Here is a 114,719-nt window from a genome sequence, read left to right as displayed (position 1 = left end):
TAAGAACGATGCCGCGGTCCATGACGTCACCCGAGAGCTCGGGCGGGCACTTGTCGAGGGTGGTCTTGACGGCGTCGACGATGGAGTTGACGGGCTCCTCGATGGCCTTGCGGACCTCGCCGGCGGAGATCACGACGGTCTTGGGCAGGCCGCTGACCAGGTCCCGGCCGCGGATCTCGGTGTGCTCGTCCTGCTCCAGGTCGTAGGCCGAGCCGATGGTGATCTTGATCTGCTCGGCGGTGCGCTCACCGAGGAGGAGGCTGTACTCCTTCTTGATGTGCTGGATGATCGCGTTGTCGAGCTCGTCGCCCGCGACGCGGATGGACTGGGCCGTGACGATGCCGCCGAGGGAGATGACCGCGACCTCGGTGGTGCCGCCGCCGATGTCGACGACCATGTTGCCGGTGGCCTCGTGGACGGGCAGGCCGGAGCCGATCGCGGCGGCCATGGGCTCTTCGATGATGTGCACCTGACGGGCGCCGGCCTGGGTGGAGGCCTCGATGACGGCGCGCCGCTCGACGCCGGTGATGCCCGAGGGCACGCAGACCACGACGCGGGGCCGGGCCATCCAGCGCCGCTTGTGGATCTTGAGGATGAAGTAGCGGAGCATGCGCTCGGTGATCTCGAAGTCGGCGATCACGCCGTCCTTCAGCGGCCGGACCGCGACGATGTTGCCCGGGGTGCGGCCGATCATCTTCTTCGCCTCGGCACCCACCGCGAGGATGCCGCCGGTGTTGGTGTTGATGGCGACGACGGATGGCTCGTTGAGGACGATTCCGCGGCCTCTGACGTACACCAGCGTGTTGGCGGTCCCGAGGTCGACAGCCATGTCACGGCCGATGAACGACATGTTGTTCCCCATGAGGATACGTCTGGCCTTCCCAGCTGGAGCGAGTGCTTACTTGAGGTCGGCAGGGTGTGCTGCTGCGGTGCGGTGCGCCGCGGGCGCGGAAGCTCTCATCGTAGTCTCGACCGGTCGAACGCGGTGCGAGGGTTCCTCCGCCATTGTCGGCGGAAGTCGAGCCTCCCCTAGTAATGGTGACGTCGTGTCGGAGTGAGAGGTTCCCTCGTTCGCCGCGCATATGCCAGGGGCGACCGAAATTAAATCGGTCGCCCCTGATCGGAAAGGCTCCGGGCCTGAAGAGCTATCAGGCGAGGCCGGGAAAGAAAATCTTGATTTCCCGCTGGGCCGAGTCCTCGGAGTCCGAGGCGTGGATGAGGTTCTCGCGCGTGATGGTGCCGAAGTCACCACGGATGGACCCCGGGGCGGCCGAAATGGGGTCGGTGGGGCCGGCCAGGGCGCGCACGCCCTCGATGACGCGCTCGCCCTCGACGACCATGGCGACGACGGGGCCGGAGGACATGAAGCCCATCAGCGGCTCGTAGAAGTCCCGGCCCTCGTGCTCGGCGTAGTGCTGCGCGAGGGTGGCACGGTCGAGGGTGCGCAGCTCCAGAGCAGCGATCGTCCAGTTCGCCTTGCGCTCGATGCGGCCGACGATCTCGCCGACCAGACCACGGCGGACGGCGTCGGGCTTGAGGAGGACGAGGGTGCGCTGGCTCATACTGCGGCTCCTTGCAGGGGCAGGGTGTGGTGCCGCAGAGGCTACAGGGGCGCCGGGGGCACCCGGTACCCTCCCCCGGCCTGCGCCGGGGGACCCCCGTACCGCAGGGACCGGTACTACGCGGCGTCGGCTGCCGCGGCCGCCGCCGCGAAGCGGGCCTTCGCCTCGTCGATCTTGCGGCCGAAGTGGACCGAGGCCCACCACAGCCCGCCGAAGACCACCCCGAGGATGAACATCATCGGGACGATGAAACCGCTCAGGACCAGGCCGATCTGCAGCAGCCAGCCCAGCTGGACGCCGCCGGGCCGGGTGAGCATGCCGCACAGCAGCACGCTGAGCACCATCGCCGTGCCGCTGACGGCCCACACGGTGCCCGCCGAGAGGTCGGAGGTCTGCATGGCCACCAGGCCGGCGAACCCGATGACGAAGAATTCACCGATCAGAGTGCTCGCGCACAGCATTCGCATGATCAGCCCTTTCCGAGGAGCAGCCGGGCCTCGCCGACCGTGATCACCGAGCCGGTCACGAGGACGCCCGCCCCGGAGAACTCGGCCTCCTCCTCCGCGAGGGTGATCGCGGCCTCCAGGGCGTCGTCCAGGCGGGGCTCGACCTGCACGCGCTCGGCGCCGAAGACCTCGACGGCGATGGCCGCGAGCTCGTCGGGGTCCATGGCGCGCGGGGTGGAGTTGCGGGTGACCACGACCTCGGCGAAGACCGGCTCGAAGGCCTCCAGCAGGCCGCGGACGTCCTTGTCGGCGCTGGCCCCGACGACGCCGATGAGGCGGCTGAAGCCGAACGCCTCGGTCACGGCCTCGGCCGTGACCTGCGCGCCGGCCGGGTTGTGCGCGGCGTCCAGCACGACGGTGGGGCTGCGGCGCACGACCTCCAGCCGGCCCGGGGAGGAGACCTGGGCGAAGGCGCGGCGGACGGTGTCGACGTCGAGCGTGCGGGCGTGCTGCGAGCCGATCCCGAAGAACGCCTCGACGGCGGCCAGGGCGACCGCGGCGTTGTGCGCCTGGTGGGCGCCGTACAGCGGCAGGAAGAGCTCGGGGTACTCGCCGCCCAGGCCGCGCAGCGTCAGCAGCTGGCCGCCGACGGCGACCTCGCGGGAGACGACGCCGAACTCCATGCCCTCGCGGGCGACGGTGGCGTCGACCTCGACCGAGCGCTTGAGCAGCACCTGGGCCGCGTCGACCGGCTGCTGGGCGAGGACGACGGTGGCGTCCTGCTTGACGATGCCGCCCTTCTCGCCGGCGATGTCGCCGGGCGTCGCGCCGAGGCGGTCGGTGTGGTCGAGGGAGATGGGGGTGACGACGGCGACGCCGGCGTCGACGACGTTGGTGGCGTCCCAGGTGCCGCCCATGCCGACCTCGACGACGGCCACGTCGACCGGGGCGTCGGCGAAGGCCGCGTAGGCCATGGCCGTCACGACCTCGAAGAAGGACAGGCGGTGTTCCTCGCGGTCGTCGACCATCTCGACGTACGGCTGGATGTCGCGGTACGTCTCGATGAAGCGCTCGGCGGAGATCGGGGCGCCGTCGAGGCTGATGCGCTCGGTGACCGACTGGACGTGGGGGCTGGTGTAGCGCCCGGTGCGCAGGTCGAAGGCGCCCAGCAGCGACTCGATCATGCGGGCGGTGCTGGTCTTGCCGTTGGTGCCCGTGATGTGGATCGCGGGGTAGGCGCGCTGCGGCTGGCCCAGGATGTCCATCAGGGCCTCGATGCGCACCAGCGAGGGGTCGAGCTTGGTCTCGCCCCAGCGGCCGGCCAGCTCGGCCTCGACCTCGCGGAGCGCCCGGTCGGTCTCGGGGTCCTCGGGGCGGGCGGGGATGTCGCCCTGCGGCGGCCCGGCCTGGGCGCGCAGGGTCCGGCTGCCGGCCTCGATCACGGCGAGGTCGGGGTCGCGTTCGGTCTCGGCATCGACGATTTCCGCGAAACGGTCATCGCCCTCGGGGCCGGTGCTGCCGTTGTCGTCGTTCAGGGGGCGCTCGCTCACGCCGACCAGTCTACGGAGGGGGTACGACGGAGCGGGCGGCAGGCGTCGTGGTGGCCCTCGCGTCTCCTCCCGCCGCATGGGCGCATCCCGTAGTCATGTCATACGGTTTTCCCGGAATGTCCCTTACGGGAATCCCTGACGGAAAGAGCCGGGGCCGGGTGAGCGGGATGCCGTCCGAGGACGAGGACGAAGGCGAGGACCGGGGCGAAGGCCGGACCGAGGCCCGGGACCGGGTCCGGGTCCGGGACCGGGTCCGGGACCGGGACCGGGACCGGGACCGGCCGCAGGCGCTGCTGGACGCGCTCCTGGAGGCCCTGCCCTCGGGCGCCGCCGTGCAGAGCCCGGACGGCGGGGTGCTCGCGGCCAACCGGAGGTTCCACCGCATGTTCGACCTGGACGGCCGCGCCGCCCTCGCCCCCGGCGGTGCCCCCGGCGGCCGCCACGTCCACCGGACGGCCGAGATCCCCCTCCCCGACGGCCGCACCCTCCGCCGCGCGATCGAACCGCTGCGCCACGAGGGCGCCTACCTGGGCGCCCTGTGGACCTACGACGACATCACCGAGCGCAAGCGGCGCGAGCGGGACCTGGAGCGGGACAACGTGGCGCTCACCGAGCTCGCCCGGCAGCGCAACGCCTTCACGGCCGCCGCCTCCCACGAGCTGCGCACGCCCCTCACCTCCATCATCAGCTTCTGCGAGCTGCTCACCGACCCCGCCTTCGGCGCCCTCACCCACGAGCAGGCCTCCTTCCTGGAGGCCGTCCGGCGCAACGCCGACCGCATGCAGCGGGTGATCTCCGACCTGCTCCTGACCACCCGGATGCGGGCCACCGCGGGCCTGGAGCTGGAATTCGGCGCCGTGGAGGTGGACCGGATGCTGCTGGACGCCGTCCTCGACCGGATGGGCGCGGCACAGGAAGCGGGATTGTTCACCGTTCTGGAGTGCGCCGCGGGGCCCGTCCTGAGAGGCGACCGGCACCGGTTGCAGAACGTCCTGGCCAATCTTCTGGAGAATGCCGCGAAATACACCCCCGCGGGTGGCCGGATCTCGGTCACGGCGGCACCGCGCGGCGAGTTCTGGGAGATCGAAGTCGCGGATACCGGAATCGGCGTCCCGGAGGAATTCCGCGAAGAGATCTTCAATGGTTTCGTGCGGGCACCGAACGCACGTACGGGGGGTTATCCCGGCACCGGTCTCGGACTCGCCATCAGCCGCGCGATCGTCCGGTTGCACGGCGGCACGATCACCGTCGGCGACGCCGCGGGCGGGGGCGCCTCCTTCCTGATCCGGCTGCCGGTCACGGGCCCGCCGGACGCACCGGTCCCGGGCCCGCCGGACGCACCGGGAACGGAGGAGGGCCCATGACCCGCGTGCTCGTCGTCGAGGACGACCCCGACCTCGCCCTCGCCCTGCGCACCCTCCTCACCCGCGCGGGCTACGAGGTCGCCCACGCCGCGAACGGCCGCGACGGGCTGCGGCTGCTGTTCGCCGAGCGCCCCGCCCTCATGCTCCTCGACATCGGCCTGCCGCAGCTCGACGGCTGGGAGGTGCTGGAGCGCACCCGCGACCTCAGCGACCTGCCCGTCCTGCTGCTCACCGCCCGCGGCGCCGAGACCGACCGGGTCCGCGGCCTGCGCGCCGGCGCCGACGACTACCTGCCCAAGCCCTTCGGCAACGACGAGCTGCTCGCCCGCGTCGAGGCGCTGCTGCGCCGCACCGCCCCCACCCGCTGGGCCGGCGACTCCTTCGACGACGGGCTGCGGCTCGTGCCCGAGCGGCGCTCGGCGGTCTGGCAGGGCCACGAGGCCCGGCTCAGCGACATCGAGTACCGGCTGCTGCAGGTGCTCGTCCGCAACCGCGGCCGGGTGATCACCACCGACCAGCTGCTCGACCGGGTGTGGGACGACCCCGAGGGCACCGGCCGCGAGCGGGTGAAGTTCGCCGTGCTGCGGCTGCGGCGCAAGCTGCGGCAGGCCGCGGGCGACGAGGCCGCGGACCCGCTGGAGGCCGTACGGGGCCTGGGCTACCGCTACCGGGCCGACGGCGGGGACGAAGGCCTCGGGGGCGAGGAGGGCGAAGGTCCCGGGGACGAGGAGGACGAAGGTCCCTTCCGAGGGCGATAGGCCCGCTCCGGGCGATTCGCAACCGTCCGGCAACCGAAGTCACCCCAGGGGTGCAACCGAGGCACCGCAAGGTCGTGAGCTGTCACAGCCCGCCGGCCCCAGGAGTCACCTCGTGCAGTCCCTGCCCGCCCGTAGCGTCGCCGTCGTCCTCGGCACCCGCCCCGAGCTGGTCAAGCTCACCGACCTCGTACGCCTCCTGGGCCCCGCCGCCCACCTGGTGCACACCGGGCAGCACTACGACGAGGAACTGTCCGGCCGCTTCCTGACCGAGCTGGGCCTGCCCGAGCCGACGTTCCTGACCGGGGTCGGCGGGCAGCCGCGCGCCGTCCAGATCTCCAGCGCCCTCGCGCAGCTCGACGAGCTGTTCACCGCCGAGCCCCCGCTCGCCGTCGTCGTCCAGGGCGACACCAACGCGGCCCTCGCCGGCGCGCTCGCCGCGAACGCCCGCGGCATCCCGCTGCTGCACGTCGAGGCCGGCCTGCGCAGCCACGACCGCAACATGCCCGAGGAGCACAACCGCGTCCTCATCGACCGCATCGCCGACGTGCTGTGCGCGGCCACCGAGGACAACCGCGCGAACCTGCTCGCCGAAGGCGTCGACGACGCCCGCATCGCGGTGACCGGCAACACGGTCGTCGAGGCCGTGCACGGGCAGCTGCCGACGGCACCCGAGCGCGCGGAGCTGCTGCGGCTGCACGGCCTGACCGCCGACTCCTACGTCCTGGCCACGATCCACCGCCCCGAGAACACCGACTCCCCCGAGGCGCTGCGGGCCATCTTCACCGAGCTCGCCGCGCTCGTGACCGACGGCCGGCCCGTCGTGCTGCCGCTGCACCCGCGCACCCGGGCCCGCGTCGAGGCCGCCGGCCTGGAGCACCTGCTGACGGGCCTGACCGTCACCCGCCCGCTCGGCTACGGCGAGTTCCTCGCCCTGGCCCGGCACGCGGCGCTGCTGGTCTCCGACTCCGGCGGCATCCAGGAGGAGTGCACGGTCCTCGGCCGCCCGCTGGTGGTCGTCCGCCGCTCCACGGAGCGGCCGGAGGCGATGGCGGACTTCGCGGACCTGGTCGCGCCGGGCGCGGAGATCGGGCACGCGGCCCGCCGCCGGCTCGCCGCCGGCGAGGCGGGCCTGAACCGTCTGGCCTCGCTGCCGAGCCCCTTCGGGGACGGCCTGGCGTCGGACCGCATCGTCGCGCTGCTGACGGCGATCACCGCGCCGCACCAGCTGGCGGCGGCCGCGTAGGGGGTCTCTCCCCCACCCCGCCCCTTCCCGTAACCGGGGGCAAGCCCCGGACCCCCGGCCCGAGTTGCCCGGGGTCCGGGCGCAGCCCGGGAAACGGTGAAAGGGCGGGACCGGGGCCTCTTCCCCCGCCGCAACGGCGAGCAACCCCCACGCACGTGCCCGGCGGTGCCGTACCCGCCGAAAGCCCCCGGAGTGAAACCCGTGTTCTCCAGCCCCCTCCTCTTCGTCTTCCCCTTCTTCCTCCTCCTCTGTTTCCTCCTCTACTGGGCCGGCGCCCGCCACGCCTACCTCCGCCGCCCCGAGGCCGAGACGGGCGACGCCGCCGCCTTCGACTGGCACTTCTTCGTCCCGTGCCGGGACGAAGAAGCAGTCGTCGGCACCACAGTGGAGCGCCTCCGCACCGACCACCCGCGCGCGCACGTGTGGGTCATCGACGACGACAGCGACGACCGCACCGGCGCCATCGTCGCCGGGCTCGCCGAGACCGACCGCCGCGTGCACCTCGTCAGCCGCGTGCGGCCCGACGCCCGCCAGGGCAAGGGCGCGGCCCTCAACGCCGCCTACGACGAGCTGAACCAGTTCCTGTCCAAGGACACCGACCGCGAGCGCGTCGTCGTCTGCGTCATCGACGCCGACGGCCAGCTCGACCCGCACGCGCTGGAGCGCGTCAGCGGCCCGGCCGGCTTCGGCGACCCGGAGACCGGCGGCGTGCAGGTCAGCGTCCGCATGCGCAACGCCGGCGACCCGCGCCCGCTGCCGGACCGCGGCCGCGTCCGCAACGCCTTCGCCCGCCTCCTCGTGCGCATGCAGGACATGGAGTTCTCCGTCTCCAACGCCGGCATGCAGCTGCTGCGCGGCCGCACCGGCTCCGTGGGCCTCGGCGGCAACGGCCAGTTCACCCGGCTCGCCGCCCTGGACCGCATCGCCGCCGCCGAGCGCCGCCCCTGGCAGCGCGGCGCGCTGCTGGAGGACTACGAGCTGGGCCTGCACATGATCCTGGGCGGCGACCGGATATCCCACATAGCCGACACCTGGGTCTCCCAGGAGGGTCTCCCGCACGCCCGCCGGTTCCTCACCCAGCGCACCCGCTGGGCCCAGGGCAACCTGCAGTGCGTCCGCTACGCGCCGCGCATCGTCTCCTCGCGCCACTACGGCGGCAAGGGCGTCCTGGAGACGCTCTACACCTTCCTGCAGCCGGTCGCCCACCTGGTGACCCTGGCGCTGTGCGCCGTCATGTTCGCCCTGCTGGGCCTGACCGCCGCGCAGGACGGCGTCGGCGAGGCGTTCGGCGGCATGCTCGCGCTGTGGCCGCTGGTGCTGGGCCTGGCCGTCGTCTCGGTGCTGCCGTTCGTGCTGTGGGGCCCGGTCTACCGCCGCGACCGCGCGTCCGACCGCTCCCTGCTGTCCGCCCTGCTGTGGGGGCTCGCGCTGTGGCTGTACGCGTACCACCTCTTCCCGGCGTCCGCGCGCGGCTTCGTCCGCATGCTGCGCGGCCGCAACGGCTGGGCGAAGACGCGCCGCAACGCGGAGGCGGTCACGTCGGGCCCGATCGCGATCGAGAGCTGACGACACGCCACGTCGGCCAAACCATGAAGTGGGCCACATTCGTGGCCCACAAGGCAACCTCCGCCCCCGTTCCGCCATCTGACCCCCGGTGAAACATGTCCGGAGCAGGTCCGGGCAGCGGAACGGGAGCGTTGTGCGGTGCGGGTACGAGTACCGGAAATCAGCACACGGATGCACTTGCTGCTGCTCACGGTGTGGACCGTGCTGTGGTTCGCCCTGGTGGAGCCCAACGGCGGCTTCTCCTGGCACTACCTGCGCACCGGCGGCGAGCTGATCTACCAGGGCGCGTCGGGCGACGGCACCGGCGGGCTCAACCTCTACGCCCACCACCCCGAGCTGCAGATGGGCCCCATCAGCTTCCTGGTGGCGGGCCTGTTCAACCCGTTCTCCGAACACACCGGCCAGTTCCTGTCGGCGGCCTTCATGTCCGCGCTGGGACTGGTCATCGTGGTGCTCGCGGGGCGCAGCGCCGCCATCCACTTCCTGGGCACCGGCACCAACCATCAGCGCCTGCGGCAGCGCGTCCTCATCGCGGGCGCGGCGTTCATCCCCATGTGGATCGAGGTGTCGGTCCGCTTCGGGCACCTGGACGACGTCCTGGCGCTGTTCTTCACCGCGCTGGCCGTGTGGTTCCTGACCCGCTGCAACCCGGCCGCCGTGGGCGTCTGCCTGGCCCTGGCGATGGACTCGAAGCCGACGGCGCTGGCCTTCGTACCGCTGATCCTCGCCCTCCCGCGGGACCGCTGGCTGCGGGCGGTCCTGTGGTGCGCGGCCCTGCTGGCCGTGGCCTGGCTGCCGTTCTTCGTCGCGGCCCCGGACTCCTTCGCCGCGGCGAAGTTCACCATCCCCAACAACCCGGCCTCCGCGCTGCGCTGGCTGGGCGGCAACACCCCCGTGACCCCCGACTGGGCCCGCCCCGCCCAGGCCGCCCTCGGCCTGACGCTGGGCGCGGTCGCCGTGTGGCGCGGCCGCTGGGCCGGGGTCGTGCTGCTGGGCGCGAACGCCCGCATCCTCCTCGACCCCAGCGTCTACACGTACTACACGGCCTCCGTGCTGCTCGGCACCCTGCTGTGGGACGTGTGCGGGCAGCGGCGCCTCGTGCCGTGGTGGAGCTGGATCGCACTCATCGTGCTCTACGGAAGCGTCTTCGTCGTGCCCGACGAGTCGGCCAAGGGCCTGATCCGGCTGGGCTTCGTGGCGGTGTCGACGGCATACGTGCTGTTCTGGCCGCAACACCGACGCCGACGGCGCAAGCCCCTCACCGAGGAGGACGAGGCCCTGGTGCAGGGCCCCTGGGGCCCGATGTGGGACCCGAACCGGACAAGGCCGTGGGCGGCGCGTTAGGCGGTGTCATTCTGCGGCTCCGCCGCGTAGGCGCGCCCCGTTAGGGGCGCGGGGAACTGCGCGACAAGCCCCCACCGGCCGGCAGGGACAGGACCGGCCGCAGACCGGCAAACGGCCCCCGTACCCATGGGTACGGGGGCCGTTTCACATCCCGGCGACGCCGACTCAGCCCTTGGGCAGAGCAGCCAGCTGCAAGCTGATCCGCTCGATGTCGGCCTCGGCCGTCTCCAGCCGCTTGCGGATCTTCTCCACGGCGGCCTCGGCGGCCTTGGCGAGGAACGCCTCGTTGCCGAGCTTGGCCGTGGACTGCGCCTTGTCCTTCTCGGCCGCGGCCAGCGCCTTGGTCAGGCGCTTGCGCTCGGCCTCGACGTCGATCGTGCCGGACAGGTCGAGGGCGACGGTGGCACCGGCGACGGGGAGCGAGGCGGTGGCGGCGAAGCCCTCGCCGGCCGGCTGCAGGCGCAGCAGCGACCGCATCGCGTCCTCGTGGGCCGCGAGCGCCGTGCCGGTCAGGTCCAGCTGGGCCGGGACCTTCTGGCCCGGCTGCAGGCCCTGGTCGGAGCGGAAGCGGCGGACCTCGGTGACGACCTGCTGGACCGTCGCGATCTCCTGCTCGGCGGCCGTGTCGCGGAAGCCGCTGTCCTTGGGCCAGTCGGCGATGACGACGGACTCCTTGCCGGTGAGCGTGGTCCACAGCGTCTCGGTGACGAAGGGCACGACCGGGTGCAGGAGCTTGAGGGTGACGTCGAGGACCTCGCCCAGGACGCGGCGCGAGACCTCGGCCTCGGGGCCGCCCTTCTGGAAGGTGGTCTTGGACAGCTCGACGTACCAGTCGAAGACCTCGTCCCACGCGAAGTGGAACAGCGCGTCGGAGAGCTTCGCGAACTGGTAGTCGTCGTAGAGCGCGTCCACCTCGGCGACGACGGCGTTGAGGCGCGAGAGGATCCAGCGGTCGGTGGCCGACATCCGCTCGGCGGGCGGCAGGTCGCCCTCCACCGTGGCGCCGTTCATCATCGCGAACCGGGTGGCGTTCCAGATCTTGTTCGCGAAGTTGCGCGAGCCCTGGACCCAGTCCTCGCCGATCGGCACGTCGACGCCGGGGTTGGCGCCGCGGGCGAGGGTGAAGCGGACGGCGTCGGAGCCGTACTTGTCCATCCAGTCGAGCGGGTTGACCGCGTTGCCGAAGGACTTCGACATCTTCTTGCCGAACTGGTCGCGGACCATGCCGTGCAGGGCGATGGTGTGGAACGGCGGGGTGCCGTCCATCGCGTACAGGCCGAACATCATCATCCGGACGACCCAGAAGAAGAGGATGTCGTAGCCGGTGACGAGGACGGAGTTCGGGTAGAACTTCTCGACGCTCTCGGTCTTCTTGGGCCAGCCGAGGGTGGAGAACGGCCACAGGCCCGAGGAGAACCAGGTGTCGAGGACGTCGGTCTCCTGGTGCCAGCCCTCGCCGGACGGCGGCTGCTCGTCCGGGCCGACGCAGACCATCTCGCCGTCCGGGCCGTACCAGACCGGGATGCGGTGGCCCCACCACAGCTGGCGCGAGATGCACCAGTCGTGGAGGTTGTCGACCCAGCCGAAGTAGCGGGACTCCATCTCCTGCGGGTGGATCTTCACGTCGCCCTTGCGGACGGCGTCGCTCGCGGCCGCGGCCAGCGGCGCGGTCCTGACCCACCACTGCATGGACAGGCGCGGCTCGATGGTCGTCTTGCAGCGCGAGCAGTGGCCGACGGAGTGGGTGTACGGGCGCTTCTCGGCGACGATCCGGCCCTCGGCGCGCAGGGCGCCGACGATCGCGGAGCGGGCCTCGAAGCGGTCGAGCCCCTGGAACGGCCCGTGGGCCGTGATGATCCCGTGCTCGTCCAGAACGGTGAGGCTCGGCAGGTCGTGCCGGCGGCCGATCTCGAAGTCGTTCGGGTCGTGGGCGGGGGTGACCTTGACGGCACCCGTGCCGAACTCGGGGTCGACGTGCTCGTCGGCGACGACCGGGATGCGGCGGCCGGTCAGCGGCAGCTCGATCTCGGTGCCGACGAGGTGCTTGTAGCGCTCGTCCTCGGGGTGGACGGCGACGGCGGTGTCACCGAGCATCGTCTCGGCGCGGGTGGTGGCGACGACGATGGAGGAGTCGCCCTCGCCGTACTTGATCGAGACGAGCTCGCCGTCGTCCTCCTGGTACTCCACCTCGATGTCCGAGATGGCCGTGAGGCAGCGGGGGCACCAGTTGATGATGCGCTCGGCGCGGTAGATCAGCTCGTCGTCGTAGAGCTTCTTGAAGATCGTCTGGACGGCCTTGGACAGGCCCTCGTCCATGGTGAAGCGCTCGCGCGACCACGCGACGCCGTCACCCAGACGGCGCATCTGCCCGGAGATCTGCCCGCCGGACTCGCCCTTCCACTGCCACACGCGCTCGACGAACGCCTCGCGGCCCAGGTCGTGGCGGGACTTGCCCTCCTTGGCCAGCTCGCGCTCGACGACGTTCTGCGTGGCGATGCCCGCGTGGTCCATGCCGGGCTGCCACAGGACCTCGAAGCCCTGCATGCGCTTGCGGCGGGTGAGGGCGTCGATCAGCGTGTGCTCGAAGGCGTGGCCCAGGTGGAGGGAACCGGTGACGTTCGGCGGCGGAATGACGATCGTGTAGGGCTCCTTCTCGCTCGTGGCATCCGCCTCGAAGTAGCCCCGCTCTACCCAGCGCTCGTACAGCGGCCCCTCTACGTCGGCCGGCGCGTACTGGGTCGGCAGGTCAGGGGTGCGGTCGGCGTGCCCGCTGTCGGGGCGCTGAGTGTTGTCGGTCACGGGGTGAATTCTACGGGGGCGTACGCGGGGGTTTCGAATCGATGGCCGCGGGATCGGCGAGGATGACGCCCACGCCACGAGAGAAGCGACGAGAGAACGATGAGCAAGCAGCAGGCCGGCCTGTACGAGCCGCTCCCGGCGGCGCCCCGTTCCTACGCGCGGCCGGGCGGCCCGAGCGGCTACGGCGCGGCCGTCTGGCCGCCGCCGGTGCCGGACCGGCGGGGCGGCCGGGGCAAGGTGGTGGCCGCCGTGGCAATCGGTTCGCTCATCCTGATGTGCACACTTCTGGGCGGTTTTCTGCTCCTCACGGGCGGCGGCAGTTCGGCGCACGGCGGCGCGCGCTACCGGCTGACGGCGCCGGAGCGCGCGGGGGAATTCCTCAGGGACGCCCCCGTGGACCGCACCTTCCGCGCGGACCACCTGCAGCGGCTGCGGCGCCTGGGCGTCCGCGACGCGGGGAGCGTCACGGCGGGCTACGCGTCCGGCCCCGCCCGCAGCGGAATGCTGATGTACAGCGGACTGTGGGGGGAAGTGAAGGACCCCGAGCGGGCGGTCGACGGCATGTTCGAAGCGATGGCGGAGGACGCGCGGGAACAGCCGGTGAAACAGGGGGCGCGGGAAGAAGTCGAAGGCAGCCCGGTACAGGTGATCCCGCGGGGCCTGAACGACGCCGGCGCGGTGATGAAGTGCCAGGCGGTGCACTTCACGCCCGCGGACGGCGGCACCGGGGCGGGCCTGCCCCTCTCGTACTGCGTGTGGGCGGACCACAGCACGGTGGGCGTCGTGGGCGCGGCCCTGGGCGGAGGGGCGGGCATCGCGGAGGCGGCGGAGGCGGCGGGGGAACTGCGGACGGCGGCGCGGACCCCGCGGTAAGGGCTGAATAAACGACAAGAAAGGATGTACCCCGACTTCTATCGACAAAGAGACGTGGGGGGACATCCGGTGAACGAGACCAACGAGCCGCCGCAGCCGCCGATGCAGCCGTCGCAGCCGCCGATGCAGCCGTCGCAGCCGCCGATGCAGCCGTCGCAGCTGCCGGTACAGCCTTACGGGCAGCCGAGCGGCAAGGGCAAGACGATCGGCATCGGGGCGGGGGTCCTGGCCGTACTGGCGGGCCTCGTGGGCGGCGGCCTGTACATGGTCAGCGGCAATGACGACAAGACGGGCGCGTACACGATCGACATGCCGCAGACGCTGGCGGACGGCGAGTACAAGCAGCTCCCCGGCAAGAAGGGGGAGAAGGACCTCGACGCCGAGGACCGCACCGAGATGAAGAAGCTCGGCCTGGAGAAGGTGGAGGGCGACAACGCCGGCTACAGGAACGACAAGAAGCAGGGCCTCCAGGTCATCGGCTTCTACGGCGCGATCCCGGACCCGGCGAAGTCCGTGGACAAGATGATCAAGGAGATGGCCAAGGACGACGGCGACGCCGCCCCCTCCCCGGGGGACGAGGTCAAGCGCGGGGAGTACAAGGACTACCGCCCGGGCGGCTTCGACGGGGCCGTCCTGAAGTGCAAGCAGGACACGATGGCGTTCACCGTCGTCGACACGAAGTTCTCGCAGACCACGAGCCAGTGCATATGGGGCGACAAGGGCACTGTCGGACTCGTCATCAGCCACTCCATGGGCACCGGTGGCGACACCCGGCAGTCGGACGGCCTGCCCGCGGACAAGCTGGCCGAGCTGACGACCAAGATCCGCAACGAGGTCCGCAAGCCGAAGTAGCCGCACGCGGGGCAGAACTGTTCCGAAACCGTTGCCGCTCTGCGGTAAGGACCACCTAAGAGATCCGGAAGGATAGCGGGACTGTCACACGAGTCCCCCACGGATCGAAGAGAGTCCCAATGAGCTACAACCAGCCGGGCCCCTACGGCCAGCAGCCGCCCCAGCAGCCGGGCCCCTACGCCCAAGGGGCGCCCGCCGGTCAGCCCGGTTACGGTTACCCGCCGCCGCCCCCGCCGCCCGGCACGCCCTACGGCGCGCAGCAGCCCTACGGCGCCCCCCAGCAGCCGGCCCCGTACGGCCAGCAGCCCCAGCCCGGCTACCCGGGCCAGTACCCCCCGCCGGTCCCGCCCCAGGGCGGCGGCAAGGGCAAGGCGATCGGCATCACGATCGGCGCGGTGGCGGTCGTGGGCGCGCTCATCGCGGGTGCGATGTACTTCATGGGCGGGGGCGGTGACGTGAAGCCGTACACGATCGTCCTGCCGGAGAAGCTGCTCGACGGCAAGTACACGAAGAACAGCGTGAGCTCTCCGGGCTCCAAGCAGACGAGCACTCAGGACCTAACGGACAACGCGAAGGTCAAGGAGCTGGGAATCTCCAACGGCACCAGCGTCTCGGGGAGCTATGCCAACGCCGAGAAGCAGGCCCTCTCGGTGATCGGCGTGTACGGCGAGCTCCCCGACCCGGCAAAGACGGTCGACGCGATGATCGCGAAGTCCGAGGAGGAAGAGAAGAAGAGCGCCGAGACCAGGCAGGGCGTCAAGGTCGAGACGGTCACCCCCTGGTCGGAGTTCTCCCCGAGCGGCTTCGACGGCGCGGTCATGAAGTGCGTAACCAAGAAGACCACGGTCAACGCGGGCACCATTTCAGTCTCGAACGAGGCCACGGAGTGCATCTGGGGCGACTCCAGCGCCATCGGCGTCGTCAAGCATGCAGTCTCGAAGAGCAACAGCCCCTATGGAGGCACCACCGCCACCGGCAACGTGATGTCCCCCAAGGAGACGTCTGAGGCCGCCGCCAAGGTCCGCAACGAGGTCCGCAAGGAAAAGTGAGCCGTCGCAACAGTCTGGAAGATGGCTAGATAGTGACGGCCGATGTAGGCACAGCTAGTAATGTCACCCCACAAAGATGATCTTGCCTGTCGGGCGACCCACTGAGGTGCCCGACAGGCTACTCAAGCGTGAGGGAGACAACAACGTGCGCAAGTTGGCGCAGCGGGTGGCGGTTGCAGCAGGACTGATCGTGGCAGCGGGCACGCTTCAACTCGCCACCTCGACTACGGCGGAAGCCACTCCTGCCCAATGCACGAGCTACCTGAAGTCGTACGGCTACTCGGTCGGCCCCAAGGTGAAGCAGGCATGCCAGTACGCAGCTAACGATTGGAGTGATGAAATGACTCACACCAACGAGCCCTGCATAGAGATGCTGAAGCTCCTCGGCGTTCGCCCCGGACATGTCGACTTCGCATGCGCCGCCCACTGAGACATCTCAGGCATCTTGACAAGCCCTGACCAGCCACGGGGTCAAGGCAGTCAATCTACCTGAGTACGGTGACGGCCGCAGTGGCGGCCGTCACCGCGTCCGGCCTACTTCCCCCACCGGCTGGCCGTGTTGGCCGCCTGCACCTTCGCGCTGAGCAACTCGGCCTCGGTGACGGGCCGGACCGCGTCGGGTGCGGCCTCCCACTCCTTGCCGCCCGCGAGCGTACGCAGCAGGAGCTGCGGCCCGCCGTTGCGCATGACCTGCCCGACGGCACCGTCCCGGGTATCCACGACGAACGTGCCGATGCCGGGCAGGGGTTGCTGATGGTCCCGGGCAGCGCAGGTGCACGCGCCCAGCGGGGAACGGGGCCGAAGGTCGATGCCGTGGGCGGTGGCCCAGACGTAGACCCCGCAGGACGGTCCCTTTGGGGTACGGGGTTCCGGGACGGGGGGTGGTTCGGGGGCGGGAATCTGCCGTACCTGACGGAACCAGCGGCGGATAAGGTTGCGCATGTCGACGCTCCTCTAAGGCGTTGACCACGCCCCGGGGCCGTTCCAGCGGTCGCCGGGGTCTCCTATGTGCGGGACCTTATCGCAGTAGACCTGGTAGACCTAGATAACCAAGAATCCGAAGCCAACTGCTCATTGCTGCGAACCATATGAAACGCGTAGCGTGCCCGTGTGATCGAATTCGTTCCCGACATCCCGCGCTGGCGTCAGGTGGCCGATGTGATCCGGCAGCGCATCAAAAACGGCACGTACCCACCACGTTCACGCGTTCCCTCCGTGAACCAGCTCACTGAAGAGTTCGGCATCGCGGCGGCGACGGCCCACAAGGTGCACCGCGGCCTGCGAGCCGACGGCCTCATCTACACGGAACCCGGCATGGGCTCGTACGTCTCCCCGCAGCCGCAGGACGGCTGAGGTCAAGACAGGCTGGCAGCAGGGGGAGAGGTGGGGGGCTCGGGTCCGGCTGGTTGGCTGTGCGGCTGGTGGGCGGTTGGCCGCCGTACTCCTGCCGTCACGGATGCACGCGCGTGAGGAGACCGGTCTGTCCGGCCTGGGCTGAGGGGGAGCTGGCAGCTGCCGCGATGTGGCCGGGCCCGTCGTGGGCGCTTCGCTCGGCGCGCCGCCGTTGTGGTTGCTCGTCCGGCTGCGGATGCATGTGGGTGCGGAATCCACCCGGCGTGGGCGTAGGGGCGGCGGATAAGCGGGCCCGGGATGACGGCCGGGCACCTCAGCGGCCCCGCGAGGGTGCTCCTGTCACAGACGAGCCCCCTCAGGGACGGCCAACCGCCCGCTGCGGCGGATAAGCGGGCCGAGTCGCAGACTGCAAGCCACCTTCAGCCCCACCGGGCCTCTCCCGTCACAGGAGCTTCCACCCAGGGGCGGTTAGCTGCCCGCCACGGCGGATAAGCGGGCCAAGTCGCAGGCTGCAAGCCACCTTCAGTCTCGCCGAGCCTCTCCTGTCACAGGCGCCACACCCAGGGGCAGTTGGCCGCCCGCCGCGGCGGATATACGGGCCCGATCGCAGGCCGCAAGCCACCCCCAGCCCCACCACACGCCCTCCGTCACACAAACCCCCACCCAGGGACACCCGCCCGCTCAGCCACGACGGTGGCGAGCCGAGCGAAGCGCCCACGACGGCAGGAACCACATCGCGGCAGCTGCCAGCTCCCCCTCAGCCACAGACGGGCAGACCGGTCTCCTCACGCAGCTGCATCCGCGACGGCACGAGTACGGCGGCCCACCTCCCACCCACCGCACAGCCAACACACCGAACCCAAGCCCCCCACCCCTCCCCCCGCTGCCAGCCTGTTCTCACCCGCACACGAACCACGGATCCCAGCCCACCCCACTGCCGTCCCCCCGACCGGCCCCAGCGGGAAGGGAGAGCCGGCCCCGCTGCCGGCCTGTTCTCACCCGCACCCAACCCACGGATCCCAGCCCACCCCACTGCCGTCCCCCCGACCGGCCCCAGCGGGAAGGGAGAGCCGGCCCCAACTGCCGGCCCGCTCTGACCCGCACCCGTCAACTCACCACCACAGTCACCACATCAGGGCGCTCTCGACGTCGCTCTGCCAGTACGTCACCGCCGCCTTGCTGTCGACCCACGTGCCCTTGGGGAGCGTCACCGTGCGTGCCCGGCTCTGCGTGCCGTCGCCCTCGTCGAAGCTCACCCGCAGGACGCTCGCGGTGCGCCCGTTCGTGCCGGAGCCGTCGGCGGCGGACAGGTTGATGCCCGCGTACGCGGACTCGCCGGGCTCCAACGTGACGACGGCCTGCGGGATGGAGTCCTCCACGACCGGCACCACATGCTGCGCAGCGTCGAAGGCCAGGTGCGGGTGGGCGTAGGCGAAGCACGGCTTGGAGCTGGTGTTGGTGGCCGTCAGCAGCTGGTGGTTGATCGGGCGGGGCACGTTCTGGACCGTGACCTCGGTGTTGGTCAGGGAGCAGGCCGGGATGGAGGTCGCGGCCGATTCCGCGGCCTGCGCCTGAGCGGTCGTGGCGGCGGTGCCGGCGAGGAGCGTGGCCGCGAGGGCGAGGCCGGTGGCGGTGATGCGGGCGGTACGCATAGGGGTGCCTCCGAGTTGGCGATCGGCTCCTGGGGCGGATGCCCAGGACGTGTCGCCAGCCTGTCCCTCGCCCTCCCGGGCCCACAAGATCCACCGCATCATTCGGGACACCGGAACATCTCCCCCCAACCCGACCTGCGGAAATGCAACCCGCCTGGGACGCCCCGCTGGAACGGGCCGGCTACTCCCCCACCCCCTCCGCCAGCGCCTCCAGCAGGCTCACCGCCTCCTCCGCCCGCTCGTACGGGACGAAGAGGTGGTCGTGGTGGAAGCCCGCCACGACGTTGCAGCTGAGGTCGGCCTGGGCCAGGGCCTGGGCGACTGCCGCCGTGAGGCCCACCGCTTCCAGCGCGGAGTGGACCCGCAGGGTGATCCAGCCCGCGACGTACTCGTACGGCAGCCCGGCCGCGTCGGCCTCCTCCTGCCGTACGACCAGGGTGAGACCCTCCGGTTCCCTCACCGTCACGACGGGGGCCACGCCCGCCGGCGCCTCCCCCGCCACCGTCGCGTACACGTACCGACCGGCGTTGAGCACGGGCCGCATACCGCTCAGCAACTTCGTCAGATCACGTTCTCCTGCCATGCCCGCCACCCTACGTACGAGGATGCACGGACACACGAAAGGGCGCCCGGCACTCGTCCGGACGCCCTCTTCCACGCTACTGCTCAGCTCTCCTCGCCGAAGAGTTCGTCGATGGAGGAGACGGTGAAGGCGCGGTCGGCCCAGCCCTGCACGATGTCCAGATCCGTGCACTCCGCGATGCGCTCCCGCTCCCCGTCGGACACCGGAACCCCACGGTGCTCCAGTACGCGCAGCACCATCTCCGCCTTGCCCTTGGCCTCGCCCTTGGCCTCGCCCTCCAGGAGCGTCTCCTCGACGAGGGTGCCCCGGCCGGGGAAGTACGTACGGATGGTCATCAGGTTCCTCCAGGTTTCCCTCGCCGGGGTTTCGCCCAGGCCGATCTCCAGCAGTTCCGAGTAGTACGCGACGGACTCTTCGTCAACCGCCCCCAGGGCACGCGCCAGCGCGTCCAGTATGGCCGGAGCGTCCTGGCTCCGCCCGTGCGTCATCGCCGAGAAGGTCGCCATGGCCAGGTTCTGGGCGGCTTCCTCGGCGTCGATGATGGGAGGGACGTTTCCGGGCCCCAGAACCAGAGGGTGCACGGCCAGGGCCTTCCAGCCCTCGGGCCCGAGCTTGAAGGGGCCTGCTGCCCATTCCGCAGTCGCCTTGTCCTGGCAGATGACCAGCAGCAGTGCCGGGTGGCCGTACTTGGCCTTCAAGAACGCGAGGTAGTACGCCCAGCTGACCGCCTTGTCGCTGTCGCGGCGCCCCTGTGCCTCGATGGCCAGGAGAAAGCTCTTACTGCTGTCGCTCGGCTGGATACGCAGCACGCTGTCCACGCGCCGCTCCAGTGGCCGGATCTCTGTGGCGTCCGGCGAGAGCACCTCGACGGACGCTTGCTCCGGCAGGGGAACGCCCAGGATCCGGAACACCGGCGCGAGTAACTCCGGCCGTTCCTGGAAGATCCGGTGCGATGCCTCGTGGTTCGCTGTAACCATGATCCGACCGTAGGAGTGCTGTCCGAGCCGCGTCCGGCATTCCAAACCCGATCACCCGTTCGGGCATCGGATCGTTCGTCAGTTCTGCGGACGCCTCGGACAACAGAAAGGCGCCCGGCACAAAGCCGGGCGCCCTCACAACCAACCAACCGCGCTACGCGCTCTTCTCGTGCCGCTCGTCCTTCCCCACGATCCGCGGCTCGCGCGGGACCAGGGTCGGGTTGACGTTCGAGTGGACGACGTCCGCGGTGATGACGACGCGGGCCACGTCCTTCCTCGACGGGACCTCGTACATCACCGACATCAGGACTTCCTCCATGATGGCGCGCAGGCCGCGCGCGCCCGTGCCGCGGAGGATGGCCTGGTCGGCGATGGCCTCCAGGGCGGGGCGGTCGAACTCCAGCTCGACGCCGTCGAGTTCAAAGAGCCTTTGGTACTGCTTCACCAGGGCGTTGCGCGGCTCGACCAGGATCTGGAGGAGGGCCTCGCGGTCCAGGTTGTGGACGGAGGTGATGACCGGCAGGCGGCCGATGAACTCCGGGATCATGCCGAACTTGACCAGGTCCTCCGGCATGACCTCCTGGAACTGGTCGCTGGCCTCGATCTCGCGCTTGGAGCGGATCGTGGCGCCGAAGCCGATGCCCTTGGCGCCGGCCCGGGACTCGATGATCTTCTCCAGGCCGGAGAAGGCGCCGCCCACGATGAACAGCACGTTCGTCGTGTCGATCTGGATGAATTCCTGGTGCGGGTGCTTGCGGCCGCCCTGGGGCGGGACCGAGGCGGTGGTGCCTTCCAGGATCTTCAGCAGGGCCTGCTGGACGCCCTCGCCCGACACGTCCCGTGTGATCGACGGATTTTCGCTCTTACGGGCGACCTTGTCGATCTCATCGATGTAGATGATGCCGGTCTCGGCCTTCTTGACGTCGTAGTCGGCGGCCTGGATCAGCTTCAGCAGGATGTTCTCGACGTCCTCGCCGACATAGCCGGCCTCCGTCAGGGCCGTCGCGTCGGCGATGGCGAAGGGGACGTTCAGCATGCGGGCCAGGGTCTGGGCCAGCAGCGTCTTGCCGGAGCCCGTGGGGCCCAGCAGCAGGATGTTGGACTTGGCGAGCTCGATGCCGTCGTCGCGGTTGTGCGCGCCGGTCTCACCGGCCTGCACGCGCTTGTAATGGTTGTAGACGGCGACAGAGAGAGCCTTTTTCGCGGCCTCCTGGCCCACGACATAGCCTTCGAGGAACTCGTAGATTTCGCGGGGCTTCGGGAGTTCCTCCCAGCGCACCTCGCTCGTCTCCGCGAGCTCTTCCTCGATGATCTCGTTGCAGAGGTCGATGCACTCGTCGCAGATGTACACACCAGGACCCGCGATGAGCTTCTTCACCTGCTTCTGGCTCTTGCCGCAGAACGAGCACTTGAGCAGATCGCCGCCGTCACCGATGCGTGCCACGAGGTGCTTCCCCTTCGCCTGGGATCCGCCTTGCACTGCGAACCCGGGTGCTTGCCTATCGACGGTACCTTGCCGGGCCCCCCGAGCGGGCCCCCCTTGGCCTTACTCGGTCGGCTCAAGGGGGATACCAGCGGCACGGCGATCAAACGTTTACGGAACTCTTGCGGGTAGAAACGATCTGGTCGACCAGGCCGTAGGCGAGCGCGTCCTCGGCCGTGAGGATCTTGTCGCGCTCGATGTCGTCCCGGATCTTCTCGATCGGCTGGGTGGAGTGCTTGGCCAGCATCTCCTCCAGCTGGGTGCGCATCCGCATGATCTCCTTCGCGGCGATCTCCAGGTCGGAGAGCTGCTCGCGGCCCGTCTGGCTGGAGGGCTGGTGGATCAGCACGCGGGCGTTGGGCAGCGCCATGCGCTTGCCCGGGGTGCCGGCCGCGAGGAGGATCGCGGCGGCGGAGGCGGCCTGGCCCATGCAGACCGTCTGGATGTCCGGCTTCACGAACTGCATCGTGTCGTAGATGGCCGTGAGGGCCGTGAACGAGCCGCCGGGGCTGTTGATGTAGATCGAGATGTCGCGGTCCGGGTCCATCGACTCCAGGCACAGCAGCTGCGCCATGACGTCGTTGGCGGAGGCGTCGTCGATCTGCACGCCGAGGAAGATCACGCGCTCTTCGAAGAGCTTCGCGTACGGGTCGTACTCGCGGACGCCCTGGGAGGTGCGCTCGACGAAGCGCGGGACGACGTAGCGGGCCTCGGCCTGGGGGCCGGTGTACAGGCCGCTCGGGGACGAGATGTTCATGCGGGTTTCACCATCCTGGTGGCGGTCGATGGGCCGGGAAGCAGCTTCCCGGCCCGGAAGCGGGCTCTCTGGCGGTACGTACTGCGCCGGGGCTCAGGCCCCGGTGCCGCCGCCGCCCGGAACGCCGGAAGCGTGGGTGATGATCTCGTCGATGATCCCGTACTCCTTGGCCTCCTGCGCGGTGAACCAGCGGTCCCGGTCACCGTCGCGGATGATCGTCTCCACGGTCTGGCCGGTGTGGTGCGCGGTGATCTCGGCCATGCGCTTCTTGGTGCGCAGCAGCTGCTCGGCCTGGATCTTGATGTCCGAGGCGGTGCCGCCGAGGCCCGCGGACCCCTGGTGCATGAGGATGTCGGTGTTGGGCAGCGCGAAGCGCTTGCCCGGGGTGCCGCCGGTCAGCAGGAACTGGCCCATCGAGGCCGCGAGGCCCATGCCGATGGTGACCACGTCGTTCGGGATGTACTGCATGGTGTCGTAGACCGCCATGCCGGCCGTCACCGAGCCGCCGGGGCTGTTGATGTAGAGGTAGATGTCCTTGTCCGGGTCGGCGGCCAGGAGGAGCATCTGCGCCGTGATCTTGTTGGCGATGTCGTCGTCGACCTGCTGGCCGAGGAAGATGATCCGCTCCCCGAGCAGCCGGTTGTAGACCTGGTCGCCGAGGCCACCACCGATGGCGATCTCACCGGCGGCGGAAGGCATCAGATTCGTCACGTATCCACCTGCTCGTCTCTGACGGCAACGGGCCGTCTCCGCGTCTTCTCCGGGGACCGGGGTCCGGCTCGGCCGGACTGCTCGCCGGCGCGCTGCCATGTCTCCCCTGCCCTCGTATCTACGGACCCTAACGCGCTGTTCGGCGGGCGCCATCCCGCATCAGGAACTGTTCGCTCTGAGCGCAGGTTCCGCAGGTCGCACAGCGGCCCGCAGAGGCCGTGGGATGTCCCTGAGGGCGCCTTGGGGGCGCCCGGGCATCCCGGGGCCCCGGGGACGCGGACGGGCCCGGACGCGTGAAAACGTCCGGACCCGTCCGTAGCTGCTGTGCGGCTGCCTGAGCGGCCGCCCTATGCGGCTGCCGGGGCTCAGGCCTCGGTGGTGACCTCGGTGGTCTCGCCGTCCTCGTCCTCGTCGTCCAGGCTGATGACCTCGCCGGACGCGTCCTTGACGGTGGCGGCCTCGACGACGGTGGCCAGCGCCTTGCCGCGGGCGACCTCACCGACGAGCATCGGGACCTGGCCGCCCTCGACGACCGCCTGGGCGAACTGGTCGGGGCTCATGCCGGAGGACTGGGCACGGCGCATGAGGTGCTCGGTGAGCTCCTCCTGGCCGACCGAGACCTTCTCCTTGTTGACGATCTCGTCGAGGATGAACTGGGTCTTGATGCCCTTCTCGGCCTGCTCCTTGAGCTCGGCGTCGAACTCCTCGGCGGACTTGCCCTGGATCTCCAGGTACTTCGCCAGGTCCAGGCCCATCTGGCCCAGCTGGTGGTGCTCGAGGTTGTGCTTGCGGGTGTTGACCTCGTCCTCGAGCAGCTTCTCGGGCATCGGGACCTCGACCAGCTTGATCAGCTCGTCGAGGACCTTCTCCTGGGCCTGCGTGGCCTGGTCGAACTTCTTCATCCGCTCAAGGCGCTTGCGGCTGTCGGCGCGCAGCTCCTCCAGCGTGTCGAACTCGCTCGCCAGCTGGGCGAAGTCGTCGTCGAGCTCCGGCAGTTCGCGGGACTTGACGGCGGTGACGTCGACCTTGACCTCGGCCTCCTTGCCCTCGGCGGAACCGCCCTTGAGCTCGGAGGTGAAGGTGGCGGTGCCGCCGGCCTCGAGGCCGGTCACGGCCTCGTCGATGCCGTCGAGCAGCTGGCCGGAGCCGATGGTGTAGTCGACGCCCTTGGCGACGCCGTCCTCGAGGACCTCGCCGTCGACCTTGGCCTCCAGGTCGACGGTGACGATGTCACCCTCGGCGGCGGCGCGCTCGACCGGGGAGGTGGTCGCGAAGCGGTCGCGCAGCTGCTCGAGCGACTTCTCGACGTCCTCGTCGGTGACCTCGACGGAGTCGACGGTGACCTCGATGCCGGAGTAGTCCGGGATCTCCAGGGTCGGGCGGATGTCCACCTCGGCGGTGAAGGACAGCAGCTCGCCGTCCTTCAGCTCCGTGATGTCGACCTCGGGCTGACCCAGCGGGTTCAGCTCGGCCTCGTTGATCGCCTCGGTGTAGAACTTCGGAAGCGCGTCGTTGACGGCCTCCTCCAGCACCGCACCGCGGCCGAAGCGCTGGTCGATGACACGGGCCGGGATCTTGCCCTGACGGAAGCCCTTCACCGTGACCTGCTGGTTGATCTTCTTGTACGCCGCGTCGAGGCTGGCCTTGAGCTCCTCGAAGGGCACCTCGACAGTGAGCCGAACCCGAGTCGGGTTCAGGGTCTCCACGGCGCTCTTCACGGTTCGGTCTCCTTGGGGCTGACTTCTGGTGATTCTGCTGAGGTTCAGCGGATCGCGCCCGGTAGGCAGACTCGGTGGTGCAGACACACGGGCGCGCAGCTTGCATAGTAACCGCAAGCAGGATGAGCCCCACAATGTGATCTTGACCGTGGTCGTGTGGTCGGGGTGGCCGGATTCGAACCGACGACCTTCCGCTCCCAAAGCGGACGCGCTACCAAGCTGCGCCACACCCCGTAAGTGCGAGACGTAGGGTACATGCCCGCGGGGGTAACTGTGGCCTGATTAACGTCGGCGCCGGGAAGCACGGGGCGGCGCGGAAGCGGCGCGCGGCGAGGGCCGAAGGGGTGACGTGCGGTGCACGGCCCGGACCCGCTACGATGCACAACGTGCCGCACGGCCCTTTCCGGGTTCGCGGCGCGTGCGGGCGTAGCTCAATGGTAGAGCCCCAGTCTTCCAAACTGGCTACGCGGGTTCGATTCCCGTCGCCCGCTCCACCGACGCCTCCGGCCCTGCCGGAGGCGTTTGTCGTTCCCGTGCCCTTCCCGGGACCCGGCGTGCGGGCGGCTCAGAACTTGATGCCGTTTATCGTCTCGGCGATCGAGTTCAGGAACCTCTGGATCGACGGCGCCATGCCCGTCGAGGCGAGGAAGAAGCCGAAGAGGATGGCGACGATCGCCGGGCCGCCCTTGATGCTGTTGGAGCGGAAGAGCACCACCAGCACGATCGCCAAGAGCAGCACCACTGACAGCGAAATGGCCACAACTGATCACACCCTCGGTCGGATACTCACTGGTCTGCCCGGGAGACATGCTCCCCGCGGCCCTCGCCCGTCAACCATCGTGCCACCAACTTCCCCGTTTCCGTGGGCCTGTGACATTTCATCGGCACTTCGTCCAGAAACAGCCTGCAAAGCCGTGGGCAGTGGAAATCGGGTGACTTGACGGTCCGCGTGGCGGCGGCCGCCGCGCCGCCGCTAGGGTGCTTCGGATGTCCCCCGCCGTCACACCTCCCGCCCGCGCGGTGATCCCCTCGGGGCAGCCCGGCCCGGCGTCCGCGCCCGCCGCCCCGGCACAGCGCGATCCCTTTTTCGACAACGCGAAATACCTCGCGATCGTCCTCGTGGCGCTGGGACACGCGTGGGAGCCGCTCTCGCACACCAGCCGCGCCGCGCTGGCGCTCTACATCACCGTGTACACCTTCCACATGCCGGCGTTCATCCTCATATCCGGCTATTTCTCCCGCGGCTTCGATCTGAGCCCCGCCAAGCTCAAGCGCCTGCTCACGGGTGTGGTCGTGCCGTACCTGGTCTTCGAAGTCGCCTACACGTACTTCCAGCACTGGGCGGAGGACGACGCGCCGCCGGAGCCCATTTCCCTGCTCAACCCGTGGTACCTGAACTGGTTCCTGGCCGCGCTCTTCATCTGGCGGCTGACCACCCCGGTGTGGAAGCTGATTCGGTGGCCGGTCCCCGTCGCCTTCGCCGTGGCCGTCCTGGCCGCGGTCTCCCCCGAGGTCGGCGGCGACTTCGCCATGGAGCGGGTGCTGCAGTTCCTGCCGTTCTTCGTGATCGGCCTGCACCTGCGGCGCGAGCACTTCGAGCTCGTGCGGCGCCGCTGGGTGCGGATCGCGGCGGTGCCGGTCTTCGCCGCGGCGGTCGCGGTCGCGTACTGGCTGGCGCCCGGCCTGGACACCGGCTGGCTGTACCGCAGCAGCGCCGTCCAGGACCTGCACGAGCCGGCCTGGACGGCCCCGCTGACGACGCTCGCCCTGTTCGCCTGCGCGGCCGTGCTCACGGCGGGGTTCCTGGCCTGGGTGCCGCGCCGGAAGACGTGGTTCACGGCGCTGGGCGCGGGGACCCTGTACGGGTACCTGCTGCACGGCTTCCTGATCAAGCTGTCGCGCTGGTGGGAGTGGTACGACGCGGCCGCGTGGATCCGCCGGCCGGTCGGCGAGGTCGTGGTCACCTTGATCGCGATCGCGGGCATGACGGCGCTGTGCACGTCGCCCGTGCGGCGGGTGTTCCGGGGGGTCATGGAGCCGCGCATGGAGTGGGCGTTCCGCAAGCCCTAGACCTACGGACCGGCCGCGTCCCTACGCCTCGATGCCCAGCAGCCGCCGCATCCGCGCGTACTTCGCCGCCAGGCGATCCCGCGTCGCCTCGTCCAGCTCCTTCGCCCGCTCCGGGTCGGAGTTGTGCGCCAGGTCGGACTCCTTGACCAGGAGGGCTCCCGGCGTGGCCAGGATGCGGGCCGCGTAGTCCTCCGGGGCCTCGCCCGGGCGCTTCGTGACCGCCAGGATCATGTCCTTGACCGGCCGGGGCAGCTCCGAGCCCGCCAGCCACTCCTCGGTCACCGCGCCGTCCTCGACGGCGTCGTGCAGCCAGGCCGCGGCTACCTGCTCGTCGCTGCCGCCGCGCCGCCGCACGCCCTCGGCCACGGCCGCCAGGTGCTCGGTGTACGGGCGGCCGGCCTTGTCGGTCTGGGTGGCGTGGGCGCGCCGCGCGAGTGCTTCCACGGCGGCGAGGTCGAGAGCGGTCATACGGTCCTCCGTGCTTGTGGGGCTCAGTGCCGGCAGATCAGCAGCAGGGCCCGGTCGTCGTTGACGTCCTTCGCGACGGCCTCGATCAGGTGCCAGGCGGCGCCCTGGAAGCCGGCGGAGACGTAGCGGTCGGCCTCGCCGGTGAGGCGGTCCATGCCTTCGGTGAGGTCCCGCTCGGCGGTCTCGACCAGTCCGTCGGTGAAGAGCATGAGGACGTCGCCGGGCTGCAGGGTGCCCTTTATCGGGTCGAACTGGGCGCCGTCGTACACGCCGAGCAGCGGCCCCTCCGCGGCCTTCTCCTCCCAGCGGCCGGTGCCGGCGCAGAGCTGGAGGCCGGGCAGGTGGCCCGCGGAGAACATCTCGTAGTCGCCGCTGTCGAGGTCGAGGACGAGGTGCACGGAGGTCGCGAAGCCCTCGTCCCAGTCCTGGCGGAGCAGGTAGCCGTTGGCGGCGGGCAGGAAGTCGTGGGGCGGCAGGGAGCCGAGGAGCCCGCCGAAGGCGCCGGAGAGCAGGAGCGCGCGGGAGGCGGCGTCCATGCCCTTGCCGGAGACGTCCGTCAGGACGACCTCCAGGGTGCGGCCGCCGTTCGTCCGGGCGGCGACGACGAAGTCGCCGGAGAAGGACTGGCCGCCGGCCGGGCGCAGCGCCATCTCCCGGTGCCAGCCGCGCGGCAGCTTGGGCAGCTTGCTCTGGACGCGGATGCGTTCGCGCAGGTCGAAGAGCATGGTGCCGCCGCGCCGCCAGGGCACGCCGACGCGACTGCGGAACTGGGCGATGAGCAGCCCGAGGAGGCCGACGGCGGCGACGACGAGGATCGTGCCGGGCGTGACGCGGACGCCGTCGCCGGAGGCTTCAGGGTTGAGCACGGCGGCCTCGGCGATGAGGGCCGCGGCGGAGGCGGCGTACAGCGCGAGCAGGCTGGCGGGGCGCAGCAGCAGACCGCCGGCGACGATCGGCAGGACGAGGGCGGTGGGCACGCACCAGGCGGGCAGCGCGATGGTGGTGAGGGCGAGGGCGGGGACGGTGAGGAGGAGGGCCGCGAGGGCGATCCAGTCGGATCCGTCGCCGCGGAAGTAGTCGACCCCGGCTTTGCGCACGCTTGTACGAGCCCGGTGCCATGCCTTGCGCATCCGGGCCGTCGGGGTCTCCGCACCGCCAGTCATTGCATCGTGACCTTATCCACCCATTCGGCGGTGCGTCGACTCACGCCGCGCCGACACGGCCGCGCACGGTACGTCCCGTGCGGCGGCGTCGGCCCCTTATGCGAAATTCCTTCGCCCGGGGGGCCGGGTCGCTGCTAGTCATGGGGTATGACGACGGAGCTGCGAGTCCTTCGCGATGCTGAGTTCGATGCCTGGTACGCCGCGGTCGAGCTGGGGTTCGGCGGGGTCCCCGAGGCCCCCGAGGAGGCCGCCCTGTGGCGTGAACTGGCCGGCCTCGACCGTTCGATCGGGGTCTGGGACGGCGCGGAGGCGGTGGGTACGACCGGGGCGTTCGCCCTGCGGATCACGGTTCCCGGGGGCGCCGGGGTGCCCGCGGCCGGGGTGACGATGGTGAGCGTGCGGCCGACGCACCGGAGGCGCGGCGTGTTGCGGCAGATGATGCGGCGGCAGCTGGACGACCTGCGGGCCTGGGGCGAACCCCTGGCCGTTCTGACGGCTTCCGAGCCGGACATCTACGGGCGGTTCGGCTACGGCATCGCGACCCACTCCCTGAGCGTCCGTATCGATACGACCCGCGTGCGCGTGTCCGCACCGGAGGGCACGGACGGGGTGCGGTTGCGCTTGTCGAAGCCCGATGAAGCACGCGACGCCTGCGAGGCGGTCTACGCACGCCGGGTAGCCGCCCGTCCGGGCATGCTCGCGCGGCAGCCGGGCTGGGAGGCCGTGCCGCTGCTGGACCCGGCGGACGGGCGCGAGGGCGCCTCGCCGCTGCAGTGCGTGCTCGCCGAGGAGGACGGGCGGACGGTGGGGTACGCGCGGTACGCGGTCCGGCCGCTGTGGGCCGAGTCGGGCCCGGGCGGGACGGTGCTGCTGCGCGACGTGGAGGCGCTGACCCCGGCCGCGTACGCCGCCCTGTGGCGCTATCTGACGGAGATCGATCTGACCTCGGTCGTGACCGCGCACAACCGCCCCGTGGACGACCCGCTGCTGCATCTCGTCAGCGACATCCGGCGGTGCGAGCCGCGGGTCAAGGACTCGCTGCACGTGCGGCTGGTCGACGTGGGGGACGCGCTCGCCGCGCGGACGTACCGGAGCCCGGTGGACGTCGTCCTGGACGTCGCCGACGACTTCTGCCCCTGGAACGCGGGGCGGTGGCGGCTGACCGGCGACGCGAAGGGCGCGTCCTGCGAGCGCACCGAGGACGCGGCCGAGCTGGCCATGTCCGTGCGGGAGCTGGGGTCGGCCTATCTCGGCGGGGTGTCGCTCGCCGCGCTGGCGGGGGCCGGCCGGGTGCGGGAGCTGCGCGAGGGTGCGCTGGAGGAGGCGTCGGCGGCCTTCGGCAGCGACGTGGCGCCGTGGCTGCCGCACGGCTTCTGACGCCGCCGGGGCCCTCCCGGCGGCCGGGAGCCCCCCTGACGGGCTGTCAGCGCTGCTGGCAGCCCGGGCACCAGAAGAGATTGCGGGCGGCGAGACCGGCGGTGCGGATCTCGCCGCCACAGATGTGGCAGGCCATCCGGGCGCGGCGGTAGACGTAGACCTCGCCGCCGTGGTCGTCGACGCGCGGCGGGCGGCCCATGGCCTCCGGGGTGTGCTCGGGCCGTACGGTGTCGATTCTGTTGTTGCGCACGCCCTCGCGCATCAGCTCGACCAGGTCCGACCAGATCCCTTCCCATTCGGAGCGGGTCAGATCGCGGCCGAGTCGGTACGGGTCGATTCCGTGCCGGAAGAGGACCTCGGCGCGGTAGACGTTGCCCACGCCCGCGATGACCTTCTGGTCCATGAGCAGGGCGGCGACGCTCGTGCGGCTGCGCGAGATGCGGTGCCAGGCCGCCTCGCCGTCGTCCTCGGGGCGCAGCGGGTCCGGTCCGAGGCGGTCGTGTATCGCCTGCTTCTCGGCGCCGGTGATCAGGGCGCAGGTGGTGGGGCCGCGGAGGTCGGCATAGCCGTCGGGGTTCGCCAGGCGCAGGCGCACCGTGTCGGTGGGGGGAGGGGCGTGCCCCGTCCCGAAGACGTACTTGCCGAAGAGGCCGAGGTGGATGTGGATCCAGTCGCCGCCGCCGAAGCCGAGGAAGAGGTGCTTGCCGTGGGCCTCGGCGGTCTCCAGGGGGCGGCCGTCCACGAGGGCCGCGCCGTCGGAGAACTTGCCCTGGGGGCTGGTCACCCGGACGGGGCGCTCCGCGAAGAGGTCACGATGGTCGGCCGCGAGGCGGTGGATCGTATGCCCTTCGGGCATGGGGGTCCTCCGGACGGGGTTCGGCTTCGGTCACGAAATCGCGGAGCGGTGGACAGGCCGCGCAAGCGGCCCGTCCACCGCTCCGGAAGGAATCAGCCCTGCTGCGGGTGGTGCGCCGGGATCTCCGGGAGCTCGCCCGTCTCCTCGTAGCGGGCCAGCATCTCGATGCGGCGGGTGTGGCGCTCCTCACCGGAGTACGGCGTGGCCAGGAAGATCTCGACGAACTTCGTCGCCTCCTCCTGGGTGTGCATCCGGCCGCCGATGCTGATGACGTTGGCGTCGTTGTGCTCGCGGCCGAGGGCGGCCGTCTGCTCGCTCCAGGCCAGGGCGGCCCGGACGCCCTTGACCTTGTTCGCGGCGATCTGCTCGCCGTTGCCCGAGCCACCGATCACGATGCCGAGGCTGTCGGCGTCGGCGGCGGTCCGCTCCGCGGCGCGGAGGCAGAACGGCGGGTAGTCGTCCTGGGCGTCGTAGATGTGGGGACCGCAGTCGACGGGCTCGTGGCCGTGGGCCTTGAGCCACTCGACGAGGTGGTTCTTGAGTTCGTAGCCGGCATGGTCGGAGCCGAGGTACACGCGCATGCGTCCGAGTGTGGCACGAACGGGGACCGTGATCGGCCAGCAGGTCATGGTGACTCTGAGTGAACACAACGAAATGGATTCGGGGCTTCCTAAAAACACCTTCGAAAAGTTCTAATGCGGTGGCTCGTAACCCGAGAACCAAAGGAACAACCCGAAGGAACGTGCATATGAGCGCGACACCGCCGACCATGACGAAGGGGTCGACGACCGGCGATCCCGGCAACGCCCCGGCGGCGGGCGGGGAAGGCCTCAAGGCCGGACTCAAGAACCGCCACCTGTCCATGATCGCCATTGGCGGTGTGATCGGTGCGGGCCTCTTCGTGGGTTCCGCCTCCGGCATCGCCGCCGCCGGCCCCGGCATTCTCATCTCCTACGCCCTCGTCGGCGCGCTCGTCGTCTTCGTGATGCGGATGCTCGGCGAGATGGCCGCGGCCAACCCGACCTCCGGCTCGTTCTCCGCCTACGCGGACCGGGCGCTCGGCCGCTGGGCCGGTTTCTCCATCGGCTGGCTGTACTGGTTCTTCTGGGTCGTCGTGCTGGCGGTCGAGGCGACCGCCGGTGCCGCCATCCTCAACGGCTGGATACCGTCGGTCCCGCAGTGGGCCTGGGCCCTGATCGTCATGATCGTGCTGACGGCGACCAACCTCGCCTCGGTCAGCTCGTACGGCGAGTTCGAGTTCTGGTTCGCCGGCATCAAGGTCGTCGCGATCGCCGCGTTCGTGGGCATCGGCGTGCTGGCCGTCTTCGGCGTGCTGCCGGGCTCGGACAACCCGGGCGCGGGCCTGGACAACCTCACCGCGCACGGCGGGTTCCTGCCCAACGGCGCGGGCGCCATCCTCACCGGTGTGCTGATGGTCGTCTTCTCCTTCATGGGCAGCGAGATCGTCACGCTCGCCGCCGGTGAGTCCGAGGACCCGCAGCGCGCGGTCCGCCAGGCCACCAACAGCGTCATCTGGCGCATCGCCGTCTTCTACCTCGGCTCGATCTTCGTCGTGGTCAGCCTGCTCCCGTGGGACAGCAAGGAGATCGCGGAGAAGGGCAGCTACGTCGCGGCGCTCGACTCGATCGGCATCCCGCACGCCGGCCAGATCATGAACGTCATCGTTCTGACGGCGGTCCTGTCCTGCCTGAACTCCGGCCTCTACACCGCCTCCCGCATGGCCTTCTCCCTCGGCCAGCGCGGCGACGCGCCGAAGTCCTTCGCCACGGTCAACAAGCGGGGCGTGCCGCAGATCGCGATCCTCGCGTCGGTCGTCTTCGGCTTCGTGTCGGTGATCTTCAACTACGTCTGGCCGGACACCGTCTTCAAGTTCCTGCTGAACGCCTCCGGCGCCGTCGCCCTCTTCGTCTGGCTGGTGATCTGCTTCACCCAGCTGAAGATGCGCGGCATCATCCTGCGCGAGATGCCGGAGAAGCTCACGGTGAAGATGTGGTTCTTCCCGTACCTGACGTGGGCCACCATCGGCATGATCACCTTCGTGCTGGGCTACATGCTCTACACCGGTGGTGACAACCGCCAGACGGTGCTCGCCTCCGTGCTGGTGGGTGTGATCGTCGTGGCGCTGGGCCTGGTCCTGGACCGCCGCCACCGCGCCGGCGCCGGGCGCTAGCCACACCGCACACACATACGCAGAAGCCCGCGTCCCCCGAGGGGGACGCGGGCTTCTGCGTATGGAAGGGGGGAGATCAGCCCCGGCGGCCCAGGAGCTTCCACGCAGTGGGAAGCGCACCCATGGCCAGCGCGGCCTTCAGCGCGTCGCCGATGAGGAACGGCGTCAGGCCCGCCGCGACGGCGTCGGCGAGGGACATGTTCGTCGCCAGGGCCAGGTACGGCACGCCGACCGCGTAGACGATCGCGGAGCCGAGCGCCATCGTGCCGGCGGTGCGCAGGGCCGAGCGGTCGGCGCCGCGGCGGGCCAGGGCGCCGACGACGGTCGCGGCGAGCAGCATGCCGAGGACGTAGCCGAAGGACGGGAAGGCGGCGCCGGACTTGGCCTCGGCGAACCACGGCATGCCCGCGACGCCCGCGACGGCGTACAGGGCGAGGGAGAGGAAGCCGCGGCGGGCGCCGAGGGCGGTGCCGACCAGCAGGACCGCGAAGGTCTGGCCGCTGACGGGGACCGGGGAGCCGGGGACGGGGACGGCGATCTGCGCCGCGAGGCCGGTGAGGGCGGCTCCGCCCAGGACCAGGGCCGCGTCCCGCACGCGGGCACGCCCGTCGGTTACGGCGGGGAGCAGATCGGCGAGGACCGTACCGGTCCGGGGAACAGAGGCAGCGGCGGTGGCCATCTTCACTCCGCAGATAAGTGGTGGGGACAAGTGACTTTGTGACGTTAGCCGAGGGCGCTCGAAGGGACATCGCGCGGCAATGACAAAGGCGGGCCGTCCGGCTTGGAGACTTCCCCGGGTGGTTCCCGGGGAAGTCGGAATATCGCGTGATGCTTGTCACTGGAGCTCGGTGAGGCTTGGCTCGGACCGCATTACCGGGAGAATGTGGAGTCACCTATACCCCTTTGCGCTCCGCGTGAAGATCGCCAGCGCCCTTCGCGCGGATCCGAGAGTACGAACCTCATGCACGACGCACCCCCCACCGCGGAGAATCTCGCGGGCGAGAAAGAACCCCTGTCGGCCGGGCTCAAGCAGCGGCACCTGACGATGCTCGGGCTGGGCGGCGTCATCGGCGCCGGCCTCTTCGTCGGCTCCGGCGCCGGCATCGCCGTGGCGGGGCCGGGCATCATCGTCTCGTACCTGATCGCGGGTGTGCTCGCGATGCTGGTGATGCGGATGCTCGGCGAGATGTCCGCCGCCATGCCCGCCTCGGGCGCCTTCTCGGTGCACGCCGAGCGGGCGCTGGGCCGCTGGGCCGGTTTCACCGTCGGCTGGCTGTACTGGTTCCTGCTGGTGGTCGTGCTGGCCGTGGAGGCGACGGGCGCGGCCCAGATCGCCAACGGCTGGGTGCCGGGCGTCCCGCAGTGGGCCTGGGTGCTGATCTTCATGGTGGTCTTCACGGCCGCCAACCTCACCGCCGTGAAGAACTTCGGCGAGTTCGAGTTCTGGTTCGCCGCACTCAAGGTCGGCGCGATCGTCCTCTTCCTGGGGCTGAGCCTGCTGGCGATCTTCGGCGTGCTGCCGGACACCGAGGCGGTGGGCTTCACCAACCTCACCGGCCAGGGCGGCTTCCTGCCGAACGGCGTGAGCGGCGTCGTCTCCGGCGTCCTCGCGGTCGTCTTCGCCTTCGGCGGCCTGGAGGTCCTCACCATCGCCGCGGCCGAGTCCGACGACCCGGCGCGCGCGGTCGGCCGTGCGGTGCGCAGCGCCGTGTGGCGCATCCTCTTCTTCTACGTGGGCTCGATGCTCGTCATCGTCACCCTGCTGCCGTGGTCGTCCATGGAGCCGGGCAGGAGCCCGTACGTGGCCGTGCTCGACCACATCGGCATCCCGGCCGCCGGGCAGATCATGAACATCGTGGTCTTCGTGGCGCTGCTGTCGGCGCTGAACGCCAACCTCTACGGCTCGTCGCGGATGGTCTTCTCGCTCGCCGAGCGCGACGAGGCGCCCAAGGCGCTGCTGAAGGTGTCCGGCAGCGGCGTGCCGCGCCGGGCCGTGCTGGCCTCGGTCGCGTTCGGTTTCGCCTCGGTGATACTCAACCTGCAGTGGCCGGATTCCATCTTCCGGTACTTGCTCAATGCCGTGGGTGCGGTCCTGCTCTTCGTCTGGGGCCTGATCGCCGTCTCGCAGCTGCGGCTGCGGCGCCGGATCGAGCGGGAGATGCCCGAGCGGCTCGCCCTGCGGATGTGGTGCTTCCCCTATCTGACCTGGGTCGCTCTGGCCGGGATGGCCGGGGTGCTGGTGCTGATGCTGACCGACGACGGGGCCCGGCCGCAGCTGATCTGGTCGGCTGCGGCGACCGGTGCCGTGCTCCTGGTGGCCGGGGTGCGCGAGCTCCGGCTGCGCCGGGCGGGCTGATCACGGCCGCCCGGAGCGCTCCGGGCGGCTGATTTCCTTCACCTTCTGGCGAGATGTCAGGCACGGAGGGTCATACCGCCGTCTGAATATCGGACAGCCCTGTCACAGGTGTTGTCCTGGGCGAACATGACCCCCACACTGAGGCAACTTTTCCGCTCTCACCCCACGGGACACACACGACCATGACTCGGACTTCTGCGACCTCCGCGCCCGAGCGCGCGGTCAGCGACCAGGCGCCGGGCGGCACGGATCTGTCGCACGGCCTCAAGCAGCGCCACCTGTCGATGATCGCCCTCGGCGGCGTCATCGGCGCCGGCCTCTTCGTCGGCTCCGGCGCGGGCATCGCCGCGGCCGGTCCGGCCATCGTGCTCGCCTATGCGGTCTCCGGGCTGCTCGTGATGCTCGTGATGCGGATGCTGGGCGAGATGGCCGCGGCCAACCCGTCCTCGGGCACGTTCTCCGTGCACGCCGAGAAGGCGATAGGCCCCTGGGCGGGCTTCGCCGCCGGCTGGATGTTCTGGGTCGAGCTCTGTGTGGGCATCGCCGTGGAGGCGATCGGTGCGGCCCACATCATGCAGTCCTGGTTCCCCTCCACTGCCTCGTGGATGTGGGTGCTGATCTTCATGGCCGTCTTCTGCGGGACGAACCTCGCGGCGGTCAGCAACTTCGGCGAGTTCGAGTTCTGGTTCGCGGCGCTCAAGGTCGCGGCGATCGGCGTCTTCCTCCTGCTGGGCGTCCTCGCCATCTTCGGCGCGCTGCCGGGCACCGAGGCCCCGGGCTCCGACAACCTCACCGGCCACGGCGGCTTCGTCCCCAACGGCGCCAACGGCCTGGTCGTGGGCCTGCTCGCCTCCGTCTTCGCCTACGGCGGCCTGGAGACGGTGACGATCGCGGCCGCCGAGTCCGAGCACCCGGTCAAGGGCGTCGCCCAGGCCGTCCGCACGGCGATGTGGCGGATCGCCCTCTTCTACGTCGGCTCGATGCTGGTCATCGTCACCGTGCTGCCCTGGAACGACAAGGCGCTCCTGACGGACGGCCCCTACGTGGCGGTGCTCAAGCACCTCGACATCCCGGCCGCCGGGCAGATCATGAACGTCATCGTCCTGGTCGCCCTGCTCTCCGCGATGAACGCCAACATCTACGGCGCCTCCCGCATGTCGCACTCCCTGGTCATGCGCGGCGAGGGCCCGCGCTTCCTGGCCAAGGTCACCGGCGGCGTGCCGCGGCTGACCGTGATCGCCTCCTCCGCCTTCGGCTTCTTCGCCGTCCTGCTCAGCTACTGGTGGCCCGACACCGTCTTCAAGTGGCTGCTGTACATGACGGGCGCCGCGGTGCTCGTGGTGTGGGGCTTCATCGCCGTCACCCAGCTGCGGATGCGCCGGCAGCTGGAGCGCTCGGCGCCGGAGAAGCTCGTGGTGAAGATGTGGCTCTTCCCGGCTCTGACCTGGGTGGCCCTGGCCGGGATCGTGGCGGTCCTGTCGCTGATGCTGCGCGAGGAGGACACCCGCGTCCAGCTGTACTTCACCGCCGGTCTGACGGGCGCCCTCGCCCTCATCGGCTACGTCCGCCAGCGCGTGACGGCCGCGAAGCAGTGACCGCGGTCCGCTGACCGCGCCGTTCGGCCACCACCCACACCCCCCACGAGGCGGGCTGGGTCCTGATCTTCAGGACCTAGCCCGCCTCGGTCTTTCGTAGGAGATCGCCCACCCTTACGGCCCGTCAGTTGTTCTTGCTGGTAGCGTCTACCTGCAAGTTAATTGCAATAAGCAGTCGGAGGGCTCGGCATGGCCATCTACACACTTCCTGAACTTCCCTACGATTACGCTGCGCTGCAGCCGACGATCGACGCGAAGATCATCGAGCTGCACCACGACAAGCACCACGCGGCGTACGTCAAGGGCGCGAACGACACCCTGGAGCAGCTCGCCGAGGCCCGCGACAAGGACCAGTGGGGTGCCATCAACGGCCTGGAGAAGAACCTGGCCTTCCACCTCTCCGGTCACATCCTGCACAGCATCTACTGGCAGAACATGTCCGGCGACGGCGGCGGCGAGCCCCTGGACAAGGACGGCGTGGGCGAGCTCGCCGACGCCATCGCCGAGTCCTTCGGCTCCTTCGCCAAGTTCAAGGCCCAGCTGACCAAGGCCTCCGCGACCACCCAGGGCTCCGGCTGGGGCGTCCTCGCCTACGAGCCGATCAGCGGCAAGCTGATCGTCGAGCAGGTCTACGACCACCAGGGCAACGTCGGCCAGGGCTCGGTCCCGATCCTGGTCTTCGACGCCTGGGAGCACGCCTTCTACCTGCAGTACAAGAACCAGAAGGTCGACTTCATCGACGCCATGTGGGCCGTCGTCAACTGGCAGGACGTCGCCAAGCGCTTCGAGGCCGCCAAGCAGCGCGGCAACCTGCTGCTGGTTCCGTAATTCCGCAGGGAATTCCCCGCTGTCCTGCTCGTGATCGTCTTCTCACCCTTCACGTGGCAGGCGGAGAAGGCCCCCGCACCGCGGGGGCCTTCTCATTCATGTGCGCTCACTCATACGTGGCCGAAGGCCTCGCCCGTCACCGCGAAGCCCTTCGCGAGCCCCACGTCGTGCAGCCGGGCGAACCGGCCGGCGTCCCAGCGCGTGCACACCGCGAAGCGGTAGTCGGCCGACGTCGTGCCGTCGGCGGCGACCCGTACCGTGCCCGTCAGCCGGTACTCGAAGGCGCGCAGCGCCAGCCGCCAGTCCACGCTCCGCCACGTCCGCGGGAGCTCCACCTCGCGCCGGCCGCTGTCCGCGGGGTAGGCCGCGGCCGTACGGGGCCCGTCGCGCCACCGCTCCAGGGCCTCGGCGCGCCAGCGGTCCAGCTGCTCCCCGGCGGCGGAGCGCACGGCCGGGAGGGCGAGCAGGGCGTCCGCGTCCACGCGGTGGGGGGCACCGGTGCCGCGCAGGTAGTGGCGCAGGACCGCCGCCGCCCGGCGCAGGCCCAGTGCGGACCGCAGCGCGACCAGGGCCCGGCAGCCCGCGCGCAGCAGCAGGTCGTACGGGCGTACGGGCAGCTCCGCGTAGTGGCCTGCGGCCGGCGTGTCCCCGTCCGCCCGGCCCCCGTCGAAGCCCAGCGGCGGGGTGAGATCGGTCTGCCCCATACCGGGACATTAAGGGACGCCGAGTCGGATCGCCCGCCGGAGGCCTCAGTCGAAGACCGGCCCCTGCGTCCGCGTGCGCTTGATCTCGTAGAAGCCCGGCGTCGAGGCGACCAGCAGCGTGCCGTCCCACAGTCGCGCCGCGGCCTCACCCTTGGGGGCGGGCGTGACGACGGGGCCGAAGAAGGCGATCTGCTCGCCGTCCGCGCCCGGCACCGCGATGATCGGCGTGCCGACGTCCTGGCCGACCTTGGAGATGCCCTCCTCGTGCGAGGCGCGCAGCTCGGCGTCGAAGGCGTCGGAGCGGGCGACGTCCGCGAGCTCGGCGGGCAGGCCCACCTCCTCCAGGGCGGCGACGATCGTCGCGTGGTCCCGGGGCAGGCCCTGATTGTGGAAGCGGGTGCCGAGGGCGGTGTAGAGCGGGCCGAGGACCTGCTCGCCGTGCTTGGCCGCGGCCGCGATGCACACGCGCACCGGGCCCCACGCCTCGGTCCGCATGATCGTGCGCATGCGCTCGTCCATCGTGTCGAGCTTGTGCTCGTTGAGGACGGCCAGGCTCATGACGTGCCAGCGCACCTCGACCGGGCGGACCTTCTCGACCTCCAGCATCCAGCGCGAGGTCATCCAGGCCCAGGGGCACAGCGGGTCGAACCAGAAGTCGGCGGGTGTCTTCTGCACGGCAGTCACGTAGATCTCCTCGGAAGGGCCATTCGGTCGCCGTTTCAACAAAGACACCCCGTGCCATGATTCCGCTGTTGCCAGAGACACACCATCCAGCCGAAGGAGTCCCGACGTGCCCGGTGAGAACCTGACCCGCGAGGAGGCCCGCGAGAGGGCCCGGCTGCTGGCCGTGGACGCCTACGAGGTGGCTCTCGACCTGCGGTCCGCGGTGGGGGCGGGACAGGAGCACCGGACCTTCCGGTCGGTCACCACGGTGCGCTTCCGCTGCACCGAGCCCGGGGCCGCGACGTTCGCCGACCTGCTGGCGCCCGCCGTGACGTCCGTGACCCTGAACGGCCGCGCCCTGGACCCGGCCGCCGTCTTCGACGGCTCGCGGATCGCGCTCACGGACCTGGCCGCCGAGAACGTCCTGGTCGTGGACGCGCAGTGCGCGTACAGCCGGACCGGCGAGGGCCTGCACCGCTTCGAGGACCCCGAGGACGGCGAGGTCTACCTCTACACCCAGTACGAGCCCGCGGACGCCCGCCGCGTCTTCGCCAACTTCGAGCAGCCCGACCTCAAGGCGCCCTTCGCCCTCTCGGTGACCGCGCCCGCCGGCTGGACGGTGCTGGGCAACGGCGCGCAGGCCGGCGAGCCCGAGCCCGTCGCGCCGTCCGCCGCCACCTGGCGGTTCGCGCGGACGCTGCCGATCTCCACGTACATCACAGCCGTCGTCGCCGGCCCGTACCACGTGGTCCGCGACCACTACAGCCGCGAGCTGCCCGACGGCACCGTCCTGGAGATCCCGCTGGGCGCCCTGTGCCGCAAGGGCCTGGCCCGGCACTTCGACGCGGACGACATCTTCACCGTCACCAAGCAGGGCCTGGACTTCTTCCACGACAACTTCGACTACCCGTACCCGTTCGGGAAGTACGACCAGGCGTTCGTGCCCGAGTACAACCTCGGCGCGATGGAGAACCCGGGCCTGGTGACCTTCCGCGAGGAGTTCGTCTTCCGCGGCAAGGTGACGCAGACGTCCTACGAGGGCCGCGCCAACGTCATCCTGCACGAGATGGCGCACATGTGGTTCGGCGACCTGGTCACCATGGAGTGGTGGGACGACCTGTGGCTGAAGGAGTCCTTCGCCGACTTCATGGGGACCTTCTCGATGGTGGAGGCCACCCGCTTCGACCACGGCTGGATCACGTTCGCCAACCGGCGCAAGGCGTGGGCGTACCGCGCCGACCAGCTGCCCTCCACGCACCCGGTCACGGCCGACATCCACGACCTGGAGGAGGCCAAGCTCAACTTCGACGGCATCACCTACGCCAAGGGCGCCTCGGTGCTCAAGCAGCTCGTCGCCTACGCGGGGCGCGATGCCTTCCTGGAGGGCGCCCGGCGCTACTTCAAGCGGCACGCCTTCGGCAACACGCGTCTGACCGACCTGCTGGAGGTGCTGGAGGAGACCTCCGGCCGGGACATGGGCGCCTGGGCGCGCTCCTGGCTGCAGACCGCGGGCGTCAACTCGCTCACGCCGCTCGCCACGTACGACGCCGCCGACCGGATCACCGAGCTCGCGATCGTGCAGGAGGCCTCGCCCGAGCACCCCGAGCTGCGCCCGCACCGCGTGGCCGTGGGCCTCTACCGCCGCGACGCCGGCGGCGCGCTGGTGCGCTACGCCCGCACCGAGGCCGACGTCGCCGGCCCGCGCACGGTCGTGGCCGGGCTGGCCGGGGCCGAGCGCCCGGAGCTGATCCTGGTCAACGACGAGGACCTGACGTACTGCAAGGTCCGCTTCGACGAGGGCTCGCTGGCGACGCTGCGCGCCCACCTCGGCGACCTCACGGACCCGCTCGCACGCGCCCTGTGCTGGTCGGCGCTGTGGAACCTCACCCGCGACGGGCTGATGCCCACCCGCGACTTCGTCTCCCTCGTGGAGCGGTTCGCGGGCGCCGAGAGCGAGGTCGGCGTGCTGCAGATGCTGCAGGCGTGGGCGCGGACGGCCCTGGTGCACTACGCGGCTCCCGCGTGGCGCGAGGAGGGCTGCCGGGTGCTCGCCGAGGGCGCGCTGCGCGAGCTGCGGCTCGCCGAGCCCGGCAGCGGCCACCAGCTGGCGTGGGCGCGCTTCTTCGCCCAGCTCGCCTCGTCCCCCTCCGACCTGCAGCTGCTGCGCGGCCTGCTGGAAGGGTCCGCGAAGATCGACGGGCTGGAGGTGGACCAGGAGCTGCGCTGGGCGTTCCTGGCCGCGCTGGCGGCGCAGGGCGCGGCCGACGAGGCGGCGATCGGCGCGGAGCTCGCCCGGGACAACACCGCCTCCGGCGAGCGGCACCGCGTCCGCTGCCTGGCCTCCCGGCCCTCCGCCGAGGTCAAGGAGGAGGCCTGGCAGACGGTCGTCGCCTCCGACAAGCTCTCCAACGCCCTGGCCGAGGCCACCATCGCGGGCTTCGACCAGGCCGGGCAGCGGGAGCTCCTCGCGCCGTACGCCGAGCGCTACTTCGCGGTGATCGAGGGCATCTGGCGCGAGCGGTCCATCGAGTACGCCATGGCCGTCGTGCGGGGGCTCTTCCCGAGCCTCCAGGACGACTCCCGCACCCTCGGTGCGGCCGACGCCTGGCTCGCGGAGCACGCGGACGCGCCCGCGGCGCTGCGGCGGCTCGTGCTGGAGGCTCGCGACGACCTCGCGCGTGCGCTGCGGGCGCAGGAACGGGACGCCGTCGCGGACTAAGGCCGCGGGTACGGGGGTACGGTCCGGCTGCGGGGCGCTCCCGCAGCCGGGGCGGACACAGGAAGCCGCCTTCGGCGGCACGGGAAGGGGCGTCGCCTCCCCGGGCGACAGTCGTCACGACCGTCGAACACCCGTACTTTAGGGCGGCGTTGTCCGGAATTGTCGACGGGCGTGTAACACCGGGTTAGGGCCCGCCGCGGACGCGGGAACGTGCCCGGCATGAACTCCGACACTCCTCTCTCCCCGCGCCCCCTGCACCACCTCTCCGACGTCCGTCACCGTGTCATGACAGCACGTCAGCTGCGCGACCACGGTGTGTCCGGACCCGCCGCCGGGGAGCGCTGCCGCCCCGGCGGGCCCTGGCAGCAGCTGCTGCCCGGGGTCTTCCTGCTCCGCACGGGGCCCGCCACCAGCGAGGAGCGGCTGCACGCCGCCCTGCTGTACACGGTCCCGCGCACCCAGGGCCCGCCCGTCCAGCCGGGCCCCGCCACCGCCACCGCCGCGGCCCGGGAGGCCGCGGCCGGCCCCTACGGCTCCGCGATGATCACCGGGGCGGCCGCGCTGGCCCTGCACCGCTTCACCTCCGTGCCGCCGCTGCTCGCCCTCGACCACATCGACGTGCTCGTGCCGCGCACCCGCCGGCTGCGGGCGTCCGGCTTCGTACGGATCGTCCGGGCCCACACCCTGCCGCACCCGCAGACGCTGACGGGGGTGCCCGTGGCGCCCGTCGCGCGGGCGGTCGCGGACACCGTCGCCCAGCTCACCGACGCCTCCACGGTGCGCCGGCTGCTGGCCGAGGCCGTGCGCGGCGGGCACTGCGAAGCGGCCGCCGTGGTCAAGGAGTTGACGCGGGCGCGGCTGCTGGCGCGGGCGCACGTGGTGGACGCGGTGGACACGCTGCTGGCCGAGGGCCGGGCCGTCGCCGAGGGCCGGCTCTACGACCTGGTGCGCGACCACCGGCTGCCCGCCCCGCTGTGGAACGTGGACCTGCGGCTGCCGGGCGGCCCGTGCCTGGGCCGGGTGGACGCGTTCTGGCCCGAGCACAGCGTGGCCGTGGAGATCGATTCGCGGACGCCGCGCCAGGACGACGACGCGGTGTGGTCGGCGCAGTTCCGCAAGCGGGAGCACCTGGAGCGGCTGGGGATCATGGTCGTGCACATCACGCCGAAGAAGCTGCGCGAGACACCCGAGCAGCAGGCCGCGGTGGTCCGTACCGCCCTGATGGCGTCGGCCGACCGCGACCCTGCCGCGTATCTGGTGGTGCTGCCCCGGTGACGCCCGGCTCAGCGCCGGGAGAGCAGCAGCTCGGTGTTGCGGTCGGCGGGCGCGCCGGCCAGGGAGATGTCCGATCCGGGGGCGTTGAAGGCCAGTTCCCGGTAGAGGGAGGCGAGTCCGGTCTGGGAGAGGTCGCCGAGGTCGGTGCGGTAGGGGGCGGCGGATTCGATGAGCGTGGTGAACAGCGAGACCGTGCCGTCGTGGTTGTCCGCGATCTCGATGACGCGCGCGAGCTGCGGGTAGTCGACGTGCGAGGCGGTGGCGATCTCCCAGAACGTGCCGCGGGGGCGGATCCGGTTGCGGTGGCTGTGGCCGTTGATCCAGGCGAGGACGTTGCTGTGGCTCTGCAGGACGGCGATCAGCTCGTTGCCGTCGTGGCGGGCCTCGCCGGGGTGGGTGGGGTCGGGGGTGAGGTTGTCCATGCTCCAGCTGGGGTGGTGGCTGAAGACGAGCGCGTACTTGTCCGCGTAGCGCTTCAAGGTGCGCTCCAGCCAGCGCAGTTGGCCGGTGCCGAGCGAACCCTGGTAGTGGCCTCCGGGGTCGGTGGTGTCGAGGCTGATGCCGATGACCTTGTCGGAGATCTTGAAGGAGTAGTAGAGGTCGCCCGAGTCGAGGTTGTCGCGGGTGTAGCCGTGGCCGACGGGGCCGCGGCCCTTGTAGCGGGCGTCGAGGTGCGCGGCCACGTACTGCCGGGAGGTCAGCGGCACGCGGCGGGGGTCGGCGGTGACGGTGCGCATCTCCTTGCGGTGCGCCTTCAGCAGCTCCTCTATGCGCTTGCCCTTGGGGTCGACGCCCTTGGACTCGCCCTCCATCAGCCACTTGGCCTCGGCGGCGGAGATGGTCTGGAGCTTCTTGCTGCCGGTCGCGGCCTCGGCGATGAAGGTGCCCGCGGCCGGGTAGCAGCCGCCGGAGAGGCCGTCGTGGTTGCCGTAGGTGGAGTACCAGGGGATGTTCAGGCCGGGGCTGTTGACCTGTCGGGTGGCGGCCCCGAGGTAGCCGGGGATGCGCGGGAAGCCGGCCTGCTTGTCCTGGTCGCGCAGGGCGCTCTCGGGCTGCCAGAAGAGCTTCAGCCCGCTGTTCTGGACGCCCTCGTAGTGGCGCGGGTCACCGGTGTTGGGGTTCATGCGGCCGCCGCTCATGGCGGTGAGGAACCACTCGACCTCGATCCGCGCGTTCTCGTCGCCGTTGTCCCCGGTGGTGATGACGAAGGACAGCGGCGCACCGGTCGCGGGCCCGTGCCGGAGCTTGTTGACGCGCTCGATCAGCGACACCACGCCGGGCAGGGTCAGCGCCTCGTGCGGACGCCACGCGCCGGGCTCGCCGGCCCGGAAGAACTCGTAGCGCAGCGGGTGCTGCACGTCCGTCAGGTGCAGGTCGGTGAACTGCACGAAGGAGGCCAGCGTCGTGCGCCGGTCCTCGCGGCCGCGCTGCGCCTCGGCCAGCTCGCCGCGCACCTGCCGCGGCCAGCCGGGGCCGTCGCCGAGCTTGCGGTATCCGGAGGCGCCGCGCGGGGCCGCCACCGAGACGAGGGTGGTCCCGGCGCCGTTCGGACCGGCCACGGCCGCGGCGTCCGCGCTCGCCGAGGCGGCCCGTGCCGCGCCCGACGCGCTCGGATCCGGCGGCTGGGCCACGGCCGGCACCGGGTCCGCCCCCAGGGCCAGGCCGATGCCGGTCGCGGTGGTCACGGCTCCCGCGGCCGCCAGGAACGTACGGCGGTCGAGGCGGGCGTCTGCGGATCTGTCTGATCTGCGGTACATAGCGGTCTCCCCGAGTGCGAACGCGAAGCGGGCTGGAGCGGGCTCCGGGCTGCGGAGCGTTGCCGGCGGCGATCCTTCCTACCGAGGATCGTTGGCAGCGGGGGTGACCTGGGCGTGAACGCGGCCGCAACGGCCGCCGCCGATCACCGCACATCGATCTTGGCGAATGCGAACGGACATACAGCACTCGTCCCCTGGCGGACTGACGCTCACTCAGCGTTCACTCTCGGGTGGAACACTGGGCAGGTTCTGGGGCCGGAGCTGTAGTCCGTTTGCCCTACAGCCTCTGAGCTGCGGGAACGCCACTGACCGCTTCACGGCCTCCGTCACGCTTCCTCCCGACTGGCGCCTGGCGGGTTTACGCCATCCTTACGTTCCCTCTCCGACAACTCTCCCCAAACCCCCGTCACTTCCATAAAAGTGATCGGTCATCCGGCTCCGATTTCCGGACGCCCGCTGTTCAGCGGCACCTTCACGTCAAACCAGGGATGGACATGACCCCCGAATCCCGTAACACGCGCCCCGGCGGCGCGAGACGCCCTGTCCGAATAGCCGTCGCGGCCTCCCTCGTGGCCGCCCTCACCGCCGCGGGCGCCGCGCCCGCCTTCGCCGACGACCCGCTGCCCGCTCCGGGCCCGGTCAAATCGCCCGCGGACAAGCTGGGTTCGCACGACGCCGCCCTGCTCGCCGGGGCCAAGGCCGGCGGCGACAGGACGGTCACGATGATGATCGCCACCGCGCCCGGGCAGACCGGCCAGGTCGCCGGCAAGCTCGGTGCCATCAAGGGCGCGTCGGTCGGCCGCACGGACGACAAGCTCGGCTACGTCCGGGCCACCGTCCCCACACCCAAGGCCGACGCCGCCATCGCCGAGGCGCAGAAGCTCGGCTCGGTGCACGGCATCGACCTCCGGCAGGAGATCAAGCTCCCGGACCCCACGCCGCGCGCCGACGCCGCCGAGGGCGCCCGTGGCGCCAAGGCCGGCAGCTTCCCCGCGCCGGGCAAGGACACCCCGGCGAAGAACCCCTACCAGCCGGCCTTCGAGACCGGCGCCGTGGACTTCGTCGAGGACCACCCCGGGGCCGACGGCCGGGGCGTGACCATCGGCATCCTCGACTCGGGCATCGACCTGGGCCACCCGGCGCTGCAGAAGACCACCACCGGCGAGCGCAAGATCGTCGACTGGGTCACCGCGACCGACCCGCTCACCGACCAGGACGGCACCTGGCTGCCGATGACGGCCGACGTCTCCGGCCCGTCCTTCTCCTTCAACGGCCGCAGCTACACGGTGCCCGGCAACGGCCCGTACCAGGTGGCCCTGTTCCGGGAGAACGCGACCGCCGGCGGCGACATGAAGGGCGACCTCAACCGGGACGGCGACACCACCGACTCCTGGGCGGTCCTCTACGACAAGGCGAAGGGCACCGTCCGCGTCGACCTCGGCGACGACACCGACTTCGGCAACGACGAGGAGCTCAAGCCCTACAAGGACGGCTTCCAGGTCGGGTACTTCGGCAAGGACAACCCCGACACCGCGATCGCCGAGCGCATCCCCTTCGTCGTGCAGATCCGCAAGGACGTGCCGATGGACCCGAAGGGCGGCGACTGGATCGGCAGGAAGGCCGACTTCGTCAGCATCGGCGTCATCGAGTCCGAGCACGGCACGCACGTCGCGGGCATCACCGCCGCCAACGGCCTCTTCGGCGGGAGGATGAACGGCGCGGCGCCCGGCGCCAAGCTCGTCTCCTCGCGCGCCTGCACCTGGAGCGGCGGCTGCACCAACGTCGCCCTGACCGAGGGCATGATCGACCTCGTGGTCAACCGCGGCGTCGACATCGTCAACATGTCGATCGGCGGCCTCCCCGCGCTCAACGACGGCAACAACGCCCGCTCCGAGCTCTACACGCGCCTCATCGACACCTACGGCGTGCAGCTGGTGATCTCCGCGGGCAACAGCGGCCCCGGCGCCAACACCATCGGCGACCCCGGCCTGGCCGACAAGGTCATCAGCGTCGGCGCGTCGGTCTCCAAGGAGACCTGGGCGGCCAACTACGGCTCGGAGGTGAAGACCAAGTACGCGATGATGCCCTTCTCCTCCCGCGGCCCGCGCGAGGACGGCGGCTTCACCCCGGCCATCACCGCCCCCGGCGCCTCGGTCAACACCACCCCGACCTGGGAGCCCGGCGCCCCCGTCAAGGAGGCCGGCTACGACCTGCCGCCCGGCTACGGCATGCTGCAGGGCACCTCGATGGCCTCCCCGCAGGCCGCCGGCGCCTCCGCGCTGCTGATCTCGGCCGCCAAGCAGAAGAAGACGAAGCTCACCCCGGCCGACCTGCGCACGGCGCTCACCAGCACCGCCAAGCAGATCAAGGGCGCGCAGGCCTACGAGCAGGGCGCCGGCCTGATCAACATCGAGGACGCCTGGGAGGCGCTGCGCCACCGCGCCACCGCCCACGACTACACGGTGAAGGCCCCGGTCTCCACCGCGCTCTCCCCCGCGCTCAAGACCCCGGGCTTCGGCACCGGCCTCTACGACCGCGAGGGCGGCCCGAAGGCCGGCGAGACCCGCACCTACGACGTGACGGTCACCCGCACCTCCGGGCCCGACAAGGCCGTGTGGCACGAGCTGAAGTGGCGCAACAACGACGGCACGTTCAAGCTCGCCGGTGACGACGAGGTCAAGCTGCCGCTGAACAAGCCCGTGACCGTCAAGGTCAAGGCGAAGCCGAGGACGGCCGGCCTGCACAGCGCGATCCTCACCGTGGACGACGACCGCACCGAGGGCATCGACAAGCAGGTCCTCGCGACCGTCGTCGCCGCCGAGCCGGTCGCCGCGCCGTCCTACGTGGTCAAGAAGAGCGCCAAGGCCGTGCGCAACGCCACCACCTCGTACTTCGTCAGCGTCCCGAAGGGCGCCAAGACGCTGGAGGTCGCGCTCGGAGACCTGGCCAAGGACAGCCAGACCCGGTTCATCGCGATCAACCCCTACGGCGTGCCGGTCGACCCCACCTCCACGGTCAACTGCTACCCGAACTACCCGAACCCGGCCAACACCTGCCGCCCGGACCTGCGCAGCTACGCCAACCCGCTGCCGGGCGTCTGGGAGATCGAGGTCGAGTCGCGGCGCACCTCCCCGCTGCTGGAGAACCCCTACACGCTGACGGCCACCGCGCTCGGCGTCACCTTCGACCCGGCGACGCAGACCGTCCCCGAGGCGAGGATCGGCACCCCGGCCGCCGTCTCCTGGAAGGCCGTCAACGGCTTCGCGGCGCTGGAGGGCAGGCTCAAGGGCGGCCGGCTGGGCTCCTCGAAGACCGCCCGGCCGGAGATCAAGGAGGGGGAGAAGCAGGTCACCAAGGTCACGCTCGGGGCCGGCGTCACCCGCTTCGACGCCGCGATCGGCGCCGCCGCCGACGCCAAGGCCGACCTGGACCTGACCGTCTACAAGGACGGCAAGGCCGTGGGCTCCTCCACCAGCGGCGGCTCCGACGAGCTCGTGAGCCTGACCAAGCCGGCGGCGGGCGAGTACACCGTCGAGGTCACGGGCTACTCGGTGCCCGCGGGCTCGACCGCGTACGACTACCGCGACGTGTACTTCGCCCCCTCGCTGGGCGAGATCAAGGTCGCCGACGGCTCCGTCGTCAAGCTCGGCGCCGGGCAGTCCGCGCCGGTCGCCGCCGAGGTCGTGGTGGCGGGCGCGGCTCCGGAGGGACGCTCCTTCTTCGGGGACGTGCAGCTGGTCAACGCGGCCGGGACGGTCGCGGGGAACGGCAGCGTGAAGATCGAGAAGGTCGCCGGCTAGCCGGACGCACGGACATGACGAGGGGCGGGCGCACGGTATGGGCGCCCGCCCCTTTCGTGCTTCGAGCGCCCACTCAGGCGCTCCTCCGCGCTCCTACCGTGGCCCGGATTCCCGGAGGAGATTCGAGCACAGGGTGCGCTTACGCCCTATTCGATGCGGTCTGCGGACCTTGCCGTCGAAGGGACGGTTTCTGTCATGCCCCAGGACCCCCACACCCCCGTCTCCAGCGACCCCGCGGCCGGCCTCCTGCCCGCCGACGGGCAGCCCGTGTTCCAGCAGCCCGGCACGGGCGCGGGCGGCGAGCCCGCCCCGGGCAGCTCCACCGGCACCGAGCCCGTCGAGGGCTACCGGCTGCCCGAGCCGCCCGAGGGCGACGACGTCTTCGGCGGCCTCGTCCCCGACATCGGCGAAGCCTCGTTCGGGCCCCCGACCGGCCCGGAGACCGTCCACGGGCCGGACGACCGGGTGCAGATCACCAACACCTGCGTCTACCCGTGGCGCGTGCACTGCTTCCTGGAGATCACGGCCGCCGACGGCAGCGGCTGGCTCGGCACCGGCTGGTTCATCGGCCCGCACACCATCGCCACCGCCGGGCACGTCGTCTTCATCAAGAACAGCGGCGTGCCCGGGCGGGACGGCTGGGTCCGCAGCATCAGGGTGTGGCCCGGGCGCAACGGCGGCACGGTCTGCTACGGCCCGGTCGTCAGCACGAGCTTCCGGTCGGTGACCGGCTGGACCGGCAGCGGCGACCAGAACTACGACTACGGCGCGATCATCCTGCCGACGGACCTGGGCGCACGGACCGGCTGGTTCGGCTTCGGGGTCTGGTCCGACGCGGACCTGCTCCAGGTCACCGGCAACATCGCCGGCTATCCGGCCGACAAGCCGTACGCCACGCTCTGGTACGACGCGCGCCGCATCGACTCGGTGGGCCCGCGCAAGGTGTACTACGACATCGACACCTTCGGCGGGCAGAGCGGCAGCTCCGTCTACCGGATCATCGGCAACGACCGGTACGGGGTCGCCGTCCACGCGTACGGCGGGGCCCGGGTGAACTCCGGGACCCGGATCACCACGCCGGTCCACAACAACTTCGTGGCCTGGAAGGCGTGACCCGATCCGTATGACCACCCGGCCGACCGGCCGGCCGACCACCCGATCGACCACCCGAGGGAACACCCGATCCGCATGAACGCCCCCTCCGCGCCCGCCGGCGTGATCCGCGGCACGGTCCGCGACGCCGCGGGCGCGCCCGTCGCCGGCGCCCGCGTGGCCTTCGCCGACGGGCCGGTGCCGCTGCCGGACATCGCCGCCGTCACCGACGGTGAAGGCCGCTTCGCGCTCACCGCCCCCGCCGAAGGGGCCTACACCCTGCTGTGCCGGGCGGACGGCGCGACCGCGACCGCCCGGGTGCGCGTCACCGCCGCCCCCGCCGCCCGCCCGGAGGATGTCCGGGCCGACCTGCGCCTGGGCTGAAGATTTCCCGCTCCGCCCGGCCCGGTCCCGCACACCGGTCAAAGGATTGGACTTTTGGGGCGGGTGTGACCACATGATGGAACCGGCGTGCCAGGCGCGACGTCCCTGGCAGCAGGTTGCATGTTGCATGTGATGTACATGAGTAGGGAGCCCTCATGAGGATCGGAATCGTCGGAGCCACCGGGCAGGTCGGCGGAGTCATGCGCAAGATCCTCGCCGACCGGGCGTTCCCGGTCAGCGAGCTGCGCCTGTTCGCCTCGGCGCGCTCCGCCGGGTCCACCCTCCCCTGGCAGGGCACGGAGATCACGGTCGAGGACGCCGCCACGGCCGACTACACCGGCCTGGACATCGTGCTCTTCTCCGCGGGCGGCGCGACCTCCCGGGCGCTGGCCGAGAAGGTCGCCGGGCAGGGCGCCGTCGTGATCGACAACTCCTCGGCCTGGCGCATGGACCCCGAGGTCCCCCTCGTCGTCTCCGAGGTCAACCCGCACGCGGTCAAGGACCGCCCCAAGGGCATCATCGCCAACCCGAACTGCACCACGATGGCCGCCATGCCGGTGCTGCGGCCGCTGCACGAGGAGGCCGGCCTGACGGCCCTCGTCGCCACCACCTACCAGGCCGTCTCCGGCTCGGGCGTGGCCGGCGTCGCCGAGCTGCACACCCAGGTCTGCCGACTCGCCGAGGCCGCTGACCAGCTCGCCTTCGACGGGGAGGCCGTCGAGTTCCCCGAGCCCGGCGTCTACAAGCGCCCCATCGCCTTCAACGTGCTGCCGCTGGCCGGCTCGATCGTCGACGACGGCCGCTTCGAGACGGACGAGGAGCAGAAGCTGCGCAACGAGTCCCGGAAGATCCTGGAGATCCCGGGCCTCAAGGTCTCCGGCACCTGCGTCCGCGTCCCCGTCTTCTCCGGCCACTCGCTGCAGGTCAACGCCCGCTTCGAGCGTCCGGTCAGCGTCGAGCGCGCGTACGAGCTGCTCAAGGACGCCCCGGGCGTCGAGCTCTCGGAGATCCCCACCCCGCTGCAGGCCGCCGGCAAGGACGTCTCCTACGTGGGCCGCATCCGCGAGGACGAGACCGTCGAGCACGGCCTCGCGCTCTTCCTCTCGAACGACAACCTCCGCAAGGGCGCGGCGCTCAACGCCGTGCAGATCGCCGAGCTGGTCGCCGCCGAGCTCAAGGGCTGACCCCCTCTCCCGTACGTCCGCGCCACCCCGCCCGCTCCGGGCCGGGTGGCGCGGACGTTTCGCTTCCGGAAAAACCCCGGCCCGCCCGGGGCACCCGGCGTGGAAGGATGGCCGGAAAGTCGCGAAGTTAAGGAGATGCCCAGGTGCCTGGAACGAATCTGACCCGCGAAGAGGCGCAGCGGAGGGCTCGTCTGCTGACCGTCGACACGTACGAGATCGACCTCGACCTGTCCGGCGCGCAGGAGGGGGGCACCTTCCGCTCCGAGACCGTGGTGCGGTTCGACGCGGCCGAGGCGGGCGCGGAGACGTTCATCGACCTGGTGGCGCCCACGGTGCACGAGGTCGTGCTGAACGGGACCGCGCTCGACGTGGCCGAGGTGTTCGCGGACAGCCGGATCTCGCTGCCGGGCCTGGTGGCCGGCCGCAACGAGCTGAAGGTCGTCGCGGACTGCGCGTACACCAACACCGGCGAGGGCCTGCACCGCTTCGTCGACCCGGTCGACCAGCAGGCCTACCTGTACACCCAGTTCGAGGTGCCCGACGCGCGGCGCGTCTTCGCCTCCTTCGAGCAGCCCGACCTCAAGGCCGTCTTCACGTTCACCGTGAAGGCCCCCGAGGGCTGGACGGTCATCTCCAACTCGCCGACCCCCGAGCGGCCCGCCGACGACGTCTGGCGCTTCGAGCCGACCCAGCGGATCTCCACGTACATCACGGCCCTGATCGCCGGCCCGTACCACAGCGTGCACAGCGCGTACGAGAAGGACGGCCGCAGTATTCCGCTGGCCATCTACTGCCGCCCCTCGCTGGCCGAGTTCCTGGACGCGGACCACATCTTCGAGGTGACGCGCCAGGGCTTCGACTGGTTCGAGGAGAAGTTCGCCTACCCCTACCCCTTCCCCAAGTACGACCAGCTCTTCGTGCCGGAGTTCAACGCGGGCGCGATGGAGAACGCGGGCGCGGTCACCATCCGCGACCAGTACGTCTTCCGCTCGAAGGTGACGGACGCCGCGTACGAGGGGCGCGCCGAGACGATCCTCCACGAGCTGGCCCACATGTGGTTCGGCGACCTGGTCACCATGGAGTGGTGGAACGACCTGTGGCTGAACGAGTCGTTCGCCACCTTCACCTCGATCGCCTGCCAGGCCTCCGCGCCGGGCTCGCGCTGGCCCCATGCGTGGACGACCTTCGCGAACTCCATGAAGACCTGGGCGTACCGGCAGGACCAGCTGCCGTCCACCCACCCGATCATGGCCGAGATCCGCGACCTGGACGACGTGCTCGTCAACTTCGACGGCATCACCTACGCCAAGGGCGCGTCCGTCCTCAAGCAGCTCGTCGCCTACGTGGGCGAGGACGCGTTCTTCCGCGGCGTCCAGGCGTACTTCAAGACGCACGCCTTCGGCAACACCCGCCTCACCGACCTGCTCGGCGCGCTGGAGGAGACCTCCGGCCGCGACCTGACCACCTGGTCGAAGCTGTGGCTGGAGACCGCCGGCATCAACATCCTGCGCCCGGAGATCGAGACCGACGCCTCCGGCGTCGTCACCTCCTTCGCCGTCCGCCAGGAGGCCCCCGCCCTGCCCGCCGGCGCCAAGGGCGAGCCCACGCTGCGGCCGCACCGGATCGCCGTCGGCCTGTACGAGCTGGAGGGCGGCAAGCTCGTCCGCAAGGAGCGGATCGAGCTCGACGTCGACGGTGAGCTGACGCCCGTCGACGCGCTCGTCGGCAAGCCCCGGCCGGCCGTCGTGCTGCTCAACGACGACGACCTGTCCTACGCCAAGGTCCGCCTCGACGAGCAGTCGCTCGCGACCGTCACCGCCCACCTCGGCGACTTCACCGAGTCCCTGCCGCGCGCCCTGTGCTGGGCCTCCGCGTGGGACATGACGCGCGACGGCGAGCTCGCCGCCCGCGACTACCTCGCGCTCGTCCTCTCCGGCATCGCCAAGGAGTCGGACATCGGCGTCGTGCAGTCGCTGCAGCGGCAGGTCAAGCTGGCCCTGGACCTCTACGCCGCCCCCGAGTGGCGTGCGACGGGCCTCGCCCGGTGGACCGAGGCGGCCCTCGCCCACCTGAAGTCCGCCGAGCCGGGCAGCGACCACCAGCTCGCCTGGGCCCGCGCCTTCGCCGCCACCGCCCGTACGGACGAGCAGCTCGCCCTGCTGCAGGGGCTCCTCGACGGCACCGACGAGATCGGCGGCCTCGCCGTCGACACCGAGCTGCGCTGGGCCCTGCTCGGCCGCCTCGCGGCCACCGGGCGCGCGGACGAGGCCGCGATCGCGGCCGAGCTGGAGCGGGACCGGACGTCCGCGGGCGAGCGGTACGCCGCGGCGGCGCGGGCCTCGCGGCCCACGGCCGAGGCCAAGGACGCGGCGTGGAAGTCGGTCGTCGAGTCGGCGGCCCTGCCCAACGCCGTGCAGGAGGCCGTCATCGGCGGCTTCGTCCAGGCCGACCAGCGCGAGCTGCTCGCGCCCTACAGCGCGAAGTTCTTCGCGGCGGTCAAGGGCGTGTGGGAGAGCCGCAGCCACGAGATCGCCCAGCAGATCGCGATCGGTCTGTACCCGGCGCTGCTGGTCTCCCAGGAGACCCTGGACGCGACCGACGCGTGGCTGTCCTCGGCCGAGCCGAACGCCGCGCTGCGCCGCCTGATCATGGAGTCCCGCTCGGGAGTCGAGCGCGCCCTCAAGGCCCAGGCGGCGGACGCGTCCGCGGCGAGCTGACGCACGCTGCGCGAAGCGCATGGAGGGCGCCCCCGGCTCGGCCGAGCCGGGGGCGCCCTCGGTCGTTTGCGGGGCTGGCCGGCCCTGCGGCCCGCACTCTCGGGTCATGAGGCCCGGCCTCACAGAATCCGCCGCGACGGCTGCCGGACCGCACCACGGGGGTTTCTCGCCGTCGCGGCGGGAGAAGATGCCAGGGCCTGTCGGCCCTGGGCGCCCGAGGCATGAGGCCTTGCCTCAGGCCTGCTCCGCCCTCGCGGCGCGCCGCGCGAGCAGCGCGGCGCGGCGCTCGTCGAACTTCGTGGCCTGGTCGTCGAGGCCGTTCATGAACAGGCCCAGTTCCTCCTGGGCGCGGAGGCCCTCCGGGCCGAGGCCGGTGATCTCCAGGACCTTCAGGAAGCGCAGGACCGGTTCGAGGACGTCGTCGTGGTGGATGCGCAGGTTGTAGATCCCGCCGATCGCCATCTGGGCCGCGGCCCGCTCGAAGCCGGGGATGCCGTGGCCGGGCATCCGGAAGTTCACGACCACGTCGCGGACCGCCCCCATCGTCTGGTCGGGCGCGAGCTCGAACGCCTTACCGAGCAGGTTGCGGTAGAAGACCATGTGGAGGTTCTCGTCCGTGGCGATGCGGGCGAGCATCCGGTCGCAGACGGGGTCGCCGGAGTGGCGTCCGGTATTGCGGTGGGAGATGCGGGTGGCGAGCTCCTGGAAGGCGACGTACGCCACCGAGTGCAGCATGCTGTGCCGGTTGTCGGATTCGAAGCCCTCGCTCATGTGCGCCATCCGGAACCGCTCCAGGGCGACGGGGTCGACGGCCCGCGAGGTCAGCAGGTAGTCCCGCATGACGATGCCGTGCCGGCCCTCCTCCGCCGTCCAGCGGTGCACCCACGTGCCCCAGGCGCCGTCGCGGCCGAAGAGCTGGGCGATCTCGTGGTGGTAGCTGGGGAGGTTGTCCTCGGTGAGGAGGTTGACCACGAGGGCGGTGCGCCCGATGTCGGTGACCTTGGACTGCTCGGGCGCCCAGGCCTCGCCGCCCATGACGCCGTCGAAGTCGCGCCCGTCGCTCCAGGGCACGTACTCGTGCGGCATCCACTCCTTGGCGACCTTCAGGTGCCGGTTGAGCTCGGCCTCGACGACCTCTTCGAGGGCGTACAGCAGGCGGCTGTCGCTCCACACGGCCCGGGCGTGGTGGCGAAGGGGGGCGATGGTCACGGACAGCTCCTGGGGGACGATCACACTTACGGTTCCGTAGGTTACGACACCGTAAGTTAAACGGACCGTAAAGCGAAACCAGCGGCTCCGGATTGAGGCCGGGGACACACCCGTGAACCGCGCGCGGGAACATCCGCGGGAACGCACGCAAAAAGCCCGGTGCCCCCGGTCCAGAAGGACCGGGGGCACCGGGCTGAAGAAGATCGAGCAGGCTAGCGCGTGCGCGGGTGGTGGGTGTCGACGGTGTGCGGGTTGTCCGAGTGCCTGGCGGCGACCATCGTGAGGCCGGCGATCACCAGGAAGAGGACGATCGGCGCGGCGACGTAGAGGCCGAGCGTATTGATCATGCTCAGGCCCGGACCCGGGTCGTCACCGTCGTCGCGGGTGAGCGCGAACGCGGGGGACGACATCAGCAGCATCAGCAGCGTGCCGGCCGAGATGGCACCGGCTCGCACGGCGTTCTTGTTCTTAGTGCTCACGGCCTCAAGATATCGGGAGCATAAGAGACCCGCGCGCCCGGGGGTGGGGCTAGGGCCCCGCCACCGCTCCCACCTCCGCCATCAGGGCCCGCAGCCGGGGCGAGGCCGCGAGCTCCTCCAGGGACAGCGGGCGCCCGTCGGGGCCGGCGACCGGCAGCCGCCAGTTCGGGTACTCGTCCCAGGTGCCGGGGAGGTTCTGCGGGCGGCGGTCCCCGACGGCGTCCGGCAGCCAGACGCCGATCAGGCGGGCGGGGGTGCGCAGCAGGTAGCGGTGGACGGCCAGGACGGCCGTCTCCTCGTCGCAGGGCCCCTCGGGCAGCAGGCCCAGCCGCCGGAAGAGCTCCAGCCACTCGCCCACCTCCCGCGCGTCCTCCCGCCGCTCCTCGTCGAGCGGGCGGGTGAGCAGCCCCAGCCGGTGGCGCAGGGCGACGTGGTCGCCGGTGAGGCGGGCGGCGGTGCTGGGCAGGTCGTGGGTGGTGGCGGTGGCCAGGCAGCCGGTGCGCCACCGGCCGGGCGGCAGCGGTGCGGCGTCCCCGGCCGTGTGGTCCCGGTAGTCCCGCTCGAACCACAGCACCGACGTGCCGAGGACGCCGCGCTCGGCCAGCGCCTCGCGGACCCCCGGCTCGACCGTGCCCAGGTCCTCCCCCACGACCGCGGCCCCTGCCCGGTGGGCCTCCAGGGCGAGGACGCCGAGCATCGCCTCGGGGTCGTAGCGGACGTACGTGCCCCGGGTGGGATCCGCGCCCTGCGGCACCCACCACAGACGGAACAGGCCCATCACGTGGTCGATGCGCAGGCCGCCCGCGTGCCGCAGCAGGCCGCGCAGCAGCTCGCGGTAGGGGCGGTAGCCGCAGGCCTCCAGGGCGTCGGGGCGCCAGGGCGGCAGGCCCCAGTCCTGGCCGCGGGGGCTGAAGGCGTCGGGGGGCGCGCCGACGGACATGCCGGCGGCGAAGGCGTCCTGCTGCGCCCAGGTGTCCGCGCCCGAGGGGTGCACGCCGACGGCGAGGTCGTGGACGAGGCCGACGCGCATGCCGGCCGCCCTGGCGGTGCGCTGGGCGGCCGCGAGCTGCTCGTCGGTGAGCCAGGCGAGCCGGCTGTGGAAGTCGACGCGGTCGGCCAGGCCGGCGCGGGCGCGGGCCGTGTCCGCCGAACGGGGGTCGCGGAGCCCTCCCGGCCACGCGCGCCAGTCCGGCCCGTGCACCTCGGCGAGCGCGCACCAGGTGCCGTGGTCCTCCAGGGCGCTGCCCTGCCCGGCGCGGAAGGCCTCGTACGCGGCGACGCGGGCGGGGCCGAGCGGCACGGTGCGGACGAGTTCCAGGGCGCGCCGCTTGAGCTCCCACACCGCGTCGCGGTCGATGAGCTCGCCCTTGTGGAGCACGGCGTCGCGCAGGGCGGCGGCCTGCCCGAGGAGCTGCTCGGCGTGCTCGCGCCGCTCGCCGGTGAGCAGCCCGAACTCGGGCACGTCCTCGACGCGCAGGTGGACGGGGTCGGGGAAGCGGCGGGAGGAGGGCCGGTAGGGCGAGGGGTCGGTGGGGGCGCCGCCCGCGCCGGGCACGGCCGCGTGCAGGGGGTTGACCTGGACGAAGTCGGCGCCGAAGGTGCGGCCGGACCAGTCGGCGAGCGCGGCCAGGTCGCCGAGGTCGCCCATGCCCCAGGAGCGGGCGGAGAGCAGGGAGTAGAGCTGGACGAGGAAGCCGTGGCCGCGCCGGGGCGGGGCGGGCAGCCGGTCCGGGGCGACGATCAGGGACGCGGTGGCGGACCGGCCGTCGGGTGCGTGGGCGCGCAGCAGGTGCGTGCCGAGCGGGAGCGCGCCGGGGGCGGCTCCGGCGGCGGGGTCCAGGACGACGACGTCCCCGGTCTCCGTCTCCACGCACATCTCGGTGCCCGGCGGCAGGACGGGCGGCGCGCCGCGCCCGGCGCGCAGGACCACCGTGGCGGGCAGCAGCCTGTGCCGGGCCGCCTCCTCGTGGGCGGCCAGGGCCTCCCGCACGGAGGCGGGCGTGGAGGCGTCGACGCCGAGGGCGGCGAGGACGGCGACGACGGTCTCCTCCGGCACGCCGACGCTGCGGCCGGGGGCGGGGCTGTACGACGTCGCGATGCCGTGCAGTGCGGCGAGCCGCGCCCTGGCCATCTGCACCTCGGCCATCACCACCTCCGCAGGTGTCCGTGCCGAAGGCCGTACCCGCCGCCGGGCCGCGGGACACCACTCGAATTCCCGTTCACCCGCGGACGTTCGGCTTTCGCCGTCGACGCGCCGGGCAATACAGGCACTTCGGTCACGTGCGTTGACACGCCTTGCGGCTGGTGATGGGCTCGCCCCCGTCGGGAGCACCTAGGGGCGAGGGAGACGGCCGTGCACTTCCGGGGCAGCGACTCCTCACCCGGCGGCCACGGGCCCGTGCGCCCCCGGCGCGCCGGGGTCACCGTCCTCGCGGCGGCCCTGCTGGGCGGACTGCTGGCGGGCGCGCCCGGCACCGTCGCGGCGCCCCGGCCCGGTGACGCCGCCGCGGCCGCGCCCGATCCGCAGGGCGAGGGCGCCCTGCCGCCGGTGTGGCCGCGGCCGCAGGCGTCGCGCGCGCTGGGCTCGTACGCCCAGGTGGGCGACGAGGTCACCCTGATGGCCGAGCCGGGCACCGACCCGTACGCGGTCCAGGCGCTGCGCGACGTCCTGCGCGACGCGGGTGCGCGGACGGTCGTGGACGCGGCCCCGGGCGGCACGCCGCCTCCGCGCGGCCTGATCGTCTACGCGGGCGGGCGGGGCGCGGAGGAGGCGCTGCGGGCGCTGGGCGCGCCGGAGGCCGGGGACCTGCCGTCCGGCGGGTACCGGCTGGCCACAGGCCAGGTGGCGGGCCGGCCGACGGCCGCGCTCGCGGGCGCGGGCTCCGACGGGCTGTTCCACGCGGCGCAGACGCTGCGGCAGCTGACGGTGGAGCGGGGCGGCGCGAAGGGCTTCGCCGGGGCGGTGGTCCGCGACTGGCCGGGCACGGCGGTGCGGGGCCTGTCCGAGGGCTTCTACGGGGAGCCGTGGTCGCGCGAACAGCGTCTGGCGCAGCTGGACTTCATGGGCCGCACCAAGCAGAACCGGTATCTGTACGCGCCGGGCGACGACCCGTACCGGCAGGCCCGCTGGCGCGCCGCCTACCCCGCGGCGCAGCGCGAGGAGTTCCGCGCGCTGGCCGAGCGGGCCCGCCGCAACCACGTGACGCTGGCCTGGGCGGTGTCGCCGGGGCAGTCGATGTGCTTCTCCTCGGCCGAGGACCTGCGGGCCCTCAAGCGCAAGGTGGACGGCATGTGGGCGCTGGGCTTCCGCGCCTTCCAGCTGCAGTTCCAGGACGTGAGCTACAGCGAGTGGCACTGCGGGGCGGACTCGGACGAGTTCGGCTCGGGGCCGAAGGCGGCGGCGAAGGCGCAGGCGAAGGTCGCGGGCGCGCTGGCGGCGCACCTGGCGGCGAAGGGCGCGGAGGCGGCCCCGCTGTCGCTGCTGCCCACCGAGTACTACCAGGACGGGCGGACGGCGTTCCGGCGGGCGCTGGCGGAGCGGCTCGACCCGCGCGTGGAGGTGGCGTGGACGGGCGTCGGGGTGGTGCCGAAGACCATCACGGGCGGCGAACTGTCCGACGCCCGGGCCGCCTTCGGGCACCCGCTGGTGACGATGGACAACTACCCGGTCAACGACTTCGCGCAGGACCGTATCTTCCTCGGGCCGTACACCGGCCGGGAGCCGGCCGTCGCGACGGGCTCCGCCGCGCTGCTGGCCAACGCCTCGTCGCAGGCCTCCGTCTCGCGCATCCCGCTGTTCACAGCGGCCGACTACGCCTGGAACCCGCGCGGCTACCGCCCCGAGGAGTCCTGGCGGGCCGCGGTCGACGACCTGGCCGGGCCGGACCCGCGCACCCGGGAGGCGCTGCGGGCCCTGGCGGGCAACGACGCCTCGTCGGTGCTCGGCGGCACCGAGTCGGCGTACCTGCGCCCGCTGCTGGATGCGTTCTGGACGGCCCTGTCGGGTACGGACGCCAAGGCGCGGGACGAGGCGGCGGGCCGGCTGCGGGCCGCCTTCGGCACCATGCGGGAGGCACAGCAGCGCCTGTCGGGGTCCTTCGGCGGCGAGGTGGGCCCGTGGCTGGAGCAGCTCGCGCGGCACGGCGAGGCGGGGACGCGGGCGCTGGACATGCTGCTCGCCCAGGCCCGCGGCGACGGCGCGGAGGCCTGGCGGGCCCAGCTGGACGTGCAGCGGCTGCGCGGGCGGATCAAGGACAGCCCGGTGACGGTCGGCAAGGGCGTGCTCACCCCCTTCCTCGACCAGGCCCTGGCGCGCGCGAACGGCTGGACGGGCGTGGACCGGCCGGTGCGCTCCGCGGGCCGGGCCACCGACGGGAACCCGGCCACCGCCCTCACGCCCGCCGCGGGCGAGCCGCTGACCGTACGGCTGGAGGGGCCGCGGCCGCTGACGGCCGTCACCGTGCTCACCGCGCCCGCGCCGGGCGCGCGCGGCACGGCCTGGGCGCGCGACGTCTCCAAGGGGTGGCAGCCGCTGGGCGCCGTGTCGGACGGCGGCTGGACGCAGCTGGCCGGCAAGGGGATGCGGGCGGACGCGCTGCGGGTGGTGTGGGAGGGGGGCGGCACGCCGCCGCCCGTCCACGAGATCGCCCCGTGGTTCGCGGACACGCCCTCGGCCGACGTGGAGCTCACGCGCGCGGAGACGGACGCGGAGCTCGGCGGGCGCCCGGCGGCCGTGGAGGTGCGCATGATCAACCGGCGGCCGGAGGAGGTCCGCGAGAAGCTCGTCGTGAAGGCGCCCGAGGGCGTCTCGGTCAAGGCCCCCGCGGAGGTGGCAGTGGCGCGCGGCGGGGTGGCCACCGCCCGGATCGAGCTCACGGTCCCGGCGGGCGGCGCGGCCCGCACCTTCACCGTCCCGGTCCGCCTCGGCGACCAGGAGCGGACCCTGACCGTACGGGCGTACCCGCAGGCGGGCGGCCCGGACCTGGCGCGCGGCGCTTCCCTGGGCTCCGCGGGCGGCGGCCGGCAGCTGGAGCTGGCCCGCCCCGTCCGGCTGGGGCGGCTGGTGCTGCACTGGCGCGACGGGCAGGACGGCGAGGAGGACGCGGCCCGCTGCCGCGTCCAGGTGTCGGCGGACGGCCGCACCTGGCGGGACGCGGCCGCGGCCTCCGGCGAGGGGGCCACGGAGACGGTGCGCATGGACGCGCCGGACACGCGCTTCGTACGGGTGCAGGGCGGGAAGGCCGGTGACGCCCTGCGGGGAGTGGAGGCATACGCGGTGGACCGCCCCTGAGCGCCGGACGCACGCCGTCCCCGGGCGGCGGACGGGCCGGATCCTCAGCCTGCCCGGCGCCCGGGGTACGGAAATGGCCCGGGACTGTCAGGCGGAAATGCCGTCGATCCGGGCCATCGCGTCCTCCGCGCCGAATGCCTCGAGATAAGGCAGCCAGCGCGGGTCCCTATGGCCCGTGCCGATGATGCGCCAGGCCAGCCCGGACGGCGGCGCGGGCTGGTGACGCAGCCGCCACCCCAGCTCGGCGACGTGCCGGTCGGCCTTGACGTGATTGCAGCGGCGGCAGGCCGCCACCACGTTCTCCCAGGCGTGCTGGCCGCCGCGGCTGCGCGGGACCACGTGATCGACGCTGGTTGCGACGCCACCGCAGTACGCACAGCGCCCGCCGTCACGGGCGAAGAGTGCACGGCGGGTGAGCGGGACGGGCCCCCGAAAGGGCACGCGCACGAAGCGTTTGAGGCGGACGACGCTGGGAGCGGGGATGGTGCACGTTGCGCTGTGCATATAGGCGCCGGTGTCCTCGAGGCTGACGGCCTTCTCATTGAGGACGAGTATGAGCGCGCGGCGGAGCGGTACGACGCCGAGCGGCTCGTACGACGCGTTGAGGACCAGGACATGCGGCACGGGTGCCTCCTTGTACGCCGGCGGCGCGTGGCTCGCGCCGGGACGATCTCCTGCAAGTGTCCCCCGGCCCCTGGTCGGAGCGCCACCATGACCGGGTAACGGGTCACGGGTGTTTTGGAACACATCCTGTTCATCCCCCGCTCAAGACCCGTCGCATCTCGAACACAGCAACGGAGGATCACCTCTGCCCCGATAGTGTGGTGAGTCCGCCCGCCCGCATCTCGGGCCGGCGTCCCACACGAAGGGTTCCTGCAGTGTTCTGGTCCGCTGCCCTGGCCGCAGAAGACGCGACGCCCCGTCCTGTCTCTCTCGACGAGGCACAACGGACGGCGAACGACGCCGCCGGCTGGGTCGAGGAGAACTGGTCCGTCTGGCTCAGCAACGGCCTGCGCATCATCCTGATCGTGGTGATCGCGGTGGTGATGCGCTCCCTGATCCGGCGCGCCATCACCAAGCTCATAGCGCGCATGAACCGCACGGCCTCGGCCGTCGACGGCACGGCGCTCGGCGGTCTGCTCGTCAACGCCGAGCGGCGCCGGCAGCGCTCGGAGGCCATCGGCTCCGTGCTGCGCAGCGTCGCCTCGTTCCTGATCATGGGTACGGCCGCGCTGACCGTGCTGTCCGTGCTGAAGATCAATCTGGCCCCGCTGCTGGCGAGCGCCGGTGTGGCGGGCGTCGCCATCGGTTTCGGCGCCCGCAACCTCGTCACCGACTTCCTCTCGGGCGTCTTCATGATCCTGGAGGACCAGTACGGCGTCGGCGACACGATCGACGCCGGGGTCGCCTCCGGCGAGGTGATCGAGGTGGGCCTGCGCGTCACCAAGCTGCGCGGCGCGGACGGCGAGATCTGGTACGTGCGCAACGGCGAGGTCAAGCGCATCGGCAACCTGAGCCAGGGCTGGGCCACGGCCGGCGTCGACATCCAGGTCCGCTCGGACGAGGACCTGGACCGGGTCCGCGAGATCCTCACCCGCACGGGCGAGGAGATGCAGAAGGCCGAGCCGTGGACCGAGCGGCTGTGGGAGCCCGTCGAGGTGCTGGGCCTGAGCGCGACCTACCTCGACTCGGTGGTCGTCCGGGTCTCCGCCAAGACCATGCCGGGCAAGGCGCTCGGCGTCGAGCGCGAGCTGCGCTGGCGCATCAAGCAGGCGCTGGACACGGAGGGGATCCGCATCGTGGGGCGCCCGCCGGAGGCGAATCTGGAGACGGACGGGTCCGACCCGATGGCGGCCGTGGCCGCCCCGTCCGCCCTGGCGAACCCGGCGTCCCCGCAGTCCCAGGCCACGACGCCCATACCGCCGGCGGTGCCGGGCGCGACCCTGGGCAAGTGACGGCGGCCCGGCGGCCCCGCCGCCGGGCGGTCCGGGCCCGCGCGGCGTAGCCCCGCGCGCGGCCCGGCGCCGCTCCGCCTAGCCGCGCTCGACCTTGCCGAGGAATTCGTCCAGGTTCACGAGCATGCGGGAGATCCGCTCCTCCACGCTCAGCGTCTCCTTGTAGCGCATCGCCATCTGCGGGACCTTCTTGCCGCGCAGGTAGAGCGAGCAGGCCAGGTCCGCGCACATGTACGCGCCGACCGTGTTGCCCTCGCGCCCGGCCGGGCCGGTCCGCCGGGCGGCGAGCAGGGAGACGCCCGAGCCCGGGTGCGGGGTCAGGCACAGCGAGCACATCGTGGACTTCGCCATGCTCCGCGGCCCGCCCTGCGGCACCCGCAGGGTCACGCCGACGAGCTTCCCCTCGCGCTCGGCGACGACGTAGCCGCGGTCCGGCGCACCCGGATCCCGCCAGCCCAGGAAGTCGAGGTCCTCCCAGGGGAGTTCCGAGAGGTTGCGCGGGAGGGCGATCCGGCGCGCCTCCCCCTTGGAGCAGTTGATGAAGGACGCGCGTATGTCGTTGTCGGCGAGGGGTTGCATGGTCAGGGAAATTAACACCGTTCGGGCGGATCGTCGCATGAATTTCGGGCCGGGCGATTGACGTCCCGCCCTGTGGTTCCCTAGCCTCCGGGCATCGATAGGAAAGTTTCCTAACAGCCAGGCTCAACAGTCAGGGACGAGCCGACAGTCAGGGACGAGATGGCCGGGACCCCCGGAACGCCGCGCGTGCTGCGCGCCATGAACGACCGCGCCGCCCTCGACCTGCTCGTCGCGCACGGCCCCCTCACCCGCACCCGCCTCGGCGAGCTGACCGGCCTGTCCAAGCCCACCGCCGCCCAGCTGCTCACCCGCCTGGAGGCCGCCGGGCTGGTGCGCCGCACCGGCAGCGTCACCGGGCGGCCCGGGCCCAGCGCCGGGCTGTACGAGATCGACCCGGGCGTCGCCCACGTCGCCGCGCTGTCCGCCGGCCCCGAGGGCGTCACCGCGCTCGTCGCCGACATCGCCGGCACGGTGGCGGGCGAGCACCACGCGGCGGCGGAGCAGGGCGCGGGGGCGGCGCAGCTCGTCGCCCGGGCCGTCGACGGCGCCCTGGCCGCCGCCGGGCTCGGGCGGGACGCGCTGCACCGCACCGTCATCGGCACCCCCGGCGCCCTCGACCCGCGCACCGGCCTCCTCCGCTACGCCCCGCACCTGCCGGACTGGCGCTCCCCCGGCCTGCTCGACGAGCTCGCCGAGGTCACCGGCACGCCCGTCGTCGTCGAGAACGACGTCAACCTCGCCGCCGTCGCCGAGCAGCACGCCGGCGCGGCCCGGGGCTTCGCGGACTACGTCCTGCTGTGGGCGGACGAGGGCGTCGGCGCCGCCGTCGTCCTGGGCGGCACCCTGCTGCGCGGCGCGACCGGCGGCGCGGGCGAGGTCGGCTACATGCCGCTGCCGGGCGCGCCGCTCGCGCGCGGCGGGGACGACGCCACCGCGGGCCCCGACGGCGGTGGCGGCTTCCAGATGCTCGTCGCCTCCCCGGCCGTCGTCGCGCTCGCCCGCGCCCACGGCATCGATGCCCCTACGGCCCCCGAGGCGCTGGCCCGCGCGGCGGCGGAGCCGGGCGCGGGCGACGACGTCTACGCCGAACTGGGCAGGCGGCTGGCCCTCGGCCTCGCGGCGGTCGTCGCCGTGGTCGACCCCGGGCTGGTGGTGCTCTCCGGCGCGGTGTGCCGGGCGGGCGGCGAGCGGCTGCGCGCCATGGTGGAGGCCGAGCTCACCGGGCTCGCCCTGCCCCGGCCGCAGCTGCGGCTGAGCACCGTGGAGGACCGCCCGGTCCTGGCGGGGGCGCTGCGGACCGCGCTCGCTGCGGTACGGGAGGCAGTGTTCGACACGGCGTGATCCGTCCGCCGCTACGGCGTGCACCGTTCGCCGCTTTGACCTGGCAACCAGCAAAGGAGTCAAGGGTGAAGCTCGCAGTAGTGGGTGGCGGATCCACCTACACCCCCGAACTCGTCGACGGCTTCGCGCGGTTGCGCGACGCACTGCCGGTGGCGGAGCTCGTCCTGATCGACCCGGACGGGGAGCGGCTGGAGCTCGTCGGCGCGCTGGCGCGGCGGATCCTCGCCCGGCAGGGCCACCCGGGCCGCGTCACCTGGACCGCGGACCTGGACGCGGGCGTGGACGGCGCGGACGCCGTATTGCTCCAGCTGCGCGTGGGCGGCCAGGCGGCCCGGCAGCAGGACGAGACCTGGCCGCTGGAGTGCGGCTGCGTCGGCCAGGAGACCACCGGCGCGGGCGGGCTCGCCAAGGCGCTGCGCACGGTCCCGGTGGTGCTGGACATCGCCGAGCGGGTGCGGCGGCGCAGTCCGGACGCCTGGATCGTGGACTTCACCAACCCGGTCGGCATCGTGACGCGGGCGCTGCTGGCGGCCGGGCACCGGGCCGTGGGCCTGTGCAACGTGGCCATCGGCTTCCAGCGGAAGTTCGCCCGGCTGCTGCGGGTCGCCCCGGAGGAGGTGGCGCTGGAGCACGTGGGCCTCAACCACCTCACCTGGGAGCGGTCGGTGACCGTGGGCGGCGAGGACGTCCTGCCGCGGCTGATCGCCGAGCACGGCGACGCCGTCGCGGCCGACCTGCGCATGCCGCGCTCGGTGCTGGACCGCCTCGGCGTCGTCCCCTCCTACTACCTGCGCTACTTCTACGGGCACGACGAGGTCGTCCGGGAGCTGCGCACCAAGCCCTCGCGCGCCGCCGAGGTCGCCGCGATGGAGCGGAAACTGCTGTCCCTGTACGCCGATCCCGCGCTGGACGAGAAGCCCGCGCTCCTGGCGAAGCGCGGCGGCGCCTTCTACTCGGAGGCGGCGGTCGCCCTGACCGCGTCGCTGCTGCGGGACACCGGGGACGTCCAGGTCGTCAACGCCCTCAACGACGGCACGCTGCCCTTCCTGCCCGACGACGCGGTGATCGAGGTGCCGGCGGCGGTGGACGCGAGGGGCGCGCACCCCTTGCCCGTACGCCCGCTGGAGCCGCTGTACGCCGGGCTGGTCGCGAACGTCACGGCCTACGAGCACCTGGCGCTGGAAGCCGCGCTCAAGGGGGGCCGCGACCGGGTCTTCCGGGCGCTCCTCGCGCACCCGCTGGTGGGGCAGTTCGACCACGCCGACCGGCTGACCGACGCCCTCGTCGCGCACAACCGGGAGCACCTCGCGTGGGCGTGAGCGGCGCGCTGCTCGCGATCGACGCGGGCAACAGCAAGACGGACGTGGTGCTGGCGGGGCCGGACGGCGCCGTGCTCGGAGCCGCGCGCGGCGGGGGGTTCCGGCCGGCGCGGGCGAATGTGCGGCAGGCGGTGGACGGTCTGGCGGCGCTCGTGGAGCGGGCCGCCGCTGCCGCGGGGACGGCCGCTCCGCCGTACGCCGCCCACGTCAGCGCGTGCCTGGCCAACTGTGACCTGCCGGTGGAGGAGGAGCTGCTGACCGCGGAGATCGCCGCCCGCGGCTGGGGGCGGACGGTCGCCGTCGCCAACGACACCTTCGCACTGCTGCGGGCGGGCCTGCCCGACGGGGGCGAGCCCGTGGGCGTCGCGGTGGTGTGCGGGGCGGGCATCAACTGCGCGGGGCTCGGGCCGGGCGGCCGCACGGCCCGCTTCCCCGCGATCGGGCGGCTCTCCGGCGACTGGGGCGGCGGCGAGTGCCTGGCCGAGGAGGCGCTCTGGGCGGCGGCGCGGGCCGCCGACGGCCGGGGCGGGCCGACCTCGCTGGCCCGCGCGCTGCCCGGGCACTTCGGCCTGGACGGCATGCCCGCGCTGATCGAGGCGCTGCACCTGGGCCGGGTGGCGGCGGAGCGGCGGCACGAGCTCGTGCCGGTGCTGTTCGCGGTGGCGGCCGCGGGCGACGCGGTCGCCCGCGCCCTCGTGGCCCGGCAGGCGGAGGAGGTCGTCGCCATGGCCGCGGTCGCACTGGAGCGGCTGGGGCTGCTGGGAGCCGGGGTGCCGGTGGTGCTGGGCGGCGGGGTGCTCGCGGCACGGCACCCGCTGCTGCACGAGCAGGTGGTGGCGCTGCTGGCCGGGCGGGCGCCGCAGGCGGTGCCGGTGGTGGTCACGGCGCCGCCGGTGCTGGGCGCGGCGCTGCTGGCGCTGGACCGTGCGGGGGCTCCGGCGGCGGCCTACGCGCGACTGCGTGCGCATTACGGCGCCGCGTAGGGCGGACGGCACGGGGCAGGCAGCACGAGGCGGGCGGCACGGGGCGGGCGGCGCGGGGTCCGTTTGGCGCCTGTTTCCCTCCGTGGCGACCGGTATCGCGGAATCTGTCGTTCCCTGGCCGGAATCCGCGATACCGCCCTCTTCTTCACGTCATGTTCACATCGTGAGAGGCGTCACCACACCCCACCCCGGACAGGAAGATCTTTCGTCGGGGACCCCGGGGGCGGCCGAGTTTCCTGACATGGCGTCAACAGCGCCATTCGTCAGAAATTTCTCCCAGGACATTGGTTGACCGTTCATTTACCTAATGTCCCAAAATCGGTCAACCATTTTCTGACCCCTCCTTGGTCATGCGAGGCTCCGCCCGCACGGATTGATCACGAAATACAACAAGCAACCGCCATCAAAAGGGATTTACGGCTGCATTCGTGACAACTTCCGCCACTGATCGTCCATTCCGCGCCTTGTCGGCGCGCATTCGAGGGGGGACCGACCCATGTCGTCCAACGTCAGCCGACGCGTCGTGCTCAGAGGAACCGCCGCTGCCGCCGCCGGAGTGGCGCTGCTCGCCACCGGCGCCCGGGCCGCCGACCACACCGGCCACACCACCACCGAGGACCACACCGGTCACGGCGGCCACGGCACCGGCCCCGCTGCGTTCGACGAGGTCTACAAGGGCCGTCGCATCGTCGGCAAGCCCGTGACGGGCGGCCACGAGGCCCACCACGGCGGCTTCGCCGTCACCGTGGACGGCAAGGAACTGCACGTCATGCAGAACGCCGACGGCTCCTGGATCAGCGTGGTGAACCACTACCAGGTCTTCGACCAGCCGCTCGCGCTCACCCGCGCCGCCGTCGACGCGCTCCGCGGCGCGACGCTCGTCCCGATCGCGATGAACTGACCGGCCACTGCCGCACGCACCCCACCGACCCACACTTCCCACTCACGAGGACACGAACCCCATGGCAGTGCGCAAGAACCAGGCGAACCTGACCGCCACCGAGAAGCGCAACTTCGTCAACGCCGTGCTGGAGCTCAAGCGCACCGGTGTGTACGACGGCTTCGTCCGGACGCACAACGAGTTCATCATGAGCGACACCGACAACGGCGACCGCGTCGGCCACCGCTCCCCCTCCTTCCTCCCCTGGCACCGCCGCTTCCTGATCCAGTTCGAGCAGGAGCTGCAGAAGATCGACTCCTCGGTCACGCTGCCCTACTGGGACTGGACCGTCGACCGCACGGCCAACGCCTCGATCTTCGGCGCGGACTTCATGGGCGGCAACGGCCGCAGCCGTGACGCGCAGGTCACCACCGGCCCGTTCGCCTACTCCACGGGCAAGTGGACCATCAACGTCAGCGTCGACAACCGCAACTTCCTGCAGCGCGAGATCGGTGCCGCGGGCACGCTGCCCACGCGCGCCCAGGTGGACGCCGTCCTCGCCATGCCGGTCTACGACACGGCCCCGTGGAACAGCGCCTCCGAGGGCAGCTTCCGCAACTACCTCGAGGGCTGGCGCGGCGCGGGCCGCGTCCACAACAACGTCCACGTGTGGATGGGCGGCCAGATGGCCACCGGCGTCTCCCCCAACGACCCGGTCTTCTGGCTGCACCACGCCCACATCGACAAGCTGTGGTCCGACTGGCAGCGCATGCACCCGCAGTCCGCGTACCTGCCGGCCGCCGGCACCGCGAACGTCGTGGACCTCAACGACACCATGCGTCCGTGGAACAACGTCACCCCGGCCCAGATGCTCGACCACACCTCGTACTACACCTACGCGTAGGGCACAGCCGCCCGAGCCGCACCACGCGTAAGGCACGGCACGCGACAGGCGCACACGCGTCCGGCCCGGTGCGGGGAACCGCGCCGGGCCGGCGGGCGTGATGGGGAGCGGGGGCCGCCACGGACCCCGGTGAAGATCGCGATCCGAACAAGATCGCACCGGCACCGGTGTGTTTGTCAGCCCTTGCGGCCATACTGCTGGCCGGGGCACCTGTTCCCGGCCGCGCCGGACGACGGGCCGCCCTCAGCGACCGAGGGGGAGGTCACGTGTCACAGCCGCAGCCGGCCGGCGGGCCGCGAGGAGCGCCCGGCCGCAGCACTTCCGGCCCGGCCTGGCGCGAGGGCCTCGACCGCGTGCGGGCCGCGGCGGTCACGGAGCCCGGCAGGCTGCGGGTCATCGGCGCCGTCCTGGCCGTGGTCCTCGTCGCGTTCGGTGCGGTCACCGCCTGGCAGGTCGCCTCCAGATCCGCCGCGGCCGACTCCGTCGTCCGCACCAGCCAGCCGCTCAGCGCCGACGCCGCCGACATCTACCGCTCGCTCGCCGACGCCGACACCACCGCGGCGAGCGGCTTCCTCGCGGGCGGCCAGGAGCCGCACGCGGTCCGGCAGCGCTACGAGAAGGACATCGCGCTCGCCTCCCGGCTGCTGGTGAAGGCCGCCGCGAACGCCGAGGGCTCGGCCACGGCCCGCGCCCGCATCGCCACCCTCAACGAGGGACTGCCGCGCTACACCGGCCTCGTGGAGGCCGCGCGCGCCAACAACCGCCAGGGCCTGCCGCTCGGCGGCGCCTACCTGCGCTACGCGGGCGACCGCATGCGCGGGGAGCTGCTGCCCGCCGCCCGCGGCCTGTACGAGGCCGAGACGGGCCGCCTCGGCTCCGACTACGACGACGCCAAGTCCTGGCCGTGGGCCGCCCTGGCCCTCGGCGCCGTCGCGCTCGGCGCCCTCGCCTGGGCCCAGCGCCGCAACTACCTCCGCACGAACCGGGTCTTCAACCACGGCCTGCTCGCCGCCACCGCGGCCGCCGTCGTCGTCCTGCTGTGGCTGGTCGTCGGCCACGCCGTGGCCCGCTCCGGCCTGGAGACCTCCTGCGCCCACGGCGCGAAGTCCCTGCAGGCGCTCAACGAGGCCCGGATCGGCTCGCTCCAGGCCCGCGGCGACGAGAACCTCGCCATGGTCGCCCGGGGCGCCGTCCTCGGGAAGAACGGCGACGACGCCTACGAGACGGGTTACCGCGACGGCATGGGCCGGCTCGTCGGCGGCAGCCAGGGCCCGGCCCGCCCGGACACCCTGCTGGAGCGCGCCCGGGCGCTCGCCGACGACGCCGAGGGGCGCGATCCGGTCGAGGCCGCCGTCAAGAACGTCCGCGAGTGGCAGCAGCGCCACGGCCAGGCGCGCGCCCTCGCCGACGACCGCGGCGACTACGACGACGCCCTGCGCAAGGTGATCGGCGACAAGGACAGCACCGGCGCGTCCTTCGACCGGGTGGACACCGAACTGCAGCGCGCGATCGCCCACGAGCAGGCCGAGTTCCGGCAGGAGGCCGACGACGGGCGCGGCGCGTTCTCGGGCCTGGCCGCCGGAGCGGCCGTGCTGACCGTCCTCGGCGCCGCCGGTGCCGTCGTCGGCGTGGGCCGCAGGCTGTCGGAGTACCGGTGAGGCCGGTACGGGAGGACGAGGGGGAGGCGGTGCGCATGGCAGGGGCCCGGACGGAGAAGCGGCTGCGGATGCGGGCCGGCCCGGCGGCGGTGGCGGCCGCCGTGTGCGCCCTGGCCGCGGCGGCCGCGGCCGTGCTGCCCACGGGCGGCCGACCCGCGCAGGACCGGCCGGCCCGGGCCGCCGCGCCCGCGGTGCCCGCCCCCGACGCGGCGCCGCCCGCGCAGTGCACCGACCCCGAGGCGAGCCTGCGGCCGGCGGGCGGGGCCGGCGGAGCGGCCGTGCAGCGCATCAAGGCCCGCGGCCGGCTGATCGCGGGCGTCGACCAGAACAGCTACCGCTGGGGCTACCGCAACCCCGCCGACGGCGAGCTCAGCGGCTTCGACATCGACCTCGTCCGGGCCGTCGCCAAGGACATCCTCGGCGACCCCGGCAAGGTCACCTATCTCGCGATCCCCACGAGCCGGCGCATATCCGCCCTGCAGACGGGCAAGGTGGACATCGTCGCCCGCACGATGACCATCACGTGCGAACGGATCAGACAAGTGGCGTTCTCCACCGCCTACTTCGAGTCCGGGCAGCAGGTGATGGTCCCCAAGGGGTCACCGGTGACCGCTTTCGACGACTCGCTGAAGGGGAAGAAGGTCTGTACGGCGGAGGGTTCCACGGCCGAGATCAAGGTGCGGGAAGAGCCGCACGGTTCCTCCCTGCTGACGGTCCCCAACCAGCTCGACTGCCTGGTGCGGCTCCAGCTCGGCGAGGTCGACGCCGTGGTCAACGACAGGGCCCTCGGGGCCGGCCAGGCGGCACAGGACCCGTCCGTGCAGCTCGTCGGAAAGCCGTTCACCACCGAACCGTACGGCGTGGCGATGAACCTCGCGGACACGGACCTGGTACGCCGGGTCAACAAGGTGCTGGAGGACTACCGCGCGGGCGGCGCCGGAAGCCTCTGGATGAAGGCGTACGACAAGTGGCTCGCCGCCGACCTGAAGGGCATCACCGCCCCGCCGGCGCCCAAGTACCGGGACTGACGGCGGGCCGGGGAGCACGGCCGTAACGGACACGCCCGCGGCGCGCGCCGCGGACAGGAGAGAGGGGATCGATGGCGGTCGCGGAGCCCACCGGGCCGGCCTTGACCCGCGAGGAGGTGGACCGTGCGCTGGCCAGGCTCGGCGCGGAGCACGAGGCCGTCGAATCCTCGCTGCTCGCCCTCCAGGAGCACGCGGGGCGGCGCCTGCTGGAAGGGGCGGAGCTCACCGGCGAGACCAGGAGCCGGTGGGCGGCCGCCGAGGCCCTCATCGGGCAGCTGTGGGCGTACTTCGACGCCTACACCGCGGCCCTGACCGCCGCCCGCGAGCTGCGCGCCCGCCGCCGCTGGCCCACCCAGGGCGAGCTGTCCGAGCTCACCGAGCTGCTGCGCGGCTCCGGCGTCACCCTGCCCGGCCACGGCACGGCCGCGCTCGGCACGGCCGGCCTCCCGGTGGGCGCGGGGGGCACGGAGGGCCTGCCGGCGCGCCTCAGCGAGCAGCTGAGCCTGCAGGAGCTGCTGGACCGGATGAACGGCTGGTACGCCCGGGCCCTCGACGTCGTCGTGATCGCCGACGCCGTGTGGTCGGCGCTGCCCGCCCGCATCGACCTGCTCGCCGCCGAGCTCGGGCGCACCCGCTCCCTCGCCCACTCGGTGGGCGTCCGGCCCGGCGAGCACCCCTCCGGTGACGACCTGGAGCAGATCACCCGGGAACTGGCCGCGCTGCGGGAAGAGGTGATATCCGATCCGGTCGCCTTCTGGGCCGGCTCCTCGCCCAGCTCGGCCCCGGGCGGCGGCCGCCCGGACACCACGCGCTACGACCGCGCCGCGCGGGCCCTGGAGGACGTCCGCCGGGAGGTCGAGGCGGTGCTGGACGTCCGGCAGGACGCCGAGCGGCGGCTGATGCGCGTGCGCGACGTCCTCTCGCGCGCGGACCGCACGCTGAACGAGGCCCGGCAGGCGCGCGTCGAGGTCCTGTCGAAGATCGCCGCGTCCGTGGTGCCGGCCGTCTCGGGCCCGCCGACGGCCCTCTACGAGCAGCTGTCGGCCGCCGCCGAGCACCGCAGACACGCCCGGTGGCACCGGCTCTCGCCACTCCTGGACGGCCTGGAGCAGCGCTCGGAGGAGGAGCTGCTGCGCGCCCGCGAGTCGCTGACGGCGGTGACGGCCCCGCTGGCGGTCCGCGCCGAGCTGCGCGGCCGCCTGGACGCGTACAAGGCCAAGACCGCCCGGCACGGCCTCGCGGAGGACTCCCTGCTCACCGAGCGGTACGACGCGGCGCGGCGCATGCTGTGGAGCGCGCCGTGCGATCTGGTGGCCGCCGAACAGGCGGTCCTGCGCTATCAGCAGGCGCTGGCCGAGGCGCTGTCGGCGCCGCAGGGCACCGGGGAGCGGCCCACGGGGCGGAGGGGGGAAGCGTGAGCGAGGCCTGTCAGCGGCCGGGGTGCGCCGGTTCGTACGAGGACGTCGGCGGCGGCGAGCTGTACTGCGACACGTGCGGCCTGGCGCCGGTCGTGTCGCCGAACGGGATGGTCTCCTCCCCCGCCACGGGGGTGGCGGGGGGCTCCCCGGGCAGCGGCCCGGAGGGCGGGGCGGGAGCGGGGTCGCAGGGCTCGTCGGGTTCGTCGTCCCGCTCCTCCTCCGCGCGGTCGTCCTCGCGGTCGTCGCGCTCGTCGTCGCGTTCCTCGTCGTCGCGGCGGTCGGTGTCGGGGCGCCTGTCGCGCTCGCTGCCGGGGACCGAGGGCGCGAGCACGCGGTCGGTGTCGGTGCGCAGCGCGGGCACGGGGCCGTCGTCGTCGGGGCGCGGCAGGCTGGGCGCGGGCCTGGTCAAGGTGCCGGAGGTGCCACGTCCGGATCCCCGGGCGGCGGTGCTGGCCAACCCGGAGGTGCCCGAGCGCAAGCGGTTCTGCAGCCGCGGCGACTGCGGTGCGCCGGTGGGCCGGGCGCGCGGGGACCGGCCGGGGCGTACGGAGGGCTTCTGCACCAAGTGCGGCCACCCGTACTCCTTCGTGCCCAAGCTGCGCGCCGGGGACGTGGTGCACGGGCAGTACGAGGTGGCGGGCTGCCTGGCGCACGGCGGCCTCGGCTGGATCTACCTGGCCGTCGACCGGGCCGTGTCGGACCGCTGGGTCGTGCTCAAGGGCCTGCTGGACACGGGCGACGAGGACGCCCTGGCGGTGGCGGTCTCCGAGCGGCGCTTCCTCGCCGAGATCGAGCACTCCAACATCGTCCGCATCTACAACTTCGTCGAGCACCTCGACCAGCGCACCGGCAGCCTCGACGGCTACATCGTCATGGAGTACGTCGGCGGCAAGTCCCTGAAGGAGATCGCCAACGAGCGGCGGACGCCGGACGGGCGGCGCGATCCGCTGCCGGTGGAGCAGGCGTGCGCGTACGGCATCGAGGCACTGGAGGCGCTCGGCCACCTGCACAGCCGCCACCTGCTGTACTGCGACTTCAAGGTCGACAACGCCATCCAGCAGCAGGACCAGCTCAAGCTGATCGACATGGGCGCGGTCCGGCGGATGGACGACGAGGACGGCGCGATCTACGGCACGGTGGGCTACCAGGCCCCCGAGGTCGCCGAGGTGGGCCCCTCGGTCGCCTCCGACCTCTACACGGTGGCCCGCACGCTGGCCGTGCTCACCTTCGACTTCCAGGGCTACACGAACGTCTTCCGGGACAGCCTGCCCGACCCGGACCACATCGAGGTCTTCTCCCGCTACGAGTCCTTCTACCGGCTGCTGGTCCGGGCCACGGACCCCGATCCGGCTCGGCGGTTCGCCTCCGCCGAGGAGATGGCCGACCAGCTGACGGGGGTGCTGCGGGAGGTCGTCGCGCTGCAGACGGGCCGGCCGCGGCCCGCGCTGTCCACGCTGTTCGGGCCGGAACTGCGGGTGGTGGACACCCGGCTGTTCGAGGAGGCCGACGGCGAGGTCTCGGCGCTGGGCGGCCGGGCGGCGCCGGGCCGCAGGATGCTGCCGGGCCGGGCCGGCGCGCGCCGGCTGCCGCCCGGGGGAGCACCGGGAAGCCCGCTCGCAGTGCCCGCCCCGCCCGTCGCGGCGCTCGACGCCCGGGCCGCGGCGCTGGCCCTGCCGGTGCCGCTCGTCTCCCCCGGCGACCCCAACGCGGGCTTCCTGGCGGGGCTGCTCGCCTCGCAGCCCGCCGAGGTGTACGCCGCGCTGCAGGCCGCGCCCGCCGAGTCGACGGAGCTGCGGCTGCGCAGGATCCGGGCCCAGCTGGAACTGGGCGAGGAGGTGCAGGCGTCCCATGCTCTGGAGAGCCTCGAAGCCGCCCACCCGGGCGACTGGCGGATCGTCTGGTACCGCGGGCTCCACGCACTGGTCCGCGGTGACAAGGAGACGGCTGCGCTGTCCTTCGACGCGGTCTACGACGCCTTCCCGGGCGAGCCCGCCCCGAAGCTGGCGCTCGGCGTGTGCGCGGAGGTCCTCGGGCAGCTCGACAACGCCGCCGAGTACTACCGGCTGGTGTGGGTGACCGACCCGAGCTTCGTCAGCGCCGCGTTCGGGCTGGCGCGGGTGCGGCTGGCCGGCGGGGACCGCCGGGGCGCCGTGCGCGCGCTGGAGTCCGTGCCGGAGGCGTCCATCCACTACACCGCGGCGCGGGTCGCGGCGGTGCGGGCCCGGCTGCGGCGGCGTTCGCCGCAGGAGCCGCTGCTGGACGACCTGGTGGCCGCCGCGGGCCAGGTGGAGCGGCTGGCGGACTTCGGGCTGGACGCCGTGCGCCGCGAGCGGCTCTCCACGGAGGTGCTGGGCAGCGCGCTGGACTGGGTGCTGTCGGGCTCCCCCGGCCCGGGCGGCGGCGACCAGGCCGCCAGCCGGGGCGCGCTGCTGGGCCGCGGCCTGGACGAGCGCGAGCTGCGCTTCGGGCTGGAGCGCAGCTACCGCGTGCTCGCCCGGCTGGCCCAGCGCGGCGAGGAACGGATCGAACTGGTGGAGCGGGCAAACCGTTTCCGCCCCAGGACATGGGTGTGATCGATGTCGCAAGTGCCGCGCCCCTCACAACTGACGGCGTGCCCCGCCTGCAGGGAACCGCTGGACCCGGCCGACAATTTCTGCGGCGGCTGCGGCGCCGACCTGTCGGCGGTGCCTGCGGTCCTCCCCGACGACCGCGACGGCCCGTCCGACTACCCGCTCGCGCTGCCCGACCCCGGCGCCCGGGCGGCCGTACGGGCTCCCCTCGTGCCTCCTGCGCCCTCGGACGACGGCCCGCCACAGCCCGCGCGGCCGCCGGGAAGTGACGCCTCGGCGGCCCCCGGCGCGCCCGACCCCCGCACCGGGTCCGTACTGGGCGGGGTCCCGGCGCAGGCGGCGCACGAGGTCTCCGGGGCGCCGCCCGAGGGGGGTGCCGCCCACCCGGCCCCCGGGGGGACCGGGCGGATCTGCGGGTCGTGCCGATCCGGCATGATCGACAAGGACGGGTACTGCGAACACTGCGGGCATGCACAGCCGCGCGAACGGGATCACATGGAGCACCAGTTGCCAGGCGTCGCAGCGGTCAGCGACCGCGGACTGCGCCACCACCGGAACGAGGACGCGTACGCCGTGTCCGCCATCGCCCTCGCCGACGGGGCCCCGGCCACCGTCGCCGTCGTCAGTGACGGCGTGTCGTCCGCGACCCGCCCCGACGAGGCGTCGGCCGCGGCGTGCGCGGCCGCACGGGAGGTGCTGGTCGCGGCCCTGCCGGAGGGAGGGGATCCGCGGCAGGCCACCCATGACGCGATCATGCGGGCGGCCGAGGCGGTGACGTCGCTGGCCGCGCCCCCGCGCGGGCCGCTGCAGCACGACCCGCACCGCCAGGAGAACGCCCCCGCGTGCACGATCGTGACGGCCGTCGTCACGGGCGACCTGCTCACGGTCGGCTGGGTCGGCGACAGCCGGGCCTACTGGGTGCCGGAGGACCGTTCCACCCAGCCCGCCCGGCTCACCGAGGACGACTCCTGGGCCGCCCAGATGGTCGCCGCGGGCCTGCTGACGGAGGCCGAGGCGTACGCCGACGAGCGGGCCCACGCCATCACCGGCTGGCTGGGCGCGGACGCCTACGAGGTCGAGCCGCACACCGCGTCCTTCCACCCCGACCGCAAGGGCGTGGTCATCGTCTGCACGGACGGGCTGTGGAACTACGCGGAGTCCGCCGAGCTGATGGCCGAGGTCACCCCGCCGGACGCCAGGACGCGGCCGCTGGAGTGCGCCCGGCAACTGCTGGCCCACGCCCTGGACGGAGGGGGCCACGACAACGTAACAGTGGCCGTACTGCCGTTCCCGCTGTCGCCCGAGGGGGCAGGATCGGCCTGAGACCAGGGCTCCCCCGGCTGCCGCCGGAGGTGCCCGCAGGGGGGATGCGCGCCGGTGGCCCGGCCGGTGCCGCGCGCAGGTCCGCCCGGGTGTCCATGGCACGGACGGAGTACCGAGGAGCGGATCAGATGGCCAATTTCTCCAAGCCGAGCGAGCACCGGTTCACGGTCGAGGTGTACCAGAACGCCCATCTGCCGGAAGGCGGGCGCGAGGTCGACGCGATCGTCACGGTCACCGCCACGGGCGGAGGGACCATGGCGGAGACGCCGCTCGCCTCCCGGACTCCCCTGGTGCCCCATCAGTCCCCGGCGTCCTACGGGCAGCGGGCCGCCGGCCCCGACGCGGCCGTGGTCGTCATGGTCGACTGCTCCGGGTCGATGGACTACCCGCCGACCAAGATGCGCAACGCCCGCGCCGCCACGGCGGCCGCCATCGACACCCTGCGCGACGGCGTGGCCTTCGCCGTCGTGGCCGGCACCCACCAGGCGAAGGAGGCCTACCCCGGCGGCGGGCGGCTCGCGCTGGCCGACGCCACCACCCGGCAGCAGGCCAAGGACGCCCTGCGCAAGCTCACCCCGGGCGGCGGCACCGCGATCGGCACCTGGCTGCGCCTGGCCGACCGGCTGCTGGAGTCGTCCGAGGCGCCGATACGGCACGGCATCCTCCTCACCGACGGGCGCAACGAGCACGAGGAGCCCGACGCCCTGCGCGCCTCGCTGAAGGTCTGCGCGGGCCGGTTCACCTGTGACGCGCGCGGGGTGGGCACCGACTGGGAGGTCAAGGAGGTCACCGGCATCGCCTCGGCGCTTCTGGGCACGGCCGACATCGTCGCCGACCCGGCCGGGCTGTCCGCCGACTTCACGCGGATGATGGAGAACGCCATGGGCAAGGAGGTCGCGGACGTGGCCCTGCGCCTGTGGACGCCGCAGGGCGCCGAGGTGCAGTTCCTCAAGCAGGTCGCACCGTCCCTGGAGACGCTGACCGAGCGGCGCGTGGACGCCGGCCCGCGCATCGGCGACTACCCCACCGGCTCCTGGGGCGACGAGTCCCGCGACTACCACCTGTGCGTGCGGGTGCCCGCCGCCGCGGTGGGCGAGGAGATGCTCGCCGCCCGCGTCTCGCCGGTGCTGCCCGCGCCCGCGGGCTCCTCGCCGCAGGTGCTGGCGCAGGGGCTCGTCCGGGCGTTCTGGACGGACGACCTCGCCGCGTCCACCTCCCTCAACCCCCAGGTCGCGCACTACACCGGTCAGGCCGAGCTGGCCCGGGTCATCCAGCAGGGCCTGGACCTGCGCCGGTCGGGTGACATCGACGGGGCGACGGCCAAGCTCGGCCGCGCCGTCCAGCTGGCGAACCGCTCCGGCAACGAGGACACCGCGAAACTCCTCGCCAAGGTGGTGGACGTGGTGGACGCCGCGACGGGTACTGTGCGGCTGAAGGCGAAGGTCACGGCGGAGGCGCAGATGACCCTCGAAACACGCTCGACGAAAACCGTACGGGTGAAGAAGTAGCGCCGGGAGGCGTGGCGGCCGCAGAGTGTGCCGCGGCGCGGACCGTCCGCCCCGACCCCGGGAAGCAACCGCCGGCAGGCCACCGCCCCGCCGGCAACGACCGCAACGAACGGCACACGAGGGGGATCAACCGACATGCCGACCTGCCCGAACGGCCACCAGTCGACGGCCGAGGACTGGTGCGAGGTGTGCGGCCACCGCATGTCGGGGGCGCCCGACCGGCCCGGCCCCGCCGGAGCCACGGGCGCCGTCCCGCCGCCTCCCCCCGCACCGCCCACCGGCGCGCCCCTGCCGCCCCCGAGCGGCCCGCAGGGCGCGCCCGGCTACGGCTTCGGCGGGCACACCGGGGACACGACCGTCCAGGCCGAGCTGTGCCCGCACTGCCGTACGCCCCGGGAGGCGCAGGCACCTTTCTGCGAGGAGTGCCGGTACAACTTCCTGACCCGGACGGGGGCTTCGTTCGGGCCGCCGCCACCGCTGTCCCCGCAGGGGTTGCAGTCGGCTCCGCCGCCCCCGCCGCAGCACACCCAGCCGCCGCAGTCCTACGAGTACTACGGCTCGCGCCCGTCGCGGATCAACCGCCCGGCCGAACCGCTCACTCCGGAGACGCACACGTCCTCGCCGTACGCCGAGCCGGTCTACGCGGACGAGGCCGGCGGCGACTGGATGCTGCCCCCGCCGGGCGCGGCCACGGCGCCGCCCGCCTCGCCCTACGGTTACGAGCACGCGGCGACGGGCGGGGTGCCGGGGCAGCAGCAGGCTCCGCAGCAGCACGCGCCGGCCGGGTGGACGGCCGTCGTGGCGCCCGACCGCGAGTACTTCATGGCGATGATGAACCGCAGCGGCCCGGAGGCCGCCGGGCTCAACCTCCCGGCGTACTCCCCCGAGCTGCAGCTGCCGCTCAACGGGCCCCAGGTGACGGTCGGGCGGCGGCGCCACAGCACCGGCGAGTCGCCGGACATCGACCTGTCGCGCCCGCCGGAGGACCCCGGCGTCTCGCACCAGCACGCGATGTTCGTGCAGCAGCCCGACGGCGGCTGGGCCGTGGTCGACCAGGACTCCACCAACGGCACCACCATCAACGGCTCGGAGACGCCGATCCAGCCCTACGTGCCCGTGCCGCTGCAGGACGGCGACCGGGTGCACGTGGGGGCGTGGACGACGATCACGCTGCACCGGGGCTGACGGGCCCCGGACGCCGGTCCCGGGCCCGTCACGGCCGGCGCGTACCGCCCAGCGGCCACCTGCACGGGCCCTCGGGGTGGTCCAGCCACGCCCACTGGGCGTCGCCCGCGACCGAGACGCCGAAGCGCTCGCGCCCCGGGCGGCCCTCGGCGCGCCAGACGGCGTGGGCGTCCGCCGGGTCCAGCGCACCGGCGGTCAGTGTCAGCAGGAAGCGGAAGCGCTCGCTCTGCAGCAGCCGGCAGGGCAGGCCCCGGATCCTGGGCACCGGCGCGGCCGCACCTCCGCGCAGCGGGACGAAGTAGGCGGGGGTGCGCAGGAACCTTCCCTCGGCGTGCGTGGCGTCCGCGACCCGCAGCGCGATCAGGCCGGTGGCGAGCGGGGCGAGGACCAGGCCGTCCGGTCGCGTCTGCGCGATCCAGGCGGGCGGCACCCGGGAGACGGCGCAGGTGGCGAGGATCCGGTCGAACGGGGCGCGCCACGGGCAGCCCAGCGCTCCGTCGCCCGTGACGACCTCCGGGTGGAAGCCCGCCTCGGTGAGGTGGTCGCGGGCGGAGGCGGTGATCTCCGGGTCGAGGTCGACGGTGGTGACGTTGCCGTCGCCGAGGCGGTGGGCGAGCAGGGCCGCGTTGTAGCCGGTGCCCGTGCCGATCTCCAGCACGCGGTGGCCGTCCTGGACGTTCAGGGCGGAGAGCATCCTGGCCATCAGGGAGGGCTGGCTGCTGGAGGAGATCAGCTCGCCGTCGCGGACGCGGGTGGCGAGCGGGTCGTCCGCGTAGGCGCCGACCAGCCAGTTCTCGTGGCCCAGGGGGTCGGGGTCGCCTCCGGACAGGCGCCGGTAGCCGCCGACGACACCGGCGTAGTAGACGGGGACGAACAGCTCCCGGGGCACCTCGGCGAAGGCGCGCCGCCACCGGGGGTCGGTCAGCTCGCCGGCCGCCCGCAGCCTCTCGACCAGCTCGGTCCGCAGCGCCGAGGACAGCTCCATGTCCCGCTTCAGATGGGTGGCACCCATGCCTCCACTGTGCGCCGCGGCCGCGGTTTGTGCGAAGGTCCTACATCGCCGGTCCTCGGCCGGTCCGTCTGAGACCATGGAGGGGTGATTGAGATTCCGCGCGGCACGCTTCAGGAGCAGACCTTCTACGAGCAGGTCGGCGGCGAGGAGACCTTCCGGCGCCTGGTCCGCCGCTTCTACGAGGGCGTGGCGGGCGACCCCCTGCTGCGGCCGATGTACCCCGAGGAGGACCTCGGCCCGGCCGAGGAGCGCCTGGTGCTCTTCCTCATGCAGTACTGGGGCGGGCCGCGGACGTACAGCGAGAACCGGGGCCACCCGCGGCTGCGGATGCGCCACGCACCCTTCACCGTCGACCGGGCCGCGCACGACGCGTGGCTGCGGCACATGCGGGACGCGGTGGACGAGCTGCAGCTCGCTCCGGAGCTGGAGCAGCAGCTGTGGAACTACCTGACGTACGCGGCGGCGTCGATGGTGAACACCGAGGGCTGAGCTGCTCCTGCGGCCGGCCGGGCCTCAGGCGGGCGTGACCGTCAGCCCGGAGACCCCGCCCGTCCGTACCGCGATGGAGCCGTACGGCGTGGTCAGCCGCAGCCAGCCGGCCGCCGCGAAGAGCATCACCGGCGCCTCGGGCGCCAGGGCGGTGCCCGTGCGGGCGCCCGGCGCCGACGAGCCGCTCACGGAGCCCGCACCGGCGCGCACGGGCCGCAGGAAGCCCAGCGACTGCGCGGCGTGGACCGCGCGCAGCGGCAGCCCCGTCTCGCCGAGGGTGCGGGACCAGATCTCGCGGCCGATGCGGTCGCGCTCGACCCGTGTGCGGCGCTGCTCGGGCAGTGCCTCGTCGCGCGCGCGGAACTCCGCGACCGCAGCGCCGACCGCGCTCCTCAGGGCCTCCTGGCCGGGAAGGCCCTCCACGCGCCGCCAGCCGCCGCGGGGCGGCAGCACCCCGGCCCAGGGCGGGCCGGTGACGGCACCGGGGACGGTGATCTCCAGCTCGCCCGAGGGCGCGGCGGGCGCCGTGTCCAGGGCGTCGGCGAGCTGCCCGGCCGAGACGGTGACGTCCAGCGCCCCGCCGTGGGCCAGCCGGGCCGTGCGGACCGCCAGCACCTCGAAGGAGGGCGGCCGGCCGAAGACGCCGAGCACCCCGCCGGCGGCCTGCAGCCGGACCACGGCGGCCCGGTCGTAGTGGATCAGCCGGGCCAGGAAGGCGACCAGGTCGGCCGTCTCCCCGGCATCGGCGAACCGCAGCCGCTGCCCGGCCGGAGGCTGGAGCCCCGTCATACGGCGACGGCCTCCTTGGGGGACGTGTCGCCGCGCCCGCCGCCGGTCTCCGCCTCGTCCCGGAACTCCTCCAGGAACATCCGCTCCTCGGCGGTGATCCGCCGGGGGCGGCCCGCCTCGAAGTCGAAGGGGACGACGACGGTGCTGGCGCGGACGTAGACGTGCTCCTCGTCCTTGACCTCGTAGGCGACGGTCAGGGACGCGGCGCCGAGCCGCGTCACCCACGTCTCCACGGTCACCGGCGCATGCCGGTGCACCAGGGGGCGCAGGTAGTCGATCTCGTGCCGGGCCACGACGGACCCGCCCTGGAACGACGTGCTCCCCTCCCCCGGCGCCAGCCGGAACATGAAGTCGATCCGCGCCTCTTCGAGGTAGCGGATGAAGACCGCGTTGTTCACATGGCCGAAGGCGTCCATGTCCGACCAGCGCAGGGGGCAGGAGTACAGGTGGCGCGCCACGATCAGCCCCGGGTGAGCTTCTTGTAGGTGGCGCGGTGCGGACGGGCCGCGTCCGGGCCGAGGCGCTCGATCTTGTTCTTCTCGTAGGACTCGAAGTTGCCCTCGAACCAGAACCACTTCGAGTCGCCCTCGTAGGCCAGGATGTGCGTGGCCACCCGGTCCAGGAACCAGCGGTCGTGGGAGACGACCACAGCGGCGCCCGGGAAGTCGAGCAGGGCGTTCTCCAGGGAGGAGAGGGTCTCGACGTCGAGGTCGTTGGTCGGCTCGTCGAGGAGCAGCAGGTTGCCGCCCTGCTTGAGGGTCAGCGCCAGGTTGAGGCGGTTGCGCTCACCGCCGGAGAGCACGCCGGCCGGCTTCTGCTGGTCCGGGCCCTTGAAGCCGAACGCGGAGACGTAGGCGCGCGAGGGCATCTCGACGTGGCCGACGTTGATGTAGTCCAGCTCGTCGGAGACGACGGCCCACAGCGTCTTCTTGGGGTCGATGTTGGCGCGGCTCTGGTCGACGTACGAGATCTTGACGGTCTCGCCGACCTTGATCGAACCGGAGTCCGGGGTCTCCAGGCCCTGGATCATCTTGAACAGCGTGGTCTTGCCGGCGCCGTTCGGGCCGATGACGCCCACGATGCCGTTGCGCGGCAGGGTGAAGGACAGGTCGTCGATGAGGACCTTCTCGCCGAAGGCCTTGGAGAGGTTGTTGACCTCGACGACGATGGAGCCCAGGCGCGGGCCCGGCGGGATCTGGATCTCCTCGAAGTCCAGCTTCCGCATCTTGTCGGCCTCGGCGGCCATCTCCTCGTAACGGGCGAGGCGCGCCTTGGACTTGGCCTGACGGCCCTTGGCGTTGGAGCGGACCCACTCCAGCTCTTCCTTGAGGCGCTTCTGGCGCTTGGCGTCCTTCTGGCCCTCGACCTTCAGACGGGCGGCCTTGTTCTCCAGGTAGGTGGAGTAGTTGCCCTCGTAGGGGATCGCGCGGCCGCGGTCGAGCTCCAGGATCCACTCGGCGACGTTGTCGAGGAAGTACCGGTCGTGGGTGATCGCCACGACGGTGCCCGCGTACTTGGCCAGGTGCTGCTCCAGCCAGTTCACCGACTCGGCGTCGAGGTGGTTGGTGGGCTCGTCGAGGAGCAGCAGGTCGGGGGCCTCGAGCAGCAGCTTGCAGAGCGCGACGCGGCGCTTCTCGCCACCGGAGAGGTTGACGACCGGCCAGTCGGCGGGCGGGCAGCCCAGGGCGTCCATGGCCTGCTCCAGCTGGGCGTCGAGGTCCCAGGCGTTGGCGTGGTCGAGTTCCTCCTGGAGCTTGCCCATCTCGTCGAGCAGCGCGTCGGAGTAGTCGGTCGCCATGAGCTCGGCGATCTCGTTGAAGCGGTTGAGCTTGCCCTTGATCTCCGCGACGCCGTCCTCGACGTTCTCCAGGACCGTCTTGGACTCGTCCAGCTTCGGCTCCTGCATCAGGATGCCGACGCTGTAGCCGGGCGAGAGGAACGCGTCGCCGTTGGACGGCTGCTCCAGGCCCGCCATGATCTTGAGGACGGTGGACTTACCGGCACCGTTGGGGCCGACCACACCGATCTTCGCACCGGGCAGGAAGCTCAGCGTCACGTCATCGAGGATGACCTTGTCGCCGTGCGCCTTGCGCGTCTTGCGCATGGTGTAGATGTACTCAGCCAAGAGAAACCGTCCGGCAATCGAGAAGGGCCAATGTGCGGCTCCGCCGCGTGAGGGCAGATACACCCATCTTGCCGCACCGGACGCCCGGGGCGGAAACCCGATACGGACGCGGCCCGCTCCCGGGCGGACACCACGGGGCCCGCAGGCCCCGTGGCGCCCCGCCCGCCGCTCACTCCCCGGAGGCCGCCGCCCGCTCGCGGCGCAGGAGGTAGACCGCGCCGCTGCCGGCGACGATCAGCGCTATCGCCATGCCGGCGATCGTGGGCGTCGTGTGGCTGCCGCCGGTCGCGGCCAGGTCTCCGTCGGCCCGGACGGCGGCCGCCTTGCCGGAGCCCCCGCCCGTGGACGCCGGGCTCATGCGGGAGGCCAGGGTGGCCTTGGTGCCGTCGTCCGCGGTGCCGCCGCCGTCCCCGCCGTCGCCGCCGCCCGCGGCGCCGGACACCGGGCCGGACTCGGGGCCGGGTCCCGCGGTGCCGCCCGCGGGGGCCGCGGGGGCCGCGGCCGCGGTGGCGGCGGAGGTCGCACAGTCCATGATCCCGGCGAAGGTCCTGGACAGGCCGCCCGGGCCCGTGATCGTGAACCGGTACGCGCGGTCCTCGCCGACCTTCACCAGGGTGGTCTCCGACTTGCCGGGCGCCACGGTGTGCTTCTTGCCGGCCAGCTCGTAGGTGAAGGGGGCGTCGCCCTGGTTGTCGGCGGTGACGTCGACGCCGCCCTTGGCGCAGTTCTTCCGGGCGGACAGGGCCGGGGCGGCGCCCTTGCCCGTCCAGTTCGCGGTGGCGCCCGCGGAGACGGCGCTCTCGCTGGAGCCGGCCAGGATCTGCGTCTGGGTCGTGGTGTGATCACCGATGAGGACCCGGCCGACCGGGACCTTGGCGGCGCCCGTGGCCTTCAGCGACATGGAGCCGTCGGGGGCGCCCGCGGGGACGTCCACGTAGAACTCGCCGCCGTTGCCGGTGGCGGCGACGGGCTTGCCGTCCTTGTCGACGATCTTCACGCCCCGGGCCACGGCATCACCTGAAGGAGTGATGGTGACACTGCTCGCCGTGGTCCGCACGGCGACCGGGCCGAGCTTCCGGCCGGGCTTGCCGGAGAGCGCCGGCGGCGTGAGGGTCAGGGACGCCTCGGGCTCCTCGACGTCCTTCGCGCTCTTGTAGAGGTAGTCGGCGAGCTTCTCGGCGGCGGGGTCCTTGGCGTCGACCCGGGCGCCGTCCGAGTACCGCCAGATGGCCACCTGGGTGCCCGCGGCGGCGGTGTTCGCGTCGAGGGGGCCCGTACCGGCGTCCTTGGCGAGCGCGGCGAGGTCGTTCACCTGGGGGTAGGAGTGCTGGAGGATCCAGCGGATCTTCCCCGCGTCCTTGTTGGCGTGCAGGGACGACTCGCCCCAGCCGACCTCGCGGTAGCGCGCGCCGTCCACCCGGTTGGTGAGGATGTCGATGCAGTAGGTCTGGAGCGTGCCGCCCCCGTCGACCTTCATCTCGAACAGGCCCGCGGGGACCTCGCCCGTCTTGCGCCGGTCGTGCACCACGGCGCCCGAACCCGCGGTGATGCCGCCGAGCGTGGCGGCGACGCCCCCCGGGTTCTGCGGCGCGTCGTCCGCGGCGGCGGGGCCCGCCGCGGCTATCGTGCCCACCGCGGCCAGTCCCGTCGCCAGGGCGGCTGCGGCAAGGCGGGCGGATCCCCGCCTCCTGACAGAAATCATCGACTTCCTTCCGGGCGAACGCAGAACAAGTCGGCGCGCCTCGCCACCGAACTCACGACTCAGAAGCCCCCGTTGCACGCTGTCGCGCGCGGCTGTGGACACGCCGCCGCGGCCCCCCGTGACACGTTGCTGTGAACGTGATCTTAAAGAGCGAGCGCGACACCATCCCCACGGGAGGGGCCGCTCAATCGATCCGAATCGGAATCGTTACCGGGGAAACGCGGCCTGACCTGGCAATATCGATAAATCACCGGGACAAACCACGCCATTTCAGAAGGGCGGCGGCTCCGCGTCGGCGGGGACGGCAGCCGGATCCGGAGCGGGTGACGGAGCGGGTGCCGGAGCAGATCCCGGGGCGGATCCCCGGGCGGACGGCTCCGCCGGCAGCGCCCTCGCCGGCGACACCCTGCGGAACACCGACGTCCCGCGGCTGAGGTCGTGGCCGACCGACACGGCGTCAATCTCCGCCGACAGCCACCTCTTCCCCTCGCGCTCCTCCTCGCGGATGCGCAACTTGCCCTGCACCACGACCGGTTCCCCCACGTCCAGCGACGCCACCACGTTGGCCGCGAGCGCGCGCCACGCCCACACGGTGTAGAAGCTCGTGTACGCGTCCGCCCACTCCTCCTTGGACCGGTCCCAGCGGCGCACCGTCGCCGCCAACCGGAACCGCGAGGACGGCGAGCCGTTCGCCGCCTCCCGGTAGTCCGGCTCCGTCGCGACGTTTCCCACGACCGTCACCAGCGTCTCGTTCATACGGACCGCCCTCCCCCGTTCCGGAACCACTTGCTTCGTGCTTCGTGAAGCCATGCTGCCCGTGCGCGGAACATCCCGCTGAGGGCTGTGGACCAGGGGCCGGTTGTGGAGAACTGCGTCACCCTCACGGGCTCAGATACGGACGGGCTCACGGGCTCACGGAGGGAGCTTCGCCTCCCTCACGCCTCGCCCGCCGCGATCACGTACTGGGCGCGCACCTCCTGATACCGCAGCAGCTCCGCCGCCACGGGCTCCAGCACCCGCTCCCGCCCGCAGCCCGCGGCCGCGTTGCGCAGCCGCCGCTCCGTCTCCAGCCCGTACCGGCGCGCAGGCCCGCGCGCCATCGCGCGGCAGCACCAGGCCAGGGCCGGCCCGCCCGCGACGCCTCCCGCCAGCAGCGGCCCCGGCACCCACCAGTCGCCGCCCCAGGCGCCGGTCAGCACCCCGAGCAGCCATGCCGCGGCGACGGCCTGCAGCACCGACAGCACCCACTGCACCGCGGCGGCCACGGCCCACCACCCGGGCCGGACCGGCCGGGCCGCACCGCCTCCGCGCGCACGCCGCCCGCCGACGAGCCGCCCGCCGGTGCGCCACCCGGTCCGCCCGGAGGAATCCCCGCCGGCCTCCGGCGGCGCGGCCGGGCGGCCCACGCCCGTGCACCACGCGCTCGCCCGGCGGGCGCCCGTGCGCCACATCCCCGGCCGCCCCGGCGCCCCGGCGACCGCCATCGCGGCGGCAGCGGCGGCGGACGCCGCGTCCAGGGCTTCCGCCAGCCCCTCGGCCCCGCGCCGCGCCGCCTCGCGCACGGCCAGGGCCCAGGGGTCGGGGAGCCCCGCCGAAGCCTCGTAGGCCAGGGCGCGTACGGCCTGTTCCACGAGCGGGCGGGACACGGCGCGGGAGGGGGGCGCGGCCGGGCCGGCGGCGTCCGTGCCCGCCCCTTCTGTCATGGGTTCTGTCATGGGTTCCGTCACGGGGAGGGACGGGGACGCGGGCGCAGGCACAACCGCGCCGGTCCTCGCCTCCGCCCCCGCGCCCGGATCCGCGCCCACACCCGTGCCCGTCCTCGGACCCGCACCCGCACCCGCACCCGCACTCGTACTCACACCGGCAGCCCCGGCCGCGGCCGCTCCCGCGGCCTTCCTCGCCGCACGGCCGCGTACGCACCACTGCCGGGCCCGCGTCCACGGCGTCCCGCAGGCCCGCCCGGCGTCCCGCAGCCAGGCGCGTTCCGCGGCCAGCCCCGCCGCCTGGGCGCCCACCGCCTCGGCCAGCCGGTCCTCGAACTCGTGCCGCGCCGACTCCGTCAGCCCCGGCCGCCCGTCCGCCACGTACGCGCCGCGCAGCCGCGCCGAGACCCCGTCCACGTCGGCCGTCAGGCGCCGCAGCGCCGCGCCCCGCGACGCCGTGAACTTGCCGAGGCTCTCGCGCAGTTCCCCGACGCCGTCGCCCGTGAGGGCCGACAGGGCCAGGACCTCGGCGCCGGGCTCGCCGTGCTCGCCGAGGGCGATGCCGTCGTCGTCCAGGAGGCGGCGCAGGTCGTCGAGGACCTGGTCGGCGGCGTCCGTGCCCAGCCGGTCGACCTGGTTGAGGACGATGAACGACACCTCGGCGTAGCCCGCGAGGGGCCGCAGGTAGCGCTCGTGGAGGACCGCGTCCGCGTACTTCTCCGGGTCCACGACCCAGATCACCGCGTCGACGAGCCCGAGGAGCCGGTCCACCTGCTCGCGGTGGCCGGGGCTGGCCGAGTCGTGGTCGGGCAGGTCGAGCAGGACGAGCCCGTTCAGGGCCGGGTCGTAGGGGCGGACGGGCTGCCGCCGCGAGCGGGCGGGGATGCCGAGCCGGTCGAGGACGCCGTCCGCGCGCTCGGGCTCCTCCGTCCACACGCAGGCCACGGGCGCGGCGGTGGTGGGGCGGCGCACGCCGGCCTCCGACAGCTGGGCCCTGGCGAGCGCGTTGAACAGGGTGGACTTGCCGCTTCCGGAGGCTCCGGCGATGGCCACGACGGTGAGGTCGAGCGGGTGGCGCTGCCGGGCGACGGCCTCGTCCAGGACCCGCCCGGCCTCGGCGAGCGTGCGCCGGTCCAGCCGCGCCCGGGAGAGCCCGACGAGCTCGCGCAGGGCGTCCAGGCGGGGGCGCAGGACGGCGGCGCCGGGGTGCGGCGCGGGGACGGCGGGAGGGCGCGGGAGGGTCTCCGGGCGCGGCGGGGGCGCGTTGCGCGCATCGGGTGCGCTGCCCGCGCGCGGGGGGCGGTCGGGCCGTGCGCGGCGGGCGATGAGGCCGTCGTCCCAGCTGCCTGCGGAGGTGGGGGTGTCGGGGGCGGAGGCGGGGGCGGGGCGGCGGCCGGCGGACCGTTCGTCCCGGGTTCCGGCACGCCGGTCGGCGGATCGGTCGGCAGATCGATCGGCGGATTGGTCGGCGGGGCGCACGGTGGTCACCTCTCCCTCTGCAGTACGGACAGCGCGGCGATGAGCTCGACCTGGTGGTCGGGGGTGACGTCGAGGGCTTCGAGCGGGGCGGTGCGGCGGTCGCGCTCGGCGTCGAGCACGCCGTCGAGGCATTCGGCCAGGAGCTGCCCGCCGCGGTCGCGCAGGCGCAGGGCGCCCCGGGCGCCGAGCAGTTCGGCGAGGTCCTCCCCGGCCGCGCGGGCGGGTCCCCCGCCGAGCAGGGCGGCGGCCAGCAGCGCGGCGGCCCGGTCGGCGTCGGTCCCGGCGCCCTTCTCGGCGGCCCGTACCTCCTCCTCCGCGAGCTCCTCCAGGCAGCGCCGCCAGCGGCGCACGGCGACGCCGATCCTGCCGACGGCCCCGTCCGGGTCGCGCGGGGCGAGGACGGCGTCCGCCGCCGGGTCGCCCGTGCAGGCCGCCGCGACCTCCTCGTCGGCGGCGGCGACGGCGCAGCCGACCAGGGCGGCGAGGGAGGCGGTGAGCGCGCCGAGCAGTTCGTCGGAGGTGCTGTCGTCGGGGTGTCCGTGCCAGTGGGTGAGGGCGTCGCCGGCGAGGGTCTCCCCGGCGGCGACCCCGGACCGCACGCGCGCCGAGGCCTTCGCGTAGGCGTCCTCCACGCGCTGCATCAGCCGGACGGCGGCGGCGTGCTGGAGGGCGGCGGCCCCGGCGAGCCCGGGCAGCCGGGAGGCCAGGGAGGCCAGCAGCCCGGCGACGGTGCGGGCGGTGGCCACGGCGCGCGCGGCGGGGTCCTGGGCGCGCTGGTGGAGCCAGCCGCGCAGCCCCGCGACGGCGGTGTCGGGCAGCAGCCCGGTGCCGCCGCCCGCGGACTCGGGGAGCTCGGGGATGGTGAAGCGCGGCACGTCGCCCAGGCCCGCGGCGGCCAGCAGCGCGCCGTAGTGCCGGGAGACCTCGGTGGCGACCTGGTGGGGCACCCGGTCCAGCACGGTGACGAGCGTGACGTCGTACTCCTTGGCGGTGCGCATCAGGTGCCAGGGCACCGCATCGGCGTACCGCGTCGCGGTGGTGACGAGCACCCAGATGTCGGCGGCGCAGATCAGCTCGGCGGCGAGCTCGCGGTTGCGCTCGACGAGGGAGTCGATGTCGGGGGCGTCGACGAGGGCGAGGCCGGGCGGCATGGCCCGGTCGGTCTCGATGCGCAGGGAGGGGGGTTCGGCGGCGTCGTCCTCGTCGCCGCGGCGGCCCTCGGGGTCGGTGTCGTAGAGGGTGGTGATGTCCTGGGCGGGCACCCAGACGCGGCGCAGCTCGGGCAGCACCCGCTGCCCCGCGAACCAGTGGTGGTCGTCCGGGTGGCAGATCAGCACAGGCGTACGGGTCGTCGGCCGCAGGACCCCCGCCTCGGTGACCCGCCGCCCCACCAGGGAGTTGACGAGGGTGGACTTGCCCGCCCCGGTCGATCCCCCGACGACCGCGAGCAGCGGCGCTTCGGGGGCGCACAGGCGGGGCACCAAGTAGTCATCGAGTTGCGCCAGGAGTTCGGCACGGTTTCGGCGGGCGCGGGCGGCGCCGGGAAGGGGGAGCGGGAAGCGTGCGGCGTCGACACGGTCACGCAGTGCGGACAGTGCGTCGAGCAGTCGGGGCCGTACTTCCAAGGTCGCCACACGTGCAGAATGCCCAATTCTGGTGTGATTTTGAAGCGTATAGGCCATGGCGCGCGAGGCGTGGCGCACGGGGCTCAGGCATAACGAGTACACAACACCCGTCGCCTGGGGCGTGAAAAACGGTGCAAGATTCGTACCCGCCTGCGATTATCAGGACCGCTTCACTAAACCTCCACATCGTGGCACGGAGGTGAAGCAACCGGGACGAGGTGAGCGGAGCCCTATCCTTGTCCCCGGCAAGGTCACGGCACCACCGAGCCCGGGGCTTCAGCCGTCCGCGACCGCCGCACACACCGGCCCCCGTAGCTCAGTGGATAGAGCAGGCGCCTTCTAAGCGCTTGGCCGCAGGTTCGAGTCCTGCCGGGGGCGCTCGCTCCACATCGCACGCCCCTCCCTCCAGGAGGGGCGTTTTTGCTGGTCAGGGTCGTTTGGCGGGTGCGCCGGGGCAGGGCCGCCGCCCGTCCCGGCGGCGGACTGCCTGTCAAAGCCGGGGAAGACCGGGAGGATCCTGCTCAGCCCACTGGCCCTCAGCGCCTGGGCGACGGCGGGGGACGGTGCCACGAGGCAGAGGTCGCCGCCGGAGTGCCGGGCGGAGCGGGCGGCGGCGACGAGCAGCCCGAGGCCGAGGGCGTCGCAGGAGGTGACGCCGGACAGATCGAGGGTCAGCCGGCTTCCGGGGCTGTGGGGTACGCGCAGGAGGCGCTCGCGCAGTCGCGGGACCCCGGAGAGGTCCAGCCTTCCGCGGACCGTGAGCACGCGGTCTCGTGGGCCGGGGGGCGGGGAGTGACAGCGCGACGCGGACACTCGCCCGCCTGCCCCTCGGGGAGCTTCTGCGGGGGCGGGGACGGTCGTGCGCTCTACGGGCACCACGTGCCTCCTCGGAGCGGATCACATCTCGATGCGGCCGAGGGCTGGGGCCTCACTGCGCAGCCTAGTCCTGCCCGTACGCCACGAACAGGGCTGAACGGAAAGCGCCCTTGGGGCGGTCGGGCGGCGGGGCGGCTCCGGCAACCGGAGCCGCCGCGGAACAACCCGTCCAGCCGTCAGCGCCGGCCCTGTACAGCGGGTACTGGTGAACCATGACCGGCACCTTCACCACCCGCACTGTCGACGTTACGACCGGCTCCGCCGAAACCATGCACGACCTGACGAACGCATGCTCCGCGTTCCTCCGGGAGGTCGCTCACGGGAGGGACGGGCTGCTGAACGTCTTCACCTCGTACGCGACGTCCGGCCTGGCCATCATCGAGACCGGGGCCGGCAGCGACAACGACCTGCTGGCGGCCCTCCGCGGCATTCTTCCCGCGGACGACCGCCGGCGAGAGCTCCACGGCGGCCCCGGCCCCGGCGACGATCACATGCTCCCCGCCCTGGTCCCGCCCCACGCCACGCTGCCCGTGGTCGGCGGCGAGCTGGAGCTGGGGACCTCGCAGTCCGTCGTTCTGGTGACCGCCGACCGGGGCGGCGCCGCGGGCCGGGTCCGGCTGTCCTTCCTCGGCTGACCCCGAGCCGTCGCCCCGGCGTTCAGGTCTGCCGGGTGCTGCCGGTGTCGATGAGGATCTGTTCGGCCTGGGTGACGTTGTCGGCCCGCACGGCCCTGGCCATCGCGGCACGTGCCGCGTCGGGCGTCGCGTCGGGCGGGACCACCAGCAGCGCGAAGTGATCGTTCTCGCCCCGGGTGACGAGGACCGTGTCGTCGCCGACCGGGAAGGAGTCGATGCGCACGACCCGGCCGTCGATGGTCAGCCGCGTCGGAAGCTCCTGCCAGGCACTCGCGTCCAGGCCGACGCGCGTGACGGGGCCGAGGTGCTCGGTCAGGGCGGTGATCAGGCCGGGAAGCTCGGCGCCGATGTCGCGGGAGCGCGGCCACCACGCGCCGTCCAGGACTCCCCCGCGCTCTTGGGTCGTCTCCAGCCGCAGGAGTGCCGTCCCGGGTTTCACGGCTCGGTGCATCACGTCCGGCAGAAGCCCGGGAGGGTGTGGGGTGTCGGAATCGGCCATGGTGTGCTCGCCCGCCTCCGGGAGTTACGCGCGTCCGCCCGCCGTCCGGAATGTGCCGACAGCCGGCAGCGCCCGGCGGAGCGCTCGCAGTAACCCCACCGTACTCCGCAGGCCGGCGGCGGGCTCGCCCACAGGGCCGTCGCACACCCGTTCTCGCGGAGGATTGCCCGGCCGCGCAAGGTCTCCGGGCCGCCTTCCGGAGTAGGGTGGGGAGACCGGGAGCACTTCGTACACCCGCCTCCATGCTGGTGTCGTTCCCGGCGAGTCACCACGCCGGGCAGTCGACGATGAGCCCGGGGGCAGGTTCGCATCATGGCCGTCACCGTCGATCATCCGACCACCGATGAGCACGCCACTTCGCCGCCCGCTCGCCTGTTCCTCACGCAGGGAACGGCGCCGGGGCTTCTGGACGGCGCCTGGTGGCCCCGCTCGCGCGATCTCTCCCGCGAGCTCCCCGCACTGGCGGAGCGGCTGGACCACTCCTGGGGACGGGTCACCCGCGTCACGGTGAATCCGGCCTTCTGGCCCGTGATCCCCCGCAAGGTTCCCGTCAGCGGACACACGGTGCACGTGGGGTGGTTCACCGATGAGCAGGACCCGCACAAGCTCCTCCTCTTCTCCTACAGCGCGGACCGCCTGGACCTGCTGATCATCCCGCCGGAGACCGACCCGGCCGCGGCCGCCCGGCTGATTTCCGCCGCGACCAGCCCCGGAGGCCTCCTCACCGCGAGCAGGCTGATGGAGGACGAGCGAACGGCCGACGACGCGACGGAGTCGCGGAACCGCGAAGAGGAATGGGAGAGCGACGGTGGGACCGCACCGCCGCCGGCCGGGAACCCGACCGGTCCTCCCGGCTCCGGCCGGGGGCGGTGACCATGTCGTCCGGACGCGCCACGCCCACCCCCGCGCCGGCGGAGCCGGTGCCGCCGGCGGGGCGCGCCGACGTTCGCATCGTCACCGCGTCCCCCGAGACCGCCCGCCGCGTCGCGGAAGTCCTCCGGCACTGCTTCGATTCCACCGAGCAACGCAGCTACCCGGCCGGCCGCGAAGGCGGCACCCGGCTGCACCTCACCGTCGACACCACGCATCCCTCCGGGCCCGCGCGGTCCTGGCTGGTGACCAGCCGGGCTTCGGCGGTGGACCGCTCACAGCACGACGAGGTTGACCCATGAGCGTCTTCATCAAACTGGTGGAGAACCGTCCACCGAAGGAATACGCGAACGACCGTACGGCGGACATCTCCTACGACGACACCGCCGAAGGTGACGCCGAGACCACGTACCAATACGACCTGCTTCCCGGCGGCACCCTGAGAATCCTGCGGGTCACCAGGGGAGAGGAAGCCGTCGTCCACGCGGTCTACGCCCCGGGCCTGTGGTTCCGCGTCGAGGGGCTCTGCCGCGGCACTACGGAATAGCGGCCCGAACAGGGCCTGAACCGGACCCGAGCAGGAAACGTCGCCCCTCGCCCGCCGGAACCCGGCCGGAACCCGGCCGGATCACGGCAACCGCACGCCCCCTCCCTCCAGGGGGCGTTTTTGCTGCCCTCCCCCTCGCACCCCCGGCGGGTCCAGTGGGCCTGTTTCCGGACCCGCTGGCGGAAAGCGTTCCTTGACGCGGGATTCGCGCCGGTAAATCGTGTGATCGCTGCGCTCGCGGACGGGGAGCGGCGCAGGTCAGCGGGGTTCCCCGGCTCATCCTCGGCTCATCCCCGACTCTTCCCCGGATCTTCCCGATCCCACCGCTTCCCGGCCTGCCCGGCCGCACCAATTGGAGGACACGCCTTGTCCGGCGAGCAGCATCTGTTAAAGGTCTACAGCGACCGCTCCTACGTGCACACCACCACCGTTCGGCACCAGGGCACCACGGTCGCCCTGGCCATGGACGACCGGCGGCGGCTCGTCTACACGGTCCTCGATCTGGCGCAGCACGACGAGGCCCGGGGGGAGCTCGACGCGGCCTACTGGTCGGAGAACCCCCTGCCGCTGCCCTTCCCGTCGGAGATCACGGACGTGGGCTTCGCGGCCGTGGGCGCCACCGCGCTGCCCGCGGTCAAGCGCGGCGGCCGGGTCGAGGCCGCGCCCGGCGAGCGGCTGGGTGCGGACGAGACGGACCCGTTCCTGTCCACGACGGCCAGGCTCACCGCACTCGCACCCTTCCACGCGCTGTCCGACGGCACCCACATCGTGGTGCTGCGCCAGTCCGTGGACGGCGGTCACCCCGACGCGGTGCACAAGCTGGCCGGCGGGGCGTCGTCCGGGGACCCGGAGCGCACGGACTACGCGAAGGACCGCGACGGCGCGAAGGTCCCGCTCGTCGCGGACACCCTGCTGTGCGACCGGTTCCTGCTCGTCGGCGGGGAGCTGAAGCCGGTACTGGAGGCCCGCTACCGGCGCAGCCGGCACAAGGACCGGCCGGATTCGGCCAAGGACAGCCTGGGCACGACGGACATGGAGGGGCGCCCCTTCCGCGAGCCGACCCAGGAGCTGTCGTTCGTGCGGAACCTCTCCGGCGGGCGGTTCGCCGCGCTGCTGGTCCCCACCGCCGTGCACGGGCAGCAGCGCTGGCAGGTCTTCGCGCACAATGACGCCACCGGCCGCATCGACTCCTTCAACGTCGAGCAGGGCCGCGACGGGCTGTTCAACCTCCAGGGAACACAGGCCTGGACGAGCCCCGACCCCGCCCACCGCGACGCCGTCTACGAACGCTCCCCCGGCACCTGCCCGTTCACCGGGCAGCCACTGATACCCGTGATCAGCACGGCGGGGCACGCGGAGACCGCGCTGGCCTTCGGCGAGGGTGACGCGCACATGCGCGTCGCCGAGGGGCCGGAGCTCGCCGGCCGCGACTTCACGGTCGAGTTCTGGGCGCGGCGCACGGCGACGGGCCGCCAGGAGTTCCTCGTCGGTCACGGCGACGAGGCCGGCGCTCCCCTCAAGTCCCTGCACATCGGCTTCCGCGAGGACGACCGCTTCACCTTCGCCTTCTACGCCGACGACCTCAACGCCGACGGCCCGGTCACGGACACCTCCTGGCACCACTGGGCCTGCGTCTACGACCACGCGGCCCGCCGGCAGACCGTCTACCGCGACGGCGAGGAGGCCGGCAGCCGCACCACGGACTCCGGCTACACCGGCACCGGCCCCCTCCTGCTGGGCCGCGCCCTCGCCCAGGGCGCCCGTGCCGAGCTCGACGAGGTGCGGATCTGGGACCGCGCCCGGACCTCCGACGAGCTCAAGCGCGACAAGGGCGTCCGTCTCATCGGCAACGACCCCGGCCTCGTCGCGTACTACCGCTTCGACGAGGGCTCCGGCACCCGCCTGCACGACCAGACCGACGGCGCCCGCCACGGCGAGCTCGTCGGCGGCCCGAAGTGGGTGACGTCCGAGGCGCCCGTCGGCGACCACCCCGGCGTGCGCCGCGACAGCTTCGCCGTGACCGGCCGGAAGACCGTCTCCGGCCTGTCCGCCGTCCTCTACCACCAGCAGGAGGAGACCGCCGTCGGCTACGGGCAGGAGCCCAAGCCGGCCAAGCGCCAGGCCCGCGTCCTGCTGTCGTACGCGACCTCCGGGCCGGACCCGAAGACCGGTGCCGCCACCGACGAGGCCTACGCGGCCACCGTCGACTTCGGCGTCGGCCGCGACGGGCGGCTCGCCCAGGTGCCGGACGAGCTGGCGCTGCCGGTGCTGGCCGCGCCGGAGGCCAGCGGGGACGTGGAGGCGATCAGCCAGCTGGACGCCCAGGTGCGGGAGCTGGACCGGGCGGCCGCGGCCAAGGAGACGGAGATCGCACGGCTGGCGTCGCAGACCGCGGACGCGCAGCAGGCGCGTGAGGAACGCGATGCGCTCAAGAGCTGGCTGGACAGCAACATGCTGGCGTGGTTCTGGCGCGTGCGGTTCACGCAGCAGCGCGACGGCCAGGACCTGTACCTCGCGGTGTCGGGCCGGCTCCAGAACGAGGCCCCGCTGATCAGGTCCACGGACAAGGACGACGCGACCGCCGTCTGGAAATTCGTCGAGCACGGCGGCACCCACGAGGGCCATCCCCTCTACTTCATGATGAACGAGGCCGGCGCGCTCGACGTGCACGTCCGCGACGAGAGCCGGGACGACGGCGCCGAGCTGGTGCTGTGGCGGCGCAACATCAGCGGCTGGAACAGCCACTTCTTCGTCCGCGACCTCGGCGACGGCCGCTCGGCCATCGTCAACCGCTACAGCGGCAAGGCGATCAGCGCCATCGACCGCGTCAACCGCGACCGGGTGGTCCAGTACGACTTCGGCACGGTCACCTCCAGCGGCGAGGCGGCGGTCGTCATGGAGCGGCTGCGGCCCCGCGGGTACGACTCCGAGATCCAGAGCCAGCACGACCGCCTCGCGCTCGCCGAGGCCCGGCTGCGCGAGGCCGACGCCGGCCAGGAGAAGATCGGCCACCTCCAGCGCGAGCTCGCCGTCGTCCAGGCCGAGCTGACCGCCAAGCGCGAGGAGCTCGCCCGCCTCACCGGCGGCCTCAAGGGCGCCGACGACATCGCGCTGCCGATGCCGCAGCTCTCCGTCGACCGGACCGGCCTCAGCTGCTCCGGCGCGCTGCTGGAGTTCGCCCGCGGCGCCGACCGCCCGTACCTTCTCGACAGCGCCACCGGCAGCGTCGTGCTGTACTTCCGGGGCGCCGACGGGCAGTTCTTCGCCACGTACTACGACACCCTCGTCTCCCGCGCCACCCGGCAGCTCGCGGGCCCCGACGGCACGGCGCTGACCTTCGCCGCCCGCGACGCGGGCACCGACCTCGCCGACCTCAACATCCGGATCATGGACGTCGGCGACGCCGGGCTGTGCGAGCTGACGATCGAGCGCGGCAAGGAGAGCGAGATCTGGCGGCGGCTGCCGCGCCGGGCCGCCGACTTCGCCGCCATCGTCAACGGCGCGGCGGGCCAGGCGTACGACTACGCGCAGCAGGCCGAGAGCAACCGCCCCGGTGTGCCGCTGTCGGCCGGCTCGCGGCTCATCGTCGTCGACCCGGGCAAGGCGCAGGAGGTACCGCTCGGCGCCGTGCCCGACCTCGCCACCGGTCACGGCCCCCGCTGGCGCGCGGACAAGCCCGGCCGGGCCTACGCCTTCGACGGTCGGCAGAACGTCCTGGCCATGGACGCGCAGCTGGAGCGCGCCGCCGCGCCGGGTGACCTGACCCTGGAGGCGTGGGTCAACCCCGAGCGGGTGCGGGGAGCGGCCCGCGTCGTCCACGCCAACACCGGCGACAACTCGTTCGCCCTCGGCCTGCTCGCCCCGCCCGCGCCGCCCGCGACCCCCGCGCTGTCCTTCGACGGCAAGAACGGCATCGCCGTCGCGGACACGCATCTCGACGTGTCCGCGAGCGACTTCACGGTCGAGTTCTGGGCGCGACGGCCCGCGGCCCCCGACGGGCGTCCGCAGATCGTGGTCGGGCACGGCACGTCCCACGCCGCCGACAGCTCCTCCCTGCACATCGGCTTCCGCGCGGACGGCGCCTTCACCTTCGCCTTCTACGGGGACGACCTCGACACGAAGGAGAAGTACACCGACACCGCCTGGCACCACTGGGCGTGCGTCTTCACCAAGGCCTCCCGTGAGCAGGTGATCTACCGGGACGGCGCGGAGGTGGCCCGGCGCACGGCGACGCGCGAGTACCGGGGATCCGGCCCCTTCAGCTTCGGCAGCTCCCACGCCGGCTGGATCCCGGACTACGCGCGCGTCGAGATGGACGAGGTCCGGCTGTGGGCCACCGCCCGTACCGCCACCGAGATCCGTGAGCGGATGGGGACCCGGCTCAAGGGCGACGAGGACGGCATCTGGGGCTGCTGGTCCTGCACGGGGCCGGCCTCCGGGACCGACGGGAAGCCGGTCGTCACCGACCGCTCGCCGCAGCACTACCCCGTGACCTTGCGCGGCACGGTCACCACCGCCACCGCCCCCGAGGCACTCACCTCCGGCGAGGCCCCCGGCTACCGCATCGTCGCCGCCGTCGGCAATCGTCTGACCGCCACCCGCGCCTCCTTCCCCCTGCGCGAGTGGACGCACCTGGCCGCCGCCTACGAGCAGTCGTGGGCGGTCGAGCTCGCCGACGGCGCGTACGCGGAGGCGCCCGACAACGACGCGCTCGACATCGCCGGCGACCTCACCGTCGAGGTCTTCTGCCGCGTCGACGCCCTCGGCACGGTCCAGGGCCTGCTCTCCAAGGGCCGTACCGCCGACGGCGCGGGCGGCAGCGTTCCGTACCGGCTGCTCGTCCTCCCCGACGGCAGGCTGGAGTTCGGCTTCGAGGAGCCGGACGGCAGGCTCGTGCGCCTCACCTCCACCGAGGCCGTCCGCGCCGGCGACTTCCACCGCCTCGCCGTCGTCCGCAAGGGCGGCCGCTCGATGCAGGAGCGCAAGGGCAGCAAGGAGATCACCGCGGCCGGTGCCGACGGCAAGCCCGTCAAGCAGACCGTGGAGCTGGTGGAGTCCGTCGACGTCCAGGAGTGGCAGGAGATCCGCTTCTTCATCGACGGCCGCGAGGCCGGCACCACCCGCTACGAGGGGCCCGGCGCCAAGGGCAACACGGGCACGCTCGACATCGGCCGCGCCCGGGACGGCCTGGAGACGCACTCCTTCACCGGCGTCGTCTCCGAGGTCCGGCTGTGGGGCGTGGCCCGTGACGCGGCGCAGCTCGGCACGCCCGTCTCGGCGCGCGACCGCGGCCTGACCGCGCACTGGCGCTTCGAGGAGAACGCGGGCAACACCGCCTCCGACACCACCGGTTCGCACGCCGCCCGGCTGCGCGGCGCCCGCTGGACCCGTAACCCCGACCCGCGCGGCAGCCTCTTCCGTGTCTACCGCAACGGCGTCTCCGTGGCCTGCGACCCGCTGGAGAGCGACGACTTCGCGGACCACGGCGACAAGGCGCTCGCCCTCGGTGGCCGCCCCAAGGACGGCCAGGCCACCCAGCCCTTCCACGGCGTCCTCGAGGAAGTACGGATCTGGCGCACCGCCCGCACCCAGGAGCAGGTGCTCGACAACCTCTTCACCCGCCTCAAGGGTGAGAAGGAGGACCTGATCGCCTACTGGTCCTTCGACCGGGCCTCCACCGACGAGGGGGCCGGCCTCGTACGCGACGAGGGGCTGCGCGGCAACCACCTGGCGCTGCGCGCCGCCCCCGCCCGGCCCGCCGCCGTCCTGTCCGCGGCCCCCGTCTCCAGCGACACCGCCCAGGTCCGCTCCGCGCTCGCCGCGATGCGCACGCCGTTCCACGAGACGGTCTCGGGCGCGCCGGCCGTCGCCGAGTACGCGGACATGCAGTACACCGTCAAGGGCGAGGCGTTCGGCGTCCTCAAGCGGGCGTACGGCTACCTGCGCGACGGCCGCTGGCACCTGGTCACCGGCTACAAGGTCGGCGACCTGGTCAGCGAGTGGGTCAGCCAGGTGCAGTTCGACCCGCAGCTCGTCGGCTACGTGGAGGGCGCCCCGCCGGTGCCCTCGGAGAACCTCACGCCCAACACGGTCGACCCCGACCGCGCGACCTACGACGGCGTTGCCTCGGTGGAGTTCACCCAGGCCGAGCAGGTCGTCCACTCGCTGTCGTCGGCGAAGGAGCGCAGCGTCGACGCGGCGTTCGCCTTCGCCCTCTCCAACGAGGTCGACGTCGACATGTGGATGATCGCCGCGCCGCTGGGCTTCGGCGTGGCCAAGTCCATGGCGAAGGCCAAGGTGTCGGTGGGCGTGCGCGGCAGCCTGGAGTTCTCCAACAGCTGGGCCGACGAGACGGCCGTCTCCCAGGGCGAGAACACCGCCCGCGCGATGAAGGTCGAGCTGTCGGGCAGCTGGGAGGACCCGCTCAAGCCCCTCAACCCCTCCCTGGGCCGCCGCTACGTCCCCGTCAACACCGGCTTCGCGCTGGTCCAGTCCCAGACCGCGGACGTCTTCGCGCTGCGGCTCGCGCACAGCGGCACCCTCGTCGCCTACCGCATCCAGCCCAACCCGGACATCCCCAAGGACTGGAACGTCGTCCCGTTCCCCCTCAACCCCCGCTACACCAAGCAGGGCACGCTCGACGGAACGATCGGCTTCGACGAGGGCGGCCGGGTCCTCGACCCCGACTACACGGGCGGCCGCGACCACGGCGAGTACAGCTACTACAAGCCGCGCGAGGCGTACGCGATCAAGCGGCGGATCCAGCGCGAGCAGCAGCGGCTGCGCGGCTACTACGAGTCGGTCTCCACCGACGCCCACGCCCCCGACCCCACCGCCGAGCGGGCCGGCCGGGTGCTGGGCGGCGCGATCGGCGGCGACACCTCGCCCGGCAAGGGGCGGGAGACCGCGGGCAGCTCCACCGGCGAGGGCTTCTCGCGCCGCGACCTGGTCAACACCTACGTCTGGACGGCGGACGGCGGCTTCTTCGCCGAGACGACGGAGACGACCGACGCCGTCAGCGAGACGACGTCCGGCTCGTACTCGCTGTCCGGCTCCGTGGGCGCCTCCGTGGGCACGTCCTTCGACGTGATGGGCATCGGCATCAACGCGCAGCTCGACGCGTCGGTGGGCGGCGGCATGTCCGTCACCCGGGCGCGGGGCAAGGAGGCGACGCGCTCCTTCGGGCTGAACGTCACCTGCTCGCCGTCGGGCAACGTCCAGCAGTACGACGCCAACCGCAAGCCGGTCTTCGACGCCGACGGCAAGCCCGTCAACGCACCCGGCAAGGTGGACGCGTACCGGTTCCTCAGCTTCTACCTCGGCGAGGACACCGAGCACTTCGACACGTTCTTCCACAAGGTCGTCGACCCGTCCTGGCTGGAGAACGGCACCGACCCGAACGCGGCCGCGCTGCGCCAGGCCCGCCAGTCGGACCGCAAGCCGCCGTGCTGGCGCGTGATGCACCGCGTGACGTTCGTCAGCCGGCTGCTGCCGCCCGTCCCGGCCGACGGGGCGGCCCCGCTGGAGCGGACGATGCGTCAGCTCGACGTGGAGAGCAACTACGAGCTCGTCCGGCGCCTCGACCCGTACGTCAAGGGCGCGGCCACCGGACGGGCCGAGCTCGCCGGGGCCGTGCGCAGTGCCCTCGCGGCGCACCTGCCGGAGCTGAGCCCGCACGCGGAGGAGGTGACCGGCTTCCTCGCGCAGTACTACGGCGTCGAGGGCTGATGCCGCAGGTGGCGCGCCTCAGCGCAGGATTCCCTCCAGGAAGTCGCTGCTGAGGCGCGCCACCGCCCTGACGTCCAGCTGGTAGAGGACGTAGCGGCCCCGGCGCCGGGCGGTGATCAGCCCGGCCTTCTTCAGCACCGACAGGTGCCGGGAGACCTCCGGCGCGCTGATGCCCAGGACGCCGGCCAGCTCCCCCGTCGTGTGCGCGGTGCGGGCCGTGCTGCGGCACACCCGCATCCGCACGGGGTGGGCCAGCGCCTCCAGGCGCAGCTTGAGCAGGTCGACCGAGGTGGGGGCGGGCAGTTCGTGCGAGCCGACCGGGTAGTGGACGACCGGGCGCCACGCGGGCCGGTGCAGGACCATCAGGTGCGGCCAGCCGAAGTGCGAGGGCACGAACGTCAGGCCGGGCCCCACGGCGGGGTCCAGCGCCGTGGTCCTGCCGTCGGCGAGCTTGTCGACCCTGATGCGGTTGCCGCCGTCCTCCAGGACCAGGGCCGGGGAGACGCCGGCCAGGGCCTCGCGCAGCCCCTTGCGGCGCAGCAGCTCCGTCTTGTGCCGGGCGTCGGCGGCCAGGCGGGGCTCGATCCGCTGCCAGATGTCCGCGAAGAACGCGTCGTCGCAGTCCTCGAACAGCCGCCGCACCCAGGCCCGTACGGAGGCGGGGTCCTTCAGCAGGCGCTCGGTGAACTCCACCTGCCGCGGGCCGCGGGCGGCGGCCTGCTCCAGCGCGCGGGTGCGCGCGGCCCGGTCGGTGAGCGGCGAGGTGCCGCCCTCGTTGTAGAGGGCGAGGCAGGAGAACTCCAGGGCGGTGGTGACGAACTGCTCGTCGTCCAGCAGGTCCAGCAGGTCCAGTTCGTCGGCCAGGGTCGCCCCCGGGCTGACGGCGCCGCCGCGCAGCCCGGCGAAGGGCATGAAGAGGTCGGAGAACGTGGTGCGCCACAGGAAGTCGGCCTCCTGCAGGCGGTCGGCGAGGTCCGGCCGGAGCGCGGCGGCCGTGGCCGTGACCCAGCCCGCCAGCCCCGGGTGGTGGCCGGGCTCGGCCAGCGCGTGCAGGGCGAGGCACAACTCGCCCAGCGGCGAGATCTCGAAGACGATCCGTTCTTGAGGCAGCCCTGCGATGTTTATGCTCACGCTCACGACGTCATGATGCCTGCTTGTTCGAAATCGAGCAGACGCCGTTTGCGCGGGAGGCCGCCGCCGTAGCCGGTGAGGGCCCCGTTCGCGCCCACGACGCGGTGGCAGGGGACGATGATGCCGACGGGGTTCTTGCCGTTGGCCAGGCCCACGGCCCGGGCCGCGGCCGGGCGGCCGATACGGGCGGCCAGCAGGCCGTAGGAGACGGTTTCGCCGTACGGGATCTCCAGGAGGGCGTTCCAGACGGTGCGCTGGAACGCGGTCCCGGCCAGGGCGAGGGGGAGGTCGAACGCGGTGCGGCTGCCGGCGAAGTACTCCTCCAGCTGTTCGCGTACGCGGGCGAAGGGGGCCGGGTCGGGCTCGCCGAAGGTCTCCTGGGGCGGCCGGTGGCGCTGGCCCTCCATGTAGAGGCCGGAGAGCCCGCCGCCGGTGGCCACCAGGGTCAGGGGGCCGTACGGGCTGTCCATCACGGTGTGGGTGCGGTCGGACACGGTGTTCCTATCGGGCGGGGGCGGTCAGGCAGGAAGGCGGTTGATGGCGTGCTCGCCGGTCGCCCACAGGTGCTGGACGGCGTACGCGCGCCACGGCTGCCAGGCCCGTGACCTGCGGGTGAGGGCCGCGGGGGTGGTGGGCAGCCCCAGGGCTCCGGCGGCCAGGCGGACGCCGAGGTCGGTGGCGGTGAAGGCGTCCGGGTCGCCGAGGGCGCGCATCGCGATCGTCTCGACGGTCCAGGGGCCGATGCCGGGCAGTGCGGCGAGCTGCTCGCGGGCGCGCTGCCAGTCGCTGCCGGGGCCGAGGTCGAGCTCCGCGGAGGCCAGGGCGGCGGTGAGGGCGGTGAACGTCCGGCGGCGGGCGCGGGGCATGGCGAGCGTCTCCGGGTCGAGCGCGGCCAGGTCCCCGGGCGCGGGGAACAGGTGGGTCAGGCCGCCCTCCGGGTCCTCGACGGGGGCGCCGTGGGCGGTCACCAGGCGGGCGGCGAGGGTACGGGCGGACGCCGTGGACACCTGCTGGCCGAGGACCGCGCGCAGGGCGAACTCCGCGGGGTCGACGGTGTGCGGCACCCTGCGGCCGGGGGCGCGCTCGACGAGCGGGGCCAGCAGCGGGTCCCCGGCGAGGAGGCCGTCGACGGCCTCGGGGTCGGCGTCGAGGTCCAGCAGGCGGCGGCAGCGGCTGACCGCGGCGGCCAGGTCGCGCAGGTCGGTCAGGGCCAGCCGGCAGCCGATGTGCCCGTCCGCCGGGCGGAGGCCGGCGATGCCGTGCCCGTTCGGCAGCCGCATCGTGCAGCGGTACGCGCCCTCACGCCACTCCTCGGTGCCCGGCACGCCGGTGGCCGCCAGGTGCCCGAACAGGTTGTCCGGGAAGAGCGGCGCGCGGTAGGGCAGGCGCAGGGAGACCGTGCCGGTCGTCGCGGGCGCCGGGCGGGCGCGGCCGGCGGCGCGTGCCCGCAGCTCGCTCGGGGAGAGCCCGAAGACCTCCCGCACGGTGTCGTTGAAGGCGCGGATGCCGGCGAACCCGGCGGCGAAGGCCACCTCCCCCATCGGCAGCGGCGTCGTCTCGATCAGCAGCCGTGCCGTCTGCGCCCGCTGGGCGCGGGCCAGGGCGAGCGGGCCCGCGCCCAGCTCGGCGACGAGCTGCCGCTCGATCTGGCGGGTGCTGTACCCCAGCCGCGCCCCGAGCCCGGGCACCCCTTCCCGGTCCACGACCCCGTCGGCGATCAGGCGCATGGCCCTGGCGGCCAGGTCGGCCCGCTCGTTCCAGCGCGGCGAGCCCGGGCTCGCGTCGGGGCGGCAGCGCTTGCAGGCGCGGAAGCCGGCCTGCTGCGCGGCGGCCGCGCTCGGGTAGAAGGTCATGTTCTGCGGCTTGGGCGGCACCACGGGGCAGCTCGGCCTGCAGTAGATCCGCGTGGTCGTCACCGCGGTGAAGAACCACCCGTCGAAGCGGGCGTCCTTGGACTGTACGGCCCGGACGCACCGGTCCACGTCGTTGTGCATGCCGCCAGTATTGGCGGACGGCCCGCCCCGGATCTCGCGGAAATCCGACATCCATGTCGGGTGCCCTCGAAGCGGACGGGCGTGGCGCCCGCGACGGGGTCGGGGCGCCACGCCAAGGCGGCGGCCCGGGGCGGGGGCACCCCGGGGACCGCCCTTCGTCTCCTAGTGTCCGTACCCGCCGTGCCCGTGCCCGCCGTGCCCGCCGTGTCCGCCGGAGGCGTTGACGCAGGTGTTGCCGGACGCGGGGTTCAGCAGTCCGACGATGTTGATCGAGTTGCCGCAGAGGTTGATCGGGATGTGGATCGGGACCTGGATGACGTTGCCCGAGATGACGCCCGGGGAACCGGCGGCCACGCCCTTGGCGCCCGCGTCGGCGAGCGCGTTGCCGGTGATACCCGCGAGGGCCGCACCGACGGTGGCGGTCAGGGCAACCGTTTTGACGATTCGTGACATGGGGGAGACACCTTTGCTGCTTGATCTTGCTCGGTCGAACTGGGGGGCGCCCGACCGGTAAGGGCCGGGGTGTGCTTTTCAACGCCCGGTGCTCGCAAAGGTTTCGTACATGGTGCGGATGGGTGACCGCCTTTCTCCCCCGGTGGTCCGCCCTTTCCGCGACCGCATCCATGCATGCGCCACACAGAAATCCGCGGTATTTCCCGGACGGAATTCCCCGTACGGCGCAGCGCCGCTCACCCCCGCTCCGCCGCCATCCGCACCGCGAAGGCCGTCAGCTCCTCGCCCCACCCGTCGGCCAGCCGCGAGGAGGCCGCGGTCCGCGACGCCCGGTCCACCAGCTCGCGGATGAGGCGCTCGGCGATGCCGCGCTCCTCGCGCTCCAGGAGGATCTCCCGCAGCAGCTCCGCGTCCCAGTCGTACTCGGGGCCGCCGTCGAGGAAGCCGCGCAGCCGCCACGCGGCGTGCAGCGAGCGGGCGTAGGCGTCGTAGGCGGTGTCGAGGTCGCTCCGGCCGGCGAGGGCGGCGCCCAGCCGGAGCGGGTGCCGCAGGGCGTACCAGCCCGCCGTGCAGCCCCGGTCGCAGCCCGATATGCACCGCCCGGGCCACGGGTCGTCGAGGTATTCGGCGGCCATCGCCTCGTGCGCGTAGGTGCCGATCACGCGCTCGGTGCGCATGTCGTCCCAGATCTGCCACGCGGCGGCGGGCAGGCGGGCGGCGAGCCGGTCGCCGAGCGAGAGGGCGAGGTCGCCGGCCAGGGTGGCGGTGGAGTCGCCGAAGCGGCGGGCCTCGCCGGCCCAGCCGTTGCGCTCGTGCTCGGCGGCGCGGCTGACGTGCAGGGTGGGGATGCCGCGGCGCAGTGCGGCGTTGTCGCGCACGTCGCTGCGGATGAGGGTGCAGGTGTCGAGGAGTTCGAGGGCGGCGGCGGCCTCGACGGCCTCGGTGGCCTCCGGGTCGCCGCCCGCTGCCAGATAGCCGGTGAGGAGGATGACCGGGCGGACCCGGTCGGCCCCCACGGCGACGAGTTCGGCGAGGGACTCCACGATGCCGGCGCCGCGCGCGTCGGCGGTGCGCCAGCGCCGGTGCTCGTCGTTGAGGAGGCCGCGCAGCCGTTTCTCGACCTGGTCGAGCATCCCGGCGCGCTGCAGCTGCGGAGCCGGCTCCCGGGGCGCCACCGCGCGGGGCAGCTGGGGTTGCGTCGTCATCGTGTGCCTCCCTGGATCGGTTTCGGTCCTGCGACCGACCCTGCCGGGCGGGCGCCCCGCCCGGGGGCGGAGCCTGACCGGCCAGAAGACTGCCCACGGGAACGCTCGGGAAGCGATGGTTTCCTGCCATACCGGAATGCGTCATCCCTCCTGCTTCATGGCGCTCTCGCCCGCCCGGCCTGCCGGTCGGGGCAGGCTCAGAAGGCGGCTTGCGGCCCGTGCGCGCGTACGAGGGTGGCTCGCGTGTGGCTCATAATCGGCTGTCGCCGCACGGCCGTCCTGGGCCGTTGCCCCGGCCACCGGTCGTATCATCCTCCGATTAACCCGTGTGACCTGCGCCGAAGTCGTCCCCCGCACCGTCGCCATCAGGCCAGTGCCGGAGGGGTGCGGCGCGGCGCGGACGATGATGGCGCCCGCGCGCCGCGCCCCGGGCCGGCACGGGCGGCCGCGGAACGCCCGGGGACCGGCCGGTGTGCGCTCACCGGACGGCAGTGCGGCATTCGTACGCCATCTGTACAGCGCGCGTCGCGTCCCGCTACAACGGGTGGGGGCCCGGCACCGGGACCACACGGCAGGCGACCTCCGGGCCCGCGGAGGCGGCGATGCGCAGGATCGCAGTGGTCGGAGCGGGTCAGGCGGGGCTGCAGCTGGCCCTGGGGCTGCGGCCGGAGAAGCCGCCGGAAGAGGCCGCGGAGCCCTACGAGGTCACGCTGTACGCCGCCCGCAGGCCCGCGGAGGTGCGGGCCGGGCGCATTCTCTCCACGCAGGTGATGTTCGGCCCCGCCCTCGCCCTGGAGCGGGCCGCCGGGCTGAACCGGTGGGAGGCGCGGACACCCCGGATGACGGCCATCCGGATGGCCGTCACCGAGGGGCCGCACGCTCCCGAGGGCGGCATCACCGTCCCCCTCGACGCGCCCGCGCAGTCCGTCGACCAGCGGGTGAAGACGGCGGGCTGGCTGGAGCTGTTCGAGGAGCGCGGCGGGCGCGTCGTGTACGGCACGGCCGGCCCGGACGACCTGCCGGGGATCGCCGCCGCCCACGACCTGACGGTCGTCGCCACCGGCCACGGCCCCCTCGCGGAGATCTTCGGGCGCGACGGACGGCACAGCCCGTACGACCGCCCGCAGCGGACGCTCGCCGCCTGCTACGTGCGCCGCCCGCACGGGCCGGACGGCCCCGGCGGGCCGCACGGGCGGATCAACCCCGTGGACGGCGCAGGGGAGTTCTACGTGCTGCACGGCCTCACGCTCGACGGGCCCTGCGAGATGCTGCTGTGGGAGGCGGTGCCGGGCGGGCCCCTCGACGTCTGGGGCGACCGGCCGGGGCCGGACGCCTTCGTGGAGCGCTCCCTGGAGCTGCTGCGCGACCGGCTCCCCCGCGAGTACGAGCTGTGCCGGGGCATGGAGCCGACCGACGGCGGCGCCGCGCTCACCGGCGCCCTGACCCCCGTCGTGCGCCACCCCGTCGCCCGGGTCGCACCGGACGCGTACGTCCTGGGCATGGCGGACGCCGTCGTCCTCAACGACCCGATCGGCGGACAGGGCGCCAACAGCGCGGCCCGCTGCGCCGACCGGTACCTGCGGGAGATCACCGGCCACGGCGAACGGCCCTTCGACCGCACGTGGATGCTGCGCACGTTCGCCGCGTACTGGGAGCACGCCCGGCACGTGACGGCCTTCAGCAACCTGCTGCTGGGGCCCCCGCCGGAGCACGTGCAGCGCGTGATGTCCGCGGCGGCGCACCACCCGGACGTCGCGCACCGCTACATCAACGGCTACGCGGACCCGGCCGGCTTCCAGGACTGGTTCATGGACGCGGACCGGGCCGACGCCTACCTCGCGGCGGTGGGGGCGGCGGGGACGGCGAGGGCGGCGGGGCCCGCCGCCGGATAGCCTGGGAGCACCCGCGAGGCCCGGCGGGAGCCCTGCGCGGAGGAGGCGGAACGACCGTGAGCACGACCCGGCCCGGGACGGTCACCGGCGGCCCGCGCCCGCGGACGCCTTCCCCGGGGCGGCCGTCCGTGACCCGCGGACAGGGCGCGGTCGTCTGCGCGGTCTCCCTCGGCGGCGGGGCGGGGGCCGCCGCCCGCTACGGCGCCGGACTGCTGTGGCCCACGCCGGCCGGCGCCTTCCCCTGGACCACCCTGCTGATCAACGTGGTGGGCTGCGCCCTGATCGGGGTGCTGCTGGCGTTGATCGCCGAGCTCGCCGCCCCGCACCGGCTGGTGCGGCCGTTCCTCGGGACGGGGGTGCTCGGCGGGTTCACCACCTTCTCGACGTACACGGTGGACGTCCAGCGGCTGATCGATGACGGGCACGTGGCCACGGCACTCGCCTGTCTGGCGGGCACGCTCGCCGGCGCGCTGGCGGCGGTCCTGGTGGCGGCCACGGCGACGAAGGCGTTCCTGCTGCACAGGCGTGCGCGATGACGCCCCCGCAGGGCACGAGGCTGCGGGGCAGGGCCCTTCGCCTGACCGTCTTCCTCAGCGAGTCGGACCGCTGGGAGCACCGCCCGCTGTCCACCGAGATCGTGCACCGCGCCCACACCGCAGGGCTCGCGGGGGCGACGGTCTTCCGCGGGGCCGAGGGCTACGGCGCCTCGTCCGTCGTCCACACCGCGCGGCTGCTCTCGCTGAGCGAGGACCTGCCGGTGACGGTGGTCATCGTGGACACGGAGGAGCGCGTACGGGCGTTCCTGCCGCTGCTGGGCGTGGTCACCGGGGAGCGCCTGGTCACGCTGGAGCCCGTCGAGGTCCCGCGGCTCGGGCCCGCCTCCGCGGAGGACGGCGCGTGAACTGGCTCCTCGTCGTCGCCGGCGCGATGGCCGGTGCGCCCCTGCGCTACCTCACCGACCGTGCGGTGCAGGCGCGCCACGACTCGGTCTTCCCCTGGGGCACGTTCACCGTGAACGTCGCGGGCAGCCTGATCCTGGGCGTCCTCACCACCGCCGCCCCCTCCCACCTGCAACTGCTCCTGGGCACGGGCCTGTGCGGGGCGCTCACGACGTACTCCACCTTCTCCTACGAGACGCTGGTCCTGGCCCGCGAGGGCGCCCGCGGCTACGCGGCGGCGAACGTGGTCCTCAGCGTGGTGTGCGGGCTGGGCGCGGCCTTCGCGGGGGTGGCGCTGGGGCGGGGGCTGTGGGGCTGAGCCCGCTCAGGACTCCGCCGTGCCCAGGTGCTCCAGCAGCACCGTCCGCAGCTCGCGCGCCGCGCGCGGCGGGGCGACGTCCTTGCGGTGGGCCAGGGCGATCGTGCGGCGCATGCGGGTGCCCTCGAAGGGCGTGACCCGCAGGCCCGAGCGGGCCGCCACCATGCCCGGCACCACCGCCAGGCCCAGGCCCGCGCGGACGAAGCCGAGGACCGCGTCCATCTCACCGCCCTCGACGGTGAAGGCGGGCTCGAAGCCGGCGGCGCGGCAGGCCGCGATGGTGATCTCGCGCAGGTCGTAGCCGTGGCGGAACATCACCATGGGCAGGCCCTCCAGGTCCGCCACGCGCAGGGCGCGGCGCCGGACGGGCGGAGGCTCGCCGGGGGCGGAGACGACGACGAGGTCCTCGCGCAGGAGCTCGGTCGTGGCGAGGGCCGGGGCGCCGACGGCCAGGGGCGTGATGATCAGGGCGAGGTCGAGGCCGCCGGCGGCGAGGGTGCGGACGAGGTCCTGGGAGCCGCCCTCGTCGACCAGGAGCTCGATGCCCGGGTAGCGGGCGTGGTAGGCCCGCAGGACGTCGGGGACGAGGCTCGCGCAGAGGCTGGGCGGGGCGCCGAGGCGCACCCGGCCGCGCCGCAGCTGGGCGACCTCCTGCACCTCGCGCCGGGCCGTCTCGGTGTCGGCCAGGATCTGCCGGGCCAGCGGCAGCAGCGCCTCGCCGGCGTCGGTGAGGGTGATGTTGCCCCGGGCGCGCTGGAAGAGCTCCGCGCCCAGCTCCCGCTCCAGGGCGCGGATCTGCTGGGACAGCGACGGCTGGGCGACGTGCAGGGACTCGGCGGCCCGGGTGAAGTGACGGACTTCGGCCAGGGTCGCGAAATAGCGGAGCTGCTGGAGTTGCACGGTCAGCAGCATAGATAGGACGAGCCTATGGAAACCAGCTTCATCATGTCTTGGACGGATCGACCGGCCGCTGCCTAGCGTCTGGTGCCATGGCACTGGCGACCCGGACGGACCGTCCTCCGTCCCTCATCGGCTCCGTGTGGCGGTCGACCGTCGGCAAGAAGGCGGTCATGGCGGTCACCGGCATGATCATGCTGGCGTACCTGGTCGCCCACGTGGTGGGCAACCTGAAGGTGTTCTTCGGGGCCGGGGAGTTCAACCACTACGGGCACTGGATCCGCACCGTCGGCGAGCCCTTCCTGCACTACGAGTGGTTCCTGTGGATCGCCCGCGCCGCCCTCGGCACGGCGGTCGTGCTGCACGGCGTGGCCGCGTACCAGCTCAGCCGCCGCGACCTCGCCGCGCGGCCGCAGAAGTACGCCGGCACCCGCGGGAAGAAGGCGCCGCGGGCGAGCTACGCCACCCGCACCATGCGCTGGGGCGGCGTGATCCTCGGGCTGTTCATCGTCTGGCACGTCCTCGACCTGACGACGCTGACGGTCAACCCCAACGCCGAGGAGGGCCGCCCCTACGAGAACCTCGTCGCCTCCCTGAACCGCCCCGCCGTCACGGCCTTCTACATCGCCGCGATGCTCGCCCTCGGGCTGCACATCCGGCACGGCTTCTGGAGCGCCGCCCAGACGCTGGGCGCCAACTCCCCGCGCCGCGACCGGGTGCTGAAGTTCCTGGCCAATGCACTGGCGCTGGTGCTGACCTGCGGCTTCATCGCCGTGCCCGTGGGCGTCCTGACAGGAGTCGTGAGCTGAGCATGTCCTTCCCGTCCGACCACACGCACTCGTCCGACTACACGCACTACACGACCGGCGAGCCGGTCGCCGACACCGCCGCCCCCGGCGGCCCCATAGCCGAGCGCTGGGACCGGCGCCGCTTCGAGGCCGGACTCGTCAACCCCGCGAACCGGCGCAAGCACACCGTCATCGTCGTCGGCACCGGCCTGGCGGGCGGCGCCGCGGGAGCCACCCTCGCCGAGCAGGGCTACCACGTCGTGCAGTTCTGCTACCAGGACTCGCCGCGCCGCGCCCACTCCATCGCCGCGCAGGGCGGCATCAACGCCGCCAAGAACTACCGCAACGACGGCGACTCCGTGCACCGCCTCTTCTACGACACCGTCAAGGGCGGCGACTTCCGCGCCCGCGAGTCCAACGTCCACCGCCTCGCGCAGGTCTCGGTCGAGATCATCGACCAGTGCGTGGCGCAGGGCGTGCCGTTCGCCCGCGAGTACGGCGGGCTGCTCGACACGCGCTCCTTCGGCGGCGTCCAGGTCTCCCGGACGTTCTACGCGCGCGGGCAGACGGGCCAGCAGCTGCTGCTCGGCGCGTACCAGGCGCTCAGCCGCCAGATCGACGCGGGCAACGTCGAGATGCACGCCCGCACCGAGATGCTGGACCTGATCGTCATCGACGGGCGGGCGCGCGGGATCGTGGCGCGCGACCTGATCACGGGCGCCGTCGGCACGTACTTCGCGGACGCGGTGGTCCTCGCCAGCGGCGGCTACGGCAACGTCTTCTATCTCTCCACCAACGCCAAGAACTCCAACGCGACCGCGGTCTGGCGGGCCCACCGCCGCGGCGCGTACTTCGCCAACCCCTGCTTCACCCAGATCCACCCCACCTGCATCCCGCGCTCCGGCGACCACCAGTCGAAGCTGACGCTGATGAGCGAGTCGCTGCGCAACGACGGCCGCATCTGGGTGCCCAGGGCCAAGGGCGACACGCGCCCGCCGGCCGCGATCCCCGAGGACGAGCGCGACTACTACCTGGAACGGATCTACCCCTCCTTCGGCAACCTCGTCCCCCGCGACATCGCCTCGCGCGCCGCGAAGAACGTCTGCGACGAGGGGCGCGGCGTCGGCCCGGGCGGGCAGGGCGTCTACCTGGACTTCGCCGACGCCATCGCCCGCATGGGCCGCAAGGCCGTCGAGGCCAGGTACGGCAACCTCTTCGAGATGTACGAGCGGATCACGGCGGAGAACCCGTACGAGGTTCCGATGCGGATCTACCCGGCCATCCACTACACCATGGGCGGCCTGTGGGTGGACTACGACCTGCAGACCACCGTGCCGGGCCTGTTCGCGATCGGCGAGGCCAACTTCTCCGACCACGGCGCCAACCGCCTGGGCGCCTCGGCGCTGATGCAGGGCCTGGCCGACGGCTACTTCGTCCTGCCCTCCACCATCAACGACTTCCTGGCCCGGCACCCGCACGACGCCGTGCCCGGGGACCACCCCGCCGTGACCGAGGCCGTCACGGGGGTGACCGACCGGCTGCGCCGCCTCCTCTCCAACGACGGCGACCGCACCCCGGACTCCTTCCACCGCGAGCTCGGCGAACTCCTGTGGGACGAATGCGGCATGGCCCGCACGGAGACGGGCCTGCGCAAGGCGCTCGGCCGCATTCCCGCCCTGCGCGAGGAGTTCTGGCGGCGCATCAAGGTGCCCGGGACCGGCGAGGAACTCAACCAGTCCCTGGAAAAGGCCAACCGCATCGTCGACTATCTCGAACTCGCCGAGCTCATGTGCCTGGACGCCCTGCACCGCTCGGAATCCTGCGGCGGCCATTTCCGGGAGGAGAGCGCGACGCCCGAGGGCGAGGCGGCCCGCAAGGACGAGGAATTCTCGTACGCGGCGGCCTGGGAATTCACCGGGCCGGGCCGGGCGCCGGTCCTCCACCGGGAAGAGCTGACCTTCGAATACGTCCACCCCACCCAGCGGAGCTACGCGTAATGGACCTCACCCTGCGCATCTGGCGCCAGCGCAATGCCGGCGAGCCTGGCGCCATGACCACCTACCGGGTCACGGGAATCAGCGAGGACATGTCCTTCCTGGAGATGCTCGACCACCTCAACGAGGAGCTGATCCTCGCCGGGGACGAGCCCGTGGCCTTCGACCACGACTGCCGCGAGGGCATCTGCGGCGCGTGCGGCATGGTCATCAACGGGCAGGCCCACGGGCCCGAGCGGACCACGACCTGCCAGCTGCACATGCGCCACTTCGCCGACGGCGACACCATCGACGTCGAGCCCTGGCGGGCGGCGGCCTTCCCGGTCGTGAAGGACCTGGTCGTCGACCGCCCCGCCTTCGACCGCATCATCGGCTCCGGCGGCTACGTCACCGCCCCCACCGGCTCCGCCCCCGAGGCCCACGCCACGCCCGTGCCCAAGCCGGTCGCCGACCTCGCCTTCGAGCACGCCGAGTGCATCGGCTGCGGCGCGTGCGTGGCCGCCTGCCCCAACGGCTCGGCGATGCTCTTCACCTCCGCCAAGGTCGTCCACCTCAACGTCCTCCCGCAGGGCGCCCCCGAGCGGGAGGCCCGGGTGCTGGACATGGTGGACACGATGGACGACCAGGGCTTCGGCGGCTGCACGAACACCGGCGAGTGCGCCGTGGCCTGCCCCAAGGGCATCCCGCTCACGGCGATCGGGGCGATGAACCGCGAGTACCTGCGGGCCACCCTCAAGGGCGGGCGACGGCGCTGAGCCGGCCCGCCGGCGAGCGGGCCGGCGGGTGGTTCAGCGGGCGCCGAAGACCTGGGTCCAGCGGGGGCCGCCCGGGGCGTGGTTGACGCCCACGCCGATCTCCTTGAAGGAGCAGTTGAGGATGTTCTTGCGGTGGCCGTCGCTCTTCATCCAGGAGTCCATGACGGAGGACGCCGACTGCTGCCCGTAGGCGATGTTCTCGCCGTACGTGCTCCAGTTGTAGCCGGCGGCGGTGACGCGCTCGCCGGGGCCCTTGCCGTCGGGGTTGGTGTGGTTGAAGAAGCTGCGGGCGGCCATGTCGTCGGAGTGGCCCTGGGCCGCGGCGTCCAGCTTGCTGTTCTCGGTCAGGGGCGAGCAGCCGGCCTTGGCGCGCTCGGCGTTGGCCAGGGCGGTGACCTGCTGGCCGAGCGAGCCGCCGCCGGGGTTCGCGGATTTGGGGGCGCTCCTGGCCGGGCTCGCGCTCTTCGCCTCGGGCGAGGGCTTCGCGGAGGCGGCGGACCGGCTCGGCTCCGCGGAGCGCGAGGCGGAGGACGAGGCGGACGCGGACGCCGACGGCTTGGCCGAGGCGGAGGCGCTCGCGCTCGCCGAGGCGGACGGGGAGGCGGCGGACGGCAGCACGGACGCGCCGGCGTCGAGGGCCTTCACCCGGTTCTGCGGCGCCTGCCCGTCCTTGGCGGAGACGGACGTCTCCTCGGGCGAGTCGGTGAAGAGGTAGAGGCCGCCGAGGACGCCGCCCGTGAGGAGGGCGAGGGCGGCGGCGCCGGCCGCGGCCCGCCTGGCGGTGCGGGGGCGGCTCGCGCGGTGGC

At 72.7% G+C, this 114,719-nt stretch carries 94 protein-coding genes and 3 tRNA genes (2 of these 97 running past the window's edge); 52 read left to right on the top strand and 45 right to left on the bottom strand.

Annotated elements, in window-relative coordinates; all coding sequences use genetic code 11:
- The 4 genes from ACFPP6_RS03605 to folC all read right to left on the bottom strand — a co-directional run.
- On the bottom strand, window positions 1-850 hold the 5' portion of the coding sequence (locus ACFPP6_RS03605) for a rod shape-determining protein (protein WP_058046895.1). Its footprint begins 170 nt before the window's first position; the window shows 850 of its 1,020 coding nt (coding positions 1-850); it begins with the start codon at window positions 848-850; the stop codon falls past the left edge of the window.
- A 298-nt stretch (window positions 851-1,148) separates the two neighbouring features.
- Window positions 1,149-1,562 (bottom strand): nucleoside-diphosphate kinase, encoded by a 414-nt coding sequence (ndk, locus tag ACFPP6_RS03600; RefSeq protein WP_382037109.1) that lies wholly within the window; start codon window positions 1,560-1,562, stop codon window positions 1,149-1,151.
- A 116-nt stretch (window positions 1,563-1,678) separates the two neighbouring features.
- Window positions 1,679-2,029: a DUF4233 domain-containing protein gene (locus ACFPP6_RS03595; protein WP_382037106.1), complete on the bottom strand. Its 351-nt coding sequence runs from the start codon at window positions 2,027-2,029 to the stop codon at window positions 1,679-1,681.
- Window positions 2,030-2,031: 2 nt separating this feature from the next.
- Entirely contained in the window at window positions 2,032-3,558 is a 1,527-nt protein-coding gene (folC, locus tag ACFPP6_RS03590) for a bifunctional tetrahydrofolate synthase/dihydrofolate synthase (RefSeq protein ID WP_382037103.1), read from the bottom strand.
- 167 nt (window positions 3,559-3,725) lie between these two features.
- Here folC and ACFPP6_RS03585 point away from each other — a divergent pair, with 167 nt between their 5' ends.
- From ACFPP6_RS03585 to ACFPP6_RS03565, 5 genes are all read left to right on the top strand, one after another.
- A complete protein-coding gene (locus ACFPP6_RS03585; protein ID WP_382037696.1) occupies window positions 3,726-4,922 on the top strand; it encodes a sensor histidine kinase in 1,197 nt (398 codons plus the stop codon).
- Window positions 4,919-5,680 (top strand): response regulator transcription factor, encoded by a 762-nt coding sequence (locus ACFPP6_RS03580; protein WP_382037101.1) that lies wholly within the window; start codon window positions 4,919-4,921, stop codon window positions 5,678-5,680. Before ACFPP6_RS03585 ends, ACFPP6_RS03580 begins: the two co-directional genes overlap by 4 nt.
- Window positions 5,681-5,792: 112 nt before the next feature.
- Window positions 5,793-6,923 carry a non-hydrolyzing UDP-N-acetylglucosamine 2-epimerase gene (gene wecB / locus ACFPP6_RS03575; RefSeq protein ID WP_382037098.1) on the top strand — a complete coding sequence of 377 codons (1,131 nt, stop codon included), beginning with the start codon at window positions 5,793-5,795 and terminating at the stop codon, window positions 6,921-6,923.
- Window positions 6,924-7,124: 201 nt separating this feature from the next.
- Window positions 7,125-8,489 (top strand): glycosyltransferase, encoded by a 1,365-nt coding sequence (locus tag ACFPP6_RS03570; protein ID WP_382037096.1) that lies wholly within the window; start codon window positions 7,125-7,127, stop codon window positions 8,487-8,489.
- Between the two features lie 171 nt (window positions 8,490-8,660).
- Window positions 8,661-9,833, top strand: coding sequence for a hypothetical protein (locus ACFPP6_RS03565; protein WP_382037094.1), 1,173 nt, complete (start codon window positions 8,661-8,663; stop codon window positions 9,831-9,833).
- Between the two features lie 165 nt (window positions 9,834-9,998).
- Here the strand turns inward: ACFPP6_RS03565 and ACFPP6_RS03560 are convergent, their stop codons facing one another.
- Window positions 9,999-12,632 (bottom strand): valine--tRNA ligase, encoded by a 2,634-nt coding sequence (locus ACFPP6_RS03560; protein WP_382037091.1) that lies wholly within the window; start codon window positions 12,630-12,632, stop codon window positions 9,999-10,001.
- 99 nt (window positions 12,633-12,731) lie between these two features.
- Here ACFPP6_RS03560 and ACFPP6_RS03555 point away from each other — a divergent pair, with 99 nt between their 5' ends.
- The 4 genes from ACFPP6_RS03555 (at window position 12,732) to ACFPP6_RS03540 (ending at window position 15,836) form a co-directional block, all read left to right on the top strand.
- Complete coding sequence (locus tag ACFPP6_RS03555) at window positions 12,732-13,505, top strand: hypothetical protein (protein ID WP_382037088.1); 774 nt, start codon at window positions 12,732-12,734, stop codon at window positions 13,503-13,505.
- A 69-nt stretch (window positions 13,506-13,574) separates the two neighbouring features.
- On the top strand, window positions 13,575-14,357 hold the full coding sequence (locus ACFPP6_RS03550; RefSeq protein WP_382037086.1) for a hypothetical protein: 783 nt from the start codon (window positions 13,575-13,577) through the stop codon (window positions 14,355-14,357).
- A 119-nt stretch (window positions 14,358-14,476) separates the two neighbouring features.
- Window positions 14,477-15,406 (top strand): hypothetical protein, encoded by a 930-nt coding sequence (locus ACFPP6_RS03545; RefSeq protein ID WP_382037084.1) that lies wholly within the window; start codon window positions 14,477-14,479, stop codon window positions 15,404-15,406.
- Between the two features lie 145 nt (window positions 15,407-15,551).
- A complete protein-coding gene (locus ACFPP6_RS03540) occupies window positions 15,552-15,836 on the top strand; it encodes a hypothetical protein (RefSeq protein WP_382037082.1) in 285 nt (94 codons plus the stop codon).
- 104 nt (window positions 15,837-15,940) lie between these two features.
- On the opposite strand, the gene ACFPP6_RS03535 is transcribed toward ACFPP6_RS03540, so the two are convergent.
- Window positions 15,941-16,348, bottom strand: coding sequence for a hypothetical protein (locus ACFPP6_RS03535; protein ID WP_382037080.1), 408 nt, complete (start codon window positions 16,346-16,348; stop codon window positions 15,941-15,943).
- 168 nt (window positions 16,349-16,516) lie between these two features.
- On the opposite strand from ACFPP6_RS03535, the gene ACFPP6_RS03530 reads away from it, so the two are divergent.
- Window positions 16,517-16,759, top strand: a complete 243-nt coding sequence (locus tag ACFPP6_RS03530) for a GntR family transcriptional regulator (protein ID WP_382037077.1) — start codon at window positions 16,517-16,519, stop codon at window positions 16,757-16,759.
- A 1,124-nt stretch (window positions 16,760-17,883) separates the two neighbouring features.
- On the opposite strand, the gene ACFPP6_RS03525 is transcribed toward ACFPP6_RS03530, so the two are convergent.
- The 8 genes from ACFPP6_RS03525 to ACFPP6_RS03490 form a co-directional block, all read right to left on the bottom strand.
- Complete coding sequence (locus ACFPP6_RS03525) at window positions 17,884-18,411, bottom strand: DUF4232 domain-containing protein (protein ID WP_382037076.1); 528 nt, start codon at window positions 18,409-18,411, stop codon at window positions 17,884-17,886.
- Between the two features lie 181 nt (window positions 18,412-18,592).
- Complete coding sequence (locus tag ACFPP6_RS03520; RefSeq protein WP_382037073.1) at window positions 18,593-18,994, bottom strand: ACT domain-containing protein; 402 nt, start codon at window positions 18,992-18,994, stop codon at window positions 18,593-18,595.
- A gap of 83 nt (window positions 18,995-19,077) precedes the next feature.
- Window positions 19,078-19,971: a hypothetical protein gene (locus ACFPP6_RS03515; RefSeq protein ID WP_382037072.1), complete on the bottom strand. Its 894-nt coding sequence runs from the start codon at window positions 19,969-19,971 to the stop codon at window positions 19,078-19,080.
- Between the two features lie 154 nt (window positions 19,972-20,125).
- The gene (gene clpX / locus ACFPP6_RS03510) at window positions 20,126-21,415 is read right to left on the bottom strand and encodes an ATP-dependent Clp protease ATP-binding subunit ClpX (RefSeq protein WP_030366476.1); all 1,290 of its coding nucleotides are present in this window, start codon (window positions 21,413-21,415) and stop codon (window positions 20,126-20,128) included.
- A 142-nt stretch (window positions 21,416-21,557) separates the two neighbouring features.
- Entirely contained in the window at window positions 21,558-22,211 is a 654-nt protein-coding gene (locus ACFPP6_RS03505) for an ATP-dependent Clp protease proteolytic subunit (RefSeq protein WP_058044444.1), read from the bottom strand.
- 93 nt (window positions 22,212-22,304) lie between these two features.
- The gene (locus ACFPP6_RS03500; RefSeq protein ID WP_058044443.1) at window positions 22,305-22,910 is read right to left on the bottom strand and encodes an ATP-dependent Clp protease proteolytic subunit; all 606 of its coding nucleotides are present in this window, start codon (window positions 22,908-22,910) and stop codon (window positions 22,305-22,307) included.
- A 377-nt stretch (window positions 22,911-23,287) separates the two neighbouring features.
- Window positions 23,288-24,640 (bottom strand): trigger factor, encoded by a 1,353-nt coding sequence (gene tig / locus ACFPP6_RS03495; protein ID WP_382037069.1) that lies wholly within the window; start codon window positions 24,638-24,640, stop codon window positions 23,288-23,290.
- Between the two features lie 157 nt (window positions 24,641-24,797).
- Window positions 24,798-24,874: transfer RNA gene (locus ACFPP6_RS03490), tRNA-Pro, on the bottom strand.
- 186 nt (window positions 24,875-25,060) lie between these two features.
- Between ACFPP6_RS03490 and ACFPP6_RS03485 the strand changes: the two genes are divergently transcribed.
- Window positions 25,061-25,134, top strand: a tRNA-Gly gene (locus ACFPP6_RS03485).
- Window positions 25,135-25,205: 71 nt separating this feature from the next.
- Here ACFPP6_RS03485 and ACFPP6_RS03480 read toward each other — a convergent pair.
- Window positions 25,206-25,400, bottom strand: a complete 195-nt coding sequence (locus tag ACFPP6_RS03480) for a hypothetical protein (protein ID WP_168092540.1) — start codon at window positions 25,398-25,400, stop codon at window positions 25,206-25,208.
- 227 nt (window positions 25,401-25,627) lie between these two features.
- On the opposite strand from ACFPP6_RS03480, the gene ACFPP6_RS03475 reads away from it, so the two are divergent.
- Window positions 25,628-26,710 (top strand): acyltransferase family protein, encoded by a 1,083-nt coding sequence (locus tag ACFPP6_RS03475; RefSeq protein ID WP_382037066.1) that lies wholly within the window; start codon window positions 25,628-25,630, stop codon window positions 26,708-26,710.
- Window positions 26,711-26,731: 21 nt separating this feature from the next.
- Here ACFPP6_RS03475 and ACFPP6_RS03470 read toward each other — a convergent pair whose 3' ends face one another.
- Both ACFPP6_RS03470 and ACFPP6_RS03465 read right to left on the bottom strand, forming a co-directional pair.
- Entirely contained in the window at window positions 26,732-27,178 is a 447-nt protein-coding gene (locus tag ACFPP6_RS03470) for an HD domain-containing protein (protein ID WP_382037064.1), read from the bottom strand.
- A gap of 23 nt (window positions 27,179-27,201) precedes the next feature.
- On the bottom strand, window positions 27,202-28,341 hold the full coding sequence (locus ACFPP6_RS03465) for a PP2C family protein-serine/threonine phosphatase (protein ID WP_382037062.1): 1,140 nt from the start codon (window positions 28,339-28,341) through the stop codon (window positions 27,202-27,204).
- Between the two features lie 147 nt (window positions 28,342-28,488).
- Between ACFPP6_RS03465 and ACFPP6_RS03460 the strand changes: the two genes are divergently transcribed.
- The gene (locus tag ACFPP6_RS03460; protein WP_382037061.1) at window positions 28,489-29,718 is read left to right on the top strand and encodes a GNAT family N-acetyltransferase; all 1,230 of its coding nucleotides are present in this window, start codon (window positions 28,489-28,491) and stop codon (window positions 29,716-29,718) included.
- Window positions 29,719-29,764: 46 nt separating this feature from the next.
- Here ACFPP6_RS03460 and ACFPP6_RS03455 read toward each other — a convergent pair whose 3' ends face one another.
- On the bottom strand, window positions 29,765-30,574 hold the full coding sequence (locus ACFPP6_RS03455; protein WP_382037058.1) for an Fpg/Nei family DNA glycosylase: 810 nt from the start codon (window positions 30,572-30,574) through the stop codon (window positions 29,765-29,767).
- Between the two features lie 92 nt (window positions 30,575-30,666).
- Window positions 30,667-31,155, bottom strand: a complete 489-nt coding sequence (locus ACFPP6_RS03450; RefSeq protein ID WP_382037055.1) for a ribose-5-phosphate isomerase — start codon at window positions 31,153-31,155, stop codon at window positions 30,667-30,669.
- A 167-nt stretch (window positions 31,156-31,322) separates the two neighbouring features.
- Here ACFPP6_RS03450 and ACFPP6_RS03445 point away from each other — a divergent pair, with 167 nt between their 5' ends.
- Window positions 31,323-32,765: an amino acid permease gene (locus ACFPP6_RS03445; RefSeq protein WP_382037053.1), complete on the top strand. Its 1,443-nt coding sequence runs from the start codon at window positions 31,323-31,325 to the stop codon at window positions 32,763-32,765.
- A 76-nt stretch (window positions 32,766-32,841) separates the two neighbouring features.
- On the opposite strand, the gene ACFPP6_RS03440 is transcribed toward ACFPP6_RS03445, so the two are convergent.
- Window positions 32,842-33,444 (bottom strand): biotin transporter BioY, encoded by a 603-nt coding sequence (locus ACFPP6_RS03440; RefSeq protein WP_382037051.1) that lies wholly within the window; start codon window positions 33,442-33,444, stop codon window positions 32,842-32,844.
- A gap of 282 nt (window positions 33,445-33,726) precedes the next feature.
- Here ACFPP6_RS03440 and ACFPP6_RS03435 point away from each other — a divergent pair, with 282 nt between their 5' ends.
- From ACFPP6_RS03435 to ACFPP6_RS03425, 3 genes are all read left to right on the top strand, one after another.
- The gene (locus tag ACFPP6_RS03435) at window positions 33,727-35,121 is read left to right on the top strand and encodes an amino acid permease (RefSeq protein ID WP_382037049.1); all 1,395 of its coding nucleotides are present in this window, start codon (window positions 33,727-33,729) and stop codon (window positions 35,119-35,121) included.
- Window positions 35,122-35,303: 182 nt separating this feature from the next.
- Complete coding sequence (locus ACFPP6_RS03430) at window positions 35,304-36,716, top strand: amino acid permease (protein WP_382037046.1); 1,413 nt, start codon at window positions 35,304-35,306, stop codon at window positions 36,714-36,716.
- A gap of 189 nt (window positions 36,717-36,905) precedes the next feature.
- Window positions 36,906-37,544, top strand: a complete 639-nt coding sequence (locus tag ACFPP6_RS03425) for a superoxide dismutase (protein ID WP_058044431.1) — start codon at window positions 36,906-36,908, stop codon at window positions 37,542-37,544.
- A 110-nt stretch (window positions 37,545-37,654) separates the two neighbouring features.
- Here ACFPP6_RS03425 and ACFPP6_RS03420 read toward each other — a convergent pair whose 3' ends face one another.
- Both ACFPP6_RS03420 and ACFPP6_RS03415 read right to left on the bottom strand, forming a co-directional pair.
- Entirely contained in the window at window positions 37,655-38,248 is a 594-nt protein-coding gene (locus ACFPP6_RS03420) for a hypothetical protein (RefSeq protein ID WP_382037043.1), read from the bottom strand.
- 45 nt (window positions 38,249-38,293) lie between these two features.
- Window positions 38,294-38,932, bottom strand: a complete 639-nt coding sequence (locus ACFPP6_RS03415; protein ID WP_382037040.1) for a DsbA family oxidoreductase — start codon at window positions 38,930-38,932, stop codon at window positions 38,294-38,296.
- Window positions 38,933-39,038: 106 nt separating this feature from the next.
- Between ACFPP6_RS03415 and pepN (ACFPP6_RS03410) the strand changes: the two genes are divergently transcribed.
- Window positions 39,039-41,630: an aminopeptidase N gene (gene pepN, locus ACFPP6_RS03410; protein WP_382037038.1), complete on the top strand. Its 2,592-nt coding sequence runs from the start codon at window positions 39,039-39,041 to the stop codon at window positions 41,628-41,630.
- Between the two features lie 219 nt (window positions 41,631-41,849).
- Window positions 41,850-42,905: a hypothetical protein gene (locus tag ACFPP6_RS03405; protein WP_382037035.1), complete on the top strand. Its 1,056-nt coding sequence runs from the start codon at window positions 41,850-41,852 to the stop codon at window positions 42,903-42,905.
- An 8-nt stretch (window positions 42,906-42,913) separates the two neighbouring features.
- Here ACFPP6_RS03405 and ACFPP6_RS03400 read toward each other — a convergent pair whose 3' ends face one another.
- On the bottom strand, window positions 42,914-44,662 hold the full coding sequence (locus tag ACFPP6_RS03400; RefSeq protein WP_382037032.1) for a TIGR03767 family metallophosphoesterase: 1,749 nt from the start codon (window positions 44,660-44,662) through the stop codon (window positions 42,914-42,916).
- 494 nt (window positions 44,663-45,156) lie between these two features.
- Here ACFPP6_RS03400 and ACFPP6_RS03395 point away from each other — a divergent pair, with 494 nt between their 5' ends.
- From ACFPP6_RS03395 to pepN (ACFPP6_RS03375), 5 genes are all read left to right on the top strand, one after another.
- A complete protein-coding gene (locus ACFPP6_RS03395) occupies window positions 45,157-48,462 on the top strand; it encodes a S8 family serine peptidase (protein ID WP_382037029.1) in 3,306 nt (1,101 codons plus the stop codon).
- A 195-nt stretch (window positions 48,463-48,657) separates the two neighbouring features.
- Complete coding sequence (locus ACFPP6_RS03390) at window positions 48,658-49,575, top strand: trypsin-like serine peptidase (RefSeq protein ID WP_382037026.1); 918 nt, start codon at window positions 48,658-48,660, stop codon at window positions 49,573-49,575.
- A gap of 75 nt (window positions 49,576-49,650) precedes the next feature.
- Entirely contained in the window at window positions 49,651-49,938 is a 288-nt protein-coding gene (locus ACFPP6_RS03385) for a carboxypeptidase-like regulatory domain-containing protein (protein WP_382037024.1), read from the top strand.
- A 155-nt stretch (window positions 49,939-50,093) separates the two neighbouring features.
- Window positions 50,094-51,122, top strand: a complete 1,029-nt coding sequence (locus ACFPP6_RS03380) for an aspartate-semialdehyde dehydrogenase (protein ID WP_382037021.1) — start codon at window positions 50,094-50,096, stop codon at window positions 51,120-51,122.
- Window positions 51,123-51,265: 143 nt separating this feature from the next.
- Window positions 51,266-53,839 carry an aminopeptidase N gene (gene pepN / locus ACFPP6_RS03375; RefSeq protein WP_382037018.1) on the top strand — a complete coding sequence of 858 codons (2,574 nt, stop codon included), beginning with the start codon at window positions 51,266-51,268 and terminating at the stop codon, window positions 53,837-53,839.
- A 234-nt stretch (window positions 53,840-54,073) separates the two neighbouring features.
- Here pepN (ACFPP6_RS03375) and ACFPP6_RS03370 read toward each other — a convergent pair whose 3' ends face one another.
- The 3 genes from ACFPP6_RS03370 to malQ form a co-directional block, all read right to left on the bottom strand.
- On the bottom strand, window positions 54,074-55,048 hold the full coding sequence (locus tag ACFPP6_RS03370) for an acyl-ACP desaturase (protein ID WP_336013765.1): 975 nt from the start codon (window positions 55,046-55,048) through the stop codon (window positions 54,074-54,076).
- Between the two features lie 212 nt (window positions 55,049-55,260).
- Window positions 55,261-55,467, bottom strand: a complete 207-nt coding sequence (locus ACFPP6_RS03365; protein ID WP_079110802.1) for a hypothetical protein — start codon at window positions 55,465-55,467, stop codon at window positions 55,261-55,263.
- 109 nt (window positions 55,468-55,576) lie between these two features.
- The gene (gene malQ, locus ACFPP6_RS03360; protein ID WP_382037695.1) at window positions 55,577-57,658 is read right to left on the bottom strand and encodes a 4-alpha-glucanotransferase; all 2,082 of its coding nucleotides are present in this window, start codon (window positions 57,656-57,658) and stop codon (window positions 55,577-55,579) included.
- Window positions 57,659-57,880: 222 nt separating this feature from the next.
- Between malQ and ACFPP6_RS03355 the strand changes: the two genes are divergently transcribed.
- A complete protein-coding gene (locus ACFPP6_RS03355; protein WP_382037013.1) occupies window positions 57,881-60,817 on the top strand; it encodes a beta-N-acetylglucosaminidase domain-containing protein in 2,937 nt (978 codons plus the stop codon).
- 87 nt (window positions 60,818-60,904) lie between these two features.
- On the opposite strand, the gene ACFPP6_RS03350 is transcribed toward ACFPP6_RS03355, so the two are convergent.
- Entirely contained in the window at window positions 60,905-61,441 is a 537-nt protein-coding gene (locus ACFPP6_RS03350; RefSeq protein WP_030366446.1) for an HNH endonuclease, read from the bottom strand.
- Window positions 61,442-61,695: 254 nt separating this feature from the next.
- Between ACFPP6_RS03350 and ACFPP6_RS03345 the strand changes: the two genes are divergently transcribed.
- Window positions 61,696-62,772: a mechanosensitive ion channel family protein gene (locus ACFPP6_RS03345; RefSeq protein ID WP_382037010.1), complete on the top strand. Its 1,077-nt coding sequence runs from the start codon at window positions 61,696-61,698 to the stop codon at window positions 62,770-62,772.
- 78 nt (window positions 62,773-62,850) lie between these two features.
- Here the strand turns inward: ACFPP6_RS03345 and ACFPP6_RS03340 are convergent, their stop codons facing one another.
- Complete coding sequence (locus ACFPP6_RS03340; protein WP_382037007.1) at window positions 62,851-63,351, bottom strand: FBP domain-containing protein; 501 nt, start codon at window positions 63,349-63,351, stop codon at window positions 62,851-62,853.
- A gap of 159 nt (window positions 63,352-63,510) precedes the next feature.
- On the opposite strand from ACFPP6_RS03340, the gene ACFPP6_RS03335 reads away from it, so the two are divergent.
- The 12 genes from ACFPP6_RS03335 to ACFPP6_RS03280 all read left to right on the top strand — a co-directional run bounded on the left by ACFPP6_RS03335 (window position 63,511) and on the right by ACFPP6_RS03280 (window position 79,468).
- On the top strand, window positions 63,511-64,692 hold the full coding sequence (locus tag ACFPP6_RS03335) for an ROK family transcriptional regulator (RefSeq protein WP_382037005.1): 1,182 nt from the start codon (window positions 63,511-63,513) through the stop codon (window positions 64,690-64,692).
- 65 nt (window positions 64,693-64,757) lie between these two features.
- Window positions 64,758-66,011 carry a 6-phospho-beta-glucosidase gene (locus ACFPP6_RS03330; protein ID WP_465269364.1) on the top strand — a complete coding sequence of 418 codons (1,254 nt, stop codon included), beginning with the start codon at window positions 64,758-64,760 and terminating at the stop codon, window positions 66,009-66,011.
- Entirely contained in the window at window positions 66,002-66,994 is a 993-nt protein-coding gene (locus tag ACFPP6_RS03325; RefSeq protein ID WP_382037002.1) for a BadF/BadG/BcrA/BcrD ATPase family protein, read from the top strand. Before ACFPP6_RS03330 ends, ACFPP6_RS03325 begins: the two co-directional genes overlap by 10 nt.
- A 496-nt stretch (window positions 66,995-67,490) precedes the next feature.
- Complete coding sequence (gene melC1 / locus ACFPP6_RS03320) at window positions 67,491-67,895, top strand: apotyrosinase chaperone MelC1 (protein WP_382036999.1); 405 nt, start codon at window positions 67,491-67,493, stop codon at window positions 67,893-67,895.
- A gap of 61 nt (window positions 67,896-67,956) precedes the next feature.
- Window positions 67,957-68,778, top strand: coding sequence for a tyrosinase MelC2 (gene melC2 / locus ACFPP6_RS03315; RefSeq protein WP_382036996.1), 822 nt, complete (start codon window positions 67,957-67,959; stop codon window positions 68,776-68,778).
- Window positions 68,779-69,044: 266 nt separating this feature from the next.
- Window positions 69,045-70,436 carry a hypothetical protein gene (locus ACFPP6_RS03310; protein ID WP_382036994.1) on the top strand — a complete coding sequence of 464 codons (1,392 nt, stop codon included), beginning with the start codon at window positions 69,045-69,047 and terminating at the stop codon, window positions 70,434-70,436.
- 35 nt (window positions 70,437-70,471) lie between these two features.
- A complete protein-coding gene (locus ACFPP6_RS03305) occupies window positions 70,472-71,464 on the top strand; it encodes a glutamate ABC transporter substrate-binding protein (protein ID WP_382036992.1) in 993 nt (330 codons plus the stop codon).
- Window positions 71,465-71,535: 71 nt separating this feature from the next.
- Window positions 71,536-72,882: a hypothetical protein gene (locus ACFPP6_RS03300; protein ID WP_382036990.1), complete on the top strand. Its 1,347-nt coding sequence runs from the start codon at window positions 71,536-71,538 to the stop codon at window positions 72,880-72,882.
- Window positions 72,879-75,455 carry a serine/threonine-protein kinase gene (locus tag ACFPP6_RS03295; protein WP_382036987.1) on the top strand — a complete coding sequence of 859 codons (2,577 nt, stop codon included), beginning with the start codon at window positions 72,879-72,881 and terminating at the stop codon, window positions 75,453-75,455. The genes ACFPP6_RS03300 and ACFPP6_RS03295 overlap by 4 nt, the downstream gene beginning before the upstream one ends.
- 3 nt (window positions 75,456-75,458) lie before the next feature.
- Window positions 75,459-76,775, top strand: a complete 1,317-nt coding sequence (locus ACFPP6_RS03290; RefSeq protein ID WP_382036984.1) for a protein phosphatase 2C domain-containing protein — start codon at window positions 75,459-75,461, stop codon at window positions 76,773-76,775.
- Between the two features lie 128 nt (window positions 76,776-76,903).
- Entirely contained in the window at window positions 76,904-78,283 is a 1,380-nt protein-coding gene (locus ACFPP6_RS03285) for a vWA domain-containing protein (protein ID WP_382036981.1), read from the top strand.
- Window positions 78,284-78,418: 135 nt separating this feature from the next.
- Window positions 78,419-79,468, top strand: coding sequence for an FHA domain-containing protein (locus ACFPP6_RS03280; RefSeq protein WP_382036979.1), 1,050 nt, complete (start codon window positions 78,419-78,421; stop codon window positions 79,466-79,468).
- 28 nt (window positions 79,469-79,496) lie between these two features.
- On the opposite strand, the gene ACFPP6_RS03275 is transcribed toward ACFPP6_RS03280, so the two are convergent.
- The gene (locus tag ACFPP6_RS03275) at window positions 79,497-80,480 is read right to left on the bottom strand and encodes a methyltransferase domain-containing protein (RefSeq protein ID WP_382036977.1); all 984 of its coding nucleotides are present in this window, start codon (window positions 80,478-80,480) and stop codon (window positions 79,497-79,499) included.
- A gap of 84 nt (window positions 80,481-80,564) precedes the next feature.
- Here ACFPP6_RS03275 and ACFPP6_RS03270 point away from each other — a divergent pair, with 84 nt between their 5' ends.
- Window positions 80,565-80,969, top strand: coding sequence for a globin (locus ACFPP6_RS03270; RefSeq protein WP_058044403.1), 405 nt, complete (start codon window positions 80,565-80,567; stop codon window positions 80,967-80,969).
- Between the two features lie 24 nt (window positions 80,970-80,993).
- Here the strand turns inward: ACFPP6_RS03270 and ACFPP6_RS03265 are convergent, their stop codons facing one another.
- From ACFPP6_RS03265 to ACFPP6_RS03235, 7 genes are all read right to left on the bottom strand, one after another.
- Window positions 80,994-81,758 carry a DUF8010 domain-containing protein gene (locus ACFPP6_RS03265; RefSeq protein WP_382036974.1) on the bottom strand — a complete coding sequence of 255 codons (765 nt, stop codon included), beginning with the start codon at window positions 81,756-81,758 and terminating at the stop codon, window positions 80,994-80,996.
- Window positions 81,755-82,216 carry an acyl-CoA thioesterase gene (locus ACFPP6_RS03260; RefSeq protein ID WP_382036971.1) on the bottom strand — a complete coding sequence of 154 codons (462 nt, stop codon included), beginning with the start codon at window positions 82,214-82,216 and terminating at the stop codon, window positions 81,755-81,757. The genes ACFPP6_RS03265 and ACFPP6_RS03260 overlap by 4 nt, the downstream gene beginning before the upstream one ends.
- Before the next feature lie 2 nt (window positions 82,217-82,218).
- Window positions 82,219-83,883 carry an energy-dependent translational throttle protein EttA gene (gene ettA / locus ACFPP6_RS03255; protein ID WP_168093200.1) on the bottom strand — a complete coding sequence of 555 codons (1,665 nt, stop codon included), beginning with the start codon at window positions 83,881-83,883 and terminating at the stop codon, window positions 82,219-82,221.
- Window positions 83,884-84,052: 169 nt separating this feature from the next.
- Window positions 84,053-85,585: a Cys-Gln thioester bond-forming surface protein gene (locus ACFPP6_RS03250; protein WP_382036968.1), complete on the bottom strand. Its 1,533-nt coding sequence runs from the start codon at window positions 85,583-85,585 to the stop codon at window positions 84,053-84,055.
- 270 nt (window positions 85,586-85,855) lie between these two features.
- Window positions 85,856-86,341: a single-stranded DNA-binding protein gene (locus ACFPP6_RS03245; RefSeq protein ID WP_382036965.1), complete on the bottom strand. Its 486-nt coding sequence runs from the start codon at window positions 86,339-86,341 to the stop codon at window positions 85,856-85,858.
- A 179-nt stretch (window positions 86,342-86,520) separates the two neighbouring features.
- Complete coding sequence (locus ACFPP6_RS03240) at window positions 86,521-88,776, bottom strand: GTPase (protein WP_382036962.1); 2,256 nt, start codon at window positions 88,774-88,776, stop codon at window positions 86,521-86,523.
- Window positions 88,773-90,449 (bottom strand): dynamin family protein, encoded by a 1,677-nt coding sequence (locus tag ACFPP6_RS03235; protein WP_382037691.1) that lies wholly within the window; start codon window positions 90,447-90,449, stop codon window positions 88,773-88,775. Before ACFPP6_RS03235 ends, ACFPP6_RS03240 begins: the two co-directional genes overlap by 4 nt.
- Window positions 90,450-90,697: 248 nt before the next feature.
- On the opposite strand from ACFPP6_RS03235, the gene ACFPP6_RS03230 reads away from it, so the two are divergent.
- Window positions 90,698-90,770, top strand: a tRNA-Arg gene (locus ACFPP6_RS03230).
- On the opposite strand, the gene ACFPP6_RS03225 is transcribed toward ACFPP6_RS03230, so the two are convergent.
- A complete protein-coding gene (locus tag ACFPP6_RS03225; RefSeq protein WP_382037689.1) occupies window positions 90,732-91,157 on the bottom strand; it encodes an STAS domain-containing protein in 426 nt (141 codons plus the stop codon). The genes ACFPP6_RS03230 and ACFPP6_RS03225 overlap by 39 nt on opposite strands.
- A 323-nt stretch (window positions 91,158-91,480) precedes the next feature.
- On the opposite strand from ACFPP6_RS03225, the gene ACFPP6_RS03220 reads away from it, so the two are divergent.
- The gene (locus tag ACFPP6_RS03220; RefSeq protein ID WP_382036959.1) at window positions 91,481-91,903 is read left to right on the top strand and encodes a YjbQ family protein; all 423 of its coding nucleotides are present in this window, start codon (window positions 91,481-91,483) and stop codon (window positions 91,901-91,903) included.
- 22 nt (window positions 91,904-91,925) lie between these two features.
- Here the strand turns inward: ACFPP6_RS03220 and ACFPP6_RS03215 are convergent, their stop codons facing one another.
- Window positions 91,926-92,402 carry a DUF5994 family protein gene (locus ACFPP6_RS03215; protein WP_382036957.1) on the bottom strand — a complete coding sequence of 159 codons (477 nt, stop codon included), beginning with the start codon at window positions 92,400-92,402 and terminating at the stop codon, window positions 91,926-91,928.
- A 312-nt stretch (window positions 92,403-92,714) separates the two neighbouring features.
- On the opposite strand from ACFPP6_RS03215, the gene ACFPP6_RS03210 reads away from it, so the two are divergent.
- The 4 genes from ACFPP6_RS03210 (at window position 92,715) to ACFPP6_RS03195 (ending at window position 101,547) form a co-directional block, all read left to right on the top strand.
- Window positions 92,715-93,275 carry a DUF5994 family protein gene (locus ACFPP6_RS03210; protein WP_382036954.1) on the top strand — a complete coding sequence of 187 codons (561 nt, stop codon included), beginning with the start codon at window positions 92,715-92,717 and terminating at the stop codon, window positions 93,273-93,275.
- A gap of 2 nt (window positions 93,276-93,277) precedes the next feature.
- Window positions 93,278-93,574, top strand: coding sequence for a hypothetical protein (locus ACFPP6_RS03205; protein WP_382036951.1), 297 nt, complete (start codon window positions 93,278-93,280; stop codon window positions 93,572-93,574).
- Window positions 93,571-93,819, top strand: a complete 249-nt coding sequence (locus ACFPP6_RS03200; RefSeq protein WP_382036949.1) for a hypothetical protein — start codon at window positions 93,571-93,573, stop codon at window positions 93,817-93,819. Before ACFPP6_RS03205 ends, ACFPP6_RS03200 begins: the two co-directional genes overlap by 4 nt.
- A gap of 366 nt (window positions 93,820-94,185) precedes the next feature.
- Window positions 94,186-101,547, top strand: a complete 7,362-nt coding sequence (locus ACFPP6_RS03195; RefSeq protein WP_382036946.1) for a LamG-like jellyroll fold domain-containing protein — start codon at window positions 94,186-94,188, stop codon at window positions 101,545-101,547.
- A gap of 18 nt (window positions 101,548-101,565) precedes the next feature.
- Here ACFPP6_RS03195 and ACFPP6_RS03190 read toward each other — a convergent pair whose 3' ends face one another.
- The 5 genes from ACFPP6_RS03190 to ACFPP6_RS03170 form a co-directional block, all read right to left on the bottom strand.
- Window positions 101,566-102,678: a DUF5937 family protein gene (locus ACFPP6_RS03190; RefSeq protein WP_382037688.1), complete on the bottom strand. Its 1,113-nt coding sequence runs from the start codon at window positions 102,676-102,678 to the stop codon at window positions 101,566-101,568.
- Window positions 102,679-102,680: 2 nt separating this feature from the next.
- Window positions 102,681-103,148 (bottom strand): methylated-DNA--[protein]-cysteine S-methyltransferase, encoded by a 468-nt coding sequence (locus tag ACFPP6_RS03185; protein ID WP_382037687.1) that lies wholly within the window; start codon window positions 103,146-103,148, stop codon window positions 102,681-102,683.
- 48 nt (window positions 103,149-103,196) lie between these two features.
- Window positions 103,197-104,672 carry an AlkA N-terminal domain-containing protein gene (locus tag ACFPP6_RS03180; RefSeq protein WP_382036944.1) on the bottom strand — a complete coding sequence of 492 codons (1,476 nt, stop codon included), beginning with the start codon at window positions 104,670-104,672 and terminating at the stop codon, window positions 103,197-103,199.
- A gap of 162 nt (window positions 104,673-104,834) precedes the next feature.
- Window positions 104,835-105,125, bottom strand: coding sequence for a chaplin (locus ACFPP6_RS03175; RefSeq protein ID WP_382036941.1), 291 nt, complete (start codon window positions 105,123-105,125; stop codon window positions 104,835-104,837).
- Window positions 105,126-105,361: 236 nt separating this feature from the next.
- Window positions 105,362-106,330: a polyprenyl synthetase family protein gene (locus ACFPP6_RS03170; protein WP_382036939.1), complete on the bottom strand. Its 969-nt coding sequence runs from the start codon at window positions 106,328-106,330 to the stop codon at window positions 105,362-105,364.
- 602 nt (window positions 106,331-106,932) lie between these two features.
- Between ACFPP6_RS03170 and ACFPP6_RS03165 the strand changes: the two genes are divergently transcribed.
- Genes ACFPP6_RS03165 through crcB (ACFPP6_RS03150) form a run of 4 tightly spaced genes read left to right on the top strand, consistent with a single transcriptional unit; the run spans window position 106,933 to window position 109,479 of the window.
- Window positions 106,933-108,222 carry a styrene monooxygenase/indole monooxygenase family protein gene (locus ACFPP6_RS03165; protein ID WP_382036936.1) on the top strand — a complete coding sequence of 430 codons (1,290 nt, stop codon included), beginning with the start codon at window positions 106,933-106,935 and terminating at the stop codon, window positions 108,220-108,222.
- A gap of 56 nt (window positions 108,223-108,278) precedes the next feature.
- A complete protein-coding gene (gene crcB, locus ACFPP6_RS03160) occupies window positions 108,279-108,758 on the top strand; it encodes a fluoride efflux transporter CrcB (RefSeq protein WP_382036933.1) in 480 nt (159 codons plus the stop codon).
- Window positions 108,755-109,123: a DUF190 domain-containing protein gene (locus ACFPP6_RS03155; protein ID WP_382036930.1), complete on the top strand. Its 369-nt coding sequence runs from the start codon at window positions 108,755-108,757 to the stop codon at window positions 109,121-109,123. The genes crcB (ACFPP6_RS03160) and ACFPP6_RS03155 overlap by 4 nt, the downstream gene beginning before the upstream one ends.
- Window positions 109,120-109,479: a fluoride efflux transporter CrcB gene (gene crcB / locus ACFPP6_RS03150; RefSeq protein WP_382036928.1), complete on the top strand. Its 360-nt coding sequence runs from the start codon at window positions 109,120-109,122 to the stop codon at window positions 109,477-109,479. Before ACFPP6_RS03155 ends, crcB (ACFPP6_RS03150) begins: the two co-directional genes overlap by 4 nt.
- Window positions 109,480-109,485: 6 nt before the next feature.
- On the opposite strand, the gene ACFPP6_RS03145 is transcribed toward crcB (ACFPP6_RS03150), so the two are convergent.
- Window positions 109,486-110,379, bottom strand: coding sequence for a LysR substrate-binding domain-containing protein (locus ACFPP6_RS03145; RefSeq protein ID WP_382036926.1), 894 nt, complete (start codon window positions 110,377-110,379; stop codon window positions 109,486-109,488).
- Between the two features lie 89 nt (window positions 110,380-110,468).
- Between ACFPP6_RS03145 and ACFPP6_RS03140 the strand changes: the two genes are divergently transcribed.
- The 3 genes from ACFPP6_RS03140 to ACFPP6_RS03130 are packed head-to-tail and all read left to right on the top strand — an operon-like array spanning window position 110,469 to window position 113,913.
- Entirely contained in the window at window positions 110,469-111,185 is a 717-nt protein-coding gene (locus ACFPP6_RS03140; protein WP_382036923.1) for a succinate dehydrogenase cytochrome b subunit, read from the top strand.
- A 2-nt stretch (window positions 111,186-111,187) separates the two neighbouring features.
- The gene (locus tag ACFPP6_RS03135; RefSeq protein ID WP_382036920.1) at window positions 111,188-113,161 is read left to right on the top strand and encodes a fumarate reductase/succinate dehydrogenase flavoprotein subunit; all 1,974 of its coding nucleotides are present in this window, start codon (window positions 111,188-111,190) and stop codon (window positions 113,159-113,161) included.
- On the top strand, window positions 113,161-113,913 hold the full coding sequence (locus tag ACFPP6_RS03130) for a succinate dehydrogenase/fumarate reductase iron-sulfur subunit (RefSeq protein ID WP_382036917.1): 753 nt from the start codon (window positions 113,161-113,163) through the stop codon (window positions 113,911-113,913). The genes ACFPP6_RS03135 and ACFPP6_RS03130 overlap by 1 nt, the downstream gene beginning before the upstream one ends.
- Before the next feature lie 33 nt (window positions 113,914-113,946).
- Here ACFPP6_RS03130 and ACFPP6_RS03125 read toward each other — a convergent pair whose 3' ends face one another.
- Window positions 113,947-114,719 carry the end of a sigma-70 family RNA polymerase sigma factor gene (locus ACFPP6_RS03125; RefSeq protein WP_382036914.1) on the bottom strand. It continues 901 nt past the right edge of the window, so only the last 773 of its 1,674 coding nucleotides appear in the window; its start codon lies beyond the right edge, outside the window — the gene reads right to left on this strand; its stop codon occupies window positions 113,947-113,949.

The organism is Streptomyces aureoversilis (assembly GCF_042657885.1).
GTDB lineage: Bacteria > Actinomycetota > Actinomycetes > Streptomycetales > Streptomycetaceae > Streptomyces > Streptomyces aureoversilis.
Note: the sequence above shows the minus strand (reverse complement) of the source record. Positions and strands in the feature narration are given on the sequence as shown.

Bases quoted from the DNA above. Each gene is read 5' to 3' on its own strand.
- ndk (WP_382037109.1), bottom strand. From the start codon at position 1,562: ATGAGCCAGCGCACCCTCGTCCTCCTCAAGCCCGACGCCGTCCGCCGT.
- ACFPP6_RS03595 (WP_382037106.1), bottom strand. From the start codon at position 2,029: ATGCGAATGCTGTGCGCGAGCACTCTGATCGGTGAATTCTTCGTCATC.
- ACFPP6_RS03585 (WP_382037696.1), top strand. From the start codon at position 3,726: ATGCCGTCCGAGGACGAGGACGAAGGCGAGGACCGGGGCGAAGGCCGG.
- ACFPP6_RS03580 (WP_382037101.1), top strand. From the start codon at position 4,919: ATGACCCGCGTGCTCGTCGTCGAGGACGACCCCGACCTCGCCCTCGCC.
- ACFPP6_RS03565 (WP_382037094.1), top strand. From the start codon at position 8,661: ATGCACTTGCTGCTGCTCACGGTGTGGACCGTGCTGTGGTTCGCCCTG.
- ACFPP6_RS03555 (WP_382037088.1), top strand. From the start codon at position 12,732: ATGAGCAAGCAGCAGGCCGGCCTGTACGAGCCGCTCCCGGCGGCGCCC.
- ACFPP6_RS03545 (WP_382037084.1), top strand. From the start codon at position 14,477: ATGAGCTACAACCAGCCGGGCCCCTACGGCCAGCAGCCGCCCCAGCAG.
- ACFPP6_RS03535 (WP_382037080.1), bottom strand. From the start codon at position 16,348: ATGCGCAACCTTATCCGCCGCTGGTTCCGTCAGGTACGGCAGATTCCC.
- ACFPP6_RS03525 (WP_382037076.1), bottom strand. From the start codon at position 18,411: ATGCGTACCGCCCGCATCACCGCCACCGGCCTCGCCCTCGCGGCCACG.
- ACFPP6_RS03520 (WP_382037073.1), bottom strand. From the start codon at position 18,994: ATGGCAGGAGAACGTGATCTGACGAAGTTGCTGAGCGGTATGCGGCCC.
- ACFPP6_RS03515 (WP_382037072.1), bottom strand. From the start codon at position 19,971: ATGGTTACAGCGAACCACGAGGCATCGCACCGGATCTTCCAGGAACGG.
- ACFPP6_RS03505 (WP_058044444.1), bottom strand. From the start codon at position 22,211: ATGAACATCTCGTCCCCGAGCGGCCTGTACACCGGCCCCCAGGCCGAG.
- ACFPP6_RS03500 (WP_058044443.1), bottom strand. From the start codon at position 22,910: ATGCCTTCCGCCGCCGGTGAGATCGCCATCGGTGGTGGCCTCGGCGAC.
- ACFPP6_RS03475 (WP_382037066.1), top strand. From the start codon at position 25,628: ATGTCCCCCGCCGTCACACCTCCCGCCCGCGCGGTGATCCCCTCGGGG.
- ACFPP6_RS03470 (WP_382037064.1), bottom strand. From the start codon at position 27,178: ATGACCGCTCTCGACCTCGCCGCCGTGGAAGCACTCGCGCGGCGCGCC.
- ACFPP6_RS03465 (WP_382037062.1), bottom strand. From the start codon at position 28,341: ATGACTGGCGGTGCGGAGACCCCGACGGCCCGGATGCGCAAGGCATGG.
- ACFPP6_RS03460 (WP_382037061.1), top strand. From the start codon at position 28,489: ATGACGACGGAGCTGCGAGTCCTTCGCGATGCTGAGTTCGATGCCTGG.
- ACFPP6_RS03455 (WP_382037058.1), bottom strand. From the start codon at position 30,574: ATGCCCGAAGGGCATACGATCCACCGCCTCGCGGCCGACCATCGTGAC.
- ACFPP6_RS03450 (WP_382037055.1), bottom strand. From the start codon at position 31,155: ATGCGCGTGTACCTCGGCTCCGACCATGCCGGCTACGAACTCAAGAAC.
- ACFPP6_RS03445 (WP_382037053.1), top strand. From the start codon at position 31,323: ATGAGCGCGACACCGCCGACCATGACGAAGGGGTCGACGACCGGCGAT.
- ACFPP6_RS03440 (WP_382037051.1), bottom strand. From the start codon at position 33,444: ATGGCCACCGCCGCTGCCTCTGTTCCCCGGACCGGTACGGTCCTCGCC.
- ACFPP6_RS03435 (WP_382037049.1), top strand. From the start codon at position 33,727: ATGCACGACGCACCCCCCACCGCGGAGAATCTCGCGGGCGAGAAAGAA.
- ACFPP6_RS03430 (WP_382037046.1), top strand. From the start codon at position 35,304: ATGACTCGGACTTCTGCGACCTCCGCGCCCGAGCGCGCGGTCAGCGAC.
- ACFPP6_RS03425 (WP_058044431.1), top strand. From the start codon at position 36,906: ATGGCCATCTACACACTTCCTGAACTTCCCTACGATTACGCTGCGCTG.
- ACFPP6_RS03420 (WP_382037043.1), bottom strand. From the start codon at position 38,248: ATGGGGCAGACCGATCTCACCCCGCCGCTGGGCTTCGACGGGGGCCGG.
- ACFPP6_RS03405 (WP_382037035.1), top strand. From the start codon at position 41,850: ATGAACTCCGACACTCCTCTCTCCCCGCGCCCCCTGCACCACCTCTCC.
- ACFPP6_RS03400 (WP_382037032.1), bottom strand. From the start codon at position 44,662: ATGTACCGCAGATCAGACAGATCCGCAGACGCCCGCCTCGACCGCCGT.
- ACFPP6_RS03395 (WP_382037029.1), top strand. From the start codon at position 45,157: ATGACCCCCGAATCCCGTAACACGCGCCCCGGCGGCGCGAGACGCCCT.
- ACFPP6_RS03390 (WP_382037026.1), top strand. From the start codon at position 48,658: ATGCCCCAGGACCCCCACACCCCCGTCTCCAGCGACCCCGCGGCCGGC.
- ACFPP6_RS03385 (WP_382037024.1), top strand. From the start codon at position 49,651: ATGAACGCCCCCTCCGCGCCCGCCGGCGTGATCCGCGGCACGGTCCGC.
- ACFPP6_RS03380 (WP_382037021.1), top strand. From the start codon at position 50,094: ATGAGGATCGGAATCGTCGGAGCCACCGGGCAGGTCGGCGGAGTCATG.
- ACFPP6_RS03365 (WP_079110802.1), bottom strand. From the start codon at position 55,467: ATGCTGCTGATGTCGTCCCCCGCGTTCGCGCTCACCCGCGACGACGGT.
- malQ (WP_382037695.1), bottom strand. From the start codon at position 57,658: ATGGCCAGGGCGCGGCTCGCCGCACTGCACGGCATCGCGACGTCGTAC.
- ACFPP6_RS03340 (WP_382037007.1), bottom strand. From the start codon at position 63,351: ATGCAACCCCTCGCCGACAACGACATACGCGCGTCCTTCATCAACTGC.
- ACFPP6_RS03335 (WP_382037005.1), top strand. From the start codon at position 63,511: ATGGCCGGGACCCCCGGAACGCCGCGCGTGCTGCGCGCCATGAACGAC.
- melC1 (WP_382036999.1), top strand. From the start codon at position 67,491: ATGTCGTCCAACGTCAGCCGACGCGTCGTGCTCAGAGGAACCGCCGCT.
- melC2 (WP_382036996.1), top strand. From the start codon at position 67,957: ATGGCAGTGCGCAAGAACCAGGCGAACCTGACCGCCACCGAGAAGCGC.
- ACFPP6_RS03305 (WP_382036992.1), top strand. From the start codon at position 70,472: ATGGCAGGGGCCCGGACGGAGAAGCGGCTGCGGATGCGGGCCGGCCCG.
- ACFPP6_RS03300 (WP_382036990.1), top strand. From the start codon at position 71,536: ATGGCGGTCGCGGAGCCCACCGGGCCGGCCTTGACCCGCGAGGAGGTG.
- ACFPP6_RS03290 (WP_382036984.1), top strand. From the start codon at position 75,459: ATGTCGCAAGTGCCGCGCCCCTCACAACTGACGGCGTGCCCCGCCTGC.
- ACFPP6_RS03285 (WP_382036981.1), top strand. From the start codon at position 76,904: ATGGCCAATTTCTCCAAGCCGAGCGAGCACCGGTTCACGGTCGAGGTG.
- ACFPP6_RS03280 (WP_382036979.1), top strand. From the start codon at position 78,419: ATGCCGACCTGCCCGAACGGCCACCAGTCGACGGCCGAGGACTGGTGC.
- ACFPP6_RS03275 (WP_382036977.1), bottom strand. From the start codon at position 80,480: ATGGGTGCCACCCATCTGAAGCGGGACATGGAGCTGTCCTCGGCGCTG.
- ACFPP6_RS03265 (WP_382036974.1), bottom strand. From the start codon at position 81,758: ATGACGGGGCTCCAGCCTCCGGCCGGGCAGCGGCTGCGGTTCGCCGAT.
- ACFPP6_RS03250 (WP_382036968.1), bottom strand. From the start codon at position 85,585: ATGATTTCTGTCAGGAGGCGGGGATCCGCCCGCCTTGCCGCAGCCGCC.
- ACFPP6_RS03245 (WP_382036965.1), bottom strand. From the start codon at position 86,341: ATGAACGAGACGCTGGTGACGGTCGTGGGAAACGTCGCGACGGAGCCG.
- ACFPP6_RS03235 (WP_382037691.1), bottom strand. From the start codon at position 90,449: ATGGCCTATACGCTTCAAAATCACACCAGAATTGGGCATTCTGCACGT.
- ACFPP6_RS03220 (WP_382036959.1), top strand. From the start codon at position 91,481: ATGACCGGCACCTTCACCACCCGCACTGTCGACGTTACGACCGGCTCC.
- ACFPP6_RS03215 (WP_382036957.1), bottom strand. From the start codon at position 92,402: ATGGCCGATTCCGACACCCCACACCCTCCCGGGCTTCTGCCGGACGTG.
- ACFPP6_RS03210 (WP_382036954.1), top strand. From the start codon at position 92,715: ATGGCCGTCACCGTCGATCATCCGACCACCGATGAGCACGCCACTTCG.
- ACFPP6_RS03205 (WP_382036951.1), top strand. From the start codon at position 93,278: ATGTCGTCCGGACGCGCCACGCCCACCCCCGCGCCGGCGGAGCCGGTG.
- ACFPP6_RS03200 (WP_382036949.1), top strand. From the start codon at position 93,571: ATGAGCGTCTTCATCAAACTGGTGGAGAACCGTCCACCGAAGGAATAC.
- ACFPP6_RS03185 (WP_382037687.1), bottom strand. From the start codon at position 103,148: ATGGACAGCCCGTACGGCCCCCTGACCCTGGTGGCCACCGGCGGCGGG.
- ACFPP6_RS03180 (WP_382036944.1), bottom strand. From the start codon at position 104,672: ATGCACAACGACGTGGACCGGTGCGTCCGGGCCGTACAGTCCAAGGAC.
- ACFPP6_RS03175 (WP_382036941.1), bottom strand. From the start codon at position 105,125: ATGTCACGAATCGTCAAAACGGTTGCCCTGACCGCCACCGTCGGTGCG.
- ACFPP6_RS03170 (WP_382036939.1), bottom strand. From the start codon at position 106,330: ATGACGACGCAACCCCAGCTGCCCCGCGCGGTGGCGCCCCGGGAGCCG.
- ACFPP6_RS03165 (WP_382036936.1), top strand. From the start codon at position 106,933: ATGCGCAGGATCGCAGTGGTCGGAGCGGGTCAGGCGGGGCTGCAGCTG.
- ACFPP6_RS03155 (WP_382036930.1), top strand. From the start codon at position 108,755: ATGACGCCCCCGCAGGGCACGAGGCTGCGGGGCAGGGCCCTTCGCCTG.
- ACFPP6_RS03140 (WP_382036923.1), top strand. From the start codon at position 110,469: ATGGCACTGGCGACCCGGACGGACCGTCCTCCGTCCCTCATCGGCTCC.
- ACFPP6_RS03135 (WP_382036920.1), top strand. From the start codon at position 111,188: ATGTCCTTCCCGTCCGACCACACGCACTCGTCCGACTACACGCACTAC.
- ACFPP6_RS03130 (WP_382036917.1), top strand. From the start codon at position 113,161: ATGGACCTCACCCTGCGCATCTGGCGCCAGCGCAATGCCGGCGAGCCT.